The organism is Mesorhizobium tamadayense (assembly GCF_003863365.1).
In the GTDB taxonomy this organism is placed as follows: Bacteria; Pseudomonadota; Alphaproteobacteria; order Rhizobiales; family Rhizobiaceae; genus Mesorhizobium; species Mesorhizobium tamadayense.
Window position 1 is genome coordinate 1 of sequence record NZ_RQXT01000018.1, and the last position, 107914, is coordinate 107914.

The 107914-nt window shown below is 63.5% G+C and carries 120 protein-coding genes, 4 tRNA genes and 3 pseudogenes (1 of these 127 cut by a window edge); 53 read left to right on the forward strand and 74 right to left on the reverse strand.

Annotated features, from left to right (window positions below; genetic code table 11):
• Window positions 1-93, reverse strand: a 93-nt coding sequence (locus EH240_RS15965; RefSeq protein ID WP_032936484.1) for a GTP-binding protein, incomplete at its 3' end; no start/stop codon positions are given.
• Between the two features lie 282 nt (window positions 94-375).
• On the opposite strand from EH240_RS15965, the gene EH240_RS15970 reads away from it, so the two are divergent.
• Window positions 376-1263, forward strand: a complete 888-nt coding sequence (locus tag EH240_RS15970) for a DMT family transporter (RefSeq protein WP_124999798.1) — start codon at window positions 376-378, stop codon at window positions 1261-1263.
• A 21-nt stretch (window positions 1264-1284) separates the two neighbouring features.
• On the opposite strand, the gene EH240_RS15975 is transcribed toward EH240_RS15970, so the two are convergent.
• Both EH240_RS15975 and EH240_RS38990 read right to left on the reverse strand, forming a co-directional pair.
• On the reverse strand, window positions 1285-2091 hold the full coding sequence (locus EH240_RS15975) for a sulfotransferase family 2 domain-containing protein (protein ID WP_124999800.1): 807 nt from the start codon (window positions 2089-2091) through the stop codon (window positions 1285-1287).
• A gap of 115 nt (window positions 2092-2206) precedes the next feature.
• Window positions 2207-2317: pseudogene (locus EH240_RS38990) on the reverse strand (GlsB/YeaQ/YmgE family stress response membrane protein); the annotation flags it as partial.
• Window positions 2318-2353: 36 nt separating this feature from the next.
• Here EH240_RS38990 and EH240_RS15985 point away from each other — a divergent pair.
• Complete coding sequence (locus EH240_RS15985; protein ID WP_124999802.1) at window positions 2354-2761, forward strand: YidB family protein; 408 nt, start codon at window positions 2354-2356, stop codon at window positions 2759-2761.
• An 82-nt stretch (window positions 2762-2843) separates the two neighbouring features.
• Here the strand turns inward: EH240_RS15985 and EH240_RS15990 are convergent.
• Both EH240_RS15990 and EH240_RS15995 read right to left on the reverse strand, forming a co-directional pair.
• Window positions 2844-2917 (reverse strand) — tRNA-Gly (locus tag EH240_RS15990).
• An 89-nt stretch (window positions 2918-3006) separates the two neighbouring features.
• A tRNA-Tyr gene (locus EH240_RS15995) sits at window positions 3007-3091 on the reverse strand.
• Between the two features lie 200 nt (window positions 3092-3291).
• On the opposite strand from EH240_RS15995, the gene EH240_RS16000 reads away from it, so the two are divergent.
• Window positions 3292-4146 (forward strand): TrmH family RNA methyltransferase, encoded by an 855-nt coding sequence (locus EH240_RS16000; protein ID WP_124999805.1) that lies wholly within the window; start codon window positions 3292-3294, stop codon window positions 4144-4146.
• Between the two features lie 49 nt (window positions 4147-4195).
• Here EH240_RS16000 and EH240_RS16005 read toward each other — a convergent pair whose 3' ends face one another.
• The 3 genes from EH240_RS16005 to gcl form a co-directional block, all read right to left on the reverse strand.
• On the reverse strand, window positions 4196-5083 hold the full coding sequence (locus EH240_RS16005; protein ID WP_124999807.1) for a 2-hydroxy-3-oxopropionate reductase: 888 nt from the start codon (window positions 5081-5083) through the stop codon (window positions 4196-4198).
• Between the two features lie 152 nt (window positions 5084-5235).
• Window positions 5236-6033, reverse strand: a complete 798-nt coding sequence (hyi, locus tag EH240_RS16010; RefSeq protein WP_124999809.1) for a hydroxypyruvate isomerase — start codon at window positions 6031-6033, stop codon at window positions 5236-5238.
• 27 nt (window positions 6034-6060) lie between these two features.
• On the reverse strand, window positions 6061-7842 hold the full coding sequence (gcl, locus tag EH240_RS16015; protein ID WP_124999811.1) for a glyoxylate carboligase: 1782 nt from the start codon (window positions 7840-7842) through the stop codon (window positions 6061-6063).
• 204 nt (window positions 7843-8046) lie between these two features.
• Between gcl and bhcR the strand changes: the two genes are divergently transcribed.
• Window positions 8047-8868 (forward strand): HTH-type transcriptional regulator BhcR, encoded by an 822-nt coding sequence (bhcR, locus tag EH240_RS16020; protein WP_124999813.1) that lies wholly within the window; start codon window positions 8047-8049, stop codon window positions 8866-8868.
• Here bhcR and EH240_RS16025 read toward each other — a convergent pair.
• The 3 genes and pseudogenes from EH240_RS16025 to EH240_RS16040 form a co-directional block, all read right to left on the reverse strand.
• Window positions 8869-9209, reverse strand: a pseudogene (locus EH240_RS16025) (hypothetical protein).
• A 404-nt stretch (window positions 9210-9613) separates the two neighbouring features.
• Window positions 9614-9931 carry a BA14K family protein gene (locus tag EH240_RS16035; protein WP_124999817.1) on the reverse strand — a complete coding sequence of 106 codons (318 nt, stop codon included), beginning with the start codon at window positions 9929-9931 and terminating at the stop codon, window positions 9614-9616.
• Between the two features lie 283 nt (window positions 9932-10214).
• On the reverse strand, window positions 10215-10382 hold the full coding sequence (locus EH240_RS16040; RefSeq protein ID WP_124999819.1) for a hypothetical protein: 168 nt from the start codon (window positions 10380-10382) through the stop codon (window positions 10215-10217).
• A gap of 157 nt (window positions 10383-10539) precedes the next feature.
• Here EH240_RS16040 and EH240_RS16045 point away from each other — a divergent pair.
• Window positions 10540-10615 (forward strand) — tRNA-Thr (locus tag EH240_RS16045).
• A 347-nt stretch (window positions 10616-10962) separates the two neighbouring features.
• A complete protein-coding gene (locus EH240_RS37950) occupies window positions 10963-11124 on the forward strand; it encodes a hypothetical protein (protein ID WP_167484038.1) in 162 nt (53 codons plus the stop codon).
• A gap of 233 nt (window positions 11125-11357) precedes the next feature.
• Here the strand turns inward: EH240_RS37950 and EH240_RS39655 are convergent, their stop codons facing one another.
• The 3 genes from EH240_RS39655 to EH240_RS16060 form a co-directional block, all read right to left on the reverse strand.
• Complete coding sequence (locus tag EH240_RS39655; protein WP_281035125.1) at window positions 11358-11492, reverse strand: hypothetical protein; 135 nt, start codon at window positions 11490-11492, stop codon at window positions 11358-11360.
• A 57-nt stretch (window positions 11493-11549) separates the two neighbouring features.
• Window positions 11550-11861: a DUF3303 domain-containing protein gene (locus tag EH240_RS16055; RefSeq protein ID WP_059184794.1), complete on the reverse strand. Its 312-nt coding sequence runs from the start codon at window positions 11859-11861 to the stop codon at window positions 11550-11552.
• A 205-nt stretch (window positions 11862-12066) separates the two neighbouring features.
• Window positions 12067-12627 (reverse strand): DUF2569 family protein, encoded by a 561-nt coding sequence (locus EH240_RS16060; RefSeq protein ID WP_124999821.1) that lies wholly within the window; start codon window positions 12625-12627, stop codon window positions 12067-12069.
• Between the two features lie 119 nt (window positions 12628-12746).
• Here EH240_RS16060 and EH240_RS16065 point away from each other — a divergent pair, with 119 nt between their 5' ends.
• Window positions 12747-12947 carry a DUF2905 domain-containing protein gene (locus EH240_RS16065; protein WP_124999823.1) on the forward strand — a complete coding sequence of 67 codons (201 nt, stop codon included), beginning with the start codon at window positions 12747-12749 and terminating at the stop codon, window positions 12945-12947.
• 55 nt (window positions 12948-13002) lie between these two features.
• Here EH240_RS16065 and EH240_RS16070 read toward each other — a convergent pair whose 3' ends face one another.
• Window positions 13003-13617 (reverse strand): TetR/AcrR family transcriptional regulator, encoded by a 615-nt coding sequence (locus EH240_RS16070; RefSeq protein ID WP_124999825.1) that lies wholly within the window; start codon window positions 13615-13617, stop codon window positions 13003-13005.
• A 92-nt stretch (window positions 13618-13709) separates the two neighbouring features.
• Here EH240_RS16070 and EH240_RS16075 point away from each other — a divergent pair, with 92 nt between their 5' ends.
• The 7 genes from EH240_RS16075 to EH240_RS16110 all read left to right on the forward strand — a co-directional run bounded on the left by EH240_RS16075 (window position 13710) and on the right by EH240_RS16110 (window position 21240).
• The gene (locus tag EH240_RS16075; protein WP_124999827.1) at window positions 13710-14804 is read left to right on the forward strand and encodes a polyamine ABC transporter substrate-binding protein; all 1095 of its coding nucleotides are present in this window, start codon (window positions 13710-13712) and stop codon (window positions 14802-14804) included.
• Between the two features lie 8 nt (window positions 14805-14812).
• On the forward strand, window positions 14813-15658 hold the full coding sequence (locus tag EH240_RS16080) for an ABC transporter permease (RefSeq protein ID WP_124999829.1): 846 nt from the start codon (window positions 14813-14815) through the stop codon (window positions 15656-15658).
• A 2-nt stretch (window positions 15659-15660) separates the two neighbouring features.
• A complete protein-coding gene (locus EH240_RS16085; protein ID WP_124999831.1) occupies window positions 15661-16443 on the forward strand; it encodes an ABC transporter permease in 783 nt (260 codons plus the stop codon).
• Entirely contained in the window at window positions 16440-17504 is a 1065-nt protein-coding gene (locus tag EH240_RS16090; RefSeq protein ID WP_124999833.1) for an ABC transporter ATP-binding protein, read from the forward strand. The genes EH240_RS16085 and EH240_RS16090 overlap by 4 nt, the downstream gene beginning before the upstream one ends.
• Window positions 17505-17507: 3 nt before the next feature.
• Entirely contained in the window at window positions 17508-18269 is a 762-nt protein-coding gene (locus tag EH240_RS16095; RefSeq protein ID WP_124999835.1) for an MBL fold metallo-hydrolase, read from the forward strand.
• A gap of 446 nt (window positions 18270-18715) precedes the next feature.
• On the forward strand, window positions 18716-19489 hold the full coding sequence (locus EH240_RS16105; RefSeq protein ID WP_124999839.1) for an NAD kinase: 774 nt from the start codon (window positions 18716-18718) through the stop codon (window positions 19487-19489).
• A 191-nt stretch (window positions 19490-19680) separates the two neighbouring features.
• Window positions 19681-21240: a DEAD/DEAH box helicase gene (locus EH240_RS16110; RefSeq protein WP_167484039.1), complete on the forward strand. Its 1560-nt coding sequence runs from the start codon at window positions 19681-19683 to the stop codon at window positions 21238-21240.
• Between the two features lie 97 nt (window positions 21241-21337).
• Here EH240_RS16110 and EH240_RS16115 read toward each other — a convergent pair whose 3' ends face one another.
• The 3 genes from EH240_RS16115 to EH240_RS16125 form a co-directional block, all read right to left on the reverse strand.
• The gene (locus EH240_RS16115) at window positions 21338-21946 is read right to left on the reverse strand and encodes a hypothetical protein (protein ID WP_124999843.1); all 609 of its coding nucleotides are present in this window, start codon (window positions 21944-21946) and stop codon (window positions 21338-21340) included.
• Window positions 21947-22261: 315 nt separating this feature from the next.
• Complete coding sequence (locus tag EH240_RS38495) at window positions 22262-22492, reverse strand: hypothetical protein (RefSeq protein WP_206075275.1); 231 nt, start codon at window positions 22490-22492, stop codon at window positions 22262-22264.
• 42 nt (window positions 22493-22534) lie between these two features.
• Window positions 22535-23428 (reverse strand): LysR family transcriptional regulator, encoded by an 894-nt coding sequence (locus tag EH240_RS16125; protein WP_124999845.1) that lies wholly within the window; start codon window positions 23426-23428, stop codon window positions 22535-22537.
• A gap of 119 nt (window positions 23429-23547) precedes the next feature.
• Here EH240_RS16125 and EH240_RS16130 point away from each other — a divergent pair, with 119 nt between their 5' ends.
• Window positions 23548-24432, forward strand: coding sequence for an NmrA/HSCARG family protein (locus EH240_RS16130; protein WP_124999847.1), 885 nt, complete (start codon window positions 23548-23550; stop codon window positions 24430-24432).
• A gap of 78 nt (window positions 24433-24510) precedes the next feature.
• Here the strand turns inward: EH240_RS16130 and EH240_RS16135 are convergent, their stop codons facing one another.
• The 8 genes from EH240_RS16135 to EH240_RS16170 all read right to left on the reverse strand — a co-directional run bounded on the left by EH240_RS16135 (window position 24511) and on the right by EH240_RS16170 (window position 32736).
• Entirely contained in the window at window positions 24511-25161 is a 651-nt protein-coding gene (locus tag EH240_RS16135; RefSeq protein ID WP_124999849.1) for a YiaD family glycine zipper/OmpA-like lipoprotein, read from the reverse strand.
• Window positions 25162-25264: 103 nt separating this feature from the next.
• Entirely contained in the window at window positions 25265-25633 is a 369-nt protein-coding gene (locus EH240_RS16140; RefSeq protein WP_124999851.1) for a GFA family protein, read from the reverse strand.
• Window positions 25634-25821: 188 nt separating this feature from the next.
• A complete protein-coding gene (locus EH240_RS16145) occupies window positions 25822-26199 on the reverse strand; it encodes a hypothetical protein (RefSeq protein WP_124999853.1) in 378 nt (125 codons plus the stop codon).
• 299 nt (window positions 26200-26498) lie between these two features.
• On the reverse strand, window positions 26499-26924 hold the full coding sequence (locus EH240_RS16150; protein ID WP_124999855.1) for a GFA family protein: 426 nt from the start codon (window positions 26922-26924) through the stop codon (window positions 26499-26501).
• A 59-nt stretch (window positions 26925-26983) separates the two neighbouring features.
• Window positions 26984-28115 (reverse strand): peptide chain release factor 2 gene (gene prfB / locus EH240_RS16155; RefSeq protein WP_124999857.1). Its coding sequence is split into 2 segments (ribosomal slippage): window positions 26984-28048 and window positions 28050-28115, totalling 1131 coding nucleotides; the frame shifts between segments, so codons are not numbered across the junction.
• Window positions 28116-28244: 129 nt separating this feature from the next.
• Entirely contained in the window at window positions 28245-30701 is a 2457-nt protein-coding gene (locus EH240_RS16160; protein ID WP_124999859.1) for a penicillin-binding protein 1A, read from the reverse strand.
• Between the two features lie 232 nt (window positions 30702-30933).
• Window positions 30934-32190: an N-acetylmuramoyl-L-alanine amidase gene (locus tag EH240_RS16165; RefSeq protein WP_124999861.1), complete on the reverse strand. Its 1257-nt coding sequence runs from the start codon at window positions 32188-32190 to the stop codon at window positions 30934-30936.
• A gap of 219 nt (window positions 32191-32409) precedes the next feature.
• Window positions 32410-32736 (reverse strand): hypothetical protein, encoded by a 327-nt coding sequence (locus tag EH240_RS16170; RefSeq protein ID WP_124999864.1) that lies wholly within the window; start codon window positions 32734-32736, stop codon window positions 32410-32412.
• Between the two features lie 92 nt (window positions 32737-32828).
• Between EH240_RS16170 and EH240_RS16175 the strand changes: the two genes are divergently transcribed.
• Window positions 32829-35738 (forward strand): Rne/Rng family ribonuclease, encoded by a 2910-nt coding sequence (locus EH240_RS16175; RefSeq protein WP_124999866.1) that lies wholly within the window; start codon window positions 32829-32831, stop codon window positions 35736-35738.
• Window positions 35739-35827: 89 nt separating this feature from the next.
• Here the strand turns inward: EH240_RS16175 and EH240_RS16180 are convergent, their stop codons facing one another.
• Together EH240_RS16180 and EH240_RS16185 are read right to left on the reverse strand one after the other, a co-directional pair.
• Window positions 35828-36757 carry a glutaminase gene (locus tag EH240_RS16180; protein ID WP_167484040.1) on the reverse strand — a complete coding sequence of 310 codons (930 nt, stop codon included), beginning with the start codon at window positions 36755-36757 and terminating at the stop codon, window positions 35828-35830.
• 5 nt (window positions 36758-36762) lie between these two features.
• Window positions 36763-37911: a pyridoxal phosphate-dependent aminotransferase gene (locus EH240_RS16185; protein ID WP_124999870.1), complete on the reverse strand. Its 1149-nt coding sequence runs from the start codon at window positions 37909-37911 to the stop codon at window positions 36763-36765.
• A 211-nt stretch (window positions 37912-38122) separates the two neighbouring features.
• On the opposite strand from EH240_RS16185, the gene EH240_RS16190 reads away from it, so the two are divergent.
• The 6 genes from EH240_RS16190 to aat all read left to right on the forward strand — a co-directional run bounded on the left by EH240_RS16190 (window position 38123) and on the right by aat (window position 43669).
• Window positions 38123-39514: a M48 family metalloprotease gene (locus EH240_RS16190; protein ID WP_124999872.1), complete on the forward strand. Its 1392-nt coding sequence runs from the start codon at window positions 38123-38125 to the stop codon at window positions 39512-39514.
• A 56-nt stretch (window positions 39515-39570) separates the two neighbouring features.
• The gene (locus tag EH240_RS16195) at window positions 39571-40374 is read left to right on the forward strand and encodes a DsbA family protein (protein WP_124999874.1); all 804 of its coding nucleotides are present in this window, start codon (window positions 39571-39573) and stop codon (window positions 40372-40374) included.
• Between the two features lie 244 nt (window positions 40375-40618).
• Complete coding sequence (gene aroQ / locus EH240_RS16200; RefSeq protein WP_124999875.1) at window positions 40619-41053, forward strand: type II 3-dehydroquinate dehydratase; 435 nt, start codon at window positions 40619-40621, stop codon at window positions 41051-41053.
• A gap of 26 nt (window positions 41054-41079) precedes the next feature.
• Complete coding sequence (gene accB, locus EH240_RS16205) at window positions 41080-41538, forward strand: acetyl-CoA carboxylase biotin carboxyl carrier protein (RefSeq protein WP_124999878.1); 459 nt, start codon at window positions 41080-41082, stop codon at window positions 41536-41538.
• Between the two features lie 19 nt (window positions 41539-41557).
• A complete protein-coding gene (gene accC / locus EH240_RS16210) occupies window positions 41558-42901 on the forward strand; it encodes an acetyl-CoA carboxylase biotin carboxylase subunit (protein WP_124999880.1) in 1344 nt (447 codons plus the stop codon).
• 150 nt (window positions 42902-43051) lie between these two features.
• On the forward strand, window positions 43052-43669 hold the full coding sequence (gene aat / locus EH240_RS16215; RefSeq protein WP_124999882.1) for a leucyl/phenylalanyl-tRNA--protein transferase: 618 nt from the start codon (window positions 43052-43054) through the stop codon (window positions 43667-43669).
• 56 nt (window positions 43670-43725) lie between these two features.
• Here aat and EH240_RS16220 read toward each other — a convergent pair whose 3' ends face one another.
• Both EH240_RS16220 and EH240_RS16225 read right to left on the reverse strand, forming a co-directional pair.
• Window positions 43726-44364, reverse strand: a complete 639-nt coding sequence (locus EH240_RS16220) for a DUF2155 domain-containing protein (protein WP_124999885.1) — start codon at window positions 44362-44364, stop codon at window positions 43726-43728.
• 120 nt (window positions 44365-44484) lie between these two features.
• Complete coding sequence (locus EH240_RS16225; protein ID WP_124999887.1) at window positions 44485-44883, reverse strand: NADH:ubiquinone oxidoreductase subunit NDUFA12; 399 nt, start codon at window positions 44881-44883, stop codon at window positions 44485-44487.
• Between the two features lie 224 nt (window positions 44884-45107).
• Between EH240_RS16225 and panB the strand changes: the two genes are divergently transcribed.
• Together panB and panC are read left to right on the forward strand one after the other, a co-directional pair.
• Window positions 45108-45947, forward strand: coding sequence for a 3-methyl-2-oxobutanoate hydroxymethyltransferase (gene panB / locus EH240_RS16230; protein ID WP_124999889.1), 840 nt, complete (start codon window positions 45108-45110; stop codon window positions 45945-45947).
• Window positions 45944-46795, forward strand: a complete 852-nt coding sequence (panC, locus tag EH240_RS16235; protein ID WP_124999891.1) for a pantoate--beta-alanine ligase — start codon at window positions 45944-45946, stop codon at window positions 46793-46795. Before panB ends, panC begins: the two co-directional genes overlap by 4 nt.
• A gap of 76 nt (window positions 46796-46871) precedes the next feature.
• On the opposite strand, the gene EH240_RS16240 is transcribed toward panC, so the two are convergent.
• The 4 genes from EH240_RS16240 to EH240_RS16255 all read right to left on the reverse strand — a co-directional run bounded on the left by EH240_RS16240 (window position 46872) and on the right by EH240_RS16255 (window position 50372).
• On the reverse strand, window positions 46872-47360 hold the full coding sequence (locus tag EH240_RS16240; RefSeq protein WP_124999893.1) for a GNAT family N-acetyltransferase: 489 nt from the start codon (window positions 47358-47360) through the stop codon (window positions 46872-46874).
• Window positions 47361-47362: 2 nt separating this feature from the next.
• A complete protein-coding gene (gatB, locus tag EH240_RS16245; RefSeq protein WP_124999895.1) occupies window positions 47363-48865 on the reverse strand; it encodes an Asp-tRNA(Asn)/Glu-tRNA(Gln) amidotransferase subunit GatB in 1503 nt (500 codons plus the stop codon).
• A gap of 191 nt (window positions 48866-49056) precedes the next feature.
• Complete coding sequence (locus EH240_RS16250; protein WP_124999897.1) at window positions 49057-49488, reverse strand: CBS domain-containing protein; 432 nt, start codon at window positions 49486-49488, stop codon at window positions 49057-49059.
• A 146-nt stretch (window positions 49489-49634) separates the two neighbouring features.
• A complete protein-coding gene (locus EH240_RS16255) occupies window positions 49635-50372 on the reverse strand; it encodes a rhomboid family intramembrane serine protease (protein WP_124999899.1) in 738 nt (245 codons plus the stop codon).
• 429 nt (window positions 50373-50801) lie between these two features.
• On the opposite strand from EH240_RS16255, the gene EH240_RS16260 reads away from it, so the two are divergent.
• From EH240_RS16260 to EH240_RS16275, 4 genes are all read left to right on the forward strand, one after another.
• Entirely contained in the window at window positions 50802-51440 is a 639-nt protein-coding gene (locus EH240_RS16260) for a PAS domain-containing protein (protein WP_124999901.1), read from the forward strand.
• A gap of 170 nt (window positions 51441-51610) precedes the next feature.
• Complete coding sequence (locus EH240_RS16265; RefSeq protein ID WP_124999903.1) at window positions 51611-52228, forward strand: PilZ domain-containing protein; 618 nt, start codon at window positions 51611-51613, stop codon at window positions 52226-52228.
• A 253-nt stretch (window positions 52229-52481) separates the two neighbouring features.
• A complete protein-coding gene (locus EH240_RS16270; RefSeq protein WP_124999905.1) occupies window positions 52482-53087 on the forward strand; it encodes a transglutaminase-like cysteine peptidase in 606 nt (201 codons plus the stop codon).
• A gap of 258 nt (window positions 53088-53345) precedes the next feature.
• Window positions 53346-53894, forward strand: a complete 549-nt coding sequence (locus EH240_RS16275) for an ankyrin repeat domain-containing protein (protein WP_124999908.1) — start codon at window positions 53346-53348, stop codon at window positions 53892-53894.
• Window positions 53895-53935: 41 nt separating this feature from the next.
• Here EH240_RS16275 and EH240_RS16280 read toward each other — a convergent pair whose 3' ends face one another.
• A complete protein-coding gene (locus EH240_RS16280) occupies window positions 53936-54463 on the reverse strand; it encodes a gamma carbonic anhydrase family protein (protein ID WP_124999910.1) in 528 nt (175 codons plus the stop codon).
• An 18-nt stretch (window positions 54464-54481) separates the two neighbouring features.
• Entirely contained in the window at window positions 54482-54817 is a 336-nt protein-coding gene (locus tag EH240_RS16285; protein WP_425374805.1) for a DUF6949 family protein, read from the reverse strand.
• Window positions 54818-54935: 118 nt separating this feature from the next.
• Here EH240_RS16285 and EH240_RS16290 point away from each other — a divergent pair, with 118 nt between their 5' ends.
• A complete protein-coding gene (locus EH240_RS16290; protein ID WP_124999914.1) occupies window positions 54936-55655 on the forward strand; it encodes a hypothetical protein in 720 nt (239 codons plus the stop codon).
• Between the two features lie 112 nt (window positions 55656-55767).
• Window positions 55768-57006, forward strand: coding sequence for a cytochrome P450 (locus EH240_RS16295; RefSeq protein ID WP_125000015.1), 1239 nt, complete (start codon window positions 55768-55770; stop codon window positions 57004-57006).
• Window positions 57007-57135: 129 nt separating this feature from the next.
• On the opposite strand, the gene EH240_RS16300 is transcribed toward EH240_RS16295, so the two are convergent.
• The 5 genes and pseudogenes from EH240_RS16300 to EH240_RS16320 all read right to left on the reverse strand — a co-directional run bounded on the left by EH240_RS16300 (window position 57136) and on the right by EH240_RS16320 (window position 61085).
• Complete coding sequence (locus EH240_RS16300; RefSeq protein ID WP_124999916.1) at window positions 57136-57480, reverse strand: cupin domain-containing protein; 345 nt, start codon at window positions 57478-57480, stop codon at window positions 57136-57138.
• A 4-nt stretch (window positions 57481-57484) separates the two neighbouring features.
• Entirely contained in the window at window positions 57485-58765 is a 1281-nt protein-coding gene (locus EH240_RS16305; RefSeq protein ID WP_124999918.1) for an O-acetylhomoserine aminocarboxypropyltransferase, read from the reverse strand.
• A gap of 159 nt (window positions 58766-58924) precedes the next feature.
• Window positions 58925-59446, reverse strand: coding sequence for a CoA-binding protein (locus EH240_RS16310; protein ID WP_124999920.1), 522 nt, complete (start codon window positions 59444-59446; stop codon window positions 58925-58927).
• Window positions 59443-60218 (reverse strand): annotated as a pseudogene (locus tag EH240_RS16315) (AAA family ATPase). Before EH240_RS16315 ends, EH240_RS16310 begins: the two are co-directional and overlap by 4 nt.
• Window positions 60219-60263: 45 nt before the next feature.
• Window positions 60264-61085, reverse strand: a complete 822-nt coding sequence (locus EH240_RS16320; RefSeq protein WP_124999922.1) for an enoyl-CoA hydratase — start codon at window positions 61083-61085, stop codon at window positions 60264-60266.
• A 153-nt stretch (window positions 61086-61238) separates the two neighbouring features.
• Between EH240_RS16320 and EH240_RS16325 the strand changes: the two genes are divergently transcribed.
• From EH240_RS16325 to rpsI, 5 genes are all read left to right on the forward strand, one after another.
• A complete protein-coding gene (locus EH240_RS16325) occupies window positions 61239-61697 on the forward strand; it encodes a PaaI family thioesterase (protein ID WP_124999924.1) in 459 nt (152 codons plus the stop codon).
• A gap of 48 nt (window positions 61698-61745) precedes the next feature.
• Window positions 61746-61940 (forward strand): type II toxin-antitoxin system HicA family toxin, encoded by a 195-nt coding sequence (locus EH240_RS16330; RefSeq protein WP_124999926.1) that lies wholly within the window; start codon window positions 61746-61748, stop codon window positions 61938-61940.
• Between the two features lie 30 nt (window positions 61941-61970).
• Window positions 61971-62369, forward strand: coding sequence for a type II toxin-antitoxin system HicB family antitoxin (locus EH240_RS16335; RefSeq protein WP_124999928.1), 399 nt, complete (start codon window positions 61971-61973; stop codon window positions 62367-62369).
• A gap of 268 nt (window positions 62370-62637) precedes the next feature.
• A complete protein-coding gene (gene rplM / locus EH240_RS16340; RefSeq protein ID WP_066989450.1) occupies window positions 62638-63102 on the forward strand; it encodes a 50S ribosomal protein L13 in 465 nt (154 codons plus the stop codon).
• Window positions 63102-63578 (forward strand): 30S ribosomal protein S9, encoded by a 477-nt coding sequence (gene rpsI, locus EH240_RS16345; protein ID WP_124999929.1) that lies wholly within the window; start codon window positions 63102-63104, stop codon window positions 63576-63578. Before rplM ends, rpsI begins: the two co-directional genes overlap by 1 nt.
• A gap of 61 nt (window positions 63579-63639) precedes the next feature.
• Here the strand turns inward: rpsI and EH240_RS16350 are convergent, their stop codons facing one another.
• Window positions 63640-64548, reverse strand: a complete 909-nt coding sequence (locus EH240_RS16350; RefSeq protein ID WP_124999931.1) for a LysR family transcriptional regulator — start codon at window positions 64546-64548, stop codon at window positions 63640-63642.
• A gap of 96 nt (window positions 64549-64644) precedes the next feature.
• Between EH240_RS16350 and EH240_RS16355 the strand changes: the two genes are divergently transcribed.
• Entirely contained in the window at window positions 64645-65523 is an 879-nt protein-coding gene (locus EH240_RS16355; RefSeq protein ID WP_124999933.1) for an aldo/keto reductase family oxidoreductase, read from the forward strand.
• Between the two features lie 177 nt (window positions 65524-65700).
• Here the strand turns inward: EH240_RS16355 and EH240_RS16360 are convergent, their stop codons facing one another.
• Window positions 65701-66756: a glycerophosphodiester phosphodiesterase family protein gene (locus EH240_RS16360; RefSeq protein ID WP_124999935.1), complete on the reverse strand. Its 1056-nt coding sequence runs from the start codon at window positions 66754-66756 to the stop codon at window positions 65701-65703.
• A gap of 143 nt (window positions 66757-66899) precedes the next feature.
• On the opposite strand from EH240_RS16360, the gene EH240_RS38995 reads away from it, so the two are divergent.
• Together EH240_RS38995 and EH240_RS39000 are read left to right on the forward strand one after the other, a co-directional pair.
• The gene (locus EH240_RS38995; protein ID WP_245436091.1) at window positions 66900-67097 is read left to right on the forward strand and encodes a hypothetical protein; all 198 of its coding nucleotides are present in this window, start codon (window positions 66900-66902) and stop codon (window positions 67095-67097) included.
• A 71-nt stretch (window positions 67098-67168) separates the two neighbouring features.
• Window positions 67169-67537, forward strand: coding sequence for a hypothetical protein (locus tag EH240_RS39000; RefSeq protein ID WP_245436092.1), 369 nt, complete (start codon window positions 67169-67171; stop codon window positions 67535-67537).
• Window positions 67538-67580: 43 nt separating this feature from the next.
• On the opposite strand, the gene EH240_RS39005 is transcribed toward EH240_RS39000, so the two are convergent.
• Entirely contained in the window at window positions 67581-67970 is a 390-nt protein-coding gene (locus EH240_RS39005) for an acyltransferase family protein (RefSeq protein ID WP_245436093.1), read from the reverse strand.
• Between the two features lie 206 nt (window positions 67971-68176).
• Between EH240_RS39005 and speB the strand changes: the two genes are divergently transcribed.
• Both speB and argC read left to right on the forward strand, forming a co-directional pair.
• Window positions 68177-69178, forward strand: coding sequence for an agmatinase (speB, locus tag EH240_RS16370; protein ID WP_124999936.1), 1002 nt, complete (start codon window positions 68177-68179; stop codon window positions 69176-69178).
• Between the two features lie 29 nt (window positions 69179-69207).
• Window positions 69208-70140, forward strand: coding sequence for an N-acetyl-gamma-glutamyl-phosphate reductase (argC, locus tag EH240_RS16375; RefSeq protein ID WP_124999938.1), 933 nt, complete (start codon window positions 69208-69210; stop codon window positions 70138-70140).
• A 45-nt stretch (window positions 70141-70185) separates the two neighbouring features.
• Here the strand turns inward: argC and EH240_RS16380 are convergent, their stop codons facing one another.
• Entirely contained in the window at window positions 70186-71337 is a 1152-nt protein-coding gene (locus EH240_RS16380) for a COX15/CtaA family protein (protein ID WP_245436101.1), read from the reverse strand.
• Between the two features lie 153 nt (window positions 71338-71490).
• On the opposite strand from EH240_RS16380, the gene EH240_RS16385 reads away from it, so the two are divergent.
• Window positions 71491-71706 (forward strand): DUF2842 domain-containing protein, encoded by a 216-nt coding sequence (locus EH240_RS16385; RefSeq protein WP_124999940.1) that lies wholly within the window; start codon window positions 71491-71493, stop codon window positions 71704-71706.
• 69 nt (window positions 71707-71775) lie between these two features.
• Here the strand turns inward: EH240_RS16385 and EH240_RS16390 are convergent, their stop codons facing one another.
• Window positions 71776-72834 (reverse strand): polysaccharide deacetylase family protein, encoded by a 1059-nt coding sequence (locus tag EH240_RS16390; RefSeq protein ID WP_124999942.1) that lies wholly within the window; start codon window positions 72832-72834, stop codon window positions 71776-71778.
• Window positions 72835-72924: 90 nt separating this feature from the next.
• Between EH240_RS16390 and EH240_RS16395 the strand changes: the two genes are divergently transcribed.
• Together EH240_RS16395 and EH240_RS16400 are read left to right on the forward strand one after the other, a co-directional pair.
• Window positions 72925-74151, forward strand: a complete 1227-nt coding sequence (locus tag EH240_RS16395) for a GNAT family N-acetyltransferase (RefSeq protein ID WP_124999944.1) — start codon at window positions 72925-72927, stop codon at window positions 74149-74151.
• 244 nt (window positions 74152-74395) lie between these two features.
• Window positions 74396-74632 carry a hypothetical protein gene (locus EH240_RS16400; RefSeq protein ID WP_124999947.1) on the forward strand — a complete coding sequence of 79 codons (237 nt, stop codon included), beginning with the start codon at window positions 74396-74398 and terminating at the stop codon, window positions 74630-74632.
• A 78-nt stretch (window positions 74633-74710) separates the two neighbouring features.
• Here the strand turns inward: EH240_RS16400 and EH240_RS16405 are convergent, their stop codons facing one another.
• Both EH240_RS16405 and EH240_RS16410 read right to left on the reverse strand, forming a co-directional pair.
• Window positions 74711-75145 carry an FKBP-type peptidyl-prolyl cis-trans isomerase gene (locus EH240_RS16405; protein WP_124999949.1) on the reverse strand — a complete coding sequence of 145 codons (435 nt, stop codon included), beginning with the start codon at window positions 75143-75145 and terminating at the stop codon, window positions 74711-74713.
• Window positions 75146-75441: 296 nt separating this feature from the next.
• Entirely contained in the window at window positions 75442-77631 is a 2190-nt protein-coding gene (locus tag EH240_RS16410) for a GumC family protein (RefSeq protein ID WP_124999951.1), read from the reverse strand.
• Window positions 77632-77895: 264 nt separating this feature from the next.
• Here EH240_RS16410 and EH240_RS16415 point away from each other — a divergent pair, with 264 nt between their 5' ends.
• The 5 genes from EH240_RS16415 to EH240_RS16435 all read left to right on the forward strand — a co-directional run bounded on the left by EH240_RS16415 (window position 77896) and on the right by EH240_RS16435 (window position 82648).
• On the forward strand, window positions 77896-78459 hold the full coding sequence (locus EH240_RS16415; RefSeq protein WP_124999953.1) for a polysaccharide biosynthesis/export family protein: 564 nt from the start codon (window positions 77896-77898) through the stop codon (window positions 78457-78459).
• A gap of 8 nt (window positions 78460-78467) precedes the next feature.
• Window positions 78468-79598 carry a glycosyltransferase family 4 protein gene (locus tag EH240_RS16420; protein WP_124999955.1) on the forward strand — a complete coding sequence of 377 codons (1131 nt, stop codon included), beginning with the start codon at window positions 78468-78470 and terminating at the stop codon, window positions 79596-79598.
• A gap of 95 nt (window positions 79599-79693) precedes the next feature.
• On the forward strand, window positions 79694-81229 hold the full coding sequence (locus tag EH240_RS16425; RefSeq protein ID WP_124999957.1) for an undecaprenyl-phosphate glucose phosphotransferase: 1536 nt from the start codon (window positions 79694-79696) through the stop codon (window positions 81227-81229).
• A complete protein-coding gene (locus EH240_RS16430) occupies window positions 81226-82518 on the forward strand; it encodes an O-antigen ligase family protein (RefSeq protein ID WP_245436103.1) in 1293 nt (430 codons plus the stop codon). The genes EH240_RS16425 and EH240_RS16430 overlap by 4 nt, the downstream gene beginning before the upstream one ends.
• 53 nt (window positions 82519-82571) lie before the next feature.
• Window positions 82572-82648: transfer RNA gene (locus tag EH240_RS16435), tRNA-Pro, on the forward strand.
• A 48-nt stretch (window positions 82649-82696) separates the two neighbouring features.
• Here the strand turns inward: EH240_RS16435 and EH240_RS16440 are convergent.
• Both EH240_RS16440 and EH240_RS16445 read right to left on the reverse strand, forming a co-directional pair.
• Entirely contained in the window at window positions 82697-83155 is a 459-nt protein-coding gene (locus tag EH240_RS16440) for a YbaK/EbsC family protein (RefSeq protein ID WP_124999959.1), read from the reverse strand.
• Window positions 83156-83329: 174 nt separating this feature from the next.
• Window positions 83330-83596 (reverse strand): helix-turn-helix domain-containing protein, encoded by a 267-nt coding sequence (locus tag EH240_RS16445; protein WP_124999961.1) that lies wholly within the window; start codon window positions 83594-83596, stop codon window positions 83330-83332.
• Window positions 83597-83895: 299 nt separating this feature from the next.
• Here EH240_RS16445 and EH240_RS16450 point away from each other — a divergent pair, with 299 nt between their 5' ends.
• From EH240_RS16450 to EH240_RS39010, 3 genes are all read left to right on the forward strand, one after another.
• Window positions 83896-84495 carry a hypothetical protein gene (locus EH240_RS16450; RefSeq protein WP_124999963.1) on the forward strand — a complete coding sequence of 200 codons (600 nt, stop codon included), beginning with the start codon at window positions 83896-83898 and terminating at the stop codon, window positions 84493-84495.
• Window positions 84496-84727: 232 nt separating this feature from the next.
• The gene (locus tag EH240_RS16455; RefSeq protein ID WP_124999965.1) at window positions 84728-84916 is read left to right on the forward strand and encodes a hypothetical protein; all 189 of its coding nucleotides are present in this window, start codon (window positions 84728-84730) and stop codon (window positions 84914-84916) included.
• Window positions 84917-85328: 412 nt separating this feature from the next.
• Entirely contained in the window at window positions 85329-85475 is a 147-nt protein-coding gene (locus EH240_RS39010) for a hypothetical protein (protein ID WP_245436105.1), read from the forward strand.
• A gap of 185 nt (window positions 85476-85660) precedes the next feature.
• On the opposite strand, the gene EH240_RS16465 is transcribed toward EH240_RS39010, so the two are convergent.
• The 7 genes from EH240_RS16465 to EH240_RS16495 all read right to left on the reverse strand — a co-directional run bounded on the left by EH240_RS16465 (window position 85661) and on the right by EH240_RS16495 (window position 90447).
• The gene (locus tag EH240_RS16465; RefSeq protein WP_124999967.1) at window positions 85661-85963 is read right to left on the reverse strand and encodes an ElaB/YgaM/YqjD family protein; all 303 of its coding nucleotides are present in this window, start codon (window positions 85961-85963) and stop codon (window positions 85661-85663) included.
• A gap of 106 nt (window positions 85964-86069) precedes the next feature.
• Window positions 86070-86609 carry a MerR family transcriptional regulator gene (locus EH240_RS16470; RefSeq protein ID WP_124999969.1) on the reverse strand — a complete coding sequence of 180 codons (540 nt, stop codon included), beginning with the start codon at window positions 86607-86609 and terminating at the stop codon, window positions 86070-86072.
• A 125-nt stretch (window positions 86610-86734) separates the two neighbouring features.
• On the reverse strand, window positions 86735-87058 hold the full coding sequence (locus EH240_RS16475) for an integration host factor subunit alpha (RefSeq protein ID WP_124999971.1): 324 nt from the start codon (window positions 87056-87058) through the stop codon (window positions 86735-86737).
• A gap of 104 nt (window positions 87059-87162) precedes the next feature.
• Window positions 87163-88134 carry a beta-ketoacyl-ACP synthase III gene (locus EH240_RS16480; RefSeq protein WP_124999973.1) on the reverse strand — a complete coding sequence of 324 codons (972 nt, stop codon included), beginning with the start codon at window positions 88132-88134 and terminating at the stop codon, window positions 87163-87165.
• A 9-nt stretch (window positions 88135-88143) separates the two neighbouring features.
• Window positions 88144-89214 carry a phosphate acyltransferase PlsX gene (plsX, locus tag EH240_RS16485; RefSeq protein WP_124999975.1) on the reverse strand — a complete coding sequence of 357 codons (1071 nt, stop codon included), beginning with the start codon at window positions 89212-89214 and terminating at the stop codon, window positions 88144-88146.
• Window positions 89215-89344: 130 nt separating this feature from the next.
• Window positions 89345-89893, reverse strand: a complete 549-nt coding sequence (locus EH240_RS16490; protein WP_124999977.1) for a YceD family protein — start codon at window positions 89891-89893, stop codon at window positions 89345-89347.
• An 11-nt stretch (window positions 89894-89904) separates the two neighbouring features.
• Entirely contained in the window at window positions 89905-90447 is a 543-nt protein-coding gene (locus EH240_RS16495; protein WP_124999979.1) for a ubiquinol-cytochrome C chaperone family protein, read from the reverse strand.
• A gap of 117 nt (window positions 90448-90564) precedes the next feature.
• Between EH240_RS16495 and EH240_RS16500 the strand changes: the two genes are divergently transcribed.
• Window positions 90565-91086, forward strand: a complete 522-nt coding sequence (locus EH240_RS16500) for an outer membrane protein assembly factor BamE (protein WP_124999981.1) — start codon at window positions 90565-90567, stop codon at window positions 91084-91086.
• 251 nt (window positions 91087-91337) lie between these two features.
• Here the strand turns inward: EH240_RS16500 and EH240_RS16510 are convergent, their stop codons facing one another.
• Window positions 91338-93479, reverse strand: a complete 2142-nt coding sequence (locus EH240_RS16510; RefSeq protein ID WP_124999985.1) for a sodium-translocating pyrophosphatase — start codon at window positions 93477-93479, stop codon at window positions 91338-91340.
• Between the two features lie 60 nt (window positions 93480-93539).
• On the opposite strand from EH240_RS16510, the gene EH240_RS37955 reads away from it, so the two are divergent.
• Window positions 93540-93698, forward strand: coding sequence for a hypothetical protein (locus EH240_RS37955; RefSeq protein ID WP_167484041.1), 159 nt, complete (start codon window positions 93540-93542; stop codon window positions 93696-93698).
• 171 nt (window positions 93699-93869) lie between these two features.
• On the opposite strand, the gene EH240_RS16515 is transcribed toward EH240_RS37955, so the two are convergent.
• The 16 genes from EH240_RS16515 to EH240_RS16590 all read right to left on the reverse strand — a co-directional run.
• Window positions 93870-94619: an ABC transporter permease gene (locus EH240_RS16515; RefSeq protein ID WP_124999987.1), complete on the reverse strand. Its 750-nt coding sequence runs from the start codon at window positions 94617-94619 to the stop codon at window positions 93870-93872.
• Window positions 94616-95551, reverse strand: a complete 936-nt coding sequence (locus EH240_RS16520) for an ABC transporter ATP-binding protein (RefSeq protein ID WP_124999989.1) — start codon at window positions 95549-95551, stop codon at window positions 94616-94618. Before EH240_RS16520 ends, EH240_RS16515 begins: the two co-directional genes overlap by 4 nt.
• On the reverse strand, window positions 95548-96711 hold the full coding sequence (locus EH240_RS16525; RefSeq protein WP_124999991.1) for an ABC transporter permease: 1164 nt from the start codon (window positions 96709-96711) through the stop codon (window positions 95548-95550). The genes EH240_RS16520 and EH240_RS16525 overlap by 4 nt, the downstream gene beginning before the upstream one ends.
• Before the next feature lie 323 nt (window positions 96712-97034).
• Window positions 97035-97946, reverse strand: coding sequence for a glycine betaine ABC transporter substrate-binding protein OsmF (gene osmF, locus EH240_RS16530; RefSeq protein ID WP_124999994.1), 912 nt, complete (start codon window positions 97944-97946; stop codon window positions 97035-97037).
• A gap of 159 nt (window positions 97947-98105) precedes the next feature.
• Window positions 98106-99329: an MFS transporter gene (locus tag EH240_RS16535; RefSeq protein ID WP_124999996.1), complete on the reverse strand. Its 1224-nt coding sequence runs from the start codon at window positions 99327-99329 to the stop codon at window positions 98106-98108.
• Entirely contained in the window at window positions 99326-99820 is a 495-nt protein-coding gene (gene nusB / locus EH240_RS16540) for a transcription antitermination factor NusB (protein WP_281035127.1), read from the reverse strand. The genes EH240_RS16535 and nusB overlap by 4 nt, the downstream gene beginning before the upstream one ends.
• Entirely contained in the window at window positions 99817-100311 is a 495-nt protein-coding gene (gene ribH / locus EH240_RS16545; protein WP_125000000.1) for a 6,7-dimethyl-8-ribityllumazine synthase, read from the reverse strand. The genes nusB and ribH overlap by 4 nt, the downstream gene beginning before the upstream one ends.
• 77 nt (window positions 100312-100388) lie before the next feature.
• Window positions 100389-100568 (reverse strand): type II toxin -antitoxin system TacA 1-like antitoxin, encoded by a 180-nt coding sequence (locus EH240_RS39015; RefSeq protein ID WP_245436107.1) that lies wholly within the window; start codon window positions 100566-100568, stop codon window positions 100389-100391.
• Complete coding sequence (locus EH240_RS16555) at window positions 100568-101185, reverse strand: riboflavin synthase (RefSeq protein ID WP_125000002.1); 618 nt, start codon at window positions 101183-101185, stop codon at window positions 100568-100570. The genes EH240_RS39015 and EH240_RS16555 overlap by 1 nt, the downstream gene beginning before the upstream one ends.
• 63 nt (window positions 101186-101248) lie before the next feature.
• Window positions 101249-102376: a bifunctional diaminohydroxyphosphoribosylaminopyrimidine deaminase/5-amino-6-(5-phosphoribosylamino)uracil reductase RibD gene (gene ribD / locus EH240_RS16560; RefSeq protein ID WP_167484042.1), complete on the reverse strand. Its 1128-nt coding sequence runs from the start codon at window positions 102374-102376 to the stop codon at window positions 101249-101251.
• Between the two features lie 2 nt (window positions 102377-102378).
• Window positions 102379-102858: a transcriptional regulator NrdR gene (gene nrdR / locus EH240_RS16565; protein WP_059184872.1), complete on the reverse strand. Its 480-nt coding sequence runs from the start codon at window positions 102856-102858 to the stop codon at window positions 102379-102381.
• Between the two features lie 54 nt (window positions 102859-102912).
• Complete coding sequence (locus EH240_RS16570) at window positions 102913-103242, reverse strand: GlpM family protein (protein WP_125000004.1); 330 nt, start codon at window positions 103240-103242, stop codon at window positions 102913-102915.
• A 30-nt stretch (window positions 103243-103272) separates the two neighbouring features.
• Complete coding sequence (locus EH240_RS16575) at window positions 103273-103863, reverse strand: invasion associated locus B family protein (protein WP_125000021.1); 591 nt, start codon at window positions 103861-103863, stop codon at window positions 103273-103275.
• Between the two features lie 109 nt (window positions 103864-103972).
• Window positions 103973-105286, reverse strand: a complete 1314-nt coding sequence (gene glyA / locus EH240_RS16580) for a serine hydroxymethyltransferase (RefSeq protein WP_125000006.1) — start codon at window positions 105284-105286, stop codon at window positions 103973-103975.
• 128 nt (window positions 105287-105414) lie between these two features.
• A complete protein-coding gene (locus EH240_RS16585; protein WP_125000008.1) occupies window positions 105415-107055 on the reverse strand; it encodes a Na+/H+ antiporter in 1641 nt (546 codons plus the stop codon).
• 258 nt (window positions 107056-107313) lie between these two features.
• A protein-coding gene (locus EH240_RS16590; RefSeq protein ID WP_125000010.1) for a L,D-transpeptidase family protein crosses the window boundary here: on the reverse strand, window positions 107314-107914 show its final stretch. Its footprint extends 653 nt past the window's final position; 601 of the gene's 1254 nt are visible here — the last part of the coding sequence; its start codon lies beyond the right edge, outside the window; the stop codon is at window positions 107314-107316.

Sequence of the window (107914 nt, forward strand, 5' to 3'; positions counted from 1 at the left end):
AGCCGCCGTCAGCGACGTCTTGCCATGATCGACGTGGCCGATCGTGCCAATGTTCACATGCGGCTTGGTGCGCTCGAATTTACCTTTTGCCATAGTCTCTTTCCTTGGGCGCTTGACCTTCAGTTCAGTCGAATGCGGGGCGATTAGCGACAACGGCCGAAAAACACAAGTGCCTTGTGGCTGAGCGTTTTCACGCTCGACCCGAACCAACGATCCGATTGTAGGGATATAGCGCGGATATAGGATCGCGACAGGCGAATTCAAATGGCGCGGCTGACGCCTCGGCTGCCTCATCGGCAGCTTCGCGCGGATAGCCTCCCGATCGGCCGGAACTGGCCCATTGCCGCCGCGACGCACCTCTGATTTCTTCGGCAAATGCAGTTCATTCCGGCAAATATCCGCGGTCCCCTGTTCATGATCGTCTCGACGGGATCCTACCTCGTCAACGACACGATGATGAAGCTCACGACCGCAGGGCTGCCGCCTTATGAGGTGCTGCTGCTGCGAGGTGCTGCCGCCACGCTCTGGGGCATGCCGCTGCTTTTCATGCTGGGCTACGGCAGGCAGATCCCGCTGCTCTTCGAGCGCAAGGTGCTGCGCCGGAACCTTTGCGAGTTGGCGGCGATCCTTTGCTACGTCGTGGCTTTGGCCAACATGCAGATCGCCGATTCGACGGCGCTCGGGCAGGTCACGCCGCTTATCGTGCTGGTCGGTTCCTCGCTCCTGTTCGGCGAGAGGATCGGCGCCGCCCGCATGGCGCTGATCGGCCTCGGCTTTGTCGGCGCCGTCATGGTGGCGCAGCCGACGATGCAAGGCATTTCCATCTATGCCTTGCTGGCGTTCGGCAACGCGGCCATGGCCGCGGCGCGCGACCTCGCCGGGCGTAAAGTAGGCGCCGAGGTGCCCGGCATGATCGTCGCCATCTCCGCCGTCGTGGTCGTGCTGGCCGGTTCCGGCATAGCGCATCTCGCTTCCGAGCAGTGGGTGATGCCGGAGAGCCGCCATCTGCTGCTGATCGCCGGCGCCGGCCTGTTCCTGATCTTCGGCCACTTCTTCATCTTCATGGCCTATCGCGTCGGACCGACGAGCGCCGTGGCGCCCTTCTACTATTGCTTCACCGTCTGGGCAGTGATTTCCGGCTTGCTGGTGTTCGGGCAGTTCCCGAACGCGCTCGCCGTCTGCGGCATCCTGCTGGTCATCGGCAGCGGCCTCGCCATCGTCTCGCTCGACGGAAGGCGTCGGCGTCTGGCGGTCGTCGCCTGAGGCATCCGATCCGCAATTGGCCTAATGACCTACGCGCATTGCCAGTGGGCGCCTGGCAAGGAAATCCATGAGGTTGCGCAGCGTTCGCGGACAGACGAGGCGGCCGTCGCGAAGCGCTGCCGGATCGCCGTTGACATGCAACGAGGATATCTCGCGGGGATCGCCGTCCGGGATGCCGCCCCATCTTGCTGGATCATAGTAGTCGATCAGGAAGGCATAGTCGTAGCGGCAAAAACGCATCGCTTTCGCCAACGCTGCCGGCGAGAGGTCCGACGGGCTGACCTTGGCCCTGGCCGCCTGCAGCCTCGGCATGGTGATTTTCCTGCCGCTGACCGACGACAGGAATGCCTCGACAGCGTCCAGTTCTTCGAACCTGAAGACATGGTCGAACAGGAAAAGGCTGGAGCCGACAAAATGGCGCGGCGATGCGACGTGGAATTGGATTTCCCACGAGGACGCGCTGTATTTTTCGACGTTGAGGATGAAGGTGTCGAGGTCCGGATCGGTCGGCAGCCCGAAAGTCTCGAGCATTTCCGCCTTTGCCGACGGCCGAGTCAGAACGTTGGTGTCCAATATCCTGCTGGAATAGGCAGATAGAAGCCGTTCCAGCGGATCGCGAACGATGGTGAATTTGCCGCCCAGACCGTCATAGACCGGTACAAACGCATCGACCCAACTGGTGGACAAATGGCTGTGGACCTCATTGTCGGGGTCGGCGAGAGAGGCTTGCCTGCCGCTCAGCGACATCAGCGCGTACTTGACACTGCTGCTGCCGCTTTTCGGGATCGGATAGTAGGTGACCGGGAGGTCCTCTGCCTGGATTGCCATTGCCGACCCTCCCGCCGATCCAATGCCAATATGCCGCCATAGCGATCGCGTGCCGCGACCGCCCAAATTTGACGATCGACCGCAGCCGGACGGGCAGCGGGCTTCGTCTGTCCTTCTATAGCGTGCGCTTGCTGCTGATCTGGTGGTAGGCCCAGAGCACGACGACCGAGCCGATGACGGCGACGATCAGGCTCCAGATGTTGAGGCCGGTGACGCCCGATGCACCGACGCCGTTCCCGGCGGCAACATCACGAAACCGCTGATGATCGCGCTCGGCGCGCTGCTGGTCGGCAAGATGGTGAGCGGCAGGAGCGAGGAACAATCGGCCGAACCTCAAGCACCCGTCCCGACTCCGGCCGGAACCGGGACCTCCGCAGATGGCGGCCTGCTCGGCGGATTGGGCGGGCTGCTCGACAAACTCAAGGACGCCGGCCACGGCAACGTTGCCGATTCCTGGGTCGGCACCGGTCAGAACCAGCCGATCAACGCCAACGACCTCGGCACCGCGATCGGGCCGCAGGTCATTCGCGAGATCGCGCAGCGCACGGGTTTGAACGAACAGGAGCTGCTGCAGCAATTGTCCGCGGCGCTGCCCGGCATCGTCGACAAGCTGACGCCGAACGGCCAGATCCCGCAACAGCACCAGGTTGCGTCCGCCTTCGACAGCTAGACGGCGAACATCGGACCTCGCGAATTAGCTGCGCGCTACGGCGCGCGGCTTTTTCGTCGTGAAATTCATGCGGAAGGATATCTGGAGCGGGTAGCGGGAATCGAACCCGCATATTCAGCTTGGAAGGCTGCTGCTCTACCACTGAGCTATACCCGCGCCTTACACTGAAGTACCGGATTCACCCGAAAAGCGCCATGCACTTTTCGGTCCGAGACTTTTTCGTTTCAGGGCTCCCGGGCCGGCAGTGGTGGAGAGGGTTGGATTCGAACCAACGTAGGCTAAGCCAACGGATTTACAGTCCGTCCCCTTTAACCACTCGGGCACCTCTCCAGTCTGCCGCCGGAGCCATGCAACGAGGCATTTCAGCCGATCCGGAGCCCGAGTAAGGATCTTCTCCGAAATCAGCGATGCGCCTTATGGCGGCAAGGCCGGTGGGTGTCAACCGGCGCAGCCAGGGTTTTTCGAGGATGTCCGGCATTCATTGCCGCAGCCCATATCCTTAGCCGGGCGAGACAGCTATAGAGGCCGGCATGAGCGACAATAAAAGCGACAAACCAGGCACGCCCAGGGACACCCACTACGCCAAACTTAGGCGTGCGCATCGCGACCAGAAGGCCGGCGGCGCGCCGGCGTTCCGGCCGCGCCAGCCGGTGCCGCCGGGCGAAGGGCCCGCCGACGGGCTGGTGCGGCTTTACGGCCTGCACACGGTGCGGGCGGCACTCGACAATCCGCGGCGCAAGATCGGAAAGATGCTGGTGACGCGCAACGCCGCAGAGCGTCTGGCGATCGGCGATCTTGCCGCCCTGCCCTTCAAGGCCGAGCTGGTCGAGCCGAAGGATATCGACCGGATCACTGGCTCGGACGCCGTGCATCAGGGCGTGCTGATCGAGGCCGAGCCACTCAAGCCCAAGCGCCTCGACGCGCTCGGCGACACCCGTTTGGTGCTGGTGCTCGACCAGGTCACCGACCCGCACAATGTCGGCGCGATCCTGCGCTCGGCAGTCGCCTTCGGCGCCGGCGCGCTGATCACCACGGCGCGCCACAGCCCGCAGGAATCGGGCGTGCTGGCGAAATCGGCTTCCGGCGCGCTGGAGCATATCGACCAGATCGAGGTGAAGAACCTGGCCGATGCGCTGGGACAGCTCCACGAGGCCGGCTTCCAGACCATCGGGCTCGATTCCGAGGGGCCGGCCGAACTGGAGAAAACATTCGCCGGCGACAAGATCGCCATGGTGCTGGGCGCCGAAGGCAAGGGCCTGCGCCAGAAGACGCGCGAGACGGTGACCGCGCTCGCCCGCCTCGACATGCCCGGCGCCATACGCTCGCTCAACGTGTCGAATGCGGCGGCGGTGAGCCTTTACGCGGCGAGGAAGTTTTTGGGATAAGGGAGTAGGGGAGTAGGTTAGCAATCGTCTTCCCTACTGCCTTATTCCCCTATTCCCCTACACTATGGCCAGCCATCCGCTCCAACGCCCTGACCAGCGCCGAATGGTCTTCCTTCGCGCCGCCATTGGCCGAGCAGGAGTTGAACAATTGCTGCGTCGTCGAGGTGTTTGGCAGGGCAACGCCGAGCGCCTTGGCACCTTCCAGCGCCAGGTTGAGATCCTTCTGGTGCAGCTCGATGCGGAAGCCGGGCGCGAAGGTGCGCTTGATCATGCGCTCGCCATGCACTTCGAGGATACGCGAGGCAGCCAACCCGCCCATCAGCGCCTGCCTGACTTTGGCCGGATCGGCGCCAGCCTTTGAGGCGAAGACAAGGGCCTCGCCGACCGCCTCGATGGTCAGCGCCACGACGATCTGATTGGCGACCTTGGTGGTCTGGCCGACGCCGTTCGGGCCGACCAGGGTGATGTTCTTGCCCATCTTCTCAAAGATCGGCTTCGCTCGCTCGAACGCCTTTTCCTCGCCGCCGACCATGATGGTGAGCGAGGCCGCCTTGGCGCCGACGTCGCCGCCAGACACCGGCGCGTCGAGATAGTCGCAGCCGAGATCGTTGATTTTCTTGGCGAATTCCTTGGTGGCGATCGGCGAGATCGAGCTCATGTCGATGACGAGCTTGCCCTTCGACAGGCCCGAAGCGACGCTGCTCTCGCCGAACAGCACGTCGGCCACCTGCGGCGTGTCCGGCACCATGGTAATGATGATGTCGGCCGCCTTGGCCACTGCGTCATTGCCGGTGACGGTCTTCAGCCCTTTGGCGACGAGATCGGCCGGGGGCTTGGATCGATGGTCGCTGGCAACGACCGTATGGCCGGCATCGAGCAGATGCCCCGCCATCGGCGCGCCCATGATGCCCAGTCCGATGAAGCCGATGGTTTCCATTGCTTTGCTCCAAATTCTGAAGCGCCCCCCTCATCCGGCCCTTCGGGCCACCTTCTCCCCGGCGGGGAGAAGAGGTAGGCGCCAGCGTTGACGATCTCTTCTCCCCTCGGGGAGAAGGTGGCCGCGCAGCGGCCGGATGAGGGGCCTTGGCTCTAAGCAGCAGCACTCCCCTGCCCGGCAAACTCCCTGAACCACCCCAACCCGGCCTCCGTGCCGGCCTTCGGCTTGTATTCGGCGCCGATCCAGCCGGAATAGCCGAGGCGGTCGATATGATCGTAGAGGAAGGGACAGTTGATCTCGCCCGTCCCCGGCTCGTGACGGCCGGGATTGTCCGCAAGCTGGATATGCGCGATGCGGCCGAGGTTTGCCTCGATGGTACGGGCGAGATCCCCCTCCATGATCTGCATGTGATAGATGTCGTATTGCAGGAACAGGTTCTTCGAGCCGATGCGGTCGATCAGCGCCAGCGCCTGCTCGGTGTAGTTCAGGTAGAAGCCCGGAATGTCACGGGTGTTGATCGGCTCGATCAGCAGCCTGATGCCGGCCTGTTCCAGCTTCTCGGCGGCGAAGGCGAGGTTCTCGGCAAAGACGTTTTCCAGGACGGCTCGATCGGCGCCCTGGGGCGCGATGCCGGCAAGGCAGTTGATCTGTTCGCAGCCCAGCGCATGCGCATAGCTGATCGCCTTGGCGACGCCCTGGCGGAATTCCGGCACGCGCTCGGGGAGCACCGCGATGCCGCGCTCGCCCTTTGCCCAGTCGCCTGCCGGCAGGTTGAACAGCACCTGGGTCAGGCCGTTCTTCTTCAGGCTCGCGGCGACGACGTCCGGCGCATGGTCGTAGGGGCCGATATATTCCACGCCCTTGAAGCCGGCGCGGGCGGCGGCATCGAAGCGGTCGAGGAACTCATGCTCGCCGAAGAGCATCGAAAGATTCGCTGAAAAACGCGGCATTCTTTTTCTCCTTCTTTCCGCCGGAGCTTAATCAAGCATGACTATCGCCGTCGGCGCATCCTCGTGGCTCTCGGCAAGCTCCTCGAATTCGGTGATCTTGTCGATTTCGGTGCCCATGGAAATGTTGGTGACGCGCTCGAGGATGAATTCGAGAACGACCGGAACCTGGTGCTCCTTCATCAGCCGCTGCGCCTCCTTGAAGGCGCCGGCGAATTCCTCCGGCTTCTTCACCCTGACCGCCTTGCAGCCCATCGCCTCGGCGACCGCGACATGGTCGACGCCATAGCCGGGCTCGGGATCGCCCGCCCGGTTGACGTTCTCGAAGGCGAGGCTCACCTCGTAGTCCATCGAAAAGCCGCGCTGCGATTGCCGGATCAGGCCGAGATAGGCGTTGTTCACGACGACGTGGATGTAGGGCAGTCTGTGCTGCGCGCCGACCGCCAGTTCCTCGATCATGAACTGGAAATCGTAGTCGCCGGAGAGCGCGACGATGGCGCGATCCGGATCGGCGGCCCGTACGCCGAGTGCCGCCGGCAGGGTCCAACCGAGCGGGCCGGCTTGGCCGCAATTGATCCAGTTGCGCGGCTTGTAGACATGCAGGAACTGCGCGCCGGCGATCTGCGACAGGCCGATCGTGGTGACATAGGTGGTGTCGCGGCCAAACGCCTTGTTCATCTCCTCATAGACGCGCTGCGGCTTCAGCGGCACCTGCTCGAAATGCGTCTTGCGCTTCATGGTCTTCTTGCGCTGCTGGCATTCCTTCGCCCAGCCCGACCAGCCGCGCAGCTTGCCGGCCGTCCGCCATTCGGTGGCGACGTCTAGCAAAATCTTCAGCGCCGCGCCCGCATCCGAGACGATGCCGAGGTCCGGCGCGAAGACGCGGCCGATCTGCGTGGGCTCTATGTCGACATGGATGAATTTCTTCCCCTTGGTATAGACGTCCACCGAGCCGGTGTGGCGGTTGGCCCAGCGGTTGCCGATGCCGAAGACGAAATCGGCTTCAAGCATCGTCGCATTGCCGTAGCGGTGCGAGGTCTGCAGGCCGCACATGCCGGCCATCAGCCGGTGGTCGTCGGGGATCGAACCCCAGCCCATCAGCGTCGGGATGACCGGCACCCCGGTGACTTCGGCGAACTCGATCAACAGGTCCGACGCATCGGCATTGATGATGCCGCCGCCGGCGACGATCAGCGGCTTTTCCGCTTCATTGAGCATCGAAAGCGCCTTCTCGGCCTGGGCGCGCGTCATCGCCGGCTTGAAGGCGGCGAGCGGTTCATAGGCGTCGATGTCGAACTCGATTTCGGCCAGTTGCACGTCGACCGGCAGGTCGATGAGGACAGGCCCCGGACGCGACGAGCGCATCAGGTGAAACGCCTTCTGCAATGCCATCGGCACCAGATAGGGCTCCATGACCGTGACCGCCCATTTGGCGACCGGCGCGGCGATCGCAGCGATGTCGACGGCCTGGAAGTCCTCCTTGTTGAGGCGCGCGCGGGGCGCCTGGCCGGTGATGCAGAGGATCGGGATGGAATCGGCCGACGCCGAATAGAGGCCGGTGATCATGTCGGTGCCGGCCGGGCCGGAGGTGCCGATGCAGAGGCCGATGTTGCCGGCCTTGGCGCGGGTAAAGCCTTCGGCCATGTGCGAGGCGCCCTCGACATGGCGCGCAAGGACGTGGCGGATAGTGCCCCTCGCCTTCAGCGCCGAATAAAGCGGGTTGATCGCCGCGCCCGGCACGCCGAAGGCATTGGTGATGCCTTCCTTTTCAAGAACGAGAACGGCAGCGTCGACAGCGCGCATCCTGGCCATGTCCAGCCTCCACTTAGTTGGTTGGCTTTGAGAATGCCAGCGTGGTTCCGATTTTTCAATTTTTTCAGAATATTTTTTCATTTCTAAAAAACGGCGTTTATCTATTGAATAACCTATGCTTTTCGTTTTCCAGAGATTCGCTGTGCAGCGTCAGTGAAAAACTTTTTCATTGCGCCCGGCGGAAAATCGGCCAGAATGCCCCTCATGGAAACCACGGAAAAACGCCAGCGCGGCCGGCCGCGCGCCTTCAACGGCCCGTCGGAGGCGGCCTCGGTGCAGTCGCTCGACCGGGCGCTGCGCATCCTGGCGATCGTCGCCGAGGCGAGCGGCCTGTCCTTGAGCGAGATCGCGGCGCGCAGCGGCATCGCCGCCTCCACCGCCTACCGCATGCTGACGACGCTGGAGAACCACGGCATGGTCGAATTCGATACGACTGACCAGCTATGGTCTATCGGCGTCGAGACCTACCGCATGGGCGCCGCCTTCCTGCGCCGGCGCAAGCTGGTCGACCGCGCCCGCATCGTCATGCAGGAATTGATGGAGAAGACCGGCGAAACCGCCAATCTCGGTGTCGCGGAGGACGACTGCGTCGTTTTCGTGAGCCAGGTCGAGACCCACCAGGCGATCCGCGCCTTCTTCCGGCCGGGCACGCGCAGTTCCTTCCATGCCTCCGGCATCGGCAAGGCGGTGCTGGCGCATCTCGAGCCCGAGCGGGTCGCCGCCATCCTGCGCAAGGAGGGCCTGCAGCGCTACACCGATAAGACACTTTCCGACATCTCGGCGCTGGCCCATGATCTGGCGACGATCAAGCATCGCGGCTGGTCGGTCGACGACGAGGAACGCCATCCCGGCATGCGGTGCGTGGCCGCGGCCATCTTCAACGAGTTCGGCGAACCGATTGGTGGCGTTTCCGTCTCCGGCCCGACGGTGCGGGTGACGCCCGAGCGCCTGGCCGAGATCGGCCCGCTGGTGCGCGAGGCGGCGGCCGAGGTGACGAAGATGATCGGCGGACAGAAGGCCGGTTGATCAGCCTGCTCCGGGCAACGTGCCCTTGGCCGACATCTCGAAGACGTCGAGCAGGATCGCCAGCCCGACGCCGCAGGCGGTCAGGATCAGGCTTGGCGCGCTCGTAGACGTGCCGGCGCAGCGAGCTCGTCGAGCAGCATGGACAGCGCCCGCATCTGCAGAGCGATGCCGGCCAGGATCGGCATGACGGCGAACAGATCCTGGAGCTGCCACGGCACCGGGTTCGCCGCCCAATGCGTGAGGAAACCCAGCGAAAACGCCAACAGGATGCCGACAACGGTGATCGTGCCGTTGCGGAAAATGGTTTCAATCAATTCTTCCTGAGGATCCTGATTGTCCAAGGCTCCCTCCCATATTGCCCGCAGATCATCGCGCGAATGGCAGATTAGGTCCTCCGGAAATGCCTGTACATTGCCGATTGCATTGACAAAAAGCCGGTGACTGAAGCCAGCCAATCACGTCGGGTCGGCGCCGCCCCTCATCTGCCTACCGGGCATTTCTCCCCGTATAGTGACGGGTAGAAAAGAGCTGGCCGCGACCTCGGCGCTCTTTCTGCCGCGCTGGAAATTGGCGAAATCGTCCATGAGAGCGCCCTTCTCCCCGTCGTTATACTGGGAGAAGACACCGGCAGGCAGATGAGGGGCAGCGCCGACGTTGAAAGTCGGCCAATCCAACCCTGCCGTCCCGACAGCAGAAAAGGGGCCGCGAAGGCCGCCCCTCTTCTGGTTGCCGAGCGGCTTCCTCTTCAGAGGCGGCAGTAATGCGAGTAGCCGTCGTAGCCGATATAGGTGTTCGAGCCCGGATCGTAGCTGGCATAGCGGGCCATGCAGCGGCGGACGTGCCAGGAACCGTCGTAGCCGTCTTCCTCGACATAGACGGTGCGCGGCTGCTGCTGGGCGAGCAGGCTGCCCAGGACGAACCCGCCGACGCCGGCGGCGATGCCGATGCCGAGCTCGCGGCGGTGATGATGGCCGTGGGCGGCCGAGGGCTGGACAGTGCCGGCCAGCGTGCCGGCGGCGACGGTGGTGGCGATGAGAGTGGAAACGAGCGTGCGCTTGAACATGACGATCTCCTTGGTTTCGTGACCGAGGCGATCCATCCGCCTCTTGATGGTCTGTCGTCGCGGCGAGGAAAAAGGTTCGAAGAATTTTTGGATTTTCTTGGAGCGGCCGGAAGTGGCTCACGTCTTTCGGGGTCTGCCCGCCTCGCGACGTTGCAATAAAGGCGCGGAAGGACGCCGCAACCTTTGGCCGCAAGACAACAAAAGGGCGGGGCCGCCCTTCGGGGCAGAACTCGCGGGATGGAAGCTTCCCCACTCGCTACTCGCTATTCGCTATTCGCTCTCCTCACCCCATCCCCGTGACATGGCGCAGCCAGAAGGCCAGCGCGATGAAGCCGATGATGGTGGCGACGCCGGTCCAGTCGATGTTGGCTTTCTTCAGATCGCTGATGGCCTTCACCAGGAGAAGCCAGGTCACGACAATGAGCGGCAGGATGATGACGAACCTGATCATGCGGCACCCGTTCGATGCGATTGCACTTGAACGGAGATATGGGATGGCTCTCGACGATTTTCAGCATGCCGGCCCAGGCAAGGCTGCAAGGTCCATTAGCAACCTAAAACGGAGTTTTGTCTTTACTGGCGCACGAAATGTGCTACCGGAGCGCCGTGCCCTTGTAGCTCAGCTGGTAGAGCAGCGGTTTTGTAAACCGAAGGTCGCGGGTTCGATCCCTGCCGGGGGCACCAGAGAAATCATACGCTGATACTACTATATCCTACCGTCCAATTTGGTGACCTTTGCGTCTCGGGCAACGGAGACGTGATCCCATGGCAAAGTGGTGGAGCCGACGACGCCGGAATTGACAAGGTACCAGGGCTTACCAAGCAATCTTCGGACTGAGCTTTTTGAGCGCAGGCCGACTGGTGTTGGACCACAAGGATTGAGCTACTCCATTTTGGACAAATTTCGTCTGGGCAAATAGGTTTTCGGTCGTTTTGGCAGCATATATTAGAGACCTCTTGTATTTCAAGAGCCGCAAGTAGATAGTATCGGACGGGACTTTGAGCAGGTTCCGATGCGATGGCCTCTTGTCGTGATTATGCTGGTTGTTGGCTTCATCCTCTGGGACCGCTTTGACAATGATGGCGCATATACCGCCGATGTCGAGCGGAGTTTCCGCGAGGCATCCCTGGAAATGCCTGGAGGGTGGAAGCTACCCACAATCACCTTCAACCGCGATCCGCTGAAGCAGTGAACTGAAAGGGCATGATGCAACTTAACATTGGTGCCGACCAGGCTGACCGTTGGCGGAAGAATTTACGGCGTACGCGGCGGCGGCACGCCCTTTGGTTCACGCGTAGCGCAATGATTTGGGTGTTGATCGTGGCGGCGATCACAATTGCATCAACGCTGATCGCATTGAAAAGCCTTTAGCTTGAAGAAATGTAGCACCCCGGCCGCCCACCGGACCAGTGACCGGAGCCGTCCTCACACCCCGATCGCCGCCACGAGAATCCGGTTCTGCCGCCAGATCGCCGCGCGCAGTTCCGGTATCCTCGCCTCTTCGCGCTTCACGAACTCGATGACCATCATGTTCATGTTGTTGAAGATGAGCTCGCCCACTGCCGGTTGGGTAAGCAGCTGTGTACGCTGAGAATGCGCCGCCTCGTCGTAGGCCGCTCACGAAGGAAGTTCATCCCGCCATTTGATAGCTTCCATCTCGACGCGGACCGCGTCCGGAACGTCGATGACCTGATGGACGTCGAATTGGAATGCCGGGAAGGTCGAACACATTTTGTGGACTACCAGCGGGTCATCTGCTTCGAGCAGCATGCTGCCGCCCCATTCGCCCACCCGCGCCACGAAGGCATGCACCTTGACTTCGCTGGGTATTTCCCAGTGCTGGAAGATTTTCAGGATGCGCTTTTGGACGTTCTCGTATTCAATCGCCGATCCCTGTGGCCGCTCGTTCCAATTTACCAGGTATTTCATAATCTCCTCCCTCTTGGGTGACCGCGAATGCCAGAGCGGCATTGTAGCTCCCAAGGCGAACTTCCGGTCGTCTCCTCGTCTGCTCCAAAAGAGGTAGGCATCACTACACGAAGGCGGTGAATCTGTCCGATACCTTTTGAGGACGATCGGATTTCAGCGCCGCTGAGCCGCACAAGCTACTTACAAACAGCCAGACAGCCCACTATTAGGCAGCAGCAGCCTCGCCGGTTGCCGCCCCGCCAAATGTGTTCCGAACCCTGACGGACTTGTGGACATAGGCGACCCAGATCCCGGTCAGGATGAACGCCACGACGGGTGTTGCGACCGTGTCTCCCGCAAGGACCCGGCTCATCGGAACGCCGAGAATGGTCGAAACCCACAAGACGTCGAGGATAGCGACGAGCGGGATTGCAACCCATTGATACAGGAACAGCTGCTTGTAGCGGGGGCTCCGCCGTAACATGGCGACAAGAACAAGCACCTGCAGCACAACAAACGTCAGCGACAGCGCGATTTCGCCGTAAACGGCCAGAGGACCATTCGGCAGCAGCATGAGCTGCTGGTAGCCTTGCCAGGACGAACCCAGTTCCGCAAGTGTGCGCAAACGCGACAGAGTCTGCCAGATCGCCAGCAGCAACAACCAGTCTCCAAACCCCACGAGATCCGCCGGATTCTGTGACGGCTTCGCGGCTGACCGAACGGCAAAGAAAACAGGCACGCCGACAATCAGCAGCACTATCGCCCAATGCCAGATGGAAATCTGCATCCCAACCCCTCCCTCGATGCCCTTTTAGGTTGTAGCAGATTTCCGCTTCAACTCTAGAGACGACACCGAGGCCCTGCCCGCAAGACCCGTCAACACTATATCTCCGGCAGGATGCTGCCATGTCGCGAACGCTGATCGTCATCGGTCTCAGCATAGTTGCCATAGGCCTGCTGTGGCCTTGGTTGGGCCGGACCGGCCTTGGCAGGCTGCCTGGTGATATCGTGATCGAGCGCGAGAACTTCCGGCTTTATGTTCCTATCACCACGGGAATACTGGTCAGTGTCGTGCTCTCGGCCATTCTATGGCTGATCAACCGTTAGAGGCACGACCGCAGCGCTTTGCCGGAAGCCCTTCTTGTGCTCGCTCCTGACGTCATCACACTCCAATCGCCGCCACCAATATCCGGTTCTGCCTTCGGATCGCGGCGCGTAGCTCCGGTATCTTCGCCTCGTCGCGCTTCACGAACTCGATGAACATCATGTTCATGTTGTTGAAGATGAGCTCGCCTACCGCCGGCCCGTCGATGTCGTCGCGCACAAGCCCGATCTCCTGCAGGCGAGCGATCAGCCCCCGGATCTGCTCGGTCAGCGCCCGGTCCAGCGCGGTATAGGCCTGGCCGAAGGGGCTGTCGGGCAGTTGGGTCGAGATCGCCATCGCCTGCCGCCACATTTCCTTGCTCAGATAATTGAGCGAGTGCTCGATATAGATGCCGATCAGCGTGTCCAGCGCGTCGCCGACATTGGCGGGCGGGTTGGCGACCACCCCTCGCCCGGCATTCAGCACCTCGTTGACCTCCAACGCGACGATGGCGCCGAGGATGTCGCCCTTGTTCTGGTAGTAATTGTAGATGGTGCCGATCGAGACCTCCGCCTGCGTGGCGATCGCTTCGATCTTGGCGCCTTCGTAGCCGGCCTCGCGGAAAAGCTCGGTCGCCGCATCGATGATGCGCCGGTGCCGGTCCGCCTTCTGCCTTTCGCGCAATCCGCTCATGTCGGCCTCTCTGCCACAAAAACATAATTGACTCAATTTTAGAATTGGTTCAACTTTTCTCCAACAAGCCAGCAAGGCAGGGAGAACACTCGATGACCGTCAACGCCCAGAATCCGCTTTCCAATCCGCTTTCCGCCCTGAAGTCATGTCTCGCCGCCGCCTGCGCAGCCGCGCCGCTGCTGCTCACCGCGGGCGGCGCTCAGGCCGCCGATCTCAACGCGCTGATCTGGTGCGACCACTCCGATCCCGCGCTGCTGCAGCCCTTCGAGGAGGCCAATAACGTCAAGGTCAATGTCAAGGAATTCGAAGGCACCGGCGCCGGCCTGGCTATCGTCGATCAATCGCAGCCCGGAGACTGGGACGTGATGGTGATAGACTCCATCGACGTGTCGCGCGGCGTCGAGAAAGGCCTGTTCGAGCCGCTGCCGGAGGACAAGCTACCCTTTGCCGACCTCTTCCCGGAAGTGAAGATGGACAAGTCCACCGTCGTCGACGGCAAGCGCTACGGCATCACCGAAAAATTCGGCTACAACACGATCGGCTTCAACAAGACCAAGGTCGATCCGGTCGACATGCAGTCGCTGGCCTCGCTCACCGGCGACAAGTACAAGGGCAAGATCGCGATCTACGACTACTACCTGCCGGTCATCGGCATGGCGGCCTTGGCCATCGGCAAGAAAACCGCCGACCTCACCGAGGCCGATCTGCCCGCGCTCAAGACCGAGCTTCTCAAGATGAAGGCCAACGCCAAGCTGGTCGGCGAAGTGACCGCCAGCCAGACGGCTTTAGCCACCGGCGAGGTCGACATCCTTGTCGGCGGCGGCGAATGGGTCACGGCGGGGCTCGCCAAGGAAAATCCGGCGCTCGACTTCTCGATCCCGAAAGAGGGCGCGGTGCTGTGGTCGCAGTCGCTCGCCATGTTCAAGGATTCCAAGAACAAGGACATGGCGCTGAAATTCATCCAGTATATTCTGAGCCCGGAAGGCCAGGCGCGGCTCGCCACCTCCTCCTGCTATTGGGGCATGCCGGCGAACAGCAAGGCGGCGCTGACCGACGAGCAGAAGAAGATCCTGCGCTTCGACGAGCAGCCGGGCTTCCTTGCTCGCGCCCAGACCTATCCAGCGCCGAACGCCGATCTCGACAAGAAGATGCAGGACATGTGGACCGAAATGCTGCAAGCGCAGTAAAGCGGCCGATGAGCGTTTCCGGAAGCAACTCGCGTGCCCTGCCCTGGGCGCTGGTCACGCCGGCGCTGGCGTGGACGCTTCTCTTCTTCGTGCTGCCCTTCATCGCCATGGGGCTGTCGAGCCTCACGGCGCATGAAGGCGGCGGCTTCACTTTAGCCAATTACAGCCAGTTCTTCACCGACCCCTCCTACTGGCGAGCGATGGTGAACTCGCTGGAGGTGACGGCGACTGTCACCGTCATCTCCATCCTGCTCGCCTACCCCTTTGCCTGGATCCTGGCCGAACAAGTGCCGGAACGCTGGCAGAGGCTGGCGCTGATGCTGGCCGTGCTGCCGTTCTGGACTTCTTACGTGGTGCGTTCCTATTCCTGGCTGCTGGTGCTGGCGCAGAACGGCGTCGTCAATCGGGCGCTGAGCGGCATCGGCCTGATCGCCGAGCCGCTGCAGCTTGCGAACACCCGCTTCGCCACCGTCACCGGCTTCGTGCATTTCTTCGTCATGCTTTTGACGCTGACCATCTTCGCCAATCTCAAGCAGCTCAGCCCGAGCTACCGCAAGGCGGCCGCCGATCTCGGCGCCGGACCAGTGCGCACCTTCCTGCATGTCGTGCTGCCGCTCACGCTCCCCGGTATCATGGTCGGCGCTTTCCTCACCTTCGTGCTCTGCATCGGCGATTACATCACGCCGCAGATCCTCGGCGGCAACAACGAACTGGTGATGCCGCAACTGGTCATGATGCAGATCGGGCGGCGCGGGGACTTCCCGCTGGCCTCGGCACTGTCCATCATCCTGATGGCGGTCGTCACCATCGCCTATCTCGCCTGCGCCCGCTGGCTGAAGATCGAGCGGGCCTGACCATGCGCGCCATTGTCCGCATTGCCGCCTGGCTCTACGCCATCGCCATCTACGGCTTCATCTTCCTGCCGGTGGTCATGCTGGTGCTGTTCTCGCTGCAGGCGACCTCGTTCCCGATCCCGCCCTTCACCGGCCCGTCGCTGCGCTGGTACCAGGCGGTTCTGTCCGACCCGCGGCTCACCTCGGCGCTGGTCAATTCGCTGCTAGTGGCGGTGCTCTCCTCACTCGCCTCCGTCACACTCGGCTTTCTCTCCGCCTGGGGTTTCGCCCGCTTCGTGCTGCCGGGCTCGGCCCTGCTGCGCGGGCTGATCACGCTGCCGCTCACCGTCAGCTATCTGATCATCGGCATGGGCTTGCTGGTGCTGTTCAACTGGGCCGGTGTGCCGAAATCGCTCATCGCCGCCGGCGTCGGCCATGTCGTGATCAACCTGCCGCTCTGCTTCGCCATCATCTACAGCCAAATGGGCGACCACCAGATCAACATCGAGCGAGCCGCGCGGGACCTGGGCGCCGCCGAATGGAAGGTGCTGCTCATGATCACCGTGCCGGTGATGGCGCCGGCGATCTTCGCCGGCTTCTTCCTGTCGATGACCTTTTCCTGGGACGAGTTCGTCATCTCCTTCCTGCTAACGCGTTTCGACACGACGCTCCCCGTCGAGATCTGGAACCTCCTGCGCTCCGGCCTTAATCCCAAGACCAATGCCGTCGGCTCGCTGGTCTTTGCGGTGTCCATCGTCCTGGTGGTGTTTTTCGAGCTGACCCTTCTGCGGAGAAAGCCGGCATGAGCGCGCCACTCGTCGACATCCGCAACGTCTCGCATCGCTTCGGCCAGCATCCGGTGCTGAAGAATGTTTCGCTCGCCATCGAGCCCGGCAGCTACACGATCCTGCTCGGGCCGTCCGGCTCCGGCAAGACGACGCTGCTTTCCATCCTCGGCGGCTTCGTCACCCCCAGCGAAGGCAAGGTGTTCATCCGCGGCGAGGACTGCACTTCCGTGCCGCCAGCCAAACGCCCTACCACCACAGTCTTCCAGGACTATGCACTGTTCCCGCACATGAGCGTCGGCAGCAATGTCGGCTTCGGGCTGCGCATGCAGGGCGTCGACGGCGCGACGCGGGCGGCCAAGGCGCGCGAGGCGCTGGCTCTCGTCGGGCTGGCCGCCGCCTTCGACAAGAAGCCGCATCAGCTCTCCGGCGGACAGCGGCAGCGCGTGGCGCTGGCCCGCGCCCTGGTCATCGAGCCGGCGGTGCTTTTGCTCGACGAGCCGCTCGGAGCGCTCGATCTCAAACTGCGCCGGCAGATGCAGGACGAGCTAAAGGCGATCCAGAAGCGTGTCGGCACCGCCTTCGTCCATGTCACCCACGACCAGGAAGAAGCGATGGCGCTGGCCGACCATTGCGTGGTGATGAATGACGGACGCATCGAGGACGAAGGGGCGCCCGAGCGGGTCTATGCGCGGCCGAAGACCCGCTTCTCGGCCACCTTCATGGGCGAGAGCACGATCCTTGCAGGCAAGGCCGGCGATTCCCGAGATGGGCGCGTCACGGTCACGACAGGGCTCGGCTCGATTTCTCTTCCCGGTAGGTCGCCCGCCGACGCCAGCGTTGCGCTTGCCATCCGGCCCGAGCACCTCGTCCTTGGCGACGTGAAAGGCGATGTCGCGCTGGGCATCGCCAAAGTCAGCGACGTCGTCTTCCAGGGCAGTTTCAAGCGCGTGCTGGCGGCCTCGACGCAAGATCCCGCGTTGCAGTTCATCGCCAAGGCGCCGGCTTCGGCCGCCGTCCGGGCAGGCGACACGATCGCGGTTTCATGCAACGCTGGCGACATCATCCTGCTAGCGGACTGAGCAATGAGCACGCTTCCGGCCATCGAGGCTCCGGATTGGTACGAGACCATCCGCATGGGCGACGACATCACGCTCATCCATGAGCCATGGATAAAGCCGTTCTTCCGCTGCAACATTTGGCATGTGCGCGGGCGCGACCGCGATCTGCTGTTCGATACCGGCCTCGGCCATTTCAGCCTCAGGCGCCATGTCCCATTGGTGACGGAGCGCAAGCTCGTCTGCGTCGCCAGCCACACGCATTTCGACCACATCGGCTGCCACCACGAATTTCCTGACCGCTGCGTGCATTCGGCCGAAGCAGAGATCCTCGCCGATCCGCGCAACGAATGGACCGTCGCCGACCGCTATGCCACCGACGAGATGTTCGATGGCATGCCCGAAGGCTGGGAGACCACGCGCTACTGCATACTGCCCGCGCCTGCCGGACGGCTGCTCGAGCATGGAGACGTGATCGATCTCGGCGACCGCGCCTTCGAGGTCATCCACACGCCCGGACATTCGCCCGGCGGCATCGCGCTCTACGAAAGGACGACCGGCATCCTGCTGTCCGGCGACATCGTCTATGACGGGCCGCTGATCGACGACGTCTATCACTCCGACATCAAGGACTATGTGGAGACGCTGCTCTCCATGCGCGACATCGACGTCTCGGTCGTGCATGGCGGTCATTTCCCGAGCTTCGGCAAGGTGCGTTATCGCCAGCTCATCGGCGAATATCTCGCGCACAAGCGCCAGGCCGGCTGCCACCTGCAGCGGAGCCGCTGAGCGATCTCAGGCGAAAGGATTGTGGGCTTAAAGCGCCCTTTGTGGACAAGGCGTTCCGGCGGCATCGCCGCAGCGGGAGACAGTAGGCTGCGGCCGCTGGCTCATCTCTTCCGAATGCCGCACCAATTCGGCGAACATGAGGGCGAAACTTCCCATCATCAGGAAGACTATGATCAGACGCGTCACCGGCAATAGACAGGTCTCTCGACTGGCCAGCCCCCGCCAACCCATCCACTGTCGGCTAACATGATCGATCCGGCTTTACGAGAGTTTAAGGTTCGCCTTAACCATTGCAGCCATCACATTCGTTGCATGGCTGACACGAAGCGCGAGCGCCGCTCCTTGCCCGCATGGCACGGCGCGCCGCCCTTTGCAGATGCGGGCGGCGCATGCTACGCCGTCGCCGGCGCGACCCGGCAGGCGGTCGCGGTCGCCATTCGGGATCCATGAGCAAAGAAACCAACCGTTTCGCCTTCGTCTCTTCCGACACCGACGACGCCCGCGCGGCGCTGGAGACCCTGTCGGCGCGCTATGGGCAAATACCTGTTGCCGAAGCGGAGATCGTCATCGCGCTCGGCGGCGACGGCTTCCTGCTGCAGACGCTGCGCGACACGATGAGCACCGGCAAGAAGGTCTACGGTATGAACCGTGGCACCATCGGCTTCCTGATGAACGAATATCGTGCCGGCGGACTCGAGGAACGCATTTCGAGAGCGGTGTCCGAGACGATCCGCCCGCTGGAAATGGAGGCGGTGACCCATGAGGGCGAAACGGTCTCCGCGCTGGCGATCAACGAAGTGGCGCTTTGGCGTCAGTCCTATCAGACCGCAAAGATACGCATCACCGTCGACGAGCAGGTGCGGCTGGAGGAATTGAACTGTGACGGCGTGATGATCGCGACGCCCGCCGGTTCGACAGCCTACAATTTGTCGGCGCACGGACCGATCCTGCCGCTCGACGCGCCGCTGCTGGCGTTAACCCCGGTGAGCCCCTTCCGGCCGCGGCGCTGGCGCGGCGCGCTGCTCTCCAACAAGGCGACCGTGCGCTTCGACATATTGGAGTCGGAAAAGCGCCCGGTTAACGCCGCCGCCGACCACACCGAGGTCAAGGCGATTGCCTCGGTCACGGCGCGGGAATCGCCGACCGCGACGGCGACGCTGCTGTTCGATCCCAACCATTCGTGGAACGAGCGCATCCTTGCCGAGCAGTTCCGCTATTGAGCCGGCGCAAAGGCATCGCCTTGATTACGCGTTGCGATTAAGGTTACGTCTTCACAATCGCTGGATTTTCGGCCGTTTCTGTTGACAAATCGCGGACTTGCGCCTAACTGCAGGCCGATCTTGCAGACGCGCGGCGCCTGCCGTGACGGCCACCGTCGCGATTTCCCGAACCAGCCAAAGACATCAAACACTTGTCATCAGACACCACGATCGCTCTAGAAGCGTTGACGTTCACAGACCTCGGCCTATCGCCGAAGGTCCTCTCCGCAGTCACCGACGCCGGCTACACCAAGCCGACTCCGATCCAGGCTGGCGCCATTCCGCATGCGCTGCTCGGCAAGGACGTGCTGGGCATTGCCCAGACCGGCACCGGCAAGACCGCTTCCTTCGTGCTGCCGATGCTGACCCGGCTGGAAAAGGGCCGTGCGCGAGCCCGCATGCCGCGCACGCTGATCCTCGAGCCGACGCGCGAGCTCGCCGCGCAGGTCGAGGAGAACTTCGTCAAGTACGGCAAAAACCACAAGCTCAACATCGCGCTCCTGATCGGGGGCGTCTCCTTCGATGAGCAGGACAAGAAGCTGGAGCGCGGCGCCGATGTGCTGATCGCGACACCGGGCCGTCTGCTCGACCACCGCGAGCGCGGCAAGCTGCTGCTCAACGGCGTCGAGATCCTCGTCATCGACGAGGCCGACCGCATGCTCGACATGGGCTTCATCCCCGATATCGAGCGCATCTGCGAGATGATCCCGTTCACGCGCCAGACGCTGTTCTTCTCGGCGACGATGCCGCCGGAGATCACCAAGCTCACCGAGAAATTCCTGCACGCGCCGGTGCGCGTCGAGGTTTCGAAAGCCGCGTCCGCCGCGACCAACATCATCCAGCGGCTGGTGAAGTCGGGCTCGAAGCCATGGGACAAGCGCGAGACGCTGCGCAACCTGATCAAGGCCGAAGACGCCGACCTGAAGAACGCGATCATCTTCTGCAACCGCAAGATCGAGGTGTCGGAGCTTTTCCGCTCGCTGCTGAAGCATGATTTCGATGCCGGCGCGCTGCATGGCGACATGGACCAGCGCGCGCGCATGCAGATGCTCGCTAATTTCCGCGACGGCAAGCTGCGCTACCTCGTCGCTTCCGACGTCGCCGCTCGCGGCCTCGACATTCCGGACGTCAGCCACGTCTTCAACTACGACGTGCCGATCCACGCCGAGGATTATGTCCACCGTATCGGCCGCACCGGCCGAGCCGGCCGCTCCGGAAAATCCTTCACCATAGCGACGCGCTCCGACACCAAATATGTCGATGCCATCGAAAGGCTGATCGGCACCAAGATCGAATGGCATGACGGCGACCTGTCGACGGTCACCGAGAGCGAAGGCGAGGATGCGCCCCGCCGTGGCCGCGGCGCCCCGCGCCGCGCCGGCCGCAAGGATGAAGACCGCAAGGGCCGGGGCGAGCGCAAGAAAGGCGCGGACCGCCATGCCAGGCAAGGCGAGGACGAAATGCCGGAGGCACCGCGCGAGGAGCAGCCGGTTGCAGAGGTCGCCGACATCGCCGAACGCCGTGCCCGCAAGGATGCGATCCGCTCCGAGAACGACCGCAAGGGTTCCGGCAACCGCAACGAGCAGCGCGGCGATACCCGTCCTCCGCGCGACCACAACCGCCCTGCCCGCCACCGCAAGGAGGAAGACGACGGGACCGTCGGCTTCGGCGACGATGTGCCGGCATTCATGCGGATCGTCGCAAAAGTCTGATCTTCGATATCAGCGTCGGCAGAGACGAAAACGGCCCCGAGTGGGGCCGTTTCTTTTGCTGCTTTACCCTGAAGGGTTCAGGCAAGCATTGTCTCTCTTACATCGGCCCCGGCATCATCATCGTCGGTTTTTCCAGCATCGGAAAATCGGCCTTGCTGCATTTCACGTTCGGGTTCGTCGGGCTGAACATGCCGTTCGGATTGTCGCTGAACAGCCAGGCGTGAAGGTCATAGTGCACGAACTCCTTCGGGATGAGCGGGTAGTGCCCCTCCATCGGTCCCATGAATTTCTGACCGAATAGGCTCGGTGCTTCCTTGACGTCCGGCGTCAGCGGCACCAGCCATTCCACGCCGACCAGCTTTAAGCCCTTCTTGGTCGGCTCGTAGATCAAGACGTTGGGTTTCATCGGATCGAGCTTTTTGCCGATGCTCGGGACATTGACGAAATGGACGCCCATGGCGCCCTTCGGATATTCCATCGCGCCCGGTATCTTCTCGCCGGAGTAGTAGACGCAACCGACCGTCGATAGGTAGAGGTCGCGGACGGCGGCCGTGTAGTCTTCATATTTGGCGAGCGATTTTTTCAAGGCTTCGATGTCGGCCTTGTTGGCGTCCTCGGCCCGAGCCGTGGCGGCTCCAAGCCATGCACCCAAGAGACCAGTCAAAACGAGGACGCCGCAGCGCCCAAGGCGAGCTGTTCTAGTCATGCATTCCTCCCAGATGTTTCATCTGGCCGTGCAAGACCGGGGCGGAAGATGCTGATTGCGCGGCCAGTTTTGTACCGCCCCATCCCCTTTGGAACAGCATCGATGCTAATCCTTTCCGTGGTTGTGGGAAAGCCATGCCGAGGGCTGCGAAAGGGTGTCTGTGAGCCATTGATACCTCCTTCTTTCGGCTGACCTCGAGCGGTGCGGCCACGGATGGCGAGCACCACGCCGAGGCGGATCGGCGGCGACTTCAGCCGTCCTGCCTCGATATCGGAAAGCCGGATTACGCAACGATTTCAGAGGGCCGGAACCTGGTTACGTCTGAAATCGAAGCACGCGTGGATGGAGTTTTAGCCAGGCTGGCGTGGTATCGCCGCCGCCATGCCCTAAATGGTGAGCGCCGAGCGGCGACCGCGCCTGGAAACACGCCGCGCCCGCACGGCGCGAGAGCGTGGTGCGTTTTCGTGAACGGACGATGATCATGAACAGACTGTTGTGGATTGTGATGGTGTTGATCGGCGCAGGACTCATCCTGCTGATGGTCAACGATTCCGCCGGCAGCGCTTCAGGGCAATACGGTCCTGGGCATTACAAGTCTTTGAGCGCCAGGCCGGCCGCCGTCATGTCCAGAAACGCACGAACCTTGGCCGAGGAAGACCTGCCGTCCTGCCACAGCGCATGTATCGGCACCAGCAAGGGCTCGAACTCCGTCAAGACCAGTTCCACGCGACCGTTGTCCACCAGATGCCTAATCTGCCAAAGCGGCGAGTAGCCCAGACCCAATCCCTGGATCGCGGCGGCATAGATCGATGTCATCAGATTGGACCGGAAAGTGCCCGTGACCTTCACGGTCCGAGGCTGTCCTTCAATACGGAACATCCATTCAGCCGGGCGCTCGTCGGCGTTTCGAATGAGGCAATTGTGCTCGTTCAAGTCGAAGGGATGGGCCGGCCGTCCCCGCTGCTCGAAATAGGAAGGCGCACCGAAAACAACGCGCCGCAACGCTCCAAGGCGTTTCGCCCGCAAGCTGGAATCCGGCAAATCGCCGATCCGTATCGCCAAATCGACGCCCTCGGCACCGAGATCGACGAACCCGTCGGAAAGCTGGAGGTCAACCTCGACCCGAGGGTATATCCGCATGTATTCGACAATGATGGGGACGAGGAAGTCTGGGCCGAACAGAACCGGCGCGCTTATGCGCAGTATCCCTGATGGCTCCAACCGCTGGTTGGCCGCTTGAAGTTTTGCTTCATTGATCTGGTCGATCGCCGGCTTGATGCGAGCGAAAAACGTCGCGCCGGCTTCGCTCGGTGTCGATCTACGCGTCGTTCTATGCACCAGTTCGACCCCGATGGCTTCCTCCATCGTCGCCAGGGACCGGCTTATCGATTGCAGCGAGCGATTCGTACGGCGCGCGGCAGCCGTCAGGCTTCCGTGCTCAACGATCGCGATAAAGGCCTCAAGATCATCTATCCTGTTCATGTATTTATCCCGAATTTCGATATAATATATCGCAATATCGACTAATTGTAACGAAATTCGTGACTCAATATTTCTTCCCTACCGGAGGTCCCGGAACAGATCGATGGAAGGGAATTGTCATGCAAGCATCCAATCCAACCGTCCTGGTTGTCGGCGCCACTGGCCGATTTGCCGGGCTTGTCGTGCCTGAACTGGTTCGCCGCAATGCCAAGGTCCGAGCGCTCATCCGCGTCCCCGCGGATGCCGGCAAGGCGCGGCAGGCCGGAGCGTCCGAGGTCGCGATTGGAGACCTGCGCGATCGTCAAAGCCTCGAAGCCGCCCTTGAGGGTATGGACGGCCTCTTCCACATTGGCCCGGCCTTCGCGCCCGACGAAGCCGCCATGGGTGTCGCTATGGTCGAGTCGGCGGCGAAGGCAGGAGTTCGGAAGTTCGTTTTCTCGTCGGTGATCCAGCCCACCAATGCAAAGCTGAAAAACCACGCCAGCAAGGTGCCAGTCGAAGATGCTCTCTTTTCGACGAACATGGATTACACCATTCTGCATCCTGCCAATTTCATGCAGAATATCGCAGCCGCCTGGCCATCGGTCGTCGAGCATGGCGTCTTCTCGGAGCCGTTTCCAAAGACCGCGAAGGTAGCGCGTGTCGACTACCGCGATGTCGCCGAGGTGGCGGCCATCGCGTTGACCGAAGCGCGATTGTCCTACGCCTCGCTCGAATTATGCGCCGACGGCATGCATAGCCGCGTTGAGATCGTCTCGATGATGGCCGAGGAGCTTGGCCGCCCCATAGACGCCGAAGAGCCGACTTTTGAAGAATGGGCGGCAAAAGCCGGCCTTCCCTATAGCGACCGCCAAATGCAGATCTTGGCCAAAGTCCATGACCACTATGCCAAATACGGCCTCGGCGGAAACAGTCTGACGTTGCGCGCCGTGCTCGGTCGCGAGCCGCGTTCGCTGCGAGGCTTCATTCGGGAACTGGCCCGGCAGGCGGCGGATGCCGCCTGATCGCCTTTGACTGGAAGAGCCAGATATTCAACATGAAACGGCCCCAGACCGGGGCCGTTTCATGTTGGTGCCGTCTTGTCAGGTGAGCGGCGACAGCTGGATCTCGACGCGGCGGTTCTGGGCGCGGCCCTGGGCCGTTGCGTTGGATGCGACCGGGCGTGTCTTGCCGAAGCCGGTGACGGCGAAGCGGCGGGAATCGACGCCCTGGCCGGAGAGGTAGTTGGCAACCGCAAGCGCGCGACGCTGCGACAGGTCGAAATTGTGCTCGTCGCCGCCGGTCGAGTCGGTGTGGCCGAACACGTCGACCGTGGTCTGGCGGAACTTGTTCAGCACCAGCGCCACCGAGTTCAGCACCGGATAGAAGCCCGGCTTCACCGCGTCCTGATCGACATTGAAGGTGATGTCGGACGGCATGTTGAGGATGATCTGGTCGCCGCTGCGGGTGACGCTGACGCCGGTGCCCTGCAACTGACGGCGGAGTTCCGCTTCGTTCTGGTCCATCGTCGCGCCGATCGCGCCACCGGCAAGCGCGCCGATGCCCGCGCCGATCAGCGCGTTGCGGCGGTCATTGCCTCCGGCGAGCAGACCAAGGCTGGCACCTGCCAGGGCGCCAAGGCCGGCGCCGGCCGCGGTGTTGGAGATCTTCTGGTCGCCGGTATACGGATCGGTGGTGGTGCAGGCGCTCACGAGCACAGCCGTCGCCACGACGACGAGCACGGTCTTCTTCATAAGATGGTCCCTCTCCAAATCGCGGCCATTGCAGCCGCGCCAAATCAGCCCTTCCGCATGCCTTGTACATGAATTGCGGCAAAAAGCGGAACGGCAAACGCTGCTACCAGAGGTTCTTGCCGTCGATCACCACCACTTCGACCTTGTCCAGGTCGAAATCGTCGAACAGGCGTGAATTGACGCTGATCTTGGGGTTGTCGAAGTCGGGCTCCCCGGTCGACCAATCGGGCGTTTCGGTGAACGTGCCGCAGCCGCAAGTGGCGCAGAAGCCGTGCTTGATGGTTTTCGAGCCCCAGCGGTAGAAGGAGACGTTTTCAGGCGGGCTGGTGAGCTTGAATTGCGACGGGACGTAATAGGCCCAGAGCGACCCGCGCTTGGAGCAGAATGAGCACGTGCATTGCGTCACTGTCTGCGGTGCCTCGGACAATTCGAAAGTCGTGGCCTTGCAGTGGCAGCTTCCCTTGATGGTCATGAATATCACCTCTCCGTTGTCCACCACCGCCTCGCGCAATTCCGGGCGGAAACCGCCGCGGAATTGCACTAGCGGCAAGGCAACATAAAGAAGCGGTCGTGACAACCGTCTGTCAGCAGACGCGGCAGCGCGTGTCGCCATGGGTCGAGGGCTCACGTGCTCTTGGCACCTGCCCGGTCCGCAGTAGCCTAGTAGGAACGCGGAGGCACGAACAGGCAAATTGTCTTGCCGGCATCGAGGCCTGCCTGATGTGCGCACCAGTGGAATTCACCGTCCGGGCTGTCCTTGACACGCTTGTCGGTCATGGGAACGACCTCACCCGTGTCGGCGATCACATAACCTTCGGGTTTCTCCAGGACCTCGCCCGTGTGAGCCGTGCGGCAATCGTAGTTGGCGCAGCAGGCAAAAGGATAGCTCCAGCCTTGCGGGCGCGCCGCCGTGGGTTTGGCGTCGTGCGCGACGGCGGTCGCGGTCAGCATCACCGCCCCGACGGTGGCGAACAGGGAAAACAGGAGTCGGCCGGCCGGGCGAACGGCTTGGGCCGATCTTGACTTGGCAGCAGACATCGAAGCGTTCCTTTCGAGCTTCAAGCGTTTTCGCTTGCCCGTTCCCGGAACGTGTCTTCCCAGTGGCCGGATCGTCAGTCGCAGATATGCCGCGTCCGGCCATGAATGCTTCTATCCCCCAGCCCGAATGCTGGGCTGATTCCTCGGCCGGCGCAAGAACTGGGCGCGCCCTACGGATCGCACCGGGGCTCAGCATCGGCCACCGAAAAGGGTGCGCCGACTTGGTTAACGAAAATCAAACGACCAGCCGGCGACCAGGGTGCCTAAGAACGAAATTCTGCCAATGGAGGTTCCAGCCGTCAGCCGGTGACATGTTCACGATATTGCGGCAGGTCGTCCGTAATCGTGAACCATGGCGCCTTGGAACCGACGAAGATGTGTGCATTTGGGCGGATGCCTGGATCGTCCATCAACGTCCCCATGGCGATATGGACGTAGGCACCTTCCCGCACCAATGAATAGAGCAGCGAGCCGCACTGCCCGCAATGCGCGTCGTGGCCGCTTTCATCGCCATAGATCAGCAACCTGTCGTCGCCCGCGGTGAGACGAAACTTCTCGCGCTCGATGCCGGCGAAGGGCTTGAAGGCGGATCCCGTGGTGCGGCGGCAGTTCGAGCAATGGCAATTCGCCGCGTAAGCGAATTCATCGGCCACCTCGTAGCAGACCGCGCCGCAGAAGCATTTTCCGGCTAGCGTGCGGGCGCTTGCCCTTTCCGGATTTGCCAAGGTTTTCCTCCCTGCCAGCCGCCACCCGCCAGAAGGTCAGCTTTCCTGGAATGTCTGGTCTAGTCCAGGTCGGCCACCGCTTCGCCCGCGCCGCCCTCGATGCGGTGCGACAGCGAAGCCTCCATGAACTCGTCGAGATCGCCGTCGAGCACGCTCGACGGGTTGGTGTTTTCGACGCCGGTGCGCAGATCCTTCACCAGCTGATAGGGCTGCAGAACATAGGAACGGATCTGGTGACCCCAGCCGATGTCGCTCTTCGACGCCTCGGTGGCGTTCGCCACGGCCTCGCGCTTCTTCAATTCCTCCTCGTAGAGCCGGGAGCGCAGCATCTCCCAGGCCTTGGCCCGGTTCTTGTGCTGCGAGCGTTCGGCCTGGCAGGCGACCGCGATGCCGGTCGCGAGATGGGTGATGCGGACGGCCGAGTCGGTCGTGTTGACGTGCTGGCCGCCGGAGCCGGAGGAGCGATAGGTGTCGATGCGCACGTCGGATTCGGAAACGTTGATGTCGATCGTGTCGTCGATGACAGGATAGACCCAGACGCTGGCGAAGGAAGTGTGGCGTCGCGCGTTGCTGTCGTAGGGCGAGATGCGCACCAGGCGGTGGACGCCGGATTCCGTCTTCAGCCAGCCATAGGCGTTGTGTCCCTTGATCAGCACGGTGGCCGATTTGATGCCGGCCTCTTCACCATCATGGACTTCCAGCACCTCGACCTTGAAGCGGCGACGCTCGGCCCAGCGCGTGTACATGCGCAAAAGCATCGAAGCCCAGTCCTGGCTCTCGGTGCCGCCGGCGCCGGCATGGATTTCGAGATAGGTGTCGTTGGCGTCGGCTTCACCCGACAGCAGGGTCTCGACCTGGCGGGCCTTGGCCTCGCCCTGCATCGAGCGCAGCGCGGCTTCCGCTTCGGCGACGACGCCCTCGTCGCCCTCTTCCTCGCCAAGCTCGATCAGGCCGATATTGTCTTCGAGCGCCTGGGTCAGCCCTTTGACCGCCGCGATGCCTTCCTCGAGGCCCTGGCGCTCCCGCATCAGCTTTTGCGCTTCCGCGGGGTCGTTCCAGAGGCTGGAATCCTCGGCGCGCGTGTTCAGATACTCAAGCCGCTTGACGGCCTGATCCCAGTCAAAGATGCCTCCTCAGCAGGGTTATCGCCTGCCTGATCTCGTCGACAATGTTGAGCGTTTCCGCGCGCATGGGTCTTCGTTCTGTCCTGTTCTTCTCGTTCTTTTCGGAGTGGCGCGATACATAGGCACGGCGCCGCCGCCTGTAAAGCGAAATGGGCCGGCGGTATTTTGCCGGCCCATCTCGCAAATTTCGGGAACCTCAGTAGAGGCCGCCGCCGCCGTCCTGGATGGCCTGATTGGCCTGGGGCGACAGCGCGCCGCCGGCGCCGTTGGAGCCGTCCGCGCCCATGCCGATCACCCAATAGCTGTCGGCCGGGCCGGTGCCGGGCTTGAATGCTTCGATGATGGTGTTGGGATCGCCCTCGGCGGCGCGCATGCCGGTCTTGCGGTTGATGGCGATCAGCTTCATGCCTTCCGGGACCTGGAAATCGACATTGGGCGTGCCGTCGAGCGCGACGCGCATGAAGTCCTTGAAGATCGGCGCGGCCAGACCGCCACCCGTGGCACCCTTGCCGAGGCCGCGCGGCGTGTCGTAGCCCATATAGAGACCGACGACGAGGTTCGGCGTGAAGCCGATGAACCAGGCGTCCTTCTCGTCGTTGGTCGTGCCGGTCTTGCCGGCGATGTGGCGGCCGAGCTCGGCGATGGTGGCGCCGGTGCCGCGCTGCACGACGCCTTCCATCATCGAGGTGATCTGGTAGGCGGTCATCGGATCGAGCACCTGCTCGGAATTGTCGACCAGCTCCGGCTCGGACTGGTTCTTCCACTCGGTGGCATTGCAGCCTTCGCAGCCGCGCTCGTCCTGCTTGAACACGGTCTTGCCGTAGCGGTCCTGGATGCGGTCGATCAGCGACGGTTTGATCGACTTGCCGCCATTGGCCATGATCGAATAGGCCGACACCATGCGCATGACCGTCGTCTCGCCGGAGCCCAGCGCCATCGGCAGGTACGGCGCCAGATGGTCGTAGACGCCGAAGCGCTCGGCATATTCGACGACCAGCTTCATGCCCATGTCGTTGGCGAGCCGCACCGTCATCAGGTTGCGCGACTTCTCGATGCCGGAGCGCAAGGTGGCTGGGCCGGCGACCGTGCCGTCATAGTTCTTCGGCGTCCAGGTCGTGTTGCCGCTCTGGATGGTGATCGGGCCGTCCATGATCACGGAGGCCGGGGTGTAGCCGTTGTCGAGCGCCGCCGAATAGACGATCGGCTTGAACGAGGAGCCTGGCTGGCGCATCGCCTGTGTGGCGCGGTTGAACTCCGACTGCGCATAGGAGAAGCCGCCGACCATGGCCAGCACGCGGCCGGTATGCGGGTCCATGGCAACCAGGCCGCCTGCGACTTCCGGCGCCTGCCTAAGGCTGTAGGCATTGTCGGAACCTTCGTTCTTCTGCACGAAGATGACGTCGCCGGGCTCAAGCACTTCCGCCGGAGACTTCGCCCTGACGGACTTGCCGTTGACGAAATGGCGCATGGCGAAGCCCATGTCGTCCTTGCTGACGGTGCCTTCAACGCGCTCCTTGACGATATCGCCCGAGACCTGGCGCGCCGGCTGCAGGCCGATGGTCAGGCCATCGGACGAGCTGTCGAGCACGACGGCCAGCGTCCATTCCGGCACGTCCTCCAGCCCTTTGACGTTGCCGAGCGGCACGCCCCAGTCGCCGGAAATGTCGATATGGGTCACCGGTCCGCGATAGCCGCGCAGGGTGTCGTATTTCAGCAATCCGTTCTGCAGCGCCTTGCGGGCGATGAGCTGGATTTTCGGATCGAGCGTGGTGCGCACCGACAGGCCGCCCTCATAGAGCGCGTTCTCGCCGTAGCGGGCGATGATCTGGCGGCGCACCTCCTCGGTGAAATACTCGCCCGCGAACAGGTACGAGCCGTTGCGGCGCGGCTTCACGCCGAGCGGCTCGGCCTTGGCCTTGTCGCCTTCCTCGCGGGTCACGTAGCCGTTCGCGACCATCTGGTCGATGACCCAGTTGCGGCGCTCGAGCGCCCGGTCTGCGTGCTTGAAGGGATGATAGTTGTTCGGGCCCTTGGGCAGCGAGGCGAGGTAAGCGGCTTCGGCAACGGTGAGCTCGTTGACCGACTTATCGAAATAGGTGAGCGCGGCGCCAGCGACGCCATAGGCGCCGAAACCGAAGAAGATCTCGTTGAGATAGAGCTCGAGGATGCGGTCCTTCGAATAGGCCTGCTCGATGCGGAAGGCCAGGATCATCTCCTTGATCTTGCGCTCGTAGGTCTGGTCCGAGCTGAGCAGGAAGTTCTTCGCCACCTGCTGCGTGATCGTCGAGGCACCGACTTGACGCCTGCCGGAGCCGAGATTTTGCAGGTTGACGACGATGGCGCGGCCAAGGCCGGTGATGTCGATGCCTGGGTGGTTGTAGAAGTTCTTGTCCTCGGCCGACATGAAGGCGGCCTTGACGCGGTCCGGGATCGCCTGGATCGGCAGATAAAGGCGCCGTTCGCGGGCGTATTCGGCCATCAGCGAGCCATCCGATGCATGGATGCGCGTCGTCACCGGCGGCTCGTATTTGGCCAGAACTTCGTAGTCGGGCAGATCCTTCGTCAGATGGCCGATATAGACGGCGAGGCCCGCAGCGACCAGCAGCGCAAGCGTCGTGCCGATGCCGAAGAAATAGCCGATGAGACGAATCATGCCCGCTCCAGTCCGAGGTTCGGGATTTTCCTAGACGAAGCCGACAGTCGCGCAAGCTTCCCGGGGCGGTTCCCAATCCGCAATGAAAACCCATGTCGCCACCATGTGGACAAAATACGGCAGCGCGAAATTTCAGGACTCGGTCCGGCAAATAATAACGCCACGTGTTGTCGTAGCGCAACGCCGCTTGTGGTTGTGGGACAGCTCAAGGTTGTGGGCGGCTGCGGTCCCGTCAGCCGCCGGCCCTGGCCCCTGCTTTCGCCGCGGCAAACAGGGCAACGGCATTGGTTATGCTCTGGGCCGCCTTGCCACGCCAGTCGGCGCTGAGCAGTTGCGCCTCGTCCTTGCTGTTGGAGAGATAGCCAAGCTCGACCAGCACGGAGGGAACGTCAGGCGCCTTCAGCACCTTGAAACCCGCCGAACGCTGCGGATTGTTGATCAGGCCGACGCTGGTCGACAGTTGGCCAACCAGCGTGTGGGCAAAGCTCATCGAAAAGCCGTGCGTCTCGCGGCGGATCAGGTCGATCAGGATGTCGGTGACCTCCTTGTTGTCGTCCTCGATCTTCATGCCGGCGAACTGGTCGGACAGGTTTTCGCGATCGGCGAGCGCCTGGGCCTCGGGATCGGAGGCCTTGTCCGAGAGCGTGTAGACGGTGGCGCCGCGGAGGCCTTTGACGCCGATCGTGTCGGCATGGATGGAGATCAGAAGATCGGCTTCGTGCTGGCGGGCGATGCGCACGCGCTCGTCGAGCGGCAGGTACACGTCGTTGTCCCGAGTCATGTACACATCATATTTGCCTATCGCGGCCAGCTTGTCGCGCAATTCGGCGGCGAAGGCGAGCGTGACGTTCTTCTCGACCGTGCCGCCGGCGCTCTCCGCACCGCCGTCGACACCGCCATGGCCTGGATCGATGACCACTGTGAAGCGATGTCCAGGCGCAGAGACCGGCCCAGTGCCGACGCGCCCTCCCTTGTCGGTGGAAACGGTCGAGCCGGTCGTCAGCGACTGGTTGGCTAAAGCCTCGTCGAATTCCCGTTCCGATGCGGCCGACATGTCAATGGCGATGCGATAGCCACTGCCGTCGTCGTTCTTCAGCACGTCGAGCTTGTCGACGGCAAACGGCCCCTTGCCGGTGAGGATCAGCCTCGAACCCTTGCCCTGATCGCCATAGCGAACGGCGCGCACCAGCCCGCGCGGCTTCACATCCTTGGCGTTGAGGGCGAATCGCGTGCGCGGCAAATCGACGACGAGGCGGTTGGGGCCGCGCAGCAGGAACCACTTGACGTCCGGCTCGCGGTCGAAATTAAGGACGATGCGCATCTTGGTGGCGTCGCCGGCCATCTTGTAGCCGGTCGCGCCAAGCAAGCCATCGGCCCGCGACGCGGCGGCTAGGCCAAGCAGGACCGCCAGCAGGCAAAGGATCCCTGCCATGAGCCGGAGATGCCCGGCGGCGCCACGCCACTTGTCTGCGGTGCCTGCCGGTCCCATCTCTATTCCAGTCGCTCCCGGTTTGGCGCCATGCGCCGGGTCGTTTCGCAGAAGGGCCCGTCTGGCGGCCAACTCGATTAACGATTGGTATCCAGAGAAGGTTAACCAAGCCTTTTCATGTACGAGTGGAGCGCGACCTTCCCCAACGGAAGCGCTTTTTGCCGGCATCCGAAATCGGGGTTGCCTTCCACCCCGCCAAATCATAAAAGCGACATTGGATCACTGCAATCCTGGAACCGCCCGCCTCCGCAGTTTCCCGTAAGGGGTAGATGTGAAGGCGCTTCCGGGGTTCATGTGGTCGCGACGATTTTCGCAGGCGCGCTCCCGTGGCGGGGGAATCGCTTGCGCGATGAAAACGGCCGGGATGTCCCCGCGCCGGCTCTGTGTGAGCAAACAAGCTGGTCCGGCTAAGCCCGGGCTTTGGTTCAAAAGGTTCTGCTGGGTGCCGATGGCTTCAAGCGCAATCATGGAAAGGTCCGCATCGAACCGCGCCATTGTGGCAGCGGGCGGCACCGCCATCGCGTTGAAGCAGCGGCCGGCAGACATTCAATTATCCGGCACCCACACAAATCCAGGCACACAGCGGCGGGGCCTGCCTCGCCAGCTGCGGCTGATGGCTGCCGGGAGGAAACGAAATAATGCCCAACAAGATGCTGATAGACGCCTCCCACCCGGAGGAAACACGCGTTGTTGTCGTTCGCGGTAACCGCATCGAAGAATTCGATTTTGAATCCCAGGACAAGAAGCAGCTCAAAGGAAACATCTATCTCGCCCGCGTAACCCGCGTCGAACCTTCCCTTCAGGCAGCCTTTGTCGAATATGGCGGCAACCGTCACGGTTTTCTCGCCTTCAGTGAAATTCATCCCGACTATTACCAGATCCCGGTCGCCGACCGTCAGGCCCTGCTGCGCGCCGAAGCGCAGGAGGCCGAGGACGAAGACGACGAGGAGGCCGAGAACGGTGAGGAGCAGCAGGCGCGCGATCGCGGCCGCCGCGGCCGCCGGCGCGGCGGCAAGAATCGCGACCGTGCCGAGCACAAGCGCGGCGCTGATGCTGCCGGCTCCGAGGAAAACGGCGAAAACGCTGAGGAGATCGCAGCTTCGGGCGATTCCGACAATGAGCCCGGCGATGCGGCCGATGCCCCGACGGAGGCCGCCGAAACAGCCTCCGAGACCGCCGAGGCCGTGACCGAGGCAGCCGGCGAAGAGAACAAGGCCGGCGGCGAGACCGACGAGGGCGACGTCGCCGAAAGCGAGAATGACCAGCCTTCCGAGGGCAGCCCCACCTCGATGGCCGCCAGCATCGAAGCGGATGTGATCTCCGAAGCGGCGCCGCAGGCGGAGTCCGCCAGCGAAGCCGCCCGCAGCGACAATGATCGCGGCATGCTTGAAGAGGTGCAGTCCGCGCATTCGGACGACCACGAGATCGAATCGGTCGGCGCCGAGGATGCTCTGGAAGAGGTTCGCAACCGACGCAAGCCGGTTCGCCGCCAGTACAAGATCCAGGAAGTCATCAAGCGCCGCCAGATCCTGCTCGTCCAGGTCGTCAAGGAAGAGCGCGGCAACAAGGGCGCGGCGCTGACCACCTATCTCTCGCTCGCCGGGCGCTACTCGGTGCTGATGCCCAACACCGCGCGCGGCGGCGGCATCTCGCGCAAGATCACCAACGCCCAGGATCGCAAGCGGCTAAAGGAAGTCGTGGCCGACCTCGAGGTGCCACAGGGCATGGGCGTAATCCTGCGCACCGCCGGCGAAAGCCGCACCAAGGCCGAGATCAAGCGCGATTACGAATATCTAATGCGGCTTTGGGAAAACGTCCGCAACCTGACGCTGCAGTCCACGGCCCCTGCCCTGGTCTATGAGGAAGGCAGCCTGATCAAGCGTTCGGTGCGCGACCTCTACAACAAGGACATCGACGAGATCCTGGTCTCCGGCGACGACGGCTATCGCGAGGCCAAGGACTTCATGCGCATGCTGATGCCGAGCCATGCCAAGGTGGTGCAGCCCTTCCGCGACACCACCCCGATCTTCGTGCGCAATGGCATCGAGGCGCAACTCGACCGGATGCTGCAACCGCAGGTGACGCTGAAGAGCGGCGGCTACATCATCATCAACCAGACCGAGGCGCTGGTCTCCATCGACGTCAATTCGGGCCGCTCCACCAAGGAGCACTCGATCGAGGACACCGCCCTCCACACCAATCTGGAGGCCGCGGAGGAAGTCGCCCGGCAGTTGAGGCTGCGCGACCTTGCGGGCCTGATCGTCATCGACTTCATCGACATGGAGGAGAACCGCAACAACCGCGCCGTCGAGAAGCGCTTGAAGGATCACCTCAAGAACGACCGCGCCCGTATCCAGGTCGGCCGCATCTCGCATTTCGGCCTGATGGAGATGTCGCGCCAGCGCATCCGCGCCAGCGTGCTGGAATCGACGATGAAGCCCTGCCCGCATTGCGGCGGCACCGGCCATGTGCGCTCCGACTCCTCGGTGGCGCTGATGGTGGTGCGGGCGATCGAGGAATTCCTGCTCAAGGATTCGCGCAGCCACATTGTCGTGCGCACGCCGGCGGCGACCGCGCTCTATGTGCTCAACCACAAGCGCGCCAATCTGATGGAACTCGAGGCCCGGTTCGGCCTGACCATCACGCTCGAAGCCGACGAAACGCTGGGCGCGCAACACTACGCGATCTTCCGCGGCGCCGTGGCGGAGAAGCCGGAAGGCTTTGTCGAGGTGCGCAGCCTGCCGACCTATGTCGAGCCGGAAGAACCCGAGGACGAGATCGTCGTCGAGGAGGAAGAAGAGGTATCGGCCCAGGCTGAACAGCCGCGCCAGCCACCGCAGGGACAGCATCAGCAGAGGTCCGAGGACGGCGACGGACGCAAGCGGCGCAAGCGCCGTCGGCGGCGCGGCGGCAAGGATCGCGATCGCGAGCATCAAGTCCACGGCGATGCCGTTTCGACCCCAGCGCCGGCGGATGCCGCTGCGACTGCAAGCGAAGCAACAGCCGAGGTAACGGCTGAAGCTCCGGCCGAAGCGGAAGCGGCCGAAGACGGTCAAGGCAAGAAGCGCCGTCGCGGCAAGCGCGGCGGCAAGCGCAATCGCCGCGAGGAAGACGAGACCGCCGCCGATGCCGGTGCCGGCGATGATCTCGAAGGCGGTGAAGCCGAAGTCGAAGCTCCCGAAGGCGCGCCGCCGGTCGCTGCGGCCGAAGAGCAGGCCGCGCCGTCGCCCGCCAATGACGATGTTCCGGAGACGGAGAAGCCGAAGAAGAAGCCGCGGCGTGCATCGCGAGCGAAGAAGGCTGTCGAGGAAAAGGTGGCCGAGACCGCGCCAGAGCCGGCCGCGGAACTTCCCGCTGACTCTGTGGTCGCCGAGCCGGCAGCTTCTGCTTCGGCCGAGGCCGCCGTCAATGCGCGCCCGACGCGGCGCAAGCCCCAGCCGATCGACGCGCCGGTCGTTCCCGTCGTTTCGTCCAATGTCAGCGAGGAAGCCAAGGCCGAAGAAAAGCCGAAGCGCGCCGGCTGGTGGCAGAGAAAGGGCTTTTTCTAAGCTCTTTCAACCTATTAGGTTAATTTGCTAACGAAAATCCCGCGCCGCTCGGCGCGGGATTTTCTTTTCAGGCGCTTTCCGTTCCGGGGTTAAGGCGCGAAGATCGACCAGTTCATCATTCTGGCGAGCTTCTCCAGCGCGATGGAGCCGAGCTTAGAGTTGCCGTTCTCGTTAAGACCCGGCGACCAGACAGCAAGCGACGCCACGCCCGGCACGATGCCAAGAATGCCGCCGCCGACGCCGCTTTTTCCCGGAATGCCGACGCGGAAGGCGAAATCGCCTGAGCCGTCATAGTGGCCGCAGGTCAGCATCAGCGCGCCGATGCGGCGCGCCCGCTCGGTCGACACGACCGAGTGCCCGGTCGTCGGATTCCGGCCGCCATTGGCGAGGAAGCGGCCGGCTATCGCGAGCTGCCGGCAGCTCATGCCAATCGCGCAATGGTGGAAATAAACGCCCAAGGCCAGCTCCGGCTCGTGATGGAGATTGCCGAAGGATTTCATGTAGTTAGCCAAAGCGAAATTGCGGTGGCCGGTGGCGCGCTCGGATGCCGCGACCTCGCGGTCGATGACGATCGTATCGTCGTCGGCGAGGAACTGGACGAAGCGCAGGATCTCGCCGATCGCCTCGCGCGGCTGATGGCCGGCAAGCAGGACATCGGAGATGACGATGGCGCCAGCATTGATGAACGGATTGCGCGGAATGCCGTTCTCATGCTCGAGCTGAACGATCGAGTTGAACGGGTTGCCGGAGGGCTCGCGGCCGACACGATGCCAGAGCGCATCGCCAATCTTGCCCAACGCCAAGGTCAGCGTGAACACTTTCGAGACGCTCTGGATCGAAAATGGCTGGTCGGCATCGCCGGCGAGGATCACGCGGCCGTCATTGGTCACGGCGGCAATGCCGAATTTGCCCGGATCGACCTTGCCGAGCTGCGGGATGTAGGTGGCGACGCTGCCGCGATCGGTGCGCTCCGCCATTTCGGCGGCAACCTCGGCCAGCGCTTGCTCGAGTTCCGGCATGGTATCTATTTCAACCAGCGTTCGATGCGGGCCAGCGCCTCGACAATATCGTCGTGGCTGCCGGCATAGGAGAATCGCATGGTGCGGTGACCCTGAAGCGGATCGAAGTCGCGGCCGGGCGTGGCCGCCACATGCGCCTTGGCCAGCATCTTGCGCGCGAAGGCCATGCTGTCATTGGTGTGCTTGGTGACGTCGCAGAAGGCGTAGAAGGCGCCGTCCATGGGCGCGGCGAGCGCGAAGCCGAGCTCCGGCAGGCGCTTCATCAGAAGGTCGCGGTTCCAGGCATAGCGCGCCTTCACCGCTTCCAGTTCCTCGGTTGCCTTGAAGGCTTCGATCGCCGCGACCTGCGACAGCTCGGGCGGCGAGATGTAGAGGCTCTGGGCGATGCGCTCGACCGGCCGCACCAGTTCTTCCGGGAGCACCATCCAGCCGATGCGCCAGCCGGTCATGCAATAGTATTTGGAGAAGGAGTTGATCACCGTGACGCCGGCGCCATAGGCCAATGCGCTGACGTCGGGCGCTGCGTAAGCCAGCCGGTGGTAGATCTCGTCCGAGATCACCGCGATGCCGAGCTCCTCCGCCGTCTTCACCAGCGCGGAAAGCTCATCCGCTGGAATGACGGCGCCTGTCGGATTGGCGGGGCTGGCGAACAGCACGCCTTTCAGCGGCTTGTCACGATGCGCGGCCTTCAGGTGATCGGCATGCAGATAGGCATCCGAGCCAAGCTCGATCTCGACGATCTCGATGCCGAGCGCCGCCATGATGTTGCGGTAGGCCGGATAGCCGGGCGCCGCAATGGCGACGCGGTCGCCCGGGTCGAACATCGCCAGGAAAGCCAGGTTGAAGGCGGCGGACGAGCCGGTGGTGACGGCGATGCGGGCCGGGGCGACGTCGATGCCATAATGCTCACCATAATGTGCGGCGATCGCCTTGCGCAGCCCGGCCAGCCCCAAAGCGTCGGTATAGCCGATGCGACCGTGCTTAAGCGCGAGAGCCGCGGCTTCCCGCACGCCGGCCGGTGCCGGATCCGACGGCTGGCCGACCGCCATCGACACCACGGGAACGCCGATGGCCTTCAGCCGATTGGCTTCGGCCAGGATATCCATGGCGTGGAACGGCTCGACCTCGCCGCGGCGTGAAAGCGAAACGACCATCTGACCTCTTTCAGCCTGCCTTTAGTTGGCGAAAATCCACAGGCAAACAATCGCTCATCTGCCCCTTGGATTGCCGCAGTTCTACGGCAGCGCCGCACAAATGCCCGATTGATGTGGGGACCACAAGCACGCAGGAAGTTATCGGCGCCGACTTTTCATCCTTCGCCCGCTCGTCTACCAGTGGACCTGTCATGTTGAACCGACCCGAACGATGATTGATAGATCGACCGCAATAGGGCGAACCGCGCGCGGGTTCGCGACACTCCTGCTTGCCGCCGCCGTCGCGGTATCGACTTCGGTGAACGCCTTCGCGCAAGGCGTGCCGGTGGTGCGCGACGCCGAGATCGAAGCGCTGGTGCGCGACTACGCCCGGCCGATCTTCAAGGCGGCGGGCCTGGCCAATGACGGCATCGATATCGTGCTGGTCAACGATCAGAGCTTCAACGCCTTCGTCACCGGCCGCCGCCTATTCATCAACACCGGCGCGCTGGTGACTGCCGAAACGCCGAACGAGATCATCGGCGTCATCGCGCACGAGGCCGGCCATATCGCCGGCGGCCATCAGCAGAAGCTGCGCGACCAGCTCGACCGCGCCAAGACCATGGCCATCATCGCCACGCTGCTCGGCGCCGGCGCGATGGTCGCCGGAGCCACCACCAACAGCCGCGGCCTTGCCGGCGCCGGCATGGGCGTCGCCGCCGGCGGCGGCGAGATGGCGCAGCGCAGCATCCTTGCCTATCAGCGGGGCGAAGAGATCACCGCCGACCGCTCGGCGATCACCTATCTCAACGCCACCGGCCAGTCCGGCATGGGCATGCTGAAGACGTTTGCCCGCTTCCAGAGCGCATTGTCGCTGTCGGGCACCCAGCTCGATCCCTACCGGATCAGCCATCCGATGCCGCGCGAGCGCATCGCCAACCTCGAAGTCCTGGTCAAGGCGAGCCCGTATATCGACAAGGTGGATCCGCCGGCGCTGCAACAGCGGCACGACATGATGCGCATCAAGATCGCCGCCTATATGCAGGGCCAGGCGGCCGTGGCGCGGCTGATGCGCAAGAACCCGACCAGTCTCGCCTCGCGCTACGGCGACGCTCAGCAGACCTATCTCTACGGCAATCCGAGTGCTGCGCTCGCCAAGACGGCGGCGCTGATCAAGGAACAGCCGAAGAACCCCTATTTCCAGGAACTGCGCGGCGACATCCTGATGAAGGCCAACAGGCCCAAAGATGCCGCGGACGCCTATGCCAAGGCCGTCAGCCTCGACCCGGCGCGGTCCGGGCTGCTGATGGTCTCGCTCGGCCAAGCGTTGATGGCGATCGGCACCCCCGATTCGGTGAAGAAGGCGGCGACCCAGCTCAACAACGCGATAGGGCGCGACAAGGGGAACGCGGAAGCCTATCGCTATCTGGCGCAGGCCTATGGCGAACTGGGACAAATCCCGGCCGCCGACCTTGCGACCGCCGAAGGCCATTTCTATTCGGCCGACTACAAGAACGCGAAAATCTTCGCCATGCGCGCTCAGCAGAAGTTGAAGCGCGGCGAGCCCGGCTGGCTTCGCGCGCAGGATATCATAAACTACACGCCATCGAACAAGCTCAAATGAACCTCCCGGCCGTGCGCGGCGACTAGATGGACCGGGACAGGCAGAAGGACATGATCATGAACAAGGCAATCCTGCTCGGCAGCGCCGGCGTGGCGGTAGCGCTCGGCATGCTGGCATTCGGCTTCGTGGCAGGAAGCCCGCAGGCCGCGAAGGCCGATACGACGCAAGCCATCCAGCTGGCCTCAGCCGACAGCAAGATCGACCGCAAGGAGGTCGAAGGCATCATTCGCGACTACCTGTTGAAGAACCCGGAGGTCCTGCTCGAGGTTCAGGACGCGCTCGAGGCCAAGCAGAAGGAAGAGCAGCGGCTCGCGGCGCTTGGCGTCATCAAGAACGCCAAGGACGAGATCTTCAATTCCACATTCGACGGCGTCGTCGGCAACCCGCAGGGCAAGGTCACCATCGTCGAGTTCTACGACTACAATTGCGGCTTCTGCAAACGCGCCATCGAGGACATGAAGGCGCTGACCAAGGCCGATCCCGATCTCCGCTTCGTGCTGAAGGAATTCCCGATCCTCAGCCCGGATTCGCAAAAGGCCAGCATGGTGTCGATGGCCTTCCACCTGATGATGCCGGAGAAGTACGGCGAGTTCCACACCGCGCTGCTCGGCGGCCAAGGCCGCGCCACCGAATCCACCGCCATGAAGGTCGCGCTTTCGCTTGGCGCCGACGAGGCGAAGCTGCGCGAGAAGATGAAGGACCCGAGCATCAACGAAGCGCTCTCCCGCACCTACGACCTCGCCACCAAGCTGTCGATCACCGGCACGCCGTCCTATGTGGTCGGCAACGAGGTGGTGTTCGGCGCGCTCGGGCAACAGGTCCTGGCGGAAAAGATCGAGCAGGCCAAGAGCGCGCTCTAAAGCGCATCGCGATCTTTCAGATTCGCTCAGTGCGCTTTAGGCTTTGATTGCGCATGTCTTTGTCCCGAAACCGGTTCCCACTTTCGGGAGACATGCTCAGGCTGTTGCGGGCCGCGGCAACAGGCGGTTTTCCGCCTGTTGTGGACAGCGAAAGAACGCACTTGCGCTCTTTTCGTGGGCGGCTATGCCCATTATAGAGGTCCGGCGCGCCGGCTTGAGGCCGGCGCCGAAGAGGTCGGCTTATTTGAAAACGATTTTCGTCCTGAACGGTCCCAATCTCAATGCGCTCGGCAAACGCGAGCCGGGTATCTATGGCGGCAAGACGCTTGCCGCCATCGCCGAGGATTGCAAGGCGGCGGGCGCCGCACTTGGGCTGGAGATCGATTTTCGCCAGTCCAACCACGAGGGCGACCTCGTCGACTGGATCCAGGAAGCCGGCGACAAGGCCGCGGGCATCGTCATCAATCCCGGCGCCTACAGCCACACCTCGATTGCCATCCATGACGCCATCCGCGCCATCGCGCCGCTTCCCGTGGCTGAAGTTCATCTTTCCAATATCCACGCGCGGGAGCCTTTCCGCCACGTCTCCATGGTCGCGCCGGTCGCTGTCGGCATGATCTGCGGGTTCGGGCCACTCGGCTATACGCTTGCGCTGCAGGCACTGGCGGCACGCCTGTGACCGGCTCCCAAACAGAAGGCTCGAAAATGTCGATAAAGAAGAACGGTGTTGACCAGCAGCTGATCCGCGACCTGGCGGGCATACTGAACGACACCAACCTGACCGAGATCGAGGTCGAGCTCGGCGACCTGAAGGTGCGCGTGTCGCGCCAGTCGCAGGCCGTCCACGCGGTCGCCGCTCCGCTTCCCATGCCGACCGCGCCGGCTCAGGCGACAGCGGCGGCGGCGGCTGCGACGGTAGCCGATCCTTCTAAGAACGCCGTGCCCTCGCCGATGGTCGGCACTGTATATCTGGCGCCCTCGCCCGACGCCAAGCCGTTCGTGGAGATCGGCCAGAGGGTGAAGGAAGGCCAGACGCTGCTTATCATCGAAGCGATGAAGACGATGAACCAGATTCCCTCGCCGCGCGCCGGCACGGTGACGGCGATCCTGATCGAGGATGCCCAGCCCGTCGAATACGGCATGCCGCTCGTGGTCATCGAGTAGAGCCGGGAACAGCGGGCAGATGTTCCAAAAAATCCTCATCGCCAATCGCGGCGAAATCGCACTCCGAGTGCTGCGCGCCTGTAAGGAACTCGGCATCCAGACGGTGGTGGTCCATTCGACGGCCGATTCCGACGCCATGCATGTGCGGCTTGCCGACGAAAGCGTCTGCATCGGCCCGCCGCCGTCGCGCGAAAGCTATCTCAACATCCACCAGATCGTCGCCGCGTGCGAGATCACCGGCGCCGACGCCGTGCATCCGGGCTACGGCTTCCTGTCGGAAAACGCCAAGTTCGCCGACATCCTCGCCGCCCACAACATCACCTTCATCGGCCCGTCGGGCGACCATATCCGCATCATGGGCGACAAGATCGAGGCCAAGCGCACGGCAAAGCGCCTTGGTATCCCGGTCGTGCCGGGCTCCGATGGCGCGATCACCGAGGAGAAGGAAGCAAAGCGCGTCGCGGCAGAGATCGGCTATCCCGTGATCATCAAGGCCGCCGCCGGCGGCGGCGGCCGCGGCATGAAGGTGGCGCGCACGGAGGCCGACCTCGAGGTGGCTCTGCAGACGGCCAGGTCGGAAGCCGGCGCTGCCTTCGGCGACGACGCGGTCTACATCGAGAAATTCCTCGGGAAGCCGCGCCATATCGAATTGCAGGTGTTCGGCGACGGCGCCGGCCGCGGCGTGCATTTCGGCGAGCGCGACTGCTCGCTGCAGCGGCGCCACCAGAAGGTCTGGGAGGAAGCGAACTCCCCCGCGCTCAACGCCGAGGAGCGCGCGCGCATCGGCGGCATCTGCGCCAAGGCGATCGCCGATCTCGGCTATTCCGGCGCCGGGACGATCGAATTCCTCTACCAGGACGGCGAGTTCTACTTCATCGAGATGAACACCCGCCTGCAGGTGGAACACCCGGTGACGGAAGCAATCACCGGCATCGATCTCGTGCATGAGCAGATCCGCGTCGCCTCAGGCGGCGGGCTGTCGGTCCGGCAGGAAGACATCAAATTCAACGGCCACGCCATCGAGTGCCGCATCAACGCCGAGGATCCGCGCACCTTCACGCCGTCTCCCGGCACGATCACGCATTTCCACACGCCGGGCGGCCTCGGCATCCGCGTCGATTCCGGCGTCTATTCCGGCTACAGGATCCCGCCCTATTACGACAGCCTGATCGGCAAGCTGATCGTGCATGGACGCAACCGCGTCGAATGCATGATGCGGCTGCGCCGGGCGCTCGACGAATTCGTCGTCGACGGCATCAAGACGACGCTGCCGCTGTTCCGCGACCTCGTCGGCAATCCGGATATCGCCAACGGCGACTACGATATCCACTGGCTCGAAAAATATTTGGCCAAGGAGGATTAAGCATGTCTCCCGAAAGTGGGAACCGGTTTTCGGGGGCAAAGACATGCGTGAAACCAAAAAAATCCAAAGCGCATGGAGCGAACCTGAAAGATCGCGACGCGTTTTAAAGATCGCGACGCGCTTTAGAAGTCTTGCAGTTATAATGGCGCAATGACCCGTCCCTACGCGCCCGGCTACCGCATCCCGACCGACCTGCTGCTGAAAGCCTATGCCTCAGGTGTCTTCCCGATGGCCGAGAGCGCGACCGACCCGGAAGTGTTCTGGGTTCGGCCGGAAACGCGCGGCATCATCCCGCTCGACGGGTTCCACACGCCGCGCAGCCTGAAGAAGACGATCCGCAGGCATCCGTTCGACATCCGCTTCGATTTCGACTTCGAGGCGACTATCGACGGCTGCGCCGAAAAGCGCGACGAGCGCCGCTCGACCTGGATCAACGCGCCGATCCGCGAAGCGTATGTCGAGCTCCACCGGCTGGGCCACTGCCATTCGGTCGAGGCGTGGCGCGAGGGCCGGCTGGTCGGCGGCCTCTATGGCGTGTCGCTCGGGCGCGTGTTCTTCGGCGAAAGCATGTTCGCCCGCGAAACCGACGCCTCGAAGACCTGCCTCTATTATCTCGTCGAGCGGCTGAACGAACGCCGCTTCGCGCTCCTCGACACGCAGTTCACCACCGAGCACCTCAAGCGCTTCGGCGCCGTCGACGTGCCGCGCAGCCGGTATGAAAAGATGCTGGCCGAGGCCTTGAAGGGCGATGCCGCCTTCCATCCTTGAGAAACTACCTTCCGGCCGTCGACGGACGGCCGGCGTGAAGAGTCCCCCCCGCAGGATCAGTTCTGGTCGGTGGTGTCTGCGCCGTCCGGCGCAGGCGCGACGTCGGTTGGTTCAGGCGTTGCCTCGGCGGGCTGCTCTTGCGCCGGAGCGTTGGGCTTGGCGTTTGTCTTCGGCTTGGCCGTATCGGCCTTGGCGGCCGTCGGCGGCGGCACGTCCGACTTCTGCTTGCAGCCCTTCAGCCACACGTCATAGACGGCGTGCTCGACGGCATTGAGGCCGGGGCTCTCGGCGAACATCCAGCCGGTGAAGATGCGGCGGATCTTGCGGTCGAGCGTGATCTCGTCGACCTCGACGAAGGAATCGGTCTTCGGCTCCTCGGTCTCTGGGCGCGAATAGCAGACGCGCGGCGTCACCTGCAGGGCACCGAACTGCACCGTCTCGTCGATATAGACGTCGAAGGTGATGATGCGGCCGGTGATCTTGTCGATGCCGGCGAATTCGGCGACCGGGTTGGTGATGCGCTCGGAGACTGCCGGCGCCGCCGGCGCCTGCGCAGCGGCGAACACGGCCGTCGAGGCGGCCAGGGCGGACGCTGCTGCGAACAATCCCGTCGAGAGTCGGCTTAGGGCCTTTAGGCGCAATTCCGGACGGAAAACCGCTGCGCACTTTTCCTGGAATTGCTCGAAGAAGCTCATGCAAGGATACCGGTGGTTGCGCCCGGGTGATTCTTTTCAATCGCCCAAGGCTAGTCATGGCTGCGATATCAGCAAGCAGCTAAACGCCAATTGTGGCGACAAAGGACCCGAAAAACGCGTTTACGAACCGGGCGTCCAGGCATCGTAGTCGCCGGTCACCTGCGGGCGATGCTGGTTGGTCAGGATGGAACCCTGCGGGCGATAGGCGCCGGCCGTTCCGGTGAGGTTCGGCCGATGCGGCTTCTGCCAGTCGCGAGCCTTATAGCTCTCGCTCGGCGGAGGCGTGTCGACGCGATGATGCATCCAGCCATGCCAGCCCGGAGGGATATTCGAGGCTTCGGAATAGTCGCGATAGATGACCCAGCGGCGGGTGCGGCCTTCCGAATCGATGCCGCCCTCATAGTAGACGTTGCCGGCCTCGTCCTCGCCGACCTTCTTGCCGAATCGCCAGGTGTGGAAGCGCGTGCCCAGCGTTTGGCTGTTCCACCAGGTGAAAAACTGCAGCAGGAAAGTCTTCATCCAGATCCTCGTGGCGGCAACGGCCGCGCTGTTCCCTGCTTATGACGTCAGGTTATCGCGAAGGCAAGGGTTTTGCCCCGCCCGCGATGTAAATGATTCGCGCGCTAAATCGATACACGCGCGGAGATGTCGCCACCTCGGCTTGCCAAGCGCTACCTGTGTTTCTAAAGCTCGCACGCCCGGCAAACGGGCACCTGGCCCGCGCAGGTTGAGGGAGGTGACGATTGGCCCCAGAACGATCCACCGGCAATCGGATCAGCGCGCAAGACATTCGCCGCCGCAAGGGCGGCGTGCCGATCGTCTGTCTCACGGCCTATACCTACCCGATAGCCCGCATGCTCGATCCGCATGTCGACCTGCTCCTGGTCGGCGACAGCGTCGCCATGGTGCTGCACGGCCATGTCACGACGCTCGGCGCCTCGCTGGAGATGATGATCGCGCATGGACAGGCGGTGATGCGCGGCTCGACAAAAGCCTGCGTCGTCGTCGATATGCCCGCGGGTAGCTACGAAGCCTCGGCAGCGCAGGCCGCAGCCTCGGCAAGGCGGATCGTCAATGAGACAGGTTGCCAGGCAGTCAAGCTCGAGGGCGGCGTCGACATGGCCGCGCAGATGGCGGCAATCGTCACGGAAGGCATCCCGGTCATGGGCCATATCGGCTTGCAGCCGCAGTCCGTGGAAAAGGATGGCGGCTACAAGATCAAGGGCCGGACCCACGAAAACGTTGCCGCACTCTTTCGTGACGCCGAAGCGGTCGAAAAGGCCGGCGCCTTCTCGGTCGTCATCGAGGGCACGGTTGAGGCGGTGGCTTCCGATCTCACCCGCCATGTCGCCATCCCGACCATCGGCATCGGCGCCAGTGGCGACTGCGACGGCCAGATCCTGGTCATAGACGACATGATCGGCATGACGGTCGACCGCGTGCCCAAATTCGTCAAGGAATACGCAAACCTGCGCGACACCATTTCGCATGCCGCGGCGCGCTACGCCGCCGAGGTGCGCAGCCGTGCATTTCCGGGACCAGACCACGTCTTTTCGGCGACATCGGGCAAGGATAAGGCATGAGCGGGCCGATCGTCGTCGACAGCGTCGCCGCACTCAGCGCGCAAATCCGAGACTGGCGCCGCGAAGGCCTCAAGATCGCCATGGTGCCGACCATGGGCGCCCTGCATGACGGCCATATCTCACTGGTCAGGATCGCGCTCGAACAGGCCGAGCGCTGCGTCGTCTCGATCTTCGTCAATCCGGCCCAGTTCGCGCCGACCGAGGATCTGGACAAATATCCGCGCCAGCTCGCCCACGACCTCGAACGGTTGCGGGAAGCGGGCGCGCATCTCGTCTTCACGCCGGGCGTGGCGGAAATGTATCCGGCCGGCTTTGCCACCAGGATCTCGGTGGGCGGCCCCTCTTCCGGCTTGGAAACGGATTTCCGGCCGACCTTCTTCGACGGTGTCGCCACGGTGGTGACCAAGCTTTTCCTGCAGGCGGCGCCTGATTGCGCGGTGTTCGGCGAGAAGGATTATCAGCAGCTTTGCGTCGTCAGGCAGCTTTGCCGCGACCTCGATCTGCCGGTCGAGATCATCGGCGCGCCGACCGTGCGCGACCCGCACGGTCTCGCCATGTCGTCGCGCAACGCCTATCTCGGCGAGGCCGAGCTCAACGTCGCTCGCAAGCTCAACGTCATCCTGCGCCAGACCGCGGCGGCGCTTGCTGCAGGCGCCGATGATGCCGGCGCCACCGACAACGCTACGGAAGCGCTCCTCGGGGCAGGCTTTCGAAAGGTCGATTACGTCGCCGCGCGCGAGGCGGTGACGCTCGGGCCCTGGCGGCGGGACCGTGAAGGCCGGCTACTCGCGGCGGCCTGGCTCGGCACGACCAGGTTGATCGACAATGTGGAAATCCCCTCCGCCTGAGTAAGGGTGTTGGATTCCCCAAGAATGCAATCAAATCCAAAGGTCGCGACGCAGCCAGATGCTGCCTTTGGACGATCTAGGCCAGCCGCTTCTCCATGATCAGCGCTGGTATTCCCGAACCGCCGCCACAATCGGCCGTGCTGCCCGCTGGCCGGAACCCGTTCGCCTCGTAGAAGGCGATCGCCGGAGCATTCGCCTCCTCCACCTCCAGGCGCAGCGTTGTGGCTTCCGGGAAGCTGGCCTCGACCTCGTCGAGCAGCGCCCGAGCGATCCCTTGACGCTGACAATCCGGACAGACGTAGAGCTGGTTCAAAAGGACGATCTTCGGGTCCGTGGTCGCGGCGGCGAAAGCCATTCCGCCGATGCGCTTGCCATCATCGGCGACCAGGAATTCGGAGTTCGGCCGTGTCAACCGCGCCTTGAGCGAGGCGATCGAATGCCAGTCGTCGGTGATCGCGGTCACCCGCTCGGCGCCATAGATGGCATCGTAAGTGGCATGCCAGGTCTCGACCAGCAGCGCACGGACGGCGGCGAGATCGCGTTCGCTCGCCGTCCGCACGAACATTGCTAGCCCTCGATGCCGAGCTTGGCTTTGACCAGCTCGTTGACCGCCTGGGGATTGGCCTTGCCCCCGGTCGCCTTCATCACCTGGCCGACGAACCAGCCGGCCATGGTCGGCTTGGCACGCGCCTGCTCGACCTTGTCCGGGTTGGCGGCGATGACCTCGTCGACGACCTTCTCGATGGCGCCGGTGTCGGTGACCTGTTTCATGCCGCGGCTCTCGACCAGCTGGCGCGGGTCGCCGCCCTCGTTCCAGACGACCTCGAACAGGTCCTTGGCGATCTTGCCGGAGATCGTGCCTTCCTTGATCAGGTCGATGACGGCGCCCAGCTGATCGGGCGAAACCGGAGCGTTTTCAATGCCTTTGCCGACCTTGTTGAGAGCGCCCAACAGATCGTTGATAACCCAGTTGGCGGCAAGCTTGCCGTCACGCCCGGCCGCCACTTTCTCGAAATAGTCGGCGATCGGCTTCTCCGACACCAGCACCGACGCGTCATAGGTCGAGAGGCCGAGCGAGCTGATCAGCCGCGCCTTCTTGTCGTCGGGCAGTTCCGGCAGATGCTCAGCCAAAGCCTCGACATAGGCCTGGTCGAATTCCAGGGGCAAAAGGTCGGGATCGGGGAAATAGCGGTAGTCATGCGCCTCTTCCTTGGAGCGCATCGAGCGCGTCTCGCCCTTGTAGGGATCGAACAGGCGGGTCTCCTGCACGATCGCGCCGCCGTCCTCCAGGATGACGATTTGCCGGCGGGCTTCGGACTCGATGGCCTGGCCGATGAAGCGGATCGAGTTGACGTTCTTGATCTCGCAGCGCGTGCCGAAGGCGCCGCCTTGACGGCGCACCGAGACGTTGACGTCGGCGCGCAGCGAGCCTTCGTCCATGTTGCCATCGCAGGTACCGAGATAGCGCATGATGGTGCGCAGCTTGCTGACATAGGCCTTGGCCTCGTCGGCGGAACGCATGTCCGGCTTGGAGACGATCTCCATCAGCGCCACGCCGGAGCGGTTGAGGTCGACATAGGACATGGTCGGGTGCTGGTCGTGCATCGACTTGCCGGCATCCTGCTCCAGATGCAGCCGCTCGATGCCGACCTCGATGTCCTCGAACTCGCCCTGCCGGTCCGGCCCGACGGAGACGATCACTTTGCCTTCGCCAACGATCGGCTGCTTGTACTGCGAGATCTGATAGCCCTGCGGCAGGTCGGGGTAAAAATAGTTCTTACGGTCGAAGACGGACTTGTGATTGATCACGGCCTTCAGCCCGAGCCCGGTGCGGATCGCCTGCCTGACGCATTCCTCGTTGATCACCGGCAGCATGCCGGGCATCGCCGCATCGACCAGGCTGACATTGGCGTTGGGCGCCGCGCCGAACAACGTCGAAGCGCCGGAGAACAGCTTTGCCTCGGACGTCACTTGCGCATGCACTTCGAGCCCGATGATGATTTCCCAGTCGCCGGTGGCGCCGGAGATCAGGCGTTTCGGATCGGGCGTGCGGGTATCGATGATGCTCATGGAGGCCTGCTAGTTCGCTAAACGTGATTTTCACGTCAAAAGTGAAAGTCACTCGCTAGTGCAAACGGCTTTGCGAGACAAGCGCAAAGCCGCGTGCTGGCCTTTTCGGCCGCCCTGCCCGGGGTCTTATGTGTTATCTGAAATGCTTCGCATTCCGCCGGCCGAAAACGGCCGGCGGCACCATCGTCGCCTCAAGCGGTGGCGATGTAGGCCCGGATCTCCTCGGCCTCCCGCTCGACATCCTCGATGCGGCGCTTGACGACGTCGCCAATCGACACGATGCCGTCGAGCATTCCATCCTTCTCCACCGGAAGATGGCGGAAGCGACCCTTGGTCATGATCTCCATGACCTCGTTTACGGTATGGCTCTCATTGCAGATCTTGACCTTGGGCGTCATAGCCGAACGCACCGGAATATCGAGCGCGGCCGCGCCCTCCCTGGCAAGCACCCGCACGATGTCGCGCTCCGAGAGAATGCCGACGATCTTGCGATCGCCGTTGGTGATGACGAGCGCCCCGATCCTGTTTTCGGTCAGAATCCGGATAGCCTCGCTCAGCTTTTCATTAGGCCCGAGCGTGAACACGTCATGGCCCTTGCTTTCAAGAATTGCCTTAACCGTCATGGCGTCCTCCTCAGCCTTGCTCGCCGGCTCCTGCCTGACCGGCTTTTTTGATACATGTCGTTCTCTCAAAACGCTACGCAATTTGGGGCGACATGCATGGCAACATCGTGCGCCGTGATTGGTTGCATTTCAAGTGCGCCGCAGCGTTACCCGGCCGGCATTGGACGGTCGAAAAAGCGCAGGCCGAAGAAGCCGGCGACAAAGCCGCCGATATGGGCTTCCCAGGCGATCTGGCCATCGATGCCCGGCGCGAGGCCGAGCAGGCCGGTGGCGAGGTTGATCACCATCCAGACGCCGAGGAAGGTCATGACGCCGCGCGAGCGCAGCACGATCGCGATCGGCAACGGCTCGCCGGCGAACGCCGCCCTGCTGGAAGAGCGGTCGATGCGGAAACCATAGCGTGCCGCCGCCCCCATCATGCCCGAGATCGAGCCCGAGGCGCCGACGAGCGGCATCTCGCCATACGGGTGCATTGTCCAGAACAGCGCGACCGCGGCCAGGCCGGTCACGGCATAGAACACCGCAAATCGGGTCGCGCCGAAACGATTGGCAAGCGGTGAGCCGAAAGCGGCAAGCCAGACCATGTTGATGGCGATATGGGCAAAGCCCCCATGCATGAAAGCATAGGTGAAGGGGCGCGTGAGCAGGAACCAGTCTAAGCCATACTGGCCGGTGTAGAGCACCGGAATGAAGGCTCCATCGTAGAGCAGCGTCATTTGCTGCGTTTCGTTCAGCACATATTGCTGCAGCAGGAAGACGATCGCGCAAATCGCGATCGCAGCCAGCACCACCGGCGGCAGGTTGAACACCGGCTCGCGGCGCGGCTCCGGCGCCTCTTCGTCTGGCCGCGGTTCGGATTCGGTTGGGCCTGTCGGTTCGCTCATGCGCCCTTGCAGTTGGCTGGAGATTCGATTTCGCCGAGCATCTAGATCACGCCCGATCGATTCACAAACCGCGAATCGCCCCCAAGCTGGAATCGGACAGGGCGCGAATCACCGCGTCCGCGAATCAAAAGAAAGCCGTCCAGGGTTTCCCCTGAACGGCCGGTCGAGTCCCCTGTTCCCCGTAAACTCTTGAATGAAGTGCTGCCGGTCGTCGCGAAACGACCGTTTTGGAGTGGTTTTTGGTGTGCCACAGGCCCCGCCGGCGCGCAACGTAAACCATTTGTTAACCTTAACGACCCCGAGGCGTGAACAAACGTTAACGATACTGGCACGCATCCTGCTCCGCACCGCATGAAGGTCATCGGAGGGCGCCCTGTCTGTTCGCCGATGGGACAACAAAAGAGACAGATTGCGCGGAGCGGAATGAAAATGAATCAGAACGGATCAATCGCGCTGTTCCAATATTGGAACCAGCTGCGTGATGGCCGCCCCGCCCCAAAGCGTTCGGAAGTGGAGCCGGTGGACATCAAGTCTCTCTTGGCGGACACGTTCATCCTGGAGCGCGACACGCGCGGCGAAGCCGTGTTCCGGCTCGCCGGCACCAGGCTGTGCGCCTACTACGGCCGCGAGCTCAAGGGCTTCTCCTTCCCCTCGCTGTGGCGCGAGAAGGACCAGCGGCTCGTGTCGCGGCTCATCCACGGCGTCTTCGACCAGAAATCGGTGCTGCTTTTGACCTACGAGGGATTCAGCCGGAACGGCCGGTCCAACAAGTTCGAGCTGCTGGCGCTGCCGCTCGACGGCGGCGTCGAGAGCCCGCGCTGCCTCGGCATCGTCAGCGCCGCTGAAAGGCCGTTCTGGCTGGGCGCCGACCCGCTCGCCGACGCGCTCATCGACGCGATCCGGGTCATCGATCCCGACAAGGAACCGATGTTCCTGAAAAACCGGCCAGCGATCGAAGTTCCGTCGCTCGTGCCGACGGAGTTCGACACCCCCGAGACCATCTCGGCGCTCGGCCGCGTGCGCCGGATCCGCCATCTCGTCGTCTTCGACGGCGGGCGCAACGAGTAAAGCGGATCGTAAGGCCCTGCCCGATCGGATCTCGGCTTCGCCTTGCGAGGCGTCCGGTCCCAGGCCATTCAAGGCCGGCTTTTTCCCCTTTGTTAACCTGCTTTGCTGTAGGTTTTCCGGGTGAAATTCCTCGCATCGTCGCGCGGAATGCCAACGGGGTGTAGGCAGTCATGAGGTCAGCGGCGGCAGAATACGCGCCGTCCCGCGTGGAGCGGCGCAATTTTCAGCGTGTCCGGGTGAAAATCTACGGACGCTTCATGCTGGAGGACCGGACAGAACATCCGTGCCAGGTGATCGACATGTCGCCCGGCAACGTCGCCTTGCGCACCGATCGCATCGGCATGCCAGGCGAAAAGGTCATTGCCTATATCGACCACATCGGTCGCATCGAAGGCGTCGTGACGCGAACCTCGCAAGACGGCTTCGCCATGACCGTCATCGCCTCGGACCGCAAGAAGGACAAGCTGGCCGCGCAGCTCACCTGGCTTGCTAACAAGCATGAGCTGGACCTGCCGGAAGACAGACGCCACGAGCGCGTCGCGCCGCGCAATCCGATGAGCGTGCTTCAGCTCACCGACGGGCGCCAATATCAGTGCCGCATCATCGACCTGTCGCTTTCGGGCGCGGCGATCGAGATCGACGTCAAGCCGGCGATCGGCGTGCAGGTCATGCTGGGGACAATGCGCGGCCAGGTGGTGCGCCATTTCGAGGATGGCGTCGCCATCGAATTCGCCGTCATCCAGCGGCCGGAAACCCTGGATTCGGAATTCAACGCGCCGCGATCCTGACTGTCGCCAAACCAGGCAAGCACCAAACCGGCCCTTAACGGCCGGTTTTTTGTTGGCCGCCTCGGCGCACTTTTGCAGCCACGTGGCATATCGTGGCGCCACGGAAGCGGGGCGAAATCTCAACAATCCGAAATCGAGATAGTTCCAATTTTATATTTATTCTACAGGCGTTTTACTCAAAAACTACTTCGGGTTTTTGCGTCAAATAAATCCCAACGTGGCACAGTCTCTCTCAAACGGGGAGACTACCATAATGAAGATGACGAGGGGCAAGCTGTTGCTCTTGGCAATGGCGATGCAGCTTTCCGCGTGGGGCACGGCAAGCGCAGGACCGGTGTTCATGCACACGGGCGGCCGCACCACCCAACCGGTCGGCCATTATGAATTCTGCCAGCGTATTGCGGGCGAATGCAACGAGAGGACGCCGAAAGGGTCCCCGGTCGAGCTGACCCGCAAGCTGTGGGCGACAATCATCAAAGTCAACAACTCGGTGAACACCAGCGTCAAGCCGCGCACCGATATGGAGATCTACGGGGTCGAGGAATACTGGGCCTATCCCGGCAACGGCTTTGGCGACTGCGAGGACTATGCGCTGGAGAAGCGCCGCGAGCTGATGGCCGCGGGTGTTCCCGCCGGCGACCTGTTGATGACGGTCGTGCGCCAGCCGAACGGCGACGGTCATGCGGTGCTGACGGTGCGCACGAGCTTCGGCGAGTTCATCCTCGACAATCTCGAGCCGAAAGTGCTCGCCTGGAACGACACGGTCTACACCTACCTCAAACGTCAATCGACCGAGAATTCGGGCGTTTGGGTAACCATCAACGACGGCCGCGAGGACGCCGTCGCCAGCGTCCGCTAGGGCGCCAATGCATGTCGCCCAAAAGTGCGCAGCGGTTTTGGGGCAACGACATGCACAGAGAGATTGAGCACGTCGCATTCATGCGGCGTGTTTAGGAAAAGCCCGGTCGAGTCCCCACCCTCCCCGTCCCCAACGACCGGGTTTTAGGAGCCGGCCCTGTCCCCGGGCCGGCTCCGCCATTTCTGGCCGCCGGCGTTACAGGCTCTTTCTGGTTGCGGCGGATGAGAGCAATATGGCCGTTCATTCGGATGGAAGGCGATGCTGGAAATCCCTGACGACCGCTGTCAGCGCGCCAAGCTGTTCAAGGCTATCGACGACGCCTTCAAGGCGGGCGACTTCGAGGGCCTTGGCCGGGCGCTCGGCGACTCGGCGCGCTGGTTCGACGAGAGGATGCCGTTCGAGCTCGGCCTCGGCCATCCGCTGGAATACGCGATCTACTGGAGCCCGGCCGCCTTCATCGCCGCCCTGCTCGAAGCCGGCTCGAACCCGAATTATCAGGACCATGCCGGTTTTCCTTCGATCATCGCTGCGCTGTCTACCGAGCGGCCGGACAGGCTGGAGATCGTCCGGATCCTGATCGAGCACGGCGCCGACCCGAACATGCGCGGCGTGAACGACTGGACGCCTCTGCATTATGCGGTGTCGCGGCGCGACACCGAGGCGATCCGCCTGCTGCTGGCATCGGGCGCGGACCCGTCGCTCAGGACGCGCATCGATGATTATGAGACCGCCCTCGAAGGTGCGGTCGAAGCCGGATTCGACGCGGGAGCGTCGCTACTACGCAAGGCGATGTCCCGGCGCGGTTGAGCCGGCGGGCAAGCCGTGGCGAGGAACGCCGGTCTTGCTTCTCAGGCCTCCTTCAATCCAGCCTTGAAGCGCTTGCCGTTGGCGACATAGTGCGCGGCCGAGGCACGCAACCTCCCGATCGCCGCGTCGTCCAACACCCGTATCACCTTGGCGGGCGAGCCGACGATCAGGGAATTGTCCGGGAAGACTTTGTTTTCCGTCACCAGGGCGCCGGCGCCGACCAGCGAATTGTTGCCGATCCTCGCACCGTTGAGCACGATGGCGCCCATGCCGATCAGGCTGTTGTCACCGATCGTGCAGCCATGCAGCAGCACACGATGGCCGATCGTACAGCCTTCGCCGATCGTCAGCGGAAAGCCCGGATCGGTGTGCATGACCGTGTGTTCCTGCACGTTGGTATCGGCACCGATCGTGATCGGCTCGCCGTCGCCGCGGATGACGACACCGAACCAGAAGCCGGCATTGCGGCCTATCCTGATATCGCCGATCAGCGTGGCGTCGGGCGCTACCCAGTTGGTTTCGGCATCCTCGAACTGAGGCGCCTTCCCGTCGATCGCATAGATCGGCATTTTCGTCTCCGATTCGTCTCAAGCCGAGAATTCGGTAGAGCCTAGGAGACCCGTTGCCCAGGATGCAATGGCGATCAGCACGATGCCGAGCGCCAGCGCCCACGCAACGGCCGTGCAGCCGCACGAAAGCAGTGCAATGGTGCCGATGCGCCCCTCGCGCCGTGCGGCGAGCGCATCATTGGTGAGCATGAACGGCCCGGCGCAGGCGGTCGCCGCGAGCGAGCGCACAATATGGGCAGGCGAGACATAGGGCTCGGCGAAGGCCAGCCGGCGGCCGCTGACGAGCTCCATGGCCGAGCCAGCGAGGCCGCAAGCCGTCAACCCGACCGCAAAAGCGTAGAGAGGGAGCAACATGGGATCCATCTTTACCAACCGTTTACCATGAAACCGCACAGTCGTGCCGATGCGCTGCAAGGGTCATGCCGCGCGAAGCTGTGCCACCTGAGGACAGATGAGCGGATTGGGGATCGCGATGAGAGAGGCTGCAGCCGAGGACTTCCAGGTCGTCGACTCGACCTTCATGAAGCGGGTCTTCTATGCCTTCGCGGCGCTCGCCCTGCTTTCGGTGGCCATCAGCGTCGGCGGCAAATGGCTTGGCCGGTCGATCGCCATGGCTGGATATACGGACGACACAACCGTGCGCCAGGTCGTCATGGGCAACAACGTGATCAGCGTGCCGGCCAATTTCATCCGCTTCGACCAAGCCAGGCGCGACGGCATCGCCTCGCGCCTCGACCTCTATCTGCGCTACCCCGAGATGGACGGCTACAGCACCGCCGCGCGCGACGACTTCAACCGCGCCACCGTCAAGAAGATCATCTTCCTGTCGTTCGAACCGCGGATGATGTCGCGCGACATGAGCGGCCGTTTCGCGCCGATCTACAGCGCCCTGATCGTCAAGCCGGCCACGTCTGGCCCGGGCGGGACGACGCTCTACGGCTTCACCGAGAAATCAGGCTATCTCAACGAGGTTATGGCGGTTGCCGAGCGGCCGGGGAAGGATCCGTTCGTCGCCCGCTGCCTCAGCGGGCCGAGCGCGGACGAATCGCTGGCGCCCTGCGAGCGCGACATCCATGTGGGCGACGATCTCAGCCTCACCTACCGTTTCCCGCGCGAGCTGCTCGGAAACTGGCAGGCGCTCGATGCCGCGATCGCCATCAAGGTGGCAGGCATCTTGAAGACGGGACATTGAGCGCGGCGCCCTTTGCACGCCGCCCTTGTCCCTTGTTGGCTCAACGCGTCGGCACGACGGGCGCCAAGATACGGTCTGGCATCGGGTCGACAAGGCGCGCTAATGGTCAATGATGATGCCAGACTATCTCGCCTTCGACCCCGCCAGCCGCCGCCTGCGACTCCACCCGCACGAGCCGGCCTTCGTGCAGAACCCGTACGCGGCCTATGCCTTCCTGCACGGCGCCTCGAACGTCTTCTTCTGGGAGGACTACGGCTTCTGGTGTTTTGGCGGCTTCGACGACGTCAATCGTCTGCTGCGGGACCGCCGCTTCGGCCGCCAGAACCCGGCCGGTATTCCCGACAGCCGCGGGATCGGCGACGACCGCTCCCATCTCACCGCCTTCGACGCGATCGAAGCCAATTCCATGCTGGAACTCGAGCCGCCGGTGCATACGAGGCTCAGGACGCTGGTCAATCGCGCCTTCGTCTCGCGCCAGGTCGAGCGGTTGAAACCGCGCATCGAGGCTCTGGCCAATGAGCTGATCGATCGCTTCGAGCCGGGCGGCGTGGACCTGCTGCCCGCCTACGCGTCGCCCTTGCCGATCACCATCATCGCCGAGATGCTCGGCGTCCCGGTCGAGATGGGGTCGCAATTGCTCGACTGGTCGCATCAGATGGTCACTATGTACATGCATGGCCGCACGCGCGAGACCGAGGAGACGGCGAACCGCGCCGCGCGCGATTTCGCGACGTTCCTGCGCGGCTATGTCGCCGAGCGGCGCAAGAAGCCGGGCGACGATCTGCTGTCGCTGCTGATCGAGGCCCAGGACAACGGCCAGAAGCTCTCCGAGGACGAGTTGGTCTCCTCGGCGATCCTTTTGCTCAATGCCGGCCACGAAGCGACCGTGCACCAGACCGGCAATGCGGTGCGCGCGATCCTGGCGCAAGGCGGCGATCCGCGCCGCTTTTTTGCCACGCCGGAAGCGAACGCCGCAACGGTCGAGGAATGCCTGCGCTTCGACGCACCGCTGCACATGTTCCTGCGCTATGCCTATGAGGAGATCGAAGTGGCGCCAGGCATTTTGGTCAAGCCCGGCGAGATGGTCGCGCTGCTGCTCGGCATGGCCAATCACGACCCGCTGGCGTTTGCCGGACCCGCCACGTTCGATCCAGCGCGTACGGACCAGAAGAACGCCTCCTTCGGCGCCGGCATCCATTTCTGCATCGGCGCGCCGCTGGCAAGGTTGGAACTGCAGGTGTCGCTGAAGACGCTGTTCGATCGCCTGCCAAAGCTGCGCGTGGCCGAGGAGCCGCGCTTTCGCGACACCTATCATTTTCATGGGTTGGAGAGGCTTGCGGTCGCGTTTTGAGCTGAAGCCTACCCCATCGTCATCCTTGGGCGTAGCGACGCGGAGCGGAGCGAAGACCCGAGGATGACGAAATGATATGCGCCTCGACCAATCTCGAACATGCCGAGGCACGGTAGCCGGAACCCCATTTCAGAGCCTGATCACATATTCCTTGCGGGTCGTCTCCAGCACTTCCCAGGTGCCCTTGAAGCCCGGCCTCAGCACGAAGCTGTCGCCGGCCCTGACCGTGCGCGCCTCGCCGCCGTCCTCGGCAATCACCGACACGCCGGACAGGATGTGGCAGAACTCCCATTCGTCATAGACGATACGCCACTTGCCGGGCGTCGCTTCCCAGATGCCGGCAAAAAGACCACCGTCGCGCTCCTCGACATTCCAGGTGCGGAATTTCGGATCGCCGGAGATCACACGATCCGCGGCCGGCGCGCCGGCCTCCGGTTCCACGCTTTCGGAATTCACGGCAAGGAAAGCCGACATCGGATCAGACCTTGCTCAGCGCCTGTTCGAGATCGGCGACGATGTCGTTGACGTCCTCGATGCCGACCGACAACCTGACCGTGTCCGGTCCGGCGCCAGCCTTGATCTTCTGCTCGTCGGAAAGCTGGCGGTGCGTGGTCGAGGCCGGATGGATCACCAGCGACTTGGTGTCGCCGACATTGGCGAGGTGCGAAAACAGCTCCAGCGCCTCGACGAACTTTATGCCGGCCTCGTAGCCGCCCTTGAGTCCAAAGGTGAACACGGCGCCCGCGCCCTGCGGCGAATATTTTTTCTGCAGCGCGTTGTTCTTGTCGCCGGGCAGGCCGGGATAGTTCACCCAGGCGACCTTCGGATGGTTCGCCAGCCAGCCGGCGACGGTGATTGCATTGTCGCAGTGGCGCTGCATCCTGAGCGGCAGTGTTTCAAGGCCGGTAAGGATCAGGAAGGCGTTGAAGGGTGAGATCGCCGGACCGATGTCGCGCAGGCCGAGCACACGGGCGGCAATGGCGAAGGCGAAGTTGCCGAAGGTCTCGTGCAGCACGATGCCGCCATATTCGGGGCGCGGCTCCGACAGCATCGGGTATTTGCCCGATTTCGACCAGTCGAAGGTGCCGCCATCGACGATCGCGCCGCCGATCGAATTGCCGTGGCCGCCGATGAACTTGGTCAGCGAATGCACCACGATGTCGGCGCCGTGCTCGATCGGCCGCACCAGATAGGGCGAGGCCAGCGTGTTGTCGACGATCAGCGGCAGGCCGTACTTGCGGGCGATGTCCCCGATCTTCTCGATGTCGACGAAGATGCCGCCCGGATTGGCCAGGCTTTCGATGAAGATCGCCTTGGTCCTGTCGTCGATCTGGCTCTCGAAGGTCGAGATGTCGTTGGTATCGGCCCAGCGGACCTCCCAGCCGAAGTTCTTGAAGGCGTGGCCGAACTGGTTGATCGAGCCGCCATAAAGCTTGTTGGCGGCGACGAAGTTGTCGCCCGGCTGCATCAGATTGTGGAAGACGAGCACCTGCGCGGCATGGCCCGAGGCGACGGCAAGTGCCGCGGTGCCACCCTCGAGCGCGGCAATGCGTTCCTCCAGAACCGCCTGCGTCGGGTTCATGATGCGGGTGTAGATGTTGCCGAAGGCTTTCAGCCCGAACAGCGAGGCGGCATGGTCGGCGTCGTCGAAGACATAGGAAGTGGTCTGGTAGATCGGCGTGGCGCGCGCGCCCGTCGCCGGATCCGGCTTGGCGCCGGCATGGACGGCGAGCGTGTTGAAACCGGGCGTACGGGTCATCGAAATATTCCTCTCCAGATCTTTCGAAATCGCCGGGCATTCTTGGCGAAGCGCGGTCGCGAATGCAAAGAAGAAAATACCTTTCGGCTTGCGATCTGCGGCGAACGCCCGGGGAAATCCATTTCTTCCCGCAATAATTTTGCGCGCCTGGTTGTCGGCCTATTTCTGCCGCACGCCAAAACTCTGGAAACCCTGACGCATCACGGGCTTCTTCGACGACAGCACGCCGGAATTGACGCCGGTCCAGCCGATCTCGCCCGACAGCTTGCCGTATTCGATCTTCGGGCAGCGGTTCATCACCACCTTGATGCCGGCGGCCTCGGCGCGCGCGGCGGCCTCGTCATGGCGCACACCAAGCTGCATCCAGACGACCTTGGGCAGCGGATCGAGCTTCAGCACCTGGTCGACGATGCCCGGCACCGCTGCCGAACCGCGAAAAATGTCGACCATGTCGACCGCATGTGGCAGGTCGGCCAGGCTGGCATAGACCGTTTGTCCAAGGATCTGCTTGCCGGCATGACCGGGATTGATCGGCAACACCGAAAAGCCCTTGGCAAGCAGGTATTTCAGCACGAAATAGCTCGGCCGCACGTCGTTGGGCGAGGCGCCGACCATGGCGATCGTCTTCACCGAATTGAGGATACCGGCGATGTAGGTGTTGTCGTAGGCGTCGTGATTCATGGCTCGTCCTCATACAGCGCTTCAGCGAGAAAGCCATCCGGATCGCTGCAGAAGTCGCGCATCATGCGAAAATGATCGGTGTCGTGAAAATCAATCAGATCGAGGCCGAAGCGGCTGATGCGGAAGAGGCGCGCGTTGGGGCAGGCCATCAGCAATGGCGAATGCGTGGCCATGATCACCTGCGAGGTGCCGGAACGCTCCATGCTCTGAGCAGCTTCAACAATTCTATCTGGCGAGTCGGCGAAAGCGCGCTTTCGGGCTCATCGAGGATGTAGATGCCTTGCCGGCGGCAGCGTTCCCCGAAGAAGCGGATGAACCCTTCGCCATGCGACCATGACAGGAAATCGGGCGGTGCCGCGCCAACGTCCAGCGCGGCGCGATCGAGGTAGCGCGCGACCGAGTAGAAAGACTCGGCGCGAAAGAACCATCCCGCGGTGACCTTCGGCAGCCAGTGGCCGCGCAGCGTACCGGCAAGCGCCGCGCCGCTCTTGTCGACGGCGCCTGCGTGGTCGACAGGCATGTAGCCTTTACCGCCGCCGGCTTCGTCATAGCCGGCCAGCGCGCCGATGGCTTCCAGCAGCGTCGATTTGCCGGTGCCATTCTCGCCGACGATGATGGTGATGGCGGTCGTGAATTCGAACTCGAATTCACGGCTCTGAAAAATCGGCAGGTTCCAGGGATATTGTTCCCAGTCCGCGACCCGCGACGGCTCAAGCAGGATGCGCTTGAGGTAGGCCGCCTTCAGGCGCGTCAGTTGCTTGCGGGCAGCCACGTCGAACCTACAACGATGGAAAAGCGCGGCTGCATCCCGGGCCAGCTATTCGTCTGTCCATTCCGGCTTACGCTTGCCGATGAAGGCGCCGATGCCTTCCTCGGAGTCGCGCGCCAGCATGTTTTCCACCATCACGCGGCCAGTATAGGCATAGGCGTCCGCGAGCCCCATCTCGGCCTGGGCGTAGAAGGCTTCCTTGCCGGTCTTGACGACCAAAGACGATTTGGACGCAATGGTTTGCGCGTATTTGTTGACAACCTGATTCAGATATTCGCGCGGCACAATGCGATTGACGAGGCCGAATTCCTTGGCAGTCGCCGCATCGATCGTCTCGCCGGTGAGCAGCATTTCCATCGCCTGCTTGCGCGAGACGTTGCGCGACAGCGCCACCATCGGCGTCGAGCAGAACAGGCCGATATTGATGCCTGGCGTGCAGAAGGTCGCCTCGTGCGAGGCAATGGCAAGATCGCAGCTCGCGACCAGTTGCAGACCGGCGGCGGTCGCAAGACCGTCGACCTCGGCGATCACCGGCTTCGGGTGACGCACGATTGTCTGCATCAGCCTCGCGCAGGCGGCGAAGGTCTTCTCGAAGAAGGCGCGGCCACGGTCGGCATCGGCACGGTGTGCCGTCATTTCCTTGAGGTCGTGGCCGGCGCAGAACACTTTTCCGGACGCCGCCAGGATGAGGACGCGCACCGACCTGTCGGCCTTCACACGATCGAACTCCGCCTGCAGCGCCGCCATTGTCGCCAGCGACAGCGCGTTGGCCGGCGGGCTGGCAAGAGTCAGCCGCAGAATACCCTTGTCCTGGCTGGCGAGAACAGGGCTGTCTGCGACGGCGGGCTTGATGGCGACAACTTCAGCCACTTTCTAAACCTCGTAATCAGCGCTCGCGGCTTATGGAGCAACAGAACTAGCACGCTGCCGGTTGAAGAACAGCCGCGAGATGTGTTTTCTCCGTCGCACCGTTTGGTCCAGACGCTCACGCCTGGAACCTCCCGTCCATATAGGAAGTCGCGCATGCCCGCCCAAAGCAATCTGATGAAGCCGACGCTCACCGCGGCGGAAGTCAACGCGCTGATGGCGAACGTATACCCGCAGCTCAACGACCGGCTCACATCCTATGAGGCGTTGGACGTGTTTCCAGGCGGCTGCACTGTGCGGCTCAATGCCGACGAGCGGCATCTGCGGCCGGGCGGCACGGTGTCCGGTCCGTCGCTGTTCACGCTGGCCGACATCGGCGGCTACGTCTGCGTGCTCAGCCACGCCGGGCCGGACGCCCTTTCAGTAACCACCAATCTCAACATCAATTTTGTCCGCAAGGCCGAGGCCGGGCCGATTGACGGCCATTGCCGGATCCTAAAGCTCGGCAAGAGCCTGATGGTGTTCGACATCGACATCGTCGCCGGCCCGGATGGACACACCGTGGCGCATGCGACCGGGACTTATTCGATTCCGCCGAAGCGAGCCTCGCCCTAAGAATTGATACGGCGGCGGGATGTGTATATATATGCGCATAGGTGATATTTGGTCGAGCGTGATAGTCGTCGCATCATTAAACGCCTGAAGGATGAAGGCTTCGAATTGGTTTCAATTCGAGGCTCGCATCACAAATTCCGGAAAGGCACTGTCGTGCTTGTCGTTCCGCATCCCGAGAAGGACTTGCCAGTCGGCACCGCTCGCGCAATCGCCAAGCAGGCAGGCTGGATTCAGACGAACTAAAGTCGTGCGCGGGAAAATCAGGAGGCCGAAATGAAGAATTATTTCGCGTTGGTCGAAAAGGATGCTGACAGCGCGTTCGGCGTTCGCTTTCCCGACATTCCCGGCTGCTTTTCGGCTGCGGATGCAGCAGCAGATATCGTGCCGAATGCAATCGAGGCATTGCAGCTTTGGGCGGAGGATATGGCAGTACCTGAGCCATCCAGCCACGAGGCGATTGTATCGCGTCCGGAAATCCGTGCTGCCCTATCCAAAGGAGCGTATCTGGTCTCGGTACCGCTGATCGACAATGACAGTGCCGTGGTTAGAGCCAACGTGACGTTCGAACGTGGTGTCTTGCGCGCGATCGATGCTGCCGCGCGCGAGCGCGGTATTACAAGATCAGCCTTCCTCTCGAGCGCCGCCCGCAAGGAAATCGAGGCTAAGCACTAGCGCTGGGGCGATGAGAGGAGCGCGAAGTATGCGGTAAAATAATACCGCACATCTAAATTGTTGTTTTTTCTATATTTTATGTGCAAACTAAGTTTTCCGTTGCCTTGACGCACCTGACGCCCTCGCCTATAAGCCCTCACGAAGCAGCGGCCCGCAACGGCCGCCGTTTTGTTATTGGCAGGCGGCTTTGGCCGCTTCGTCAATCCAAGCAACAAGAAACGCCTTTCCTTGTCCTCGCGACCGGAAAGGTCCAACCGAGAGCAAAACCATGGCTACCTTTTCGCAGAAGCCTGCGGATGTGGTGAAGAAGTGGGTGCTGATCGACGCCGAAGGTCTCGTCGTCGGCCGCCTCGCCACTGTCATCGCCAACCATCTGCGCGGCAAGCACAAGCCCACCTTCACTCCGCATGTCGACGACGGCGACAACGTCATCGTCATCAACGCCGACAAGGTGGTGTTCACCGGCAAGAAGTACACCGACAAGGTCTATTACTGGCACACGGGCCATCCCGGCGGCATCAAGGAGCGCACCGCGCGCCAGCTGCTCGAGGGCCGCTTCCCCGAGCGCGTCGTCGAGAAGGCCGTCGAGCGCATGATCCCGCGCGGCCCACTTGGCCGCCGCCAGATGAAGAATCTCCGCGTCTATGCAGGCACTGAGCATCCGCATGCCGCCCAGCAGCCCGTCACGCTCGACGTGGCCAAGCTGAACTCCAAGAACAAGAGGGCTTCGTAATGGCTGAGCTTTCCTCGCTCGCAGAACTCGGGACTGTCACTGTCGCCGCGCAGCCGGCCGCGCCCGTCCACGTCCAGAAGCTCGACAAGTCGGGCCGCGCCTATGCCACCGGCAAGCGCAAGAACGCCATCGCGCGCGTCTGGGTGAAGCCGGGCTCCGGCAAGATCACCGTCAACGACAAGGAATTCGCGACCTATTTCGCGCGTCCCGTCCTGCAGATGATCCTCAACCAGCCGATCGTCGCCGCCAACCGCGCCGGCCAGTACGACATCGTCGCCACCGTCATCGGCGGCGGCCTCTCCGGCCAGGCGGGCGCCGTGCGTCACGGCATCTCCAAGGCGCTGACCTATTACGAGCCGGCGCTGCGCTCCGTGCTCAAGAAGGGCGGCTTCCTGACCCGCGACAGCCGCGTCGTCGAGCGCAAGAAATACGGCAAGGCGAAGGCCCGCCGCAGCTTCCAGTTCTCGAAGCGCTAAGCGTTTCGATTACAAGGTTCTCGAAAGGCCGCCTCCGGGCGGCCTTTTTGCTTTCGGGCGGCTATTGGCCGCGACCGGCCGGTGTCTTGATATAGTCGATGAAAGCGCGCAGCGGCGCGGGCACAAGGCGCCGTCCGGGGTAATAGAGGAACGGCCCGGAGAATTGCTGCCACCAGGGCTCGAGCACGGGTTCGAGCGCGCCGCTGTCGAAATAAGGGCGAAGCCAGTCCTCGAACAGGCTGACGATGCCGGTGCCGGCGACGGCTGCATCGACGGCGAGATCGACGGCACCACCCAGGGTGACCAGAAGCGGCCCTGAAGGATCGACGCGCACCACTTCGCCGTCGCGCTCGAATTCCCATGGCGTCACGGCGCGACCCGAAAAGCGTCCGCGCAAACAGGCATGGGCGAGCAGATCGCGTGGGTGCCGCGGGCGGTCATGCCGATCGAGATAGGCAGGCGAAGCGGCCGTGGCGAAGCGCTGGACGCGCGGTCCGATCGGCACCGCGATCATGTCCTGCTCCAATCGCTCGTCGTAGCGGATACCGGCATCGCAGCCCGCCGCCAGCAGATCGACGAAACTCTCCTCGGCAATCACCTCCAGCCGGATGGCGGGATAGGCAGCAAGAAATCCCGGAACGATCTTGGGCAGCACCAGCCGTGAGGCACTGACCGGTACATTGAGGCGCAAGGTCCCCGCAGGCCGGTCGCGAAAACCGTTCACAACATCGAGCGCCGCCTCGACCTCACCCAGCGCCGGGCCAAGCCGCGCCAGCAAACCCGCACCGGCATCGGTCAGGGCGACGCTGCGCGTGGTGCGGTTGAACAGCCTGACGCCAAGCTGGTTTTCCAGACGACGGATCGCTTCGCTGAGCGCTGACGCGCTGCCTGCCGTGGCGCGAGCTGCCTCGCGAAAGCCGCCGGCACGCGCCACGGCCAGGAATGCCTGGAGATCGTTAAGGTCAGCCATTGTTCGTTATTCCGTACAAGCTGTGCCGATTATAGGCAATTATCGCAACAGCGGACACGGCCTATTTCCTTCGTCGACAGATAAGGAGAAGCGACCATGCCAAGCAGTGACAAATCCGGCACCTACAAACTCGGCGGCCATCTGGTCCGGCGGCTCGGCTACGGCGCCATGCAGCTTGCGGGCAAGGGCGTGTTCGGTCCGCCGAAAGACCATGACGCGGCGATCGCCGTGCTGCGCGAGGCGGTGGCGAATGGCGTGAATCACATCGACACCAGCGACTTCTATGGCCCGCATGTCACCAACAAACTGATCCGCGAGGCGCTGGCGCCCTACCCCGAGAACCTCGTCATCGTCACCAAGATCGGCGCGCGCCGCGGCAGCGACGCCTCCTGGCTGCCGGCCTATTCGCCCGAGGAACTGACGCAAGCTGTGCACGACAATCTCGGCAATCTCGGACTCGACGTGATCGATGTGGTCAATCTGCGCATCATGTTCGACACCCACGGCCCGGCGGAAGGCTCGATCGAGGCGCCGCTGACGGCGCTGGCCGAACTGCAACGCAAGGGCTTGGTGCGTCACATCGGCCTGAGCAACGTCACTCGTACGCAGATCGCAGAAGGCCGCCGCATCTGCGAGATCGTCTGCGTGCAGAACCAGTACAATCTGGCGCACAGGCAAGACGACGCGCTGATCGACGAGCTTGCCCGCGACGGCATCGCCTACGTGCCGTTCTTCCCGCTCGGCGGCTTCAGCCCGCTGCAGTCCTCGAGCTTGTCGGGAGTCGCGGAACGGCTTGGCGCAACGCCGATGCAGGTCGCGCTAGCGTGGCTGCTGCGGCGCTCGCCCAACATCCTGCTGATCCCGGGCACCTCGTCGGTCGAGCATCTGCGGGAGAATCTCGCGGCGGCGGAGCTGGAGCTGCCGGGCGAGGTGCTGGGCGAGCTGGACGGCGTGGCGAAAGCGGCATGGGCTTAATCTCACCCCCTTGAGGGCCCTTGAGGGGGAGATGTCGCCGGAGGCGACAGAGGGGGTCGATTCGACTGGACGCGACGCGGCAGATGAGGTTGGCGCTCTGTGCGAAGCGACCCCTTCTGGCCTGCCGGCCATCTCCCCCTCAAGGGGGGAGATCGCAGTTCCAGCGCCGACGCCAAGCTAGTTGATGCTCGCCGTATGCGCCGGCTCAGCCGTCTTGTCCGTGGCGTAAGGCACGCGATAACCATTGGCGGCCAGCCACTCGATCGCCGCCTTCGGCTCATCTGTCTGGATGATGGTGGCGCCGCGGTCGACCCAGAAACCCCAGGCCTCGCGCGGCAGGCTGGCGGCGACCGCCAACTCATCGCCGCGACCGCCGGCGAGGAAGCCGCCCGGCTTGTTGACGATGGCGTAGGTGTCGGCCCAAAGGTGCCAGTCACCGCGGATCGCCACCGCCCGCATGCGGGTGCTGAACAGCTGGCCGCCATTCGCGGTCAGCGTCTCGGCGCCGGCTTGCCAATTGATCAATTCGATCGCTCGCGGTCCGAACGCCTTGGCGACCTCAGCGGCGAAGGCGGTGTCATGAACGGCGTCATCGGCGAGGATCGGCATGAACTGGAAGCCACCACCTGCCTGGGTGAGCGCGGCCCTGGTGGCATCGATGCGCCGGCGATTCCACAGGTTCTCCTTGACGATCACCTGACCGGCCATGCCGAGATCGCGCGCCACCGCGATCATGCCGGGCAGGTCCGTGACCTCCAGCTTGTTGTCGAGGTTGATCAGGATCCTGTCCTTGGTGGTCAGCAGCATCTCGCGCAGCGTCGACACCGTCTCGTTGGTGACGGCACCGGTGCCTTCGATCACCAGCCGGCATTTTTTCAGCTCGGCCAGCGTGAAGCTGTCCACCTCACCGTTGCAGGTGGTGGTACGGTCGAGCCAGCTGTCATGCATGATGACGAACGCGCCGTCCTTCGAACGCCTGACATCGACCTCGACGATCTCGGCGCCGATCGCGATCGAGGCTTCGACCGCGGCGAGCGAGTTCTCGGCGAAGAGCGTCTTGCCAGCCTGCATGCTGCCGGCACGATGGGCTGCGATCATCACATGGTCGCGCCACTGGTTGGCATGTTCGAAGCGGCCGAGGATTTGGGTGGCCCGCGTCTCGCCGGCTAGGCTTTGGCCGGAGACGACCGCAAGCGCGACGGACAGAAGAAGGCTCAGCCAGAGTGTTCGCATCGGGGAATCGCTCCGTTCCGGGTCGGAACCCGGTTAGGCGATGCCCATGACAGGGCGGTGAACGAAGCCGGCTAGCTGTTTGGTCAAATCCGCTTGGAAAGACGGCGGAACAGGCCAGCGCCGGCATTTCGACGAAGCGCCAGGTGAGCCAAGATGCGATAAGGACGGCGATCAGCATCGTCATCAATGAGGCGAAGCCGATCCAGGGCGAGCCGACACCGAAGCCGATCACCTGGTCGCCGCGCAGAGTCAAGTCGCCGACGATGCCAAGCCCGAGCTTGCGCTCGATCAGGCCGCCGACATTGATCATGCGCGCCTGGACGAAGATGTGGATCATGTAGATCGAATAGGAGAGCGAGCCGAGCAGCAGCATCGGCCGGCTGGAGAGCAGCGCGCTGATCAAGCCGCCCTCATGCGCGAAGAGGTGGAGCGCCAGCGCGAAGACGACCGGCGCGGCAATGCCGGCGTCGTTCGTTCCGGCGACGGAGACGAACAGCCCGATCACCGCGATCATCGCAAGCTCGGCCAGCGTCCAGGCGATGCGCCCTGCCCGGCTGACTATCGCCTGTCGCGCCTCTGCAATGGAATCGTGCTGAAACCAGGCAAGCAGCGCGCCGAGCGCGAAGCCGTAAAGGCAGCGGATGAAGCCGAAATCGAAGGACAAGTCCATATGACGGTCGAAAAGGCAAGCAGGAACAATGGCGCCGTGACGGCCGCGGCGACGAACCATATCCAGGCGCGGCAGCCGGTCGCAAAGACGACGCCGGCAAACAGCAGATAGGTGAAGAACTCGGCCGAGATGCTCCAGCTCGGCGCGTTCCAGCTCAGATGATCCTCAACCCCATGCCCTGCAGCAGAAAGAGGTTGGCGACAAGGCTTCTCAGATTGAAGCCGCCGGTGAAGGGCGCTGCACCCGTTCCGTGCAGCGCCGGCAGGGCAAGCCGCAGCGCCTCGAAGGCGACGAAAGCGGCAAGCATCAAAAGATGCAGCGGGTAAATGCGGCCGAAGCGCACCAGCGCGAAACGGGCAAGTTCATCCGGCTCGCTCAGCCGGCTGCCGTAGGAGCTGGCGATGACGAAGCCGGACAGCACAAAGAAGAAATCGACGAACAGATAGGAGCCGCCGACAAAGGCGCTCTGCGAGATCATCGAGGTGGTCGGGAAATAGAACAGCGCCACCAGCAGCGCGCAGATGCCGCGCCAGGAGTCGAGCACCAGGAAGCGCTCGCCGGCCGCCGTGCCGGTCCGGGGTCGCGGCCGGCGGGGGTGCGAGATTGAGCAAGGCAGCCTCAGTCATAATGACACAAATCCTGTGTTGCCGTGGCACTCGCTGAGCGCCGTTCCGTCTCCGCAAGCTGTGACTGGCATGTTGCGTGCCGGTTCGGTAGTTGTGGCTGCCCGATGACAACCGAGGACCCGCAATGGCGAATAAAGAGATCGACCACGCCTTCACTGCCCGCTCCAAGACGGGCGCGTCGTTCGAGCCGACCTACGCCGGCGCGCTGTCGTTCATGCGGCGCAAATACACCAAGGACGTCAAGGGCGCGGACGCCGTGGTATGGGGCATTCCTTTCGACGCCGCAGTCACCAATCGTCCCGGCGCGCGCTTCGGGCCGCAGGCGATCCGCCGCGCTTCGGCGATCCTCGACAACGATCCGCAATACCCGTTCTCGCGCGACCTGTTCGAACATCTTGCGGTTGTCGACTACGGCGATTGCCTGCTCGACAGCGGCAACCATCAGAAGACCCCCGGCACGATCGAGCGCGAGGCGGCCAAGATCCTGAAATCAGGAGCTTTCCTTTTGACGCTCGGCGGCGATCATTTCGTCACCTGGCCGCTGCTCAAGGCGCATGCCGCGATCCACGGGCCGCTGGCGCTGGTGCAGTTCGACGCCCATCAGGACACCTGGCCGGACGACGGCAAGCGCATCGATCATGGCTCCTTCGTCGCCCGCGCGGTAAATGAAGGCATCATCGATCCCGATCGCTCGATCCAGATCGGCATCCGCACCCATGCGCCTGACACGTTCGGCATCAAGATCCTCCACGGCCATGAGGTCGAGGAGATGCGCGCCTCCGACATCGCCTACGCGGTCGTCGACCGGACCGGCGGCAGGAAAACCTATCTCACCTTCGACATCGACTGCCTCGACCCGGCCTTCGCGCCCGGCACCGGCACGCCGGTGGCCGGCGGCCCCTCATCGGCCAAGATGCTGTCGACGCTGCGCCAGCTCGGCCAGGTCGATATCGTCGGCGCCGACGTCGTCGAGGTTGCGCCGGCCTATGATCATGCCGATATTACGGCGATCGCTGGATCGATCATCGCCATGCATTATCTTGGCCTGGTGGCCGAACGGAAGGCGCGGCTCGAGGACCTGAACAACGGCACTCATGCCATGCTACATAACGCTAACGGTATATAATCTTGGAATCGCAGGGAATTTGGCAACCGATGAAACCGAAAATCTTCATTGACGGCGAGCATGGCACGACAGGCCTGCAGATCAGGGCGCTGCTGGCCGACCGCGGCGACCTGGAGATCATCTCCATTCCCGCCGACCGCCGCAAGGAAGCCGCGGCCAGGGCCGAATTCCTCAATGCCGCCGATGTCGCGATCCTTTGCCTGCCGGACGCCGCGGCCAAGGAAAGCGTGTCGCTGATCGAAAACGACACGACAAAGGTCATCGACGCCTCGACCGCGCATCGCGTGGCCGAAGGCTGGGAATATGGCTTTGCCGAAATGGACAAGGAACAGGCGAAGAAGATCGCAAGCGCAAAACGCATCGCCAACCCTGGCTGCTGGCCGCAGGGGCCGATCGCGACGCTGCGTCCGCTGGTCTCCGCCGGTCTCCTACCCGCCGATTTCCCAATCACCGTCAACGGCATCTCCGGCTATTCCGGCGGCGGCCGGCCGATGATCGAGGACTATGTCGGCAAGGGCGAGGAAGCGCCCGAATTTCTGCCCTATGGCCTGACGCTGCAGCACAAGCATGTGCCGGAGCTCAGGACCTATGCGAAGCTGTCGCACGATCCGATCATGCAGCCGGCGGTCGGCAATTTCGCGCAAGGCATGATCACCGTGGTGCCGCTGCAGCTCGGCGGTCTCGACCGCGTGCCGACGGGCGCCGAGCTTCATGCCGCGATTGCCGACCATTACGCCTCGATCGACGGCGGCGTGGTCGAGGTCGCGCCCTTCACCCACATGGAGCGCATGCCGGAAATCGACCCGGAGGTCTATAACGGCACCAACCGGATGAAGGTCTACGTGTTCTCCAATGACGAGCGGGCGCAGGCGCTGTTGCTCGCCGTCTACGACAATCTCGGCAAGGGCGCTGCCGGCGCTGCTGTGCAGAACCTGGACCTCATGCTCGGCATCAAGCACTGAGCATGCAGGCGTTTCCTGAGCGCTGGAAGGTCGGCGCTCCCGAGCTCATTGCCGAGACATTCTCCAGCCGTATCTGGAACCCCGAGGCGATTCCGAGAGGTGCGCCTTAGCCCTGACGGCTATCTGATACGGCAGCGGATAGGCGCCCTTGGTGCCGCGCCAGTGCGCGGCGGCGAAGCCGAGCACGATCAGGGCAAAGCCCTGATGGGTCAGCGCCATATGCAGCGGCACCTGCATCAGCAGCGTGCCAATGCCGATCGAGGCTTGCACCAGCACCAGCAGGAACAGAAGCGCGGCGCGGCGGGCATGCGTGGTGCCCGGCTGGCGCCGCCATGTCGCGATCATATGCCAGAGCGCCGCTACAAAAAGGGTGTAGGCACCGAGCCGGTGCACGAACTGCACCGACTTCGGATTCTCGAAGAAGTTCAGCCAGGCGGGTTCCAGCAGCAGGAGATCGGCCGGGACCACCTTTCCGTCCATCAGTGGCCAGGTGTTGTAGGAGAGGCCGGCGTGGAGGCCGGCGACCAACCCGCCGAGATAGATCTGGACCAGCGCCAAAAGCACGATGAAGCCGGCAAGCCGCTGCGTCGAGCGGTCGGCGGCCGGTTCCGAATGTGGCGCAAGGCCCCGCGCGACCACCATGGTGGCGGTGAAGATCAGCGCGGCAATCGTCAGATGCGTGGCCAGCCGGTACTGGCTGACCGAGACGCGACCGACCAGACCTGATGCCACCATCCACCAGCCGATGGCGCCCTGAAGGCCGCCTAGCAACAGGATGCCGGCCAGTTTCGGCCCGAGGCCGCGTTCGATGCGGCGTGTCGCCCAGAAGAACAGGAGCGGCAAGGCGAAAACGACGCCGACGCTGCGGGCGAGGATGCGGTGCACCCATTCCCACCAGAAGATCGACTTGAACGCCTCGATGCTCATGCCCTTGTTGAGCTCGGTATATTGCGGGATTTGCTGGTAGCGCTGGAATTCTTCCTGCCACTCGGCATCGTTGAGCGGCGGGATGACACCGTGGATCGGCTGCCACTCTGTGATCGACAGGCCCGAATGGGTAAGCCGGGTGGCGCCGCCGACCAGCACCAGCGCGAACAGCACGACCAGCACGACATACAGCCAGCCGCGCACCAGCACCCGGTTGTGCAGATCGCGGCGGCGGGCGGCGGATGGGGCCGTGGCGGTGATGGCAGCCATGGGACGGTTCCCGGCAGTTGAAATCGCAGGATTGGTGAACCATGACCGGCTCGCTGGCAAGGCCGCACAGCGCGGCACGCCGTCGCGCTGGCCGGAGACGGTTGCGCGTGCTTCCCAATCGGCCTAAGCGAGGCTGGTCAACGGGACCGCGATATGCCCATTCGCCTGAAAAAGCTGATCGGAACCATCCTGCTGGTGGCGCTGGTCATCATCTACGCGCTGATCGCTTCGGCCATCGCGGTCACCAGGCTCGCCGAATACGGCTCCCTGGCGCATTTCCTGTTCTTCCTGTTCAGCGGCCTGCTTTGGGTGCTGCCGGCGATGGGCATCATCAAATGGCTGATCATCGAGCCGCCTCAGAAGGGCTGAAACGTTAAGCTTTCTTTGTTTGTCGCAATTCCGGACGGAAAACCGCTGCGCACTTTTCCTGGAATTGCTTTAGATCGTGACGACCATCTTGCCGGCATTGGCGAGCGGCGTCGTCACACCCGACAGCATCGTGCGGATATGGGCGACGCTCTGGTAGCGGCCGTTGACGGAAATGCGCGGCAACGCATGCAGGAAGCCGGCATGTTCGGCTCTCAGTACCCCATGCCGGGTGGTCACCGCCGAGACATAGCCGGCGTCGCGGGCAAAACCCACCTCGCGGCAGCCGACCGCGCTGGCATAGCCGTAGGGGTAAGCGAAATGGCGCGGCTCCAGCCCGAGCTTTTCCTTGAGGATCCGCCGGACGTCGCCGATCTCGTGCCGCGCGTCCGCCTCGGAAAGCCGCTTGAGGTTGCGGTGATTGATGGTATGCGCGCCAATCGTCACCAATGGATGCGCGGCCATCGCGCGGACCTCGTCCCAGCTCATCAGCGTGCCGGGGCGACCGTCACCGAGCTCGATCCCGTTGGAGCGCGCCAGCTCGCGCAGCGCGGCGCCCTGCTCTTGCTCGCGGACTTCAAGGGTCAGCCAGGCGGTCAGGCGCGCATTGGCCTGGATCTTTCGGCCTGGCGTCGAGCAGTCGATCATCGTCGGGCCGCTTGCCGTCATGAGCTTAAGGCTCGAGCTCCTGTCGACGATGTCCTCGATGACATCCCACCAGAGATAGGCCGCGCCATCGATGAGGCCTGGCGCGGCATAGATGGTGATCGGCGCGCCATGTTTCTCCAGAACCGGCAGCGCTTCCGTCATGTTGTCGCGGTAGGCGTCGTCGGCGGTGATGGCGGCGAACTGGCCGCCCCTGCCCCTTGAGCTCATCCGCTCGATCGCCTCGTCGAGACTGACGAAGGCATAGCCGCCCGCCTTCATGTCGGCGATGAGAGTGTCGAGAAAGCCGGGCGCGATGTTGAGGTGACTGTTGACGCTGTTCGGCCTCTCGGGCGTCGCGGTCACGCGATGCAGCATCAGGATGGCGCCGATGCCGCCGACAAACGGCTTCGCCAGCGGTGCGAGACCGGTGTAGCGGGCAACGTTCAAGGCCAGTTTCCGGATCGCCTCGCCCCCGTCGATCATTCCTTCACCTTTTTCGCCTAGGCTCATCCAAGCATGACTTGCGCCTATGCGAACCCCAGGTTGCAACCAATACGTCTTAAGGATTGAGGGATGGTTGACGCCGCCGCGTCATTTGACGGCAATCGCGTCGCGGTCAACGAAGCGCCGGCGCGCGCACCTGCCTCGAGCCAGGGCCGACTGACGACAGCGGTGAGCGCCGGCCTCGCCGACTATGCGGAATTGTGCGCTTCGGCGCTGTTTGCCCCGCCGCAGAGCGCGTCCTGGGTGCGCAACTGGGCGGCCGAGACCAAGGCCGACATGGTGGTCGCCACGCTGAATGTCGAAGGCCGGCCAGCGCTTTCGCTGGCGCTGGAAGTCGTGCGAAACGGCCCCTTCCACATCGCCCGTTTCGCCGGCGGGCGTCACGCCAACGGCAACTTCCCCGCCTTCGACGCCCGGGCTTTGCCCACCATCGACGGCCCGGCGATCCGCTCGTTGTTGTCGGCAATCGCCAAGGTGCGGCCGGACGTCGACCTGGTATCGCTGGAGCGGCTGCTTCCCGATCTCGACAGCGTCGCCAATCCGCTCGCCGCGCTGCCCGGTTTCCAGAGCCCGAACCTTGCGCTCGCGGTCGATCTCGTCGGAGGCTTCGATGCGCTGCTCGCCCGCGCGAGCGGCAAGCGCAAGCGCAAGAAGCACCGCTCGCAGACGCGCAAGTTCGAGGCCGTCGGCAGCTTCCGCCGCATCGAGGCACGCACGCAGCAGGACGTCGACAGGCTGCTTGATGCCTTCTTCGACATGAAGGAGGTGCGCTTCGCCAAGATGGGCATCGCCAACGTCTTCGGCGATGAAGACGTGCGCGCCTTCTTCCGGGCGCTGTTTGCCGATGCGCTTGCCGAGCAACAGCCTTCCTTCCTGCTGCATGGGCTGGAAGTAGCGGGCAAACTTCGCGCAATTACCGGCTCCAGCCGCTCAGGCAAGCGCCTGATCTGCGAGTTCGGCGCGATCGCCGAGGACGATCTCGCCTTCACCAGCCCGGGCGACTTCCTGTTCTTCGACAACATCCAGGAAGCCTGCGAACTTGGTTTCGACGTCTATGATTTCTCTGTCGGCGACGAGCCCTACAAGCGGCTCTGGTGCGATATCGAGCTCCAGCATTTCGAAGTCCTGGCGCCGCTGACGCTGAAGGGCCGGGCGCTGGCGACAGGGTTCCGGCAAGGCGCGCGGGCAAAGGCGTTCATCAAGAACAACCCGACCGTCTGGAAGCTGACCAAGATGTTGCGCCGGAAGACGGCGGGACAGGCGCCAGCGACCGCCGCTGCCGAGGACGACAATTAGAGCGCGTCGCGTCGAAACGGATTCAGGCAACGCGCTTAAAGTCTTTGTTTTGATGCATGTCGTTCTCCCAAAACCGCTGCGCACTTTTGGGCGACATGCATTAGCTGTCGGCATGTCGCACAATCGCCGTCGAGCTCCCGGTTTATACTGGCAAGAAGCCGGCTGAGGTTGAGACCTTCAAATGGCCTTGGGCGGAACCTATCGCCAGGCGCGAGGTTTTCGCACTCAGAAGGAGAAAACGGCCATGGCTAAGTGCGACCAGTGCGGCAATGACTACGACAAGGCATTCCAAGTTAGCCTGGGCGGGCAAACCTACACGTTCGATAGCTTCGAGTGTGCGATCCAGAAGCTTGCGCCGACGTGCCCTCATTGCAGTGCACGGATCATCGGGCATGGCGTCGAGCAGGGCGACGTCATCTATTGCTGCGCGCATTGCGCAGGGCAGGAAGGGGCCAACGCTCTGACCGATCGCGCGCCTTGACATTCGCGATCACTTTGCACCTCCCCTGGAGGAGGTAGCGCTCTTGACCACGACCTTGATCAGTCGTTCAGGCTCCAGCTACGCCGCCTGAACAATCTCGACCAGTTCAACGTCGAACACCAGGTCCTTTCCGGCCAACGGATGATTGCCGTCGAGCTTGACGCTGGCGTCGTCCGCGCCGACGACCGTCACCTGCATAGGGCGCCCATCGCGCGTTTTGGCCGTTAATCGAGTGCCGACATCGACGCTGATGTTCTCCGGCACGTTGGCGCGATCGATGGTTACGACCGCTTCGGGGCGATGGGGGCCATAGGCGGCGTCGGCGGGAACGGTGACGGAGCTTTTCGTGCCGACCTCCATGCCCTCGACATGGGTTTCGAGACCCGGGATTACCTGTCCTTCACCCAGCGTAAATTGCAGCGGTTCACTGCCGGAAGAATCGAATTGAGTACCGTCGACCAGACGTCCGGTATAGTTGATGCGTACAGTGTCGCCATTCTTGGCCTGTGTCATAGCAGCCATCCTTCTGGGAGTTTTGGAGGGACCGGCCTAGAGTTCACGGTCCCGTTCTCGATCATCCACGCACGAAAGCGCGCGGTGCGAAACGCTAAAACTAGGTGCTCTGCTGCCGATGTAAAGTGCAGGAGCTGCCGAGAAATGTCTTGGTTCGGCCTTGTACCCAAGGACTGTCATGCCCGAGGCCGACTGAAACGTGCTCGATTCGTCGCGGGCCCGGCCCCTTGCCGCGGTACCCTCGCGGCGATCCTTGGCGCTGCGGCGGTGCAGGACAGCCCTATCGGCGTTCAGCCTTATGCAGCCGAGCGGCGCCCTGGCACCGGATTTCCGGGCGGTTCATGGCCGACCGGCGTGACCAGCGTGACGTCCGGATAGCCGTTCTCGATCAGCTTCACCGCTGCCTGCGTCACCGCATCATCGGCTTCGAGCATCGACAGGAAGACTTCCGTGCCGTCGCCGACGAGGCGGCTGATGCCTTGCGCGTCGGCAGGACCGCATTCGACGACCACGAGGTCATAAGCGGTGGTCAGCGACTGCATGATGATCGGCAGCCGGTCGGCCGCGCGCATGGCGCGGACCGGATCGGCGGTGCCGACCGGAACGACATGCGCGTCCGAGTAGAGATCGGGATGGATGACGTCGCTGAACTGCGCTTCGGAGGCAAGGAGATTGGTGATGCCGGGAAACAGCCCGCTGTCCAGCATCGGGCGCGAGGCGGCGCCCGAAGCAGTGAGATCGAGCAGCAGCACGCGCAGGCCCGCATCCGACACCTCGCGCGCCACCAGAACGGCGGTTGCCGCGGCCTCGTCGCCCTCCGGGGAGACGAAGATGGCACGCGACGCACCGGAGGCGATCAGCTTTTCCGCCGCCTTGTCGACATCGATCTCGCCCAGCCTGGGCTGCCACGACCGAGGCGCTTCCATCTCTGCCGGTTCGGCAGGCGGTGCCGCCATGACGGTGCCCTGCCCGATCCGGTCGTCGGCCACCGAATCGTCGCCGGCTTCGTCCTCGGCTTCGGCGACCGCCGGCTCGGTGCGCGCCAACGGCATCGCTACCTGCTGGATGGGCTCGAATCGCGCGCCGGCAGTCGGGCGCATGGCGTGGCCGGAGAACAATTCCTTCAGCAGCGTGCCGATCGCCATCAACAGCAGCGACGCCGCCGCCGCGGCGCCCGTGATCGGACCGATCTTCGGGAAATAAGGTTCCGTCGGCACCTGCACTTTCGAAAGCAGACGGGCGTCCACCGGCAGATAGTTGCGGTCCGCGCGCGAAGCCGCCTCGCGGTAGCTCGCCATATAGGCTTCGAGCTGCTGGCGCTGGGCATTGGCGTCGCGCTGCAGCGCGTCGAGCTCTACCTGCTGCTCGCCGGCGCGAGCCGAAGCGGCCTTCAGCGTGTTGACCTCCGCGACGAGTTGGTCCTCCCGAGCTTTGGCCGTCTGCGCAGCGGTGGCCAGTCCCTTCAGGATCTTCTGCGCCTCGTTGCGGATCTGACCGTTGAGATCGGCAAGCTGCGACTTCAGCGCCCGGATGCGCGGATGGTTGTCCAGCAGGGTTGTCGACAGGTCGGCGATATTGGTCCTCAGTTCCACCTGCCGCTCGAGCAGGCGCTGGATCAGTTCGGAAGACAGAACTTCCGGCATGCTGTCGAGCGCGCCGCCGTTCTGTAGCGCCTTGCGCACGCTGTCGGCGGTGGCCTCGGCGGCGGAGCGATTGGCGCGCACCCGCGAAAGCTCCGTCGACAGCTCGGAGAGCTGCTGGGTCGCGAGCACCGAATTGTTGCCGCCCATCAAGAGGTCGGATTGCGCGCGGTAGTCGGCAACCTTGGCTTCGGCCTCCTTCACCCGATTCTGCAGGTCGGTGATTTCCGGACCGAGAAAGCCCGTGGCGGCGGTGTTCGATTCCTTTTTGGCATTGCCCTTGGAGGCAAGGTAGGCCTGCGCGATGGCATCCGCGACCTGCGCCGCGAGCTTTGGATCCTTCGAAGAGAACTCGACCGCAATAACGCGAGATTTTTCAACGCCGTAGACGTTGAGCTTGTCGTGCATTGCCTTGAGCACGCGTTCTTCCGGCGGAATGTCGAAGGGATCGCGCTTCAGGCCGACAAGGACGAGGGCGCGACTGAGCGCCGACATCTTCAGCGCCTCATCGAATTCGGGCAATTTCTCCAGATTGAGGTCCGACGCAACCTTCTTGAGGATATCGGGCGAGGATATGATCTGGACCTCGGTGGCCACCGCCTCCTCGTCAGCCGCCGGCCTGTCGTCGCTGGTTGTGCCGGCAGGCCGCGTGAAGACCGATTCGCGCGGCCCGATCTCCAATTTGGCCACTGCCTTATATTGCGGCGTGGCCAGCCAGGCGAAGGCAAACGCCAGCCCGGTCACCACGAGCGTGACGAGAACAATGCGCAGCCAGTTCCTCGCCAGGCTGGCGAATAGCTGCCTCAGATCGACATCGACATCTGCGGCCGCGGACTGAACGGACATGCATCCTGCTCCGGAACTTTGAGTCGAGGATGGACCGTAAACAACTATGGTAACTCAGCCGTTAAGATCAGAATGCGTTCTTAATAGAAGACACTCAAAGAAGTCCGGGCGAAAGCAATAGAACAATTGGTTTTTTTGCCGGCCGTCGCCCCTTCCGAACACGGTCCTTTACCGGCCATTAACCCTAACAGGATGATAACGGTCGCACTTCCTGGGGTTGGCCGCAACACTGGCGGCGAGAGCGACGAAGGTTCGTGTCCGATCATGAAAAGCACTGCTCATCTCTTGCGCGCCATGCTTGCCCTGTCGCTGCTTACCGGCTGTTCCAGCTATCACCCGACGCCCGCCGCTTTCCATGAAGTGCTCGACCAGCCGTACAGACTCGGCGCCGGCGACCGCATCCGCATCACGGTGTTCGAGCAGGACGGGCTGACCAACACCTACAGCGTCGACCAGTCCGGCTACATCTCCTTCCCGCTCGTCGGTGCCGTGCCGGCGCGCGGCCACACCGCCCAGCAGATCGAAAAGGAAATCGCCGACAAATTGCGCCAGGGATATCTGCGCGATCCCGACGTCTCGGTCGAGATTGACCGCTACCGGCCGATCTTCGTCATGGGCGAAGTCGGCGCCGCGGGGCAGTATTCCTATGTGCCGGGATTGACCGTGCAGAAGGCGATCGCGATCGCCGGCGGCTTCACGCCGCGCGCCAACCAGGAAAGCGTCGACATCACCCGCGATATCAACGGCAAGGTCATGACCGGCAGGGTGCGGACGTCCGACCCGCTCTTGCCCGGCGACACCGTCTACGTCCGCGAACGGCTGTTCTGAAAATCAACGTGGCGGCTCACCTCCGCATCGTCCACTGCTTCCGCTCACCTGTCGGGGGAATCTTCCGGCATGTGCGCGACCTGACCGAGGCGCAGGTCGCCGCCGGCCATTCCGTGGGCATCGTCTGCGATTCGACTACGGGCGGCGACTATGAGGAGCAGCTGTTCGAAGCGATGAAGGAGAGCCTGGAGCTCGGCATCCATCGCACGCCGATGCAGCGTCACATCGGGCCGGGCGATATCGCGGCGGCCCGGCGCACTTATGGAATCATCAAGGAATTGCGGCCGGACGTGCTGCACGGGCACGGCGCCAAAGGTGGCGCCTATGCCCGGCTGTTCGGCTCACTGTTGCGGGTTTCAAGGTCTCGCGTGGCCCGCCTTTATTCGCCGCATGGCGGCTCGCTCCACTATGACGAAGCGACAGCCACCGGAAAGCTGTTCTTCGCGCTGGAGCGCTTCATGGCACGCTTCACCGACTGCCTGCTGTTCGTTTCCGACTATGAGCGGCAAACCTATCGCCGGAAAGTCGGCGAGCCGCCTATCCCCAACAGACTGGTCTATAACGGCCTGCGGGCCGTCGAGTTCGAGCCGATGGCGACGGCGGCGGATGCCGCCGATCTCTTATACATCGGCATGATGCGCGACCTCAAAGGTCCGGACATCTTCATCGATGCGCTGGCGCTGGCCGGCAGGGAGCTCGGCCGCCCGTTGAGCGCGGTGATGGTCGGCGACGGCGACGACCTGCCACGCTACCACGCGCAGGTGGAACGACTCGGACTGAAGGGCCATGTCCGTTTCCTGCCGCCGATGCCGGCCAGAGAAGCTTTCGCGCTGGCCGAACTAATTGTCGTCCCGTCCCGTGCGGAAGCGATGCCTTACATCGTGCTTGAGGCGCTCGCCGCCGGCATGCCGATGATTGCCACTGCTGTGGGCGGCATTCCCGAGATCTTCGGCGAAGGCTCCCCTGCCCTGATCCGGCCGGATGCCGGCCAGCTTGCCGGCAAGCTCAGGATGGCCCTCAACGATCGCGGCACCTACCGGAAGCTAATGCCGCAGGGCGCCGAGTTGAAGGCGCGATTCGGCGCCAACGTGATGGCGGCCGAGATCGAGAAGGCTTACTTCGCGGCGCTGAATAGGTAGTCGCGCAACACAACAGCTCCAAAACCACTGGTTGTTTCAAGGCTTTCTTAGCTCTCTTTTGCTATGCACTTGCGCGAAGCTCGCGGACAATCCCCATGAACGAGATCGATCCTGCGCACCGCTTTTCCATGGACGCGGTGCGCAAATTCGACGGCCCGGCCGAAGGTCAAGTGCCCAGCGGCATCAATGACGTCGCGCGCCAGGTCGCTTCCCAGTACCGGCGCGATACGATGTCGCCGATCATGGTCAGCGGCGTGCTGCGCATGGTCGAATTCGCGATGCTGTTCCTGTCGGGGCTCGGCCTCTATTTCTACCTAGTCGGCTTCTTCAACTATCTCGCCTGGCAATATCCGCTGACGGTCGCGGCAGCCTCATTCCTGACGGTGGTGCTGCTCGACGTCACCGACAGCTACCAGATCGCAGCGCTGATGCGCCCGGTCGCCAATTTCGGCCGCGTGCTGCTCGTCTGGGCCGGCACCTTCGCGCTGATGGCGCTCACCGCCTTCGCCATGAAGGCCTCGCAGGACTATTCGCGCCTCCTGTTCGGCACCTGGTTCGTGGTCGGCTTCGTGCTGGTCTTCGGCCTGAGACTCGTGATGTCCAAGCTGATCAGGCGCTGGGCGCGCGACGGCCGCATAGAGCGCCGCGCCGTCATCGTCGGCGGCGGAAAATCGGCAGAAATGCTGATCCGCTCGGTTGAGAAGCAGCCCTACAATGACATCCGCATCTGCGGCATCTTCGACGACCGCGGCGACAAGCGCTCGCCGCGGATCGTCGCCGGCTATCCGAAGCTCGGCACCATTTCCGAGCTGATCGAGTTCGCCCGCATCGCCCGCATCGACATGCTGATCGTGTCGCTGCCGCTGACCGCCGAATCGCGCGTGCTGCAGCTTCTGAAGAAGCTCTGGGTGCTGCCGGTCGATATTCGGCTGTCGGCGCATTCCAACGCGCTGCAGTTCCGCCCGCGCGCCTATTCCTACATCGGCTCGGTGCCGATGCTCGACATCTTCGACAAGCCGATCAACGACTGGGACTCGGTCGCCAAGCGCAGCTTCGACATCGTCTTCTCGCTCGTCGGCATCATCCTCTTCTCGCCGGTGATGCTGGCCACCGCAATCGCCATCAAGCTCGACAGCAAGGGACCGGTGCTGTTCAAGCAGAAGCGGCACGGCTTCAACAATGAGATCATCGAGGTCTACAAGTTCCGCTCGATGTACACCGACAAGTCGGACCCGACCGCCAAGCAGACGGTGACCAAGAACGACCCGCGCGTCACCCGCGTCGGCCGCTTCATCCGCAAGACCTCGATCGACGAATTGCCGCAGTTCTTCAATTCGTTGCTCGGCTCGCTGTCGCTGGTCGGGCCGCGTCCGCATGCCATCGCCGCCCAGTCGCACAACCTGCTCTATAACGAGGTGGTCGACGGCTATTTCGCGCGCCACAAGGTGAAGCCCGGCGTCACCGGCTGGGCGCAGATCAACGGCTGGCGCGGCGAGATGGACACCAACGAAAAGATCCGCATGCGCACCGAATACGATCTCTACTACATCGAAAACTGGTCGATGCTGTTCGACCTGCGCATCTTGTTCCTGACGCCGGTCCGCCTGCTCAACACGGAAAACGCCTATTGAGCGCCGTCACGCAGGAGTTGCCGGCGGCGGCGGTCAACAAGTTGCCGCCTCAGGCGGTCAACGCCAAGCTGATCGCGCTGATTTCGGCGAGCGCGATCGTCCTCGGCATCCTGCTTTCCGGCTTCGTCATCAGCGAGCCCGCGCCTTACGAACTCTACATGGCCGGGCTGATCGTCGTCTGGTCGCTGTTCGGTCTGAAAATATCGCGAGCGATATTACCGCTGCTGGTGCTGCTGGTGGCGATGAACATCGGCGGCATGATCGCGATGACGCAGATGGCGGAACTCGCCAACACGCCGCTCTATCTCGCTGTCTCGCTGTTTCTCGCCTTCAGCGCGGTCTTCTTCGCCTCGGTGACATCGGTCCAGCCCGACCTCTATCGGCTGATCTTCATCGCCTATGTGGTGTCGGCGGTGGCCACGTCGCTGCTCGGCATCGCCGGCTATTTCCATGCCTTCCCGGGTGCGGAGATGTTCACCAAATACGACCGCGCCGCCGGCGCCTTCCAGGACCCGAACGTGTTCGGTCCGTTTCTGGTGCTGCCCGGCACCTACCTGCTCTACCTGCTGCTCACCGGCCCTGTTTCGCGCATGCCGCTGCTTGCCGTGCCGCTGCTCGTCATCGCCGCCGGCATCTTCTTCTCCTTCTCGCGCGGTGCCTGGGGCATGTTCGCGGTGTCGGCGGTGCTGCTCACCGCTTGCCTGTTCCTGCAGAGCGCCAGCGGCATGTTCCGGCTGAGGGTCGTGGTGATGACGATCGCAGCGATCGCGCTGCTGATCATCGCCATCCTCGTCATCCTGCAACTGCCGGGCGTGTCGGACATGTTCACCCAGCGCGCGCATCTCGAGCAGAGCTACGACACGGCGCGCCTCGGCCGCTTCGCCCGCTACTCGATCGGCTTCCAGATGGCGCTGGAGCATCCGTTCGGCATCGGCCCTCTGGTGTTCGGCACCATATTCGGTGAGGACACGCACGACATCTGGCTGAAGGCGCTGATGGACTATGGCTGGCTCGGCTTCGTCTCGTTCCTGACGCTGACGGTATGGACGATTTGCGCCGGCTTCCGCATCCTTCTGCGCGACCGGCCCTGGCAGCCCTATCTGCTCTGCGCCTATGTCTCCTATCTCGGCAATATCGGCCTCGGCACCTTCATCGACATCGACCACTGGCGTCATCTCTATCTGCTGCTCGGCCTGATCTGGGGCGCGGTCGCGCTGGAATACCGGCATCAGAAGGAATTGCGGCTGGCGCGGGCCGTTGCCGCCCCGGCAATATCATCGGCAAGATAGCCGCCGAATTCGGTTGACCCGCACGGGGTTATCACGATACATCGCCACCGGTCCGGAGTGTAGCGCAGCCCGGTAGCGCACTTGACTGGGGGTCAAGGGGTCGTCGGTTCGAATCCGGCCACTCCGACCATTTTTAAGCCCGAGACTTGGCCCCCAAAAGTCCTTCTCCGCCACTCCGCTACTCGCACACATCGACCCATTTGGCGCCAACGAGATCGGCCATCCGTTGCGGCGCGATCCGCACCGCAGCGTTGGTGGCGCCGGCGGCGGGGACGACCTCGTCGAAGGCGCGGAGCGTCACGTCGCAATAGACCGGCAGCGGCGCCGGCAGGCCGAACGGGCAGACGCCGCCCGGCGGATGGCTGGTCGCCGCCAGCACCTGCTCGCCGTCGAGCATGCGCGGCTTGCCGCCTAGGGTGTCCTTGAACTTGCGGTTGTCGAGCCTGGCGGTGCCGCTGGTCACCACCAGCATGGTCTCATCGCCGACGCGCAGGCAGATGGTCTTGGCGATCTGCGCCGGCATCACGCCATGCGCCTCCGCCGCCAGCGCCACGGTCGCCGAGCTCGCTTCGGTGACCAGGACCTCGATGTCGGGCGCATGTTCGGCAAAGAAGGCGCGGACCGATTCCAAGCTCATGGGCGAACCCTCGTCAGACATGTTGGCGGACGCCACCCGAATCGCGGCGCCGGTCGGGATTGGCACATGGCGCCTCGCCCTTTGGCAAGAGCCAGGGAACTTTGCGCGGAAGGCGCAAAAAACCCGCCAGGACGAGGCCGTGGCGGGCTTTTCATGCCGGACGCTTCGGCGTCTCTATTGTTGTGTGGGCCGATTCTCTTCGGTCGGCACCATTATCAATTCCTCTTCCGGCACCTGCAGCGCGGAAGCGATTCGCCTGAGCTTGGCGGGGTCGGCGTCCTTGCCGTCCTCGATGTCGACGATCTCGCCCACGGCCAGGCCGCAGGTCAAGGAGAGCTCCTCGATCGTATATCCCCTCGTTTCGCGCGCGGCCTTCAGCGGATTGAGGCCGGACGCGGCAATGATGTCGTTGGAAACAGCGCTTCTTGCGGTGTTGGGCATGGCAACTCCTTGGGATGAAACAAGACAGATAAAATGTGGCGTTGCCTGAGACGGGCGGAGAATGGCCGTTAACAGGTGATTTGCCAAGAGGGACCGTCGCGGCCGTCACGCCATCGTGAACCGGTGTTCCCGGTCGGAGGCCGCTGGCTCCCGCTATGTAAGGTGGCGAGACGCCCAATCAAGTTCTTTTGAAGCGCTGAAGGCCGGACCCACCGGCATTTTGCCCGCTCCAGTTCGTTAGCTTTCTGTCGCTGGCCGACGGCGGGGAGGCGCTAGCCCCTTTGAAAGGATCGGATGCCATGAGACTGAAATTATTCGCGATTGTGCTCGGCACGATTTCAAGCCTTGCCGGCGCCGCGCAGGCGGACACCGTGCGCGTGCGCGGCACGGTGGTCGACCTCGCCGGAACGGCTCTGACGGTGAAAGTTCGGGAGGGCAAGACCGATACGGTCACCCTTTCGCCCGGCTGGATCATCTCCGGCGTCGCCAAAGCGTCGGCCGCCGATATCAAGCAGGGAGATTTCCTCGGCATCGCGTCGGTCTCCAAGGCCGACGGCGGCAGCGGTGCGCTGGAAGTCGTGATCTTTCCGGCGGCGTTGAAGGGAACCGGAGAAGGCGACCGCGATTGGGATCTGCAGCCCAACAGCCGGATGACCAACGGCACTGTCGCCGACGTCACCGAGGTCAACGGCCGGACCGTGACGCTCACCTATAGCAATGGCCAGAAGAAGCAGATCGCCATCCCGCAATCGACGCCGATCGTGAAATTCGCGACCGCCAAGCCCGCGGACCTCAAGCCGGGTGCGGCCGTGTTCGTCAGCGCCGAGCGCGGCAGCGACGGCAAGCTCGTTTCGCGCCGGCTGGTGGTCGGCAATCACGGCGTCGCTCCGCCGATGTGAGGCGCAGGACCGGCTCACAGCCTGCAAAATCATGATGCCGAGATATCCTTCGCGCGTCCGGAAGGACGCGCGGCGCAAGGAGCGCCCTGCCGGAAACAATCCAGAAACAAAAATCTACAGTCCGGAAAAATTGTCGAAAAAATCCAGGAGGATAGTCCCGATCGCGAGGCTTGGATCACCGATTTGGTCCGGTGAATTCCGAAACGCCCGCGTAAAAAGGAAAAAAGAAGTCATGAAGAAGTCCCTCCTCTCCGCGCTCGGGCTGGCCCTGGCCCTGGCGTTCACCATGCCGATCCTCGGCGCCACCAGCGCCGATGCGGCGCCCGTGAAGAAGCATCACCATCATCATCACCGCAAGCACCATAGCCGGCACCACCACCATCATCATCACCACAAGAAGATGGTTGCGAAGAAGGCCTGATTCCTTCCCACCATGCCGATGGGAAGACAGGTCTTCATTAGACCGGGCATGTCTTCCCATCGGAATTTTTCGCTTCGCGAGGATAAGGCTTTCCTTCGAGCGCCTGCTGCCCCTTATGGAGCGCGCAGCCGCATTCGACCCTTCATTATAATCCCGGCCTCTTGCCCGCGACGTGCGGCCGTCGCCATGGCAACCGGCGCCAGGCGCTGCTGGCCAGATGCGCGGCAAACCAAATCCGAACCCTGACACCTGCCAAAGCAATGCCCACATCCGCCAGGCGAAAAAATCGCAGGGGATATGAACCTTCCCATTGGAGCCGGCACTAAACGGTCATGGACGCCACGAAGGCGCTCCTCAATCCGACCGGGACGCCGTGAAGGCAATCCCCACAACAATAGAAGGAAATGCTCAAATGACCAACATCAAGCGTATCTCGCTCGCCGCTGCCCTCGTCGTCTCGGCTTTCGGCTCGGTCTCGGCGCCGGCTTTTGCCGGCACGCATCCGACCGGCGACGGCGGCGCGGTCTGCAAGGGCTCGGGCTCCTGTCTGGTGCTGTAGATCGACTGCAAGGGCACCTACACCGACGCCACCGACAAAAACGGCACCGTCTACGGCAAGTGCACCCAGGTCATGAAGGTCGATCCCAAGAGCCGTATCAAGCTCGCGAACTGATCGCAGTATGGGACATGGAAATGGCGGCCGTTACGGACGGCCGCCATTTCTGTTTCGCCTCCGTCGAAGGATCAGCGCCGGCTGATGAGAAGGCCGGCAAGCAGCCCGACCACGACCAGCCCCACGGCGGTCGCGGTGGCCGGATGGTCGCGCGCGGTACGCTCGAGCGCCCTGCCCCTGCGCCTGATTGCCGGCAGTGCCTCGTAGAGGCGGTCGGCGAGTTGCGAATAGTAGTCGGACGCCGTCTCACGTCCGTCCCCGTAATAGGCGTCGCCGCGTTTGGCCAAGGCTTTCCTGAAATCGCTGAGTTGTCGCGAGAGCGCCGCGACCTGCCTGTCCAGATCCATATCGGAAAGGGTCGAAAACGATAACATGCCTGATGTCCTTCTCTCGCAGAGAAGGCCTAACGCATGGACGCGGCGGCGAGTTCCGGCTGTCAGAGACGGTGGCCGTTCAAGCCGCAGAACCGGCTACCGAAGCTCAACGCACCTGGTCGAGCAGGCGCTTGCACTCCAAGAGGTCGAAGAGCGCCTCCTGCAGCAAGGCCCGGTTGTCGCGCGACAATTTCGAGGAGTCCGGCTGCACGGGACCTTCGTCGTCGCCCTTGCCGAGGCCGAAGAAACGGCGGCTGGGCTTCACCTTGGGCTGTCCGACCAGCGCATCCTCGTCGCCGCGCGGCTGGGCGGCCGCGGTCAGCGGCACCTGCTCGGCCTGCCGGCGTTGCGCGATCGCCTCGACGGCGGCCATGTCGCCACTTCCGATGGCGACCAGGAAGTGGTTGCCGTTCTCGCGCAACAGCTTCTGCACGCCTTTGATCGTGTAGCCCTGATCGTAGAGCATATGCCGGATGCCCTTGATCAGTTCGACATCCTGGGGCCGGTAGTAACGGCGGCCGCCGCCACGCTTCATCGGCTTGATCTGGTTGAAACGCGTTTCCCAGAAACGAAGCACATGCTGCGGCAGGTCGAGATCCTCCGCGACCTCGCTGATGGTGCGGAAAGCATCGGGGCTCTTGTCCATGGGCGAATCCTCACGCTGGACCACGATCGGAGCTGATCCGAATCGCAGCCTATTTCAGCGGTTTATGAAACGATATTCAAGCCCGGCGTCAAAGCGGGCGGCGGTTTTCAACCGGCATTCGCAGGCTATTTGCCGCCCTTGCTCTTGCTGCTCTGGTGCGAACGCAGGATGCGGTTCTTCAGCACATTCGACGATTTGAACGTCATCACGCGGCGCGGAAGGATCGGCACTTCCTCGCCGGTCTTGGGATTGCGGCCGATGCGCTCATTCTTGGAGCGGACATGGAAGGTCGCAAAGGAAGACAGCTTCACCGTCTCGCCACGAACGATGGCTTCGCAAATCTCATCCAGCACGGCCTCGACGAGCTCGGCCGATTCAGTTCGCGACAAACCAACCTTGCGGTAAACGGCTTCAGCTAGGTCGGCACGCGTAAGTGTCTTTCCCCCCATGCGACCGTCCCATCAGCTCAAAAAAACGTAAATCGATACAGGCAACGGCAGAGCCTAAGTAATTGATCCGGCAAGGTCAAGGACCGAACCCGCGCGTTCGGCACTTACCAGCGGAGCAACACCGCGCCCCAGGTGAAACCTCCGCCCATCGCCTCGAGCAGAACCAGGTCGCCCTTCTTGATGCGGCCGTCGGCGACGGCCACCGACAAGGCGAGCGGCACGGAGGCAGCCGAGGTGTTACCGTGCAAATCGACGGTGACCACCACTTTCTGTTCGGCAATCCCGAGCTTCTTGGCGGAAGCGTCAATAATCCGTTTATTGGCCTGATGCGGCACGAACCAATCGAGGTCTTGCGCCGTGATGCCCGCCTGGGCAAAGGTCGCCTCGATGACGTCGGTGATCATGCCCACCGCGTGCTTGAACACCTCGCGGCCTTCCATCCTAAGGTGGCCGACCGTTCCGGTCGTGGATGGGCCGCCATCGACGAAGAGCTTGTCCTTATGGACGCCGTCCGAGCGAAGGCTGGCCGCCAGCACGCCGCGATCGCCGATGCCGCCCTTTCCCCCCTGCGCTTCCAGCACAACAGCGCCGGCGCCATCGCCAAACAGCACGCAGGTCGAGCGGTCGGTCCAGTCGAGGATGCGCGAGAAGGTTTCGGAGCCGATCACCAGCACGCGTTTTGCCAGCCCGCCGCAGATATAGAGATCGGCGGTGGCGACCGCATAGACGAAGCCCGAGCATACGGCCTGCAGGTCGAAGGCAAAGCCGTGATGCATGCCGAGCCGGTTCTGGATATCGACCGCGGTCGCGGGAAACGTGTTGTTGGGCGTCGACGTCGCTAGCACGATCAGGTCGATGTCGGCAGGCGTCAAGCCGGCGCTGTCGAGCGCGGCGCGCGCGGCGGCCTCGCCCAGCGAAGCCGTCGTCTCGTCATCGGCTGCGACGTGGCGCTGGCGAATGCCGGTGCGCTGGACGATCCACTCGTCGGAGGTCTCGACCATGCCTTCGAAGTCGGCATTCTTCATGATGCGGCGGGGTAGCGCGGCACCGTTGCCGCGCACGACTGATCTGATCAAGGTTCGTTCCTATTCCTCGGCGTCGACGGCGACGCCGGATTTCCTGTTTGCCTGGGCATTCGGATTGCGCGCATGGAACAGATCGAGATCGGCCTCGATCCGGTCAAGCAGATTGTTGCGCACCATGTCGTAGCCGAGCTCGATCGCTGCCGCGAAGCCGTCCGAATCGGCGCCGCCGTGGCTCTTCACCACAATGCCGTTCAGGCCCAGGAAGACGCCACCATTGGAGCGGCCGACATCCATCTTCTCGCGCAGCCGGTCGAAGGCGCCCTTGGCGAAGACATAACCTATTCTTGCCATCAGCGTGCGGCTCATGGCGGCGCGCAGGTAGCCGGCGATCTGCCTTGCCGTGCCCTCCGCGGTCTTGAGCGCGATGTTGCCGGCAAAGCCTTCGGTCACGACCACGTCGACCGTGCCCTTGCCGATGTCGTCGCCCTCGACGAAGCCGCGGTAGTTCATCGACGCCATGTTGGCCTCGCGCAGCATTCGCCCGGCCTCCTTGACCTCCTCCTGGCCCTTGATCTCCTCGACGCCGACATTGAGCAGGCCGACGCTCGGCCGCTCGATGCCGAACACCGAGCGCGCCATGCCGGTGCCAAGGATGGCGAAATCGATGAGCTGATGCGCATCCGCGCCGATGGTAGCGCCGACATCGAGCACCACGCTCTCGCCGCGCGTCGTCGGCCAAAGCGCTGCAATCGCCGGGCGGTCGATGGTGGCCATGGTGCGCAGGCAGAATTTCGACATCGCCATCAGCGCGCCGGTGTTGCCGGCCGAGATGCAGGCCTGCGCGGTGCCGTTCTTCACCGCCTCGACCGCCTTCCACATCGACGATTTCCAGCGGCCGTGGCGCAGCGCCTGGCTCGGCTTGTCGTCCATCCGCACCGCGACCTCACAATGGATGAATTCGCTCGCCTCGGCCAGTTTCGGGAACTTGGCGAGCTCGGGACGCACCGCGTCCTCGTGGCCAAAGATGACGAAGCGGATGTCAGGGCGGCGGATGGCGACCGTCATCAGCGCCGGGATGACCACGCTTGGTCCGTGATCGCCGCCCATGGCATCGATGGAAATTCTGATCACGCGGTGTTTTTCTCACGGTTTGCCTGGCTAGCGGCGGGCGCCTGCCGAGGTAAGGGGGCTCGCGACGGTTCGGCGAAAATAGCGGTTTTGGGCTGCCGCACAACCAACTTTTCCAAAATCCGGGCCGCCTTCAGGATTTTCCGAGCAGCGAACGCAGCTTTTTCTGGAATTCGCTTTCTTCAAGCTGATCGTCGCCCGCGGCCTCGATCGAGGCGCCGGGCTTGCGCGGATAAGGGTCGATCGCCAGGACGAAAAACTGTTCGGCAAGCGCGCCGACATCGATGGTGTCGCCGGAAAATGTTTCCGGGCTATCCGGCCCGTCGGCGTCGAGGACGATCTCGCCACCGCCTTCGAACCCTTCGCGTCCGAGCTTCGAGTGCTCCGGCAAGAACAGCGCCTCGACGGGCTCGTCTATATGGGCCGCGACCGGATCGAGTGTGACGATGCAGGCCTGGGTGATGTCGGCTTCGACGCGACCGCTGACCTTGACGCCGTTGCGCTTCCAGGACGCCACATGGAGCTCGGCGCGGTAGCTCTCGACGGAAAGCAGGTCGTGCTCCGCGGCAAGTGCTGCGCGCTGCCGTGCGTCGGCCTCGACCACAACCGGCAAACCCTTTTGCGGCAGGCGGGCGACATTGGCGAGGAAGGATACGGGGCTTTGCGTTTCGGCGTGTTTCATTCTCGCCTCGTTCACGCGGTTCCGGCAACCGGAAACGCGACGGTGCCGGACACGATCGATTCGGTCGGTTGCGCGGCAAGCTGCCCGGACGCCGCGGAAACATAGCTCGCCAGCAGCGGAGCCTCGCGCCACTCGCCGGCATCGGGCCTGACGTTGCGGGCGAGCGCTGCGGCAAGGGCCGCGAGGTCGTCGTCAAGCAAGGCGTCGTCGTAGGCCGCGGTGCGGCCATAGAACATCTTTGCCAGTTTCTTCATGCGCTTCGGCACGCCGACATCGCTAATGCCGAGTTCCCTTAGCGAATGCTCAACATCGAGGAAGAACTCGTCGATCAGCACCTGGGCGACCTCGGCCGCGGCTCCGCCCTCCCCGCGCAGCCGGTGCTGGACCAGGTACATATGCAGCGACAGCATCTCGAAGCGGCCAAGCGGCGTATCCGGCACATTCCAGTCGGAATAAAACGATGTTTGCCGCGCCGCCGCCACGATTTGTGCGTAGAGCGCCTCGGTGATGGCGCGGTTGGCGTGGCGTTCGCGGCCAAAAAGGCGCTGGAACATTGAGGGTGGTCTCCCGGGGACCTTTTGTTTGATTTGGCCTTGTTGCATCGGCATGCAAGCTGGTTTACCGGTTTTGCGGCCCAGCGCAAGTTGCGGGGATGTGATGGAGAATTGTTGTTGGGCGCGCTGAAATTCAAGTCGTTTCTTACGCCTGTGCCGGCGGGCGTGGCCTCTCTGCTGCTGGCGGTATCCGCGCTTTCGGCCTGCAATTCGTCCAAGATGATCGGCGATCTCAGCCCGAGCGAGACGCTGACGCAGGGCTATGTCATTGACCAGGCGGCGATCGACTCGGTGCCGGTCGGCTCGAGCCGTGAGCAGGTGCTGCTGGCCCTGGGCACGCCGTCGACGACGGCGACCTTCGACAACGAGGCCTTCTATTACATCTCACAGACGCGCAAGCGCTATGTCGCCTTCGACAAGCCGCATCTGGTCGACCAGCATGTGCTGGCGGTCTATTTCGGCGCTGACGGCCGCGTCACCCAGATCGCCAATTACGGCCTGAAGGACGGCAAGATCTTCGACTTCATCTCGAGGACGACACCGACCGGCGGCAAGGACCAGAACTTCCTCAGCCAGATCATCAACGGCGCCAGCAAGCTGGCGCCCGGCATCCCGGGCGGGGGCGGCGGCACGCCGTGAGCTCGGCCATCTGATTTTCTTCAACAAACAAAGGACCCGCCGGAACCGCTCTGGCGGGTTCTTTGATTCGGCCGCATCGTTGGAGCAATTCCAGGAAAAGTGCGTAGCGGTTTTCCGTCCGGAATTGCGTCAAAACAGAGAGATAGAGCGGTTCTGCGTTTCCGTGAAACGGTGAACCGCTCTAGGCTGAAAAACAAAAAAACCCGCGGGTGCGATCCCGCGGGGTCTCTTGTCCTGAAAGAGCGCCTGGATCAGCCGTGAGCGAGTACGGCCAACAGCAGCAGCGCCACGATGTTGGTGATCTTGATCGCCGGATTGACGGCTGGGCCGGCGGTGTCCTTGTAGGGATCGCCGACCGTGTCGCCGGTCACGGAAGCCTTGTGCGCCTCGGAACCCTTGAGGTGCTTGACGCCGTCCTTGTCGGTGAAGCCGTCCTCGAAAGACTTCTTGGCGTTGTCCCAGGCGCCGCCGCCCGAGGTCATCGAGATGGCGACGAACAGACCGTTGACGATGACGCCGAGCAGCGAAGCGCCGAGCGCGGCAAAGGCGGAGGCCTTCGAGCCCGAGATCAGGAGCACGCCGAAATAAACGACCAGCGGCGCCAGCACCGGCAGCAGCGACGGGATGATCATTTCCCGGATCGCCGCCTTGGTCAGCAGATCGACCGCGCGCGCATAGTTCGGCTTCGACGTTCCGGCCATGATGCCCGGATCCTCGCGGAACTGCTTGCGCACTTCCTGGACGATCGAGCCTGCGGCGCGACCGACGGCGGTCATAGCGATGCCGCCGAACAGATACGGGATCAGGCCGCCGAAGATCAGTCCGGCGACGACGTAAGGGTTGGAGAGGTCGAAGGAGACCTCACCCATGCCCTGGAAGTAAGGGAATTTGTCGCCGTTGGCGGCAAAGAATTTGATGTCGTTCGAGTAGGCCGCGAACAGCACCAGCGCGCCGAGGCCGGCGGAGCCGATGGCATAGCCCTTGGTCACAGCCTTGGTGGTATTGCCGACCGCGTCGAGCGCGTCCGTGGACTGGCGCACTTCCTTGGGCAGGCCAGCCATCTCGGCAATGCCGCCGGCATTATCGGTGACCGGGCCGAAAGCGTCGAGCGCCACGATCATGCCGGCAAGGCCGAGCATGGTGGTGACGGCGATCGCGGTGCCGAAGAGGCCGCCGAGCTGGTGGGTGGCGATGATGCCGGCGACGATGACGATGGCCGGAAGCGCCGTCGATTCCAGCGAGACCGCGAGGCCCTGGATGACGTTGGTGCCGTGGCCGGTCACCGACGCCTGGGCGATTGAGTTCACCGGGCGCTTGTTGGTGCCGGTATAGTATTCGGTGATCACCACGATCAGACCCGTCACTGCCAGGCCGACCAGGCCGCAGATGAACAGGTTCTTGCCGGTGATGGCAAGGCCGGCGACAGTGCCGATCTCGCCCCAGCCCAGCACCGCCGAGGTGGCAATGGCCAGGCCGACGATCGACAGCAGGCCGGTGACGATCAGGCCCTTGTAGAGCGCGCCCATGATCGAGCCGTTGGAACCCAGCTTGACGAAGAAGGTGCCGACGATCGAAGTCAGGATGCATGCGCCGCAGATGGCGAGCGGATAGAGCATGGCCGCACCCAGCACGGGGGTGCCGCCGAAGAAGATGGAGCCGAGCACCATGGTGGCGACGACGGTCACGGCATAGGTCTCGAACAGGTCGGCGGCCATGCCGGCGCAGTCGCCGACATTGTCGCCGACATTGTCGGCGATGGTGGCCGGATTGCGCGGATCGTCTTCCGGAATGCCGGCTTCCACCTTGCCGACCAGGTCGCCGCCGACGTCGGCGCCCTTGGTGAAGATGCCGCCGCCGAGACGAGCGAAGATCGAGATCAGCGAGGCGCCGAAGCCGAGCGAGACCAGCGCGTCGATGACGACGCGGTCGTTCGGCTGCAGGCCCATCGGGCCGGTCAGGATGAGGTAGTAGATCGAGACGCCGAGCAGCGCGAGGCCGGCGACCAGCATGCCGGTGATGGCGCCCGACTTGAAAGCGATGTCGAGGCCGGCGGCGAGGCTGTTGGAAGCGGCCTGCGCGGTGCGCACATTGGCGCGCACCGAGACGTGCATGCCGATGAAGCCGGCGGTGCCCGAGAGCACGGCGCCGATCAGGAAGCCGATCGCGGAAGTGATCGAGAGCAGCCACCAGGCAAGCAGGAGCACGACGATGCCGACGACGGCGATGGTCGTATACTGGCGCGCTAGGTAGGCCTGGGCGCCTTCGCGGATGGCGGCGGAGATTTCCTGCATGCGCTGGTTGCCCTGATCGGACGCAAGGACCGAACGTGTCGCCCAGATGGCGTACAGGACTGAAAGCAAGCCGCAGGCGATGACGGCGGTAATGATGGTCATTGCCGGATTTTCCTCGATTGATGGCCCAAAAGAACCCCTCCCTGGGCCGTTGGAACGGGGATGAATGCCGCGCACGGAATCCAACCCTTGGCTGCGGTGTATGCGAAACAGGGCCCGGAACGTCAAGATATTGTTCGGTTTTTGCCCGGCTTTCGCCCGAAAGACGAAAACAGCGACTCACCAGCAGGCGCCACCGTGCTTTTAGATCGATTGAAATGACGCTGCGTAAATCAGCCGGCGGGCAAGTCGCCGTCGGGCTGGATGACGAAAATCAGCACAGCGGGCTGGGTGAAGCTCGAACTCACGCTCGACCACCCCGCGTTGAGTACCCTGCTTTGCAGCCATTTGCTGAAATGGCGGAGATCGCAGAGGACGAGATTTGAAAGCCGGTTACGCCGTCTCCCGCCCCATGCGCCGCGCGGCGTAGCGCTCGATCGCCGACAGGCCGTCATAGATCAGCACCGCAAGCGCGGCGACGATCAGGCCGCCTTGCAGCACGAAGGCAAGGTTGTTCGAGATCAGGCCGGCGATGATCACCTCGCCCAGCGTCTTGGCCGCTACGGTCGAGCCGATGGTGGCGGTGGCGAGGCCGATGACCACGGAAAGCCGGATGCCGCCGAGGATCACCGGGGCGCTGAGCGGCAGCTCTACCTTCACCAGCCTTTGCCAGCCGGTCATGCCGGCGCCGCGCGCCGCCTCCATGACGTTGCCGGGCAGCGTCGTGAGCGCGGTCAGCGCGTTCTCGAAAATCGGCAGCAGGCCGTAGAGGAAAAGCGCGATTAGCGTCGGCTTCTCGCCGAAACCGACCGCAGGCACCGCGAGCGCCAGCACCGCGACAGGCGGAAAGCTCTGGCCGATATTGACCAGGCTGCGCGACAGCGGCAGGAACTCGGCGCCGGCGGGCCTTGTGACCAGGATGGCGAGCGCGACGGCGACGATCGTGGCGGCCACCGTGGCGACCAACACAGTCCTCAGATGCAGCAATGTCAGCGTCAGCAGGCTGCCCTGATTGTAGATCGCCGGCGCGCCGTTCTCGGTCAGCGGCCGCAGCAACGGCTCGAACCAGCCCGGGCTGGCGATGAAGGCCACAAGCAGCACCAGAAGCGCCAGCCTCAGCAGCGCGGGCAGCCAGGCCTTCATGCCGGCCTCGCGCGCTTCACCAGTCCTTCCACAGTGATGCGGCCGATCAGCTTGCCGTCGCCGTCTTTCACCGGCAGCGCCGGGCGACCCGCCCACAGAAGCTCGGCCAGAGCGTCACGCTGGCTGGCGTCGCCGGGGATCGCCTCGCCCTCGGCGCCGCCGGGTTCCACGGCATCGCGCACGCGGCCGAGCGACAGGAGCCGGAACGGCCGCTCGCTGGAGCCGACCAGGGTCTCGACAAAGCCATTTGCGGGCCGCGCCAGGATCTCCGCCGGCTTGGCGTATTGCAGCACCTTGCCGGCATCCATGACGGCGATCTTGTCGCCCATATGCACCGCCTCCTCCATGTCGTGGGTGACCAGGATGATGGTGGTGCCGAAACGCTTCTGGATCGCCAGCAGATCCTCCTGCGCCTTGGTGCGTATGATCGGGTCGAGCGCGCCAAAAGGCTCGTCCATCAGAAGCACGTTGGGCTCGGCAGCGAGCGCGCGGGCGACGCCGACACGCTGCTGCTGGCCGCCGGAAAGTTCATGCGGATAGCGCGGACCATAGGCCTGCGGATCGAGCTGGTAGAGCGTCATCAACTCGTCGACGCGCGCCTTGATGCGGTCCTTATCCCAGCCGAGCAGCAGCGGCACGGTGGCGATGTTCTGCGCCACGGTGCGATGCGGGAACAAGCCATGGCCCTGGATGGCATAGCCGATGCTGCGGCGCAGCTGGTAGTCCGGCACCGAGCGGTTGTCGGCACCGTCGAGCTTGATCACGCCGGACGTCGGCTCGACCAGCCGGTTGATCATCCTGAGCAGCGTCGTCTTGCCCGAACCGGAGGTGCCGACGATGACGGCGATGGTGCGCGGCTCGATGACCAGCGATACATTGTCGACCACCGTCGTCTCGTCATAGCGCTTGGTGATGCCTTCGATCTCGATCATGCGGGTTGCGCCCTGCGCTTGGTGGAGGTCATTTCGATGACCGCGTCGAGGATGATCGCGGCGGCAAAGGCCAGCGCCACCGTGGGCACGGCGCCGAGTAGCACAAGGTCCATGGCCGTCTGGCCGACGCCCTGGAAGACGAAGACGCCGAAGCCCCCGCCACCGATCAGCGCCGCGATGGTGGCAAGCCCGATATTCTGCACCAGGACGATGCGGATGCCGGTCAGGATCACGGGAAAGGCAAGCGGAAACTCGACATCGAACAGGCGCTGGCGGTCGGTCATGCCCATGCCGCGGGCGGCATCGTTGGCTGCGCGCGGCACGCCGGCAAGGCCGACCACGGTGTTCGCCACCACCGGCAGCAGCGAATAGAGAAACAGCGCGACGAAGGCGGGCGCGGTGCCGATGCCTCGGATGCCAAACCCTGCCGCGCCCGGCACATGCGCGGCGACCCAGCCGAGCGGCGCGATCAGCAGGCCGAACAGCGCGATCGACGGAATGGTCTGGATGATGTTGAGCACGTTCAGCACCCCTGCCCGCAGCGGCTCGACGCGATGACAAAGGATGCCGAGCGGCAGGCCAACCACCACCGCAGCCGCCAGCGAGCCCAGCGCCAGCGTGACGTGCTTGGAGCCCTCCGCCCAAAAGCTGTCGGCGCGGCTGGCATACTCCTTGAGGATGGAAAGACTGTCCCAACTCCCCGAGACAAGCAGCGCGCCGACGGCGAGCGCGGCGACGACGAGAGCGCCGACGCGTGCCGATGGCGAGAGGTTCAGCCTTGTCAGCACATCGGCCAAAAGCAGCGTGAAGGCGAAGATCAGCAACCAGAAGCCGGAGGCCGGCGAAACACGGGCGAAGGTATTGCCGGCGGGGGTCAGGAAGCCGCCGGCCGTGCCGATCAGGATGGCAAGGGCGGCGAGCGCGATTACGCTTGCGGCAAGTCTGAGGACGAGCGGCGTCTTCAAGAGTGCGATGATGCCACCAACAATGACGATCGCGAGCAGCAACGCACCAAGCGCCGACGGCAGCGATTCGAGGATCGAGCGTGCCTGCCCGGGCACGATACGGTTGGCGCGGAAGGTGGCGAACGGTGCCGCGAAGGCGGCATAGGCGACGACGACGGCGATGACGATGCCGAGCTTGTCGAAGCGGAAGGTCATGACCGCCCCTCAAAAGAGGGGATCAGCGACTTTCCAGGCAGCAACCACTCTTTGGAGATTTGCGAAAGGCGACGCGAGATCCAATCTCCCCCCTTGCGGGGGAGATGGCCGGCAGGCCAGAGGGGGGTGGGAAGGATCGCCGACATTCGAATTTCAGCTTGCCCGCAGAGACATCTCCCGACGGGCGTTTCTGCGATGAACCGGTAGGTCGGCGGGACAGCACCCCCCTCTGTCCTGCCGGACATCTCCCCCGCAAGGGGGGAGATTGGCAGTTTCGCCGGCCGCACCTGTCCAACCCGCACTTGTGCCGCGATCTCTGACTGCTACTTCAAAAACCCGTCCTTCTTCAAAAAGTCCTCGGCCACCGCCTTCGCAGGCTCGCCACCCAGTTGGACGCGGCCGTTGAGCTGCTGCAGCGTGACGAGATCGAGCTTGGCGAAGATCGGCTTCAGCAGCGTCTCGATTTCCGGATGTTCCTTCAGCACCTGCTCGCGGATGATCGGCGCCGGCTGGTAGACCGGCTGCACGGCCTTGTCGTCCTGGAGCACCACAAGGCCGGAAGGCTGGATGCCGCCGTCGGTGCCGTAGACCATGGCGGCATTGGCGCCATTGGTCTGGTTGGCGGCAGCGGCGATGGTCGCGGCGGTGTCGCCGCCGGAGAGCGTGATCAACTGGTCCGGCTTCAGCGAGAAGCCGTAAGTGGTCTGGAAGGCGGGCAGCGCCGCCGCCGAATTGACGAATTCGGCCGAAGCAGCAAGCACCACCTTGCCGCCGCCCGAGACGTATTTGCCGAAGTCCGACAGGGTGGCGAGCTTGTTCTCGTCGGCGACTTCCTTGCGCAGCGCGATCGCCCAAGTGTTGTTGGCAGGCGACGGCGACAGCCAGACGATCTTGTTGGCGTCATAGTCGAGCTTCTTGGCAGTCTCGTAGGCCTTGGCGGCATCCTTCCACACCGGATCGTCGGCCTTCTGGAAGAAGAACGCAGCATTGCCCGTATATTCGGGATAGATGTCGATCTCGCCGGCGGTGATGGCCTTGCGGACCACTGGCGTCGCGCCGAGTTGAATGCGGTCTGTGGTCTTGATGTTGTTGGCGTTCAGCACGAGTTGAATGATGTTGCCGAGCACTCCGCCTTCGGTGTCGATCTTCGAGGAAACCACCACCTGGGCGTGGGCCGAGGCCGCGGTGATGCCAAGCGCGATCGATGCTACGATGAGCTTTCTGATCGAAAACATTGTGGAAATCCCTTGCTGTGAACGGAGAGGCCGATGGGCGCATATGAGCATGGCCCCAACGTCCAGTCGGGGCACACGGTTTCATAACAAAGGGGATGGGCGCAATATTTTTGTTCCCGGCGCCAATGGAGCGCAGCGCCAGGTCCCGACAGCGTAATGTCAGTTGGCGCCGCGCAAGCCCTGCAGCTTCAAGGCGCCGAGCGCCAGGAAGCAGAGCACGACGACCGGGAAAACGACCCAGTTCAGCATGGTCCAGCCCCAGGCGTTGTAGATCGCGCCCGACATCAGCGAGGCGAAAGCGACCGAACCGAACAAGGCGAAGTCGTGGAAGCCTTGCACCTTGCCCTTTTCGGACGGCCGGTAGCTGGCGGCGACCATGGCGGTGGCGCCGATGAAGCTGAAATTCCAGCCGAGGCCGAGCAGGATCAGCGCCGTCCAGAACTGCCACAGCGCCAGGCCGGAAAGCGCCACGACGGCGCAACCAATGAGCAGCACCAGTCCGATGGCGACGATGCGCTCGGCGCCGAGGCGGTGGATCAGCGAACCGGTGAAGAAGCTCGGCCCGAACATCGCCATGACATGCCAGGAAATGCCGAGCGTCGCGTCGTCCGTCGACAGCCCGCAGCCAACCATGGCGAGCGGCGCGCCGGTCATGACGAAGCTCATCAGCGCGTAGCTGCCGACGGCGCAGAACAGCGCCGCGACGAAGCGCGGCTGCGTGGCGATCTCGGCCAGAGGGCGCGCATCGCCGCCGGCGGCTTCAGTGGCGCTGCTTGTGCGCCTGGACGTATGCAGGAAGGAAAGGATGATCGCGCCGGCGGCCGCTAATAACAGGATCGAGGCGAAGGATCCGGCAAACATTACCGGCGCCAGAAGCTCTCGCGTGTAGATGACGATCTGCGGGCCAAGCACGGCGGTGACGATGCCGCCCGCCAGCACGAAGGAAATTGCGCGTGCCTTGAACTCAGCCGTGGCGTTGTCGGCGGCGGCGAAGCGGAACTGCTGCACGAAGGCGCCGCCGACACCGATCACCAGCAAGCCAAGGGCAAACAGCCAGAAGCTTGCCTGGTAAAGCGCGAGCGTGGCGACCAGGCCTCCGAGGGCTGTGACGATGGTGCCGGTCATGAAGCCGCCACGATGGCCGAGCCCGCGGATGATGGCGGCGGCCGGCAGCGCGCCGAGCGCGACGCCGAGATTGAAGCCGGTGACCGGCGCCGTCGCCAGAGATTTGTCGGGGCCGAGCAGATATTGGCCGGCAAGCGCGCCGAGCGAAATGGCGATCGGCGCGGCCGAGCCGACGATCGCCTGCGCCGCCGCGAGGAGCACTGCCGTGCGGCGCGCTTGCCAGCCGGCTTCGGCTACTACAGTCGCTGCGGCCGTCATGACGCGTCCTTGCCACGTCCCTCCCCGCGCACCCGTCGCGAGACGCGATCAAGCACGGCGTTGACCAGCTTCGGCTCATCTTCCTCGTAGAAGGCCTTGGCGATGTCGACATATTCCGAAACGATGACGGCCACCGGCACGTCGTCGCGCTTCATCAGCTCATAGACGCCGGCGCGTAGAATGGCGCGCAGCGTCGAATCCAGCCGCGAGAGCGGCCAGTCGTCGGTGAGCGCCTGGCGAATGATGGGATCGATGGTCTTCTGGTTCTCGACGACGCCAGTCAGGATGGCGCGGAACCATTGCGCGTCCGCTTCGCGATAGAGCGCGCCGTCGACTTCCTTGCCGAGGCGGAAGGCCTCGTATTCGGCGGTGATCTCGAAGACGCCGCTGCCGGCCACGTCCATCTGGTAGAGCGCCTGGACGGCGGCAAGACGGGCGGCGCCGCGCTTGTTGGCGTGGCGCACGGCACCGGTCGGAGCAGACCCGGTCACGATTGGGCTCCGAATTTCTCTTTGAGCGCGACCATGGTCAGCGCCGCGCGCGCAGCGAAACCGCCCTTGTCGCCTTCGGTGCGCCGGGCACGCATCCAGGCCTGCGCATCGTTCTCGGTGGTCAGGATGCCGTTGCCGATCGCGATCGCCTCCTGCACTGACAGGTCCATCAGCGCGCGGCTCGATTCATTGGCGACGATGTCGAAATGATAGGTGTCGCCACGGACGACGGTGCCGAGCGCGACGAAGCCGTCATAATGCGTGCCGCCTTCGGCGGCGCCGTCCAGCGCGAAGGTGATGACGGCCGGGATCTCCAGCGAGCCGGGAACGGTGACGACGTCATAGGTGGCGCCGGCCTCGTCCAGCGCGCCGGTCGCGCCTTCGAGCAGCGCGTCGGCAAGGTCGTCGTGGAAACGCGCCTCGACAATAAGCAGATGCGCCTTCGCCTTCGGACGAATGAACGCTTTGCCGTGTTGGGATATGCCTGCCATAAAAGTCTCCGGGGGGTTGCCGGTGACTTAGGCCGAAGCCGGGTTGATCGCAAGCGGAAGATTGCCGGAGGTGGCCGTCAGACGCCAGTAGCATCGCGATAGCTACGCACCGTATCGCGCAGGCGCTCGTTCACCGGCCGCGGATTGATCAGGGCTTCAACGAAGACCCTGCGATCGTTGGCCGAAAGATCGAGATCCCGCTGATCCTCGATGCTGAGCTTTTCTTCCCGCGTGGAACCTTTTGTGTTCTTGGCCATCAAAGCCCCTCTTTCGCCGCCTCGGCCAGACGCGCGGCGTAGCGGGCCATCGTATCGATCTCGAGGTTGACGCGGTCGCCGACCTGGCGGTCGCCCCAGGTAGTGACGCTTAGCGAATGCTGGATCAGGAGCACGTCGAAGCGGGTGTGCTCGACCTTGTTGACGGTGAGCGAGGTGCCGTCGAGCGCGACGGAACCCTTCGGCGCGATGAACTTCGCCAAATGCCGCGGGGCTTCGAGGGTGAAGCGCACGGCATCGCCCTCTTCCTTGCGCTCGACGATCTCGGCCGTGCCGTCGACATGGCCGGAAACGATGTGGCCGCCGAGCTCGTCGCCGATCTTCAGCGCGCGTTCGAGATTGATCCTGGTGCCGGATCTCCAGCTCGATGCAGTGGTCAGCCGCAAGGCTTCTTCCCAGGCTTCGACCTCGAACCAGCGCGCGTTCGAGCCATGCTCCGGCAAAGCGGTGACGGTCAGGCAGACGCCGCCGCAGGAAATCGAGGCGCCGATCGCAATGGTCTCGGGATCGTAGGCGGTGTCGATGCGTAAGCCGACGCCTTCGGCCAAGGGCTTCACCGAGGCGACGGTTCCGACGTCTGTGACAATTCCCGTGAACATCAGAGTGTGTCTTTCAGTTTGACCATGATCTTATCCAAAAAACCGGCTCCCACTTTTTTGGGATCATGGTCTTATCCACTCCGCGTAGCTGTCCTCGCCGAAGCGCATGTCGCGCAATTTGCGGAACCCGGCCGGGATATGGTTCGCGTCGATGGGCGATGCAATGGCGTCCTCGCCGATCGCCTCCGGCCCCTGGAACAACACGATGCGGTCTACAAGCTCTTCCTCAAGAAAGGCCTTGGCGACCTTGGCGCCGCCCTCCACCAGCACGCTTGCCATGCCGAGTCCCGCCAGATCCTCCAGCAGTTCCGGCAGGGCCACCTCGCTCTCATACGTTTCGGTACCGATGAAGTGCACGCCTGCGCGTTCGAGCGCGGCCCTACGGTGCGGGTCGGCCTCGGGGCACGCCGCAACATAGAGCGGCACGCGGTCGACGCCGGACACCAGCTTCGACGTTTCCGGCAGCCGGATCTGGCGATCAAGGATGATGCGCGCCGGCGAGCGGTTCTCCAGTCCCGGCAGGCGTACGGTCAGCGCCGGGTCGTCCTCCAGCGCCGTGCCGATGCCGACCAGGATGGCATCGGCTTCGGCGCGCATCAGATAGACTTCACGCCTGGCGATCTCGCCGGTGATGGCGACCTGGCCAGAGCCCCTTCTGCCGATCTTGCCGTCGCTCGAAAGCGCAAGCTTCAGAGTTATTTCCGGGCGTTTTTTCAAAGATCGAATCAAATAGCCGGCCATCTGCTCGGCGGCCTCGGCGGCCAGCACCTTCTCCACCACCTCGACACCGGCGGCGCGCAGGATGGCGTAGCCCTGGCCGGAGACGCGCGGATCGGGATCGGTCGCCGCGCCGACGACGCGCGCGATGCCGGCATTGACCAGCGCGTTGGCGCAAGGCGGCGTGCGGCCATGATGGGCGCACGGCTCAAGCGTGACATAGGCGGTGGCGCCGGACGCCAGGTCGCCAGCCTCGGCCAGCGCCTCGGTCTCGGCATGCGGTCGCCCGCCGACAGCGGTGACGCCGGTGCCGACGATCATCGGGCCGGCGCCGTCGTCGCGCACGATGATGGTGCCGACGGAAGGGTTGGTCGAGGTCCGACCGGCATTGCGGCGCGACAACCTGATGGCCGCCGCCATGAAACGGCGATCAAGGGCCGCTTGATCGGCCCCGGTCAGTCGAGATCCCGCCATGATCAGCCGGCGTCCTCCTCGGTCTTTTCCTCGTCGCCCTTCAGCTCGCCCAGCAATTCGTGGAAATCCTTGGCCTCGCGGAAGTTGCGGTAGACCGAAGCGAAGCGGACATAGGCGACGTCGTCGAGCGACTTCAGCGCCTCCATGACCAGCCGGCCGACCTCGCCGGAGGCGACTTCCGTCTCGCCCGAGCTTTCGAGCTGGCGCACGATGCCGGTCACCGCCCGGTCGATGCGCTCGGGGTCGACGTTACGCTTGCGGACCGCGATCTCGACAGAACGCAAAAGCTTGTCGCGATCGAACGGCACCTTGCGGCCGGACTTCTTGATGACGACGAGGTCGCGCAACTGCACGCGTTCGAAGGTGGTGAAGCGGCCGCCGCAGTCCGGACACACGCGGCGCCTGCGGATCGCCGCGCCGTCCTCGGCGGGGCGCGAATCCTTCACCTGCGTATCTTCGGACTGGCAATAGGGGCAGCGCATGGAGAGCCTTGGGTTCGCGATTCTGTGGGCGAAAGGCTTAGAGCCTTTTATGCCTCAGAGATAGCGAGGCGCGAGGAAGATTGCCAGCGCCGCCACCAGCCACACGGCGATGCCGCCCAACACGGCAAGCCGGTAATCGAGCTTGTCGATGAACAGCCAGCAGGCGCCGAGAAAGGCGAGATAGGCGGGTATCGTCTTGAAGCCGGCAAGGCAGGCTTCGCGAAAACCGGGCATGTTGCCTTTGGAGCCAACGGCAAGCAGCGCAATCACCGCAAAGGTCGGCGCCAGCGGCAGGATGCCCGGCAACACATTGCCGCGTTTGGAGGCCCAGACGATCAGCGCCGTGACCAATCCGCCAACCACGCCTTTCCAAACGATGTCCATCTACTGCCCCCTAACCAACGGCTGCCTGCATTATGGCGCGACATCCTTGGTCGGGAAGCCGCAGGACGTGCCGAGATTGCGGTAGGCCTTGGTGAAACCGTCCATCGGAATGCTGGCGACGGTCTGCTTGCCGAAGGCGACATCAAGCGAGGTGACTTTGCGCATGGCGCGCAGCAAAGCGAGACTTGTCTTAGCCTGGTCGTCGACCGTCCAGCTGGGACGGCCGTTGACGGCGTCGTTGGAATAGACTTTCGCGGAAACCTTGACGCCGGGATCGCCTAAGGTCGCGGCGATGTTCTTGCCGGTCGGCAGGTCCTTGTTGTCGACTGCGATCATGATGGCGGGATAGGCATCGGGCGGCAGGGCGTCGCCGGTCGAGATCGACAGCGTGAGAGTGCCCGCATTGCCGATGCCGTCGACGAAGGCCGTGGAGGCTGCGCAGGTCTTGTGCGCATCCTGCCCGGTATCGAGCGTGTCGATGATGGTAGTCCACCTGCCGAAGGTGCTGGTGGCCGGCAAACCCGAATCCGGCTGCGCCTGCTCCTGGGCGACCGCGCCGGACAAAGCGAAACCGGCCAGCGAGCCAAGTAGGGCCAGGGCGGCAAGAGGGAAAATGCGCATCATCAAGTCTCCATTTCGGAGCGCCGTCCAATCAGGACGGCGCGCTGCCGGCGGATAAAAGATGACGCGCGGCGCTTGGTCAACCAAGCGATGGGGTCAACGCGAGGGGTCAACTGAGATAGGGGTAGAGCGGGAACCGATCGGTCAGCGTCGTGACCTTCGCCTTGACCGCGGCCTCGACCGCCGCATTGCCCTCGTCGGAATTCGCCACCTTCAGCCCGTCCAGCACCTCGGCGATCAGCTTGCCGATCTCGCGGAACTCGGCCTGGCCGAAGCCGCGCGTGGTGCCGGCGGGCGTGCCGAGACGGACGCCGGAGGTGACGAAGGGCTTTTCCGGATCGAAGGGGATGCCGTTCTTGTTGCAGGTGATGTTGGCGCGGCCAAGCGCCGCCTCGGCGCGCTTGCCGGTGGCGTTCTTCGGGCGCAGGTCGACCAGCATCAGATGGTTGTCGGTGCCGCCCGAGACGATGTCGAGGCCGGTTTCCTGAAGGCTCGACGCCAGCGCCTTGGCGTTGGCGACGATGCTTTCGGCATAGGCCATGAAGCTCGGCTTCAGCGCTTCGCCAAGCGCCACCGCCTTGGCGGCGATGACATGCATCAGCGGACCGCCCTGCAGGCCCGGGAACACCGCTGAGTTCATCTTCTTGGCGATCTCCTCGTCATTGCACAGGATCATGCCGCCGCGCGGGCCGCGCAGCGACTTGTGCGTGGTCGTGGTCACGACATGGGCATAGGGCAGCGGCGACGGGTGCATGCCGCCCGCGACCAGGCCGGCGATATGCGCCATGTCGACCATCAGATAGGCGCCGACCGCATCCGCGATCTCGCGGAAACGCTTCCAGTCCCAGATGCGCGAATAGGCGGTGCCGCCGGCCAGGATAAGCTTCGGCTTGGTCTCATGCGCGGTCTTCTCGATCGCGTCCATGTCGAGGAGATGGTCGTCCTTGCGCACGCCGTAGGAGACGACCTTGAACCACTTGCCGCTCATGTTGACCGGCGAGCCGTGGGTGAGATGGCCGCCGGAATTCAAGTCGAGGCCCATGAACGTGTCGCCGGGCTGCAGCAGCGCAAGGAACACGGCCTGGTTCATCTGGCTGCCGGAATTCGGCTGGACGTTGGCGAAGTTGCAGCCGAACAGCTTTTTCGCACGCTCGATGGCCAGCTCCTCGGCGACGTCGACGAACTGGCAGCCGCCATAGTAGCGCTTGCCCGGATAGCCCTCGGCATATTTGTTGGTCATGATCGAGCCCTGCGCCTCGAGCACGGCGCGGGAAACGATGTTTTCCGAGGCGATCAGCTCAATCTCATGGCGCTGGCGGCCAAGCTCGTTGCGGATGGCGCCGAAAATTTCCGGATCGGCTTCGGCAAGCGTGGTCTCGAAGAAGGATTCGAATTTGCTGGAGGCTGCCGCGGCATTTGACATGGCTTGCTTTCCCTTGGGGCCGGAGGTCTTGCGAGGTCGCCGCGCCATTAACACAGTTGTTTGGAGCCCGCCACGTTTGCGTCGCGAAATTTGCTGGCCGGATTGCGCCAGGCAAATCCGCTGAAGCATTATTTCCTGTCCCGCCGGCTTTTGAGCAAGGCTTCGGTCAGCGTGATCTCGGACAGCAGCGCCCGCATCGTGTGGTCGTTGATCTCGCGGCTGCGGAACATGTCGCGCACGGCGGCGCGCTCCGCCTCGATGCCGGCGTGTCTCAATTCGAGTTCCAGCCGTCCTGCTTCGCGTGCCTCGGCGCGCGCCTCATCGGCCTCATCTGAAGCGGCGATGCGGCGGCGGTAGCCGGCGACGATGCTGTCGGCGACCGCAAGCCGGGCCTCGGCCGCCTCGCCTTCGCCGCCCTCGCTGGCGAGGCTCTCGATCCTGGCGATGGCCGCATTGGCGGCGCCGACACGCGCCCGGCGCTCTTCGGCCGCGCCAGGATCCTCGCCCGGCTCGACCAGCCCGTGCGCGATCCTCGGCAATGCGAGGCTGGCGATGACCAGCGAGCAGATGATGACGCCGGCGGCGAGGAAGATCACCACGTCGCGCGCCGGAAAGGGTGAGCCGTCCTGCAGCGCGAGCGGCAGCGACAGGATGCCGGCCAGCGTGATCGCGCCGCGCACGCCGGCTACCGATCCGGCAAGCCTGACACGGAAACCGAAGGGTTCCGCCTTGCGCTTGCTGAGCCGCGCGCTGACCACCGACGCCATGTCGCCGATCCAGATCCAGAGGAAGCGCAGGCCGATCAGGCAGAGCGTCAAAAGCAATACCGTCAGCGCCGGCTCGAACAGCCAGTGCCGGCTGGCGAGCTCCGGTGGAACCCTGCGAATGATGTCCGGCAGTTGCAGGCCGAGCAAGATGAAGAGAGCGCCGTTGAAGACGAAGGTCAGTGTCGACCACAGCGACATCGCCTGGATGCGCGCCGATACCGACAGATGGCGAAAAATGCCGGAGGTCCCGGTGAGCAGGCCGGCGGTGACCGCCGCCAGGATGCCCGAGGCGCCAACATGCTCGGCAATGAGATAGGCGACGAAGGGCAGCAGGGTCATCACCAGCACCTGCGCCTCCGCCGGCGTGCCGCCGATGCGGCCAAGCACCTGCAGCGCCTTGGCGGCGATGAACAGCGCCGCGATGCCGGCGAGGACGCCGGCCGCCACGGCGTAGAGGAAGCTCAGCGAGGCGGCCGCGAAGGAGAAGCTGCCGGTCAGCGCCGCCGCGACGGCAAAGCGGAACATGACCAGGCCGGAGGCGTCGTTGAGCAGCGACTCGCCTTCCAGTATGTGCATCAGCCGCGCCGGAACGACGTTGCGGTCGACGATCGAGGACACCGCGACCGCATCGGTCGGCGACAGCACGGCGGCCAGAGCGAAGGCGACCACCAGCGGGATGCTCGGCACCAGCCAGTGCAAGGCGTAGCCGAAGCCGACGATGGTGAAGAAAACCAATCCGATCGCAAGATCGAGGATCGGCCCGCGCAGCTCGATCAGCTCCCGCTTCGGCGCGGCGAAGGCATCGCCGAACAGTAGCGGCGGAATGAAAACCAGGAGGAAGAGTTCCGGGTCGATCTCGACATGCAGGCCCTTCGCCGGCCAGGCAAGCGCGGCGCCGATCGCGATCTGCAGCACGGGCAGCGGCACGCGCACCAGCCGCACCAGAGCGCCGGAAAGCGCCACGAAAGCGAGCACGACGAGAATGAAGACGGCGACTTGCATGGATGCGATTCCGGCTCTCTCGCCGACCATGGGCAATTGCCGTCGTCGCGTCCAGCCGCTGAGGAATTGCGCAGGGGCGACGGCAGATATCGGCCATCCTCGGCATCGCCGTGGAGATGGCGCGCCTCCACGTCGACAATGCCCAGCGCACGCCCTGCGCCGTCAACCGCGCGCAGGCGTCTGCGAGGCTGATCAACCAGCGGCCGATATGAAAAATGCCGCTTTATGAGCGGCCTTTTCACTCGTGATATCATAGGCTTACAGCGCAGACGTAATCTGCAGCTCGCTGTTGCCGTCAAGGCCATAGATGTCGTCGCGGAACTGCACGACGCCAGGTCCCGTCGACCATGCCGACAGATAGAGGAAGTGGACCGGCACCGGATTGACGACCTGCACCGGCGTGTTCTCGCCGGTCTTGATCGCCGCCTCGAAATGCTGGCGGTCCCAGCCGGGCGTGTCGCGCAGGATCCAGGTGACGAGATCGCGCACGTTCTGGACGCGCACGCAGCCGGAAGAATCGAAGCGCATCAGCTTGCCGAACAGGCTCTGCTGCGGCGTGTCGTGCATGTAGACGCCGTCGGGGCTCGGGAAGTTGATCTTGACCGACGCCATGGCGTTGTTGCCGCCCGGATCCTGGCGGAAGCGGTATTTCGCGGCATCGTCCGTCGACCAGTCGACGGTCATCGGGTCGACCTCGCTGCCGTCCGGCGCGAACAGGCGGATGTGGCTGTCCTTGAGGTAATCCGGATCCTTCCGCATCAGCGGAATGATGTCCTTGCGCACGATCGAGACCGGCGCGTTCCAGTACGGATTGACGATGATCTCGTTGATCTTGGAATTCACGATCGGCGTCTGGCGG

What these genes read in the sequence shown, in the direction of transcription:
- EH240_RS16510 (WP_124999985.1), bottom strand. Translation starts at nt 93,479, where the DNA reads ATGACCATCATTACCGCCGTCATCGCCTGCGGCTTGCTTTCAGTCCTG.
- EH240_RS16180 (WP_167484040.1), bottom strand. Translation starts at nt 36,757, where the DNA reads ATGCCGGAACTCGAGCAAGCGCTGGCCGAGGTTGCCGCCGAAATGGCG.
- EH240_RS16455 (WP_124999965.1), top strand. Translation starts at nt 84,728, where the DNA reads ATGAAGAAGTCCCTCCTCTCCGCGCTCGGGCTGGCCCTGGCCCTGGCG.
- EH240_RS15985 (WP_124999802.1), top strand. Translation starts at nt 2,354, where the DNA reads ATGATCGCGCTCGGCGCGCTGCTGGTCGGCAAGATGGTGAGCGGCAGG.
- EH240_RS16515 (WP_124999987.1), bottom strand. Translation starts at nt 94,619, where the DNA reads ATGAAGGCCTGGCTGCCCGCGCTGCTGAGGCTGGCGCTTCTGGTGCTG.
- accB (WP_124999878.1), top strand. Translation starts at nt 41,080, where the DNA reads ATGTCGATAAAGAAGAACGGTGTTGACCAGCAGCTGATCCGCGACCTG.
- EH240_RS16395 (WP_124999944.1), top strand. Translation starts at nt 72,925, where the DNA reads ATGGTTGACGCCGCCGCGTCATTTGACGGCAATCGCGTCGCGGTCAAC.
- EH240_RS16115 (WP_124999843.1), bottom strand. Translation starts at nt 21,946, where the DNA reads ATGACTAGAACAGCTCGCCTTGGGCGCTGCGGCGTCCTCGTTTTGACT.
- EH240_RS16475 (WP_124999971.1), bottom strand. Translation starts at nt 87,058, where the DNA reads ATGGGGGGAAAGACACTTACGCGTGCCGACCTAGCTGAAGCCGTTTAC.
- EH240_RS16465 (WP_124999967.1), bottom strand. Translation starts at nt 85,963, where the DNA reads ATGTTATCGTTTTCGACCCTTTCCGATATGGATCTGGACAGGCAGGTC.
- EH240_RS16220 (WP_124999885.1), bottom strand. Translation starts at nt 44,364, where the DNA reads ATGAGCTTCTTCGAGCAATTCCAGGAAAAGTGCGCAGCGGTTTTCCGT.
- EH240_RS16300 (WP_124999916.1), bottom strand. Translation starts at nt 57,480, where the DNA reads ATGTCGGCTTTCCTTGCCGTGAATTCCGAAAGCGTGGAACCGGAGGCC.
- EH240_RS16275 (WP_124999908.1), top strand. Translation starts at nt 53,346, where the DNA reads ATGCTGGAAATCCCTGACGACCGCTGTCAGCGCGCCAAGCTGTTCAAG.
- argC (WP_124999938.1), top strand. Translation starts at nt 69,208, where the DNA reads ATGAAACCGAAAATCTTCATTGACGGCGAGCATGGCACGACAGGCCTG.
- EH240_RS16440 (WP_124999959.1), bottom strand. Translation starts at nt 83,155, where the DNA reads ATGAGCTTGGAATCGGTCCGCGCCTTCTTTGCCGAACATGCGCCCGAC.
- EH240_RS16425 (WP_124999957.1), top strand. Translation starts at nt 79,694, where the DNA reads ATGAACGAGATCGATCCTGCGCACCGCTTTTCCATGGACGCGGTGCGC.
- aat (WP_124999882.1), top strand. Translation starts at nt 43,052, where the DNA reads ATGACCCGTCCCTACGCGCCCGGCTACCGCATCCCGACCGACCTGCTG.
- EH240_RS16090 (WP_124999833.1), top strand. Translation starts at nt 16,440, where the DNA reads ATGAGCGCGCCACTCGTCGACATCCGCAACGTCTCGCATCGCTTCGGC.
- EH240_RS16495 (WP_124999979.1), bottom strand. Translation starts at nt 90,447, where the DNA reads ATGTTCCAGCGCCTTTTTGGCCGCGAACGCCACGCCAACCGCGCCATC.
- EH240_RS16305 (WP_124999918.1), bottom strand. Translation starts at nt 58,765, where the DNA reads ATGACCCGTACGCCCGGTTTCAACACGCTCGCCGTCCATGCCGGCGCC.
- EH240_RS16185 (WP_124999870.1), bottom strand. Translation starts at nt 37,911, where the DNA reads ATGGTCGTTTCGCTTTCACGCCGCGGCGAGGTCGAGCCGTTCCACGCC.
- hyi (WP_124999809.1), bottom strand. Translation starts at nt 6,033, where the DNA reads ATGCCGCGTTTTTCAGCGAATCTTTCGATGCTCTTCGGCGAGCATGAG.
- EH240_RS16525 (WP_124999991.1), bottom strand. Translation starts at nt 96,711, where the DNA reads ATGACCTTCCGCTTCGACAAGCTCGGCATCGTCATCGCCGTCGTCGTC.
- accC (WP_124999880.1), top strand. Translation starts at nt 41,558, where the DNA reads ATGTTCCAAAAAATCCTCATCGCCAATCGCGGCGAAATCGCACTCCGA.
- glyA (WP_125000006.1), bottom strand. Translation starts at nt 105,286, where the DNA reads ATGTCAAATGCCGCGGCAGCCTCCAGCAAATTCGAATCCTTCTTCGAG.
- EH240_RS16575 (WP_125000021.1), bottom strand. Translation starts at nt 103,863, where the DNA reads ATGCGCATTTTCCCTCTTGCCGCCCTGGCCCTACTTGGCTCGCTGGCC.
- EH240_RS16385 (WP_124999940.1), top strand. Translation starts at nt 71,491, where the DNA reads ATGCCCATTCGCCTGAAAAAGCTGATCGGAACCATCCTGCTGGTGGCG.
- EH240_RS16535 (WP_124999996.1), bottom strand. Translation starts at nt 99,329, where the DNA reads ATGACGGCCGCAGCGACTGTAGTAGCCGAAGCCGGCTGGCAAGCGCGC.
- EH240_RS16445 (WP_124999961.1), bottom strand. Translation starts at nt 83,596, where the DNA reads ATGCCCAACACCGCAAGAAGCGCTGTTTCCAACGACATCATTGCCGCG.
- bhcR (WP_124999813.1), top strand. Translation starts at nt 8,047, where the DNA reads ATGGAAACCACGGAAAAACGCCAGCGCGGCCGGCCGCGCGCCTTCAAC.
- EH240_RS16350 (WP_124999931.1), bottom strand. Translation starts at nt 64,548, where the DNA reads ATGGCTGACCTTAACGATCTCCAGGCATTCCTGGCCGTGGCGCGTGCC.
- EH240_RS16145 (WP_124999853.1), bottom strand. Translation starts at nt 26,199, where the DNA reads ATGTCTGCTGCCAAGTCAAGATCGGCCCAAGCCGTTCGCCCGGCCGGC.
- EH240_RS16265 (WP_124999903.1), top strand. Translation starts at nt 51,611, where the DNA reads ATGAGGTCAGCGGCGGCAGAATACGCGCCGTCCCGCGTGGAGCGGCGC.
- EH240_RS16075 (WP_124999827.1), top strand. Translation starts at nt 13,710, where the DNA reads ATGACCGTCAACGCCCAGAATCCGCTTTCCAATCCGCTTTCCGCCCTG.
- EH240_RS16405 (WP_124999949.1), bottom strand. Translation starts at nt 75,145, where the DNA reads ATGACACAGGCCAAGAATGGCGACACTGTACGCATCAACTATACCGGA.
- EH240_RS39010 (WP_245436105.1), top strand. Translation starts at nt 85,329, where the DNA reads ATGACCAACATCAAGCGTATCTCGCTCGCCGCTGCCCTCGTCGTCTCG.
- EH240_RS16335 (WP_124999928.1), top strand. Translation starts at nt 61,971, where the DNA reads ATGAAGAATTATTTCGCGTTGGTCGAAAAGGATGCTGACAGCGCGTTC.
- EH240_RS16165 (WP_124999861.1), bottom strand. Translation starts at nt 32,190, where the DNA reads ATGGGACCGGCAGGCACCGCAGACAAGTGGCGTGGCGCCGCCGGGCAT.
- EH240_RS16160 (WP_124999859.1), bottom strand. Translation starts at nt 30,701, where the DNA reads ATGATTCGTCTCATCGGCTATTTCTTCGGCATCGGCACGACGCTTGCG.
- EH240_RS16125 (WP_124999845.1), bottom strand. Translation starts at nt 23,428, where the DNA reads ATGAACAGGATAGATGATCTTGAGGCCTTTATCGCGATCGTTGAGCAC.
- EH240_RS16310 (WP_124999920.1), bottom strand. Translation starts at nt 59,446, where the DNA reads ATGAATCACGACGCCTACGACAACACCTACATCGCCGGTATCCTCAAT.
- EH240_RS16140 (WP_124999851.1), bottom strand. Translation starts at nt 25,633, where the DNA reads ATGACCATCAAGGGAAGCTGCCACTGCAAGGCCACGACTTTCGAATTG.
- EH240_RS16280 (WP_124999910.1), bottom strand. Translation starts at nt 54,463, where the DNA reads ATGCCGATCTATGCGATCGACGGGAAGGCGCCTCAGTTCGAGGATGCC.
- EH240_RS16250 (WP_124999897.1), bottom strand. Translation starts at nt 49,488, where the DNA reads ATGACGGTTAAGGCAATTCTTGAAAGCAAGGGCCATGACGTGTTCACG.
- EH240_RS37955 (WP_167484041.1), top strand. Translation starts at nt 93,540, where the DNA reads ATGAATGCCGCGCACGGAATCCAACCCTTGGCTGCGGTGTATGCGAAA.
- EH240_RS16135 (WP_124999849.1), bottom strand. Translation starts at nt 25,161, where the DNA reads ATGAAGAAGACCGTGCTCGTCGTCGTGGCGACGGCTGTGCTCGTGAGC.
- EH240_RS16415 (WP_124999953.1), top strand. Translation starts at nt 77,896, where the DNA reads ATGAAAAGCACTGCTCATCTCTTGCGCGCCATGCTTGCCCTGTCGCTG.
- EH240_RS15975 (WP_124999800.1), bottom strand. Translation starts at nt 2,091, where the DNA reads ATGGCAATCCAGGCAGAGGACCTCCCGGTCACCTACTATCCGATCCCG.
- gcl (WP_124999811.1), bottom strand. Translation starts at nt 7,842, where the DNA reads ATGGCCAGGATGCGCGCTGTCGACGCTGCCGTTCTCGTTCTTGAAAAG.
- nrdR (WP_059184872.1), bottom strand. Translation starts at nt 102,858, where the DNA reads ATGCGCTGCCCCTATTGCCAGTCCGAAGATACGCAGGTGAAGGATTCG.
- ribD (WP_167484042.1), bottom strand. Translation starts at nt 102,376, where the DNA reads ATGGCGGGATCTCGACTGACCGGGGCCGATCAAGCGGCCCTTGATCGC.
- EH240_RS16390 (WP_124999942.1), bottom strand. Translation starts at nt 72,834, where the DNA reads ATGATCGACGGGGGCGAGGCGATCCGGAAACTGGCCTTGAACGTTGCC.
- EH240_RS16035 (WP_124999817.1), bottom strand. Translation starts at nt 9,931, where the DNA reads ATGTTCAAGCGCACGCTCGTTTCCACTCTCATCGCCACCACCGTCGCC.
- EH240_RS16095 (WP_124999835.1), top strand. Translation starts at nt 17,508, where the DNA reads ATGAGCACGCTTCCGGCCATCGAGGCTCCGGATTGGTACGAGACCATC.
- EH240_RS16225 (WP_124999887.1), bottom strand. Translation starts at nt 44,883, where the DNA reads ATGAAGACTTTCCTGCTGCAGTTTTTCACCTGGTGGAACAGCCAAACG.
- EH240_RS16325 (WP_124999924.1), top strand. Translation starts at nt 61,239, where the DNA reads ATGCCCGCCCAAAGCAATCTGATGAAGCCGACGCTCACCGCGGCGGAA.
- EH240_RS16040 (WP_124999819.1), bottom strand. Translation starts at nt 10,382, where the DNA reads ATGATCAGGTTCGTCATCATCCTGCCGCTCATTGTCGTGACCTGGCTT.
- EH240_RS16260 (WP_124999901.1), top strand. Translation starts at nt 50,802, where the DNA reads ATGAATCAGAACGGATCAATCGCGCTGTTCCAATATTGGAACCAGCTG.
- EH240_RS16000 (WP_124999805.1), top strand. Translation starts at nt 3,292, where the DNA reads ATGAGCGACAATAAAAGCGACAAACCAGGCACGCCCAGGGACACCCAC.
- EH240_RS16490 (WP_124999977.1), bottom strand. Translation starts at nt 89,893, where the DNA reads ATGAAACACGCCGAAACGCAAAGCCCCGTATCCTTCCTCGCCAATGTC.
- EH240_RS16570 (WP_125000004.1), bottom strand. Translation starts at nt 103,242, where the DNA reads ATGGACATCGTTTGGAAAGGCGTGGTTGGCGGATTGGTCACGGCGCTG.
- EH240_RS16285 (WP_425374805.1), bottom strand. Translation starts at nt 54,817, where the DNA reads ATGTTGCTCCCTCTCTACGCTTTTGCGGTCGGGTTGACGGCTTGCGGC.
- EH240_RS16130 (WP_124999847.1), top strand. Translation starts at nt 23,548, where the DNA reads ATGCAAGCATCCAATCCAACCGTCCTGGTTGTCGGCGCCACTGGCCGA.
- EH240_RS16270 (WP_124999905.1), top strand. Translation starts at nt 52,482, where the DNA reads ATGAAGATGACGAGGGGCAAGCTGTTGCTCTTGGCAATGGCGATGCAG.
- EH240_RS16055 (WP_059184794.1), bottom strand. Translation starts at nt 11,861, where the DNA reads ATGAAATACCTGGTAAATTGGAACGAGCGGCCACAGGGATCGGCGATT.
- EH240_RS16555 (WP_125000002.1), bottom strand. Translation starts at nt 101,185, where the DNA reads ATGTTCACGGGAATTGTCACAGACGTCGGAACCGTCGCCTCGGTGAAG.
- EH240_RS16080 (WP_124999829.1), top strand. Translation starts at nt 14,813, where the DNA reads ATGAGCGTTTCCGGAAGCAACTCGCGTGCCCTGCCCTGGGCGCTGGTC.
- EH240_RS16255 (WP_124999899.1), bottom strand. Translation starts at nt 50,372, where the DNA reads ATGAGCGAACCGACAGGCCCAACCGAATCCGAACCGCGGCCAGACGAA.
- EH240_RS16105 (WP_124999839.1), top strand. Translation starts at nt 18,716, where the DNA reads ATGAGCAAAGAAACCAACCGTTTCGCCTTCGTCTCTTCCGACACCGAC.
- EH240_RS16065 (WP_124999823.1), top strand. Translation starts at nt 12,747, where the DNA reads ATGTCGCGAACGCTGATCGTCATCGGTCTCAGCATAGTTGCCATAGGC.
- EH240_RS16380 (WP_245436101.1), bottom strand. Translation starts at nt 71,337, where the DNA reads ATGGCTGCCATCACCGCCACGGCCCCATCCGCCGCCCGCCGCCGCGAT.
- rplM (WP_066989450.1), top strand. Translation starts at nt 62,638, where the DNA reads ATGGCTACCTTTTCGCAGAAGCCTGCGGATGTGGTGAAGAAGTGGGTG.
- EH240_RS39000 (WP_245436092.1), top strand. Translation starts at nt 67,169, where the DNA reads ATGCGCGAAGAGGTGGAGCGCCAGCGCGAAGACGACCGGCGCGGCAAT.
- EH240_RS15970 (WP_124999798.1), top strand. Translation starts at nt 376, where the DNA reads ATGCAGTTCATTCCGGCAAATATCCGCGGTCCCCTGTTCATGATCGTC.
- EH240_RS16170 (WP_124999864.1), bottom strand. Translation starts at nt 32,736, where the DNA reads ATGTCTGCCGGCCGCTGCTTCAACGCGATGGCGGTGCCGCCCGCTGCC.
- speB (WP_124999936.1), top strand. Translation starts at nt 68,177, where the DNA reads ATGGCGAATAAAGAGATCGACCACGCCTTCACTGCCCGCTCCAAGACG.
- EH240_RS16520 (WP_124999989.1), bottom strand. Translation starts at nt 95,551, where the DNA reads ATGATCGAGATCGAAGGCATCACCAAGCGCTATGACGAGACGACGGTG.
- EH240_RS16005 (WP_124999807.1), bottom strand. Translation starts at nt 5,083, where the DNA reads ATGGAAACCATCGGCTTCATCGGACTGGGCATCATGGGCGCGCCGATG.
- EH240_RS16470 (WP_124999969.1), bottom strand. Translation starts at nt 86,609, where the DNA reads ATGGACAAGAGCCCCGATGCTTTCCGCACCATCAGCGAGGTCGCGGAG.
- osmF (WP_124999994.1), bottom strand. Translation starts at nt 97,946, where the DNA reads ATGTTTTCGATCAGAAAGCTCATCGTAGCATCGATCGCGCTTGGCATC.
- EH240_RS16355 (WP_124999933.1), top strand. Translation starts at nt 64,645, where the DNA reads ATGCCAAGCAGTGACAAATCCGGCACCTACAAACTCGGCGGCCATCTG.
- EH240_RS16400 (WP_124999947.1), top strand. Translation starts at nt 74,396, where the DNA reads ATGGCTAAGTGCGACCAGTGCGGCAATGACTACGACAAGGCATTCCAA.
- EH240_RS16060 (WP_124999821.1), bottom strand. Translation starts at nt 12,627, where the DNA reads ATGCAGATTTCCATCTGGCATTGGGCGATAGTGCTGCTGATTGTCGGC.
- EH240_RS16240 (WP_124999893.1), bottom strand. Translation starts at nt 47,360, where the DNA reads ATGTTCGTGCGGACGGCGAGCGAACGCGATCTCGCCGCCGTCCGTGCG.
- EH240_RS16070 (WP_124999825.1), bottom strand. Translation starts at nt 13,617, where the DNA reads ATGAGCGGATTGCGCGAAAGGCAGAAGGCGGACCGGCACCGGCGCATC.
- rpsI (WP_124999929.1), top strand. Translation starts at nt 63,102, where the DNA reads ATGGCTGAGCTTTCCTCGCTCGCAGAACTCGGGACTGTCACTGTCGCC.
- panC (WP_124999891.1), top strand. Translation starts at nt 45,944, where the DNA reads ATGAGCGGGCCGATCGTCGTCGACAGCGTCGCCGCACTCAGCGCGCAA.
- EH240_RS16450 (WP_124999963.1), top strand. Translation starts at nt 83,896, where the DNA reads ATGAGACTGAAATTATTCGCGATTGTGCTCGGCACGATTTCAAGCCTT.
- ribH (WP_125000000.1), bottom strand. Translation starts at nt 100,311, where the DNA reads ATGGCAGGCATATCCCAACACGGCAAAGCGTTCATTCGTCCGAAGGCG.
- EH240_RS16175 (WP_124999866.1), top strand. Translation starts at nt 32,829, where the DNA reads ATGCCCAACAAGATGCTGATAGACGCCTCCCACCCGGAGGAAACACGC.
- EH240_RS16085 (WP_124999831.1), top strand. Translation starts at nt 15,661, where the DNA reads ATGCGCGCCATTGTCCGCATTGCCGCCTGGCTCTACGCCATCGCCATC.
- EH240_RS16585 (WP_125000008.1), bottom strand. Translation starts at nt 107,055, where the DNA reads ATGCAAGTCGCCGTCTTCATTCTCGTCGTGCTCGCTTTCGTGGCGCTT.
- EH240_RS39015 (WP_245436107.1), bottom strand. Translation starts at nt 100,568, where the DNA reads ATGGCCAAGAACACAAAAGGTTCCACGCGGGAAGAAAAGCTCAGCATC.
- gatB (WP_124999895.1), bottom strand. Translation starts at nt 48,865, where the DNA reads ATGAGCATCATCGATACCCGCACGCCCGATCCGAAACGCCTGATCTCC.
- EH240_RS16295 (WP_125000015.1), top strand. Translation starts at nt 55,768, where the DNA reads ATGATGCCAGACTATCTCGCCTTCGACCCCGCCAGCCGCCGCCTGCGA.
- EH240_RS16190 (WP_124999872.1), top strand. Translation starts at nt 38,123, where the DNA reads ATGATTGATAGATCGACCGCAATAGGGCGAACCGCGCGCGGGTTCGCG.
- EH240_RS16360 (WP_124999935.1), bottom strand. Translation starts at nt 66,756, where the DNA reads ATGCGAACACTCTGGCTGAGCCTTCTTCTGTCCGTCGCGCTTGCGGTC.
- EH240_RS16195 (WP_124999874.1), top strand. Translation starts at nt 39,571, where the DNA reads ATGAACAAGGCAATCCTGCTCGGCAGCGCCGGCGTGGCGGTAGCGCTC.
- EH240_RS16410 (WP_124999951.1), bottom strand. Translation starts at nt 77,631, where the DNA reads ATGTCCGTTCAGTCCGCGGCCGCAGATGTCGATGTCGATCTGAGGCAG.
- EH240_RS16290 (WP_124999914.1), top strand. Translation starts at nt 54,936, where the DNA reads ATGAGAGAGGCTGCAGCCGAGGACTTCCAGGTCGTCGACTCGACCTTC.